Here is a 115,033-nt window from a genome sequence, read left to right on the forward strand (position 1 = left end):
AGGCCGAGTGGTGATATTCTCAGCCGGTACTGGCAACCCGTTTTTTACCACCGACTCTGCGGCGTGTTTGCGCGGCATCGAGATCGAAGCGGATGTGGTTCTGAAGGGCACTAAGGTCGATGGCGTTTATTCTGCTGACCCCGTGCAAAACCCTGACGCGACGTTGTATCGCCACATTAATTACGATGATGTGTTGCAGCAACAATTAAAAGTGATGGATTTGGCCGCATTTACCCTGGCTCGTGACCATGGTTTACCGATCCGTGTATTTAATATGAACAAGCCTGGTGCGCTAAGGTCAGTGATTCTTGGTGAAGAAGAAGGTACACTGATCAGTAAAGACGCCAATAATGATCAAAGAATCAAGTAAAAGGTAGCAACGTGATTGATGAAATTATAAAAGACGCTGAACAGCGCATGCAAAAAAGCGTAGAGTCTCTGCGCAGTCAAATGAGTAAAGTTCGTACCGGTCGTGCTCATCCAAGCCTGCTCGATGGCGTGATGGTGAATTACTACGGTAGCGACACGCCGCTAAAACAGCTGGCAAACATTACTACAGAAGATTCCCGCACCCTGGCATTGACGGTGTTTGATAAGTCATCGACTCAGGCCGTTGAGAAAGCCATCATGAGTTCTGATCTGGGCTTAAACCCTGCATCGGCCGGCTCAGTCATCCGCATTCCTCTGCCTCCGTTAACCGAAGAGCGTCGTCGTGACCTGGTTAAGATCGTTCGTAACGAAGCGGAACAAGGCCGTGTCGCGGTTCGTAATATTCGTCGTGATGCCAACAGCGATGTGAAAGAATTGCTGAAGGAAAAGGAAATCACAGAAGACGAAGAACGCGCTGCTGAGGAACAAATCCAAAAGATCACGGACAAATATGTTAAGCAGATCGATGAAGCGCTGAAGGCAAAAGAACAAGACTTAATGGAAGTCTGATTCGATTAGCGCTCAATTTTGGTGTTAAACGCCGTGTAAGATCTTCTCGCGCGGCGTTTTTATTATCTATGGCAGAAGCATGACAGAACTCCCATCGCTACAGCAGTTAGTGCCTAAGCACGTAGCAATTATCATGGACGGTAATGGCCGGTGGGCAAAACAGCGTGGTAAACTGCGCACCTTTGGTCACAAAGCTGGCGCCGAGGCTGTTCGGCGTGCGGTCGCCTTCGCCCGTCGTAATGGTATTCAGTCGTTAACCTTATTCGCTTTCAGTAGCGAGAACTGGCAACGTCCGGAAAAAGAAGTTTCGGTGTTAATGGACTTGTTTATGACGGTGCTGAAACGCGAAGTGAAAAAGCTGCACCAGAACAACATTAAATTGAATATCATTGGCGATAAGTCGCGTTTTTCCACTCGTCTGCAGCGGCAAATCAGCGAAGCCGAGGAAAAGACCGCGAATAATAACGCATTGACCTTAAACATTGCGGCCAACTATGGTGGTCAATGGGATATTATCCAAGCAGCGCAGGCATTGGCGAAACAGGTTGAAAGCGGGGCCTTAAGTAGCTCAGACATCAACAGTGAACGCTTTGCGGCGCAGTTACAATTAGCGGGCCAGCCGACTCCGGACTTACTAATCAGAACCGGTGGCGAGTGTCGCATCAGTAACTTTTTATTGTGGCAGGCTGCCTATGCGGAGTTGTATTTTACGCCCGTTTTATGGCCTGACTTTGACGACGAAACGTTTTCCAAAGCAATTACTGAGTTCGCTCAGCGCGAACGTCGCTTTGGTTTAACCAGTGAGCAGCTCGACAGCGTCATGCGCGATCTGGAAACCCGGGTAGAGGAATAATTTTTGTTAAAACAACGAATACTCACAGCTTTGCTGTTAATACCGGTTGCTTTGTATGCGGTCTTTTTATTGCCGCTTTGGGGATTTTCTCTTTTCATTCAAGCCGTGCTGATGCTGGGCGCCTGGGAATGGTCGCCGTTAATGGGGGTGACAAAAACCAGCGGTCGAATCGCCTATACCGTGGCGGTGGGCGCAATCATTGGTGTGCTCAGCTTATTCGTGCCGTACCAACATCTGTGGACAGACGGCACCCTAGACCCGCTCATCTATTACACCATTGTTGCGGGCGGTGTCTGGTGGGTCTGCGCCCTGGCGCTGATCGTAAATTACCCGTCAAGCCGGCGTTTGTGGTCACGCACACGCTCTATTGTTGGTTTATTTGGGCTGTTAATTTTTGTACCGACCTGGGCAGCATTAATCACCGTACGTTCGATTAATATCGACCTGCAACCTTATTTTGGTGGCTGGGTGGTGTTGTTCATTTTATTATTGGTATGGGCAGCCGATGTTGGCGCTTATTTCGCCGGTGTGCGGTATGGCCGTAATAAAATGATGCCAGCCGTGAGTCCCGGTAAAACCATGGAAGGGTTATGCGGCGGTATCAGTCTGGCGTTTGTGGTGATGATGGTGGTGTCGCACTGGACTAAGATTCCGGCGGATCAGTTTACCGGGTATTATTTAACGGGATTATTCACGGTGGTAGCCTCAGTGTTTGGTGATTTGAACGAGAGTATGTTTAAACGCGCTGCCGGGGTAAAAGACAGTGGGTCGATATTGCCTGGCCACGGCGGTATTCTCGATCGAATTGACAGCTTGACGGCTGCGGTACCGATTTTCACCCTTGCTTATCTGGAGTTCCTACACTAAACCATGCGCAGTATTACGGTTCTGGGAGCAACAGGCTCTATCGGCAAAAACACACTCGACGTGGTGCGTCGTCATCGCGACGATTTTAGTGTGTTTGCGTTAACGGCAATGACGCAAGTGGATGCACTGGCCGAGCTTTGCCGTGAATTTAAACCTCAGTATGCGGTTATTGGTTGTGCTGATGACGCGGTCAAACTTGAGCGCGCCTTGGCACCCCAGCAAACGACCGTTCTGTATGGCCAGCAAGGCCTAGCCGATGTCAGTGCAGCCGCCGACGTAGACGTTGTGATGGCCGCTATCGTCGGTGCGGCCGGGTTGCGTCCAACGCTGGCCGCCATTGATGCCGGTAAAACGGTATTGTTGGCCAACAAAGAAGCCTTGGTGGTCAGTGGTCAGTTGTTTATTGAACACGCCAAACAAAGTGGCGCCCGCATATTACCGGTTGATAGTGAACACAATGCGATTTTTCAGTGTTTGCCAGAGCAGCAACAGCAGCAGGTTGGGTACATGGATCTCGCTGCAGCCGGTATTGATCATATCTTATTGACCGGCTCCGGCGGCCCATTTCGGGATTTGCCGCTGCCTCAGTTGGCGCAACAATCGCCGGAAGCGGCCTGCAATCATCCCAACTGGTCGATGGGCCGGAAAATCTCCGTTGATTCGGCGACCATGTTGAACAAAGGCCTGGAATACATCGAAGCGCGCTGGTTGTTTAATTGTCAACGGCAACAACTGCAGATCGTGATCCACCCACAAAGTGTGATTCACTCAATGGTTCAGTACGTTGATGGCTCGGTGTTAGCGCAACTCGGCCAGCCGGATATGCGCACTCCGATTGCGCACACATTGGGTTTTCCCGACCGTATTAACAGCGGTGTGGGTGGCCTTGACTTCACCCGGCTCGGCGAGCTGACCTTTAAACAGCCTGAACCGGCGCGCTACCCATGCCTGCAATTAGCCATTGATAGTTGCTGGGAAGGACAAAGCGCAACCACCAGCCTGAATGCGGCGAATGAGATTGCTGTGGATGCCTTTTTAAAGAAGCAGATTGGTTTTACACAAATTGCCGAAGTGTGCGACTGGGTGCTACAACACCAGCCAATGTTCCATTGTGCCTCGATAGACGACTTGCTGCAGTTGGATCAGCAAGTCAGAGAGCGGGCGCGCGAACGCGTTAAGCAGGTGGCTTATGTTTGATTTTATAGGGTACGCCGCGGCGTTTGCGGTCACGCTGGGCATCTTAGTGGCGTTTCATGAGTTTGGTCACTTCTGGGTCGCGCGTCGGTGTGGGGTAAAGGTTATCACCTACTCGGTGGGGTTTGGTAAGGCCATTTGGTCGCGTACCGGCAAAGACGGTACCGAGTATCAACTGGGTGTTATTCCGTTAGGCGGTTACGTGCGGATGCTCGACGAACGGGTTGACGAGGTCGCTGAGCACGAGCGGCATTTGTCGTTTAATGCTCAGTCGGTGTATAAACGTTTTGCGATCGTGGCAGCCGGACCTATCGCTAACTTTGTGCTTGCGGTTGCCGTATTGTGGCTGATGTTTGGCATTGGGGTACCAACGGTGAAGCCAATCATCGGTGAGGTTGCCGCAGACTCCATCGCCAGCCGCGCCAACTTGCAACGCGGTGACGAGATTGTGCAAGTGGGTAATATCGAGGCTTATGACTGGCAGCAGGTGCAATTGGGTCTGATGTCAGCGATTGGCAATGAAGACGTTACGCTGGTGGTGCGCAGCCGCAATGGTAATGAACGTATGCAGACACTGGACCTCAGTGACTGGCAGTTTGATCCGGAAACCGATTCGACCTTCGGTAGTCTTGGTATCGACGTTTATCAGCCGCACGTTTATACCGAGTTGGCCGAAGTGATGGATGATTCGCCGGCAGCCGAAGCGGGTCTGCAACAAGGCGATGTGATCGAAACCGTCAACGGCGAAGCGGTAACAAACTGGCAGCAGTTGACCGAAGTGATTCGGCAGTCACCGGGGCAAATGTTGGCTTTAGGCATTTCCCGAAATGGCAATCTCCAACAAATTTCCGCCCTTGTTGGGGAACAGGAAGGAGCCAGCGGTGTCATAGGTTATCTTGGCATTATGCCAAAGACCGAGGCATTACCTGAGGGTTATGTATTTAACCATCAATATGGTATTGTCGGCGGTTTAGTAAAAGGTGCGCAACAGACTTGGGACTTGATGGTCATCAGCGTACAAATGATTGGAAAATTATTAACCGGCGACGTATCGGTTAAAAACTTGGCAGGACCGCTAAGTATTGCTGAAGGGGCAGGAGTCAGTGCCGGCAACGGATTTGTTTATTTTCTCAGTTTTCTGGCACTACTGAGCGTTAACCTGGGTATCATTAATTTGTTGCCATTGCCGGTCTTAGATGGCGGGCACCTGGCCTTTTTTATGGTCGAATGGGTACGCGGAAAGCCTGTTTCAGAAAAAGTACAAGATGTTTGCTATCGAATTGGGGCAGCACTGGTTTTTGCGCTAATGGTGCTGGCCATCAGTAATGATATTGTTCGGTACGCATTCTGATTTAGAATCAACAATAAGTAGCTATTCATAATGACGTTTAAAAAGCTGTTAGTGAGTGCCATGGTGGCAGCGGCGGTTTCGCCGGTGCACGCACAAGAAGAATTTGTAGTTGAAGATATTGAAGTCAAAGGCTTGCAACGCGTTGCCCTGGGGGCCGCGTTAACCTATATTCCCGTCCGGGTTGGCGATGATGTCAGCGAGATGCAAATTCGCAGCGCGATTAAGTCGTTGTATTCGTCTACGCACTTTGACTACATCGAAGTAAAACGCGACGGCAGCACGCTGATATTTCAGGTGAGCGAGCGTCCTACCATTGCTGAGATTACGTTCGAAGGCAATAAAGACATTAAAGACGAACAGCTTGAACAAAGCCTGCAGGACAACAATATTGTTGTTGGTGAGCCACTTGACCGCACCACCATTTCGGGTATTGAAAAGGGTCTGGAAGATTTCTTCCACAGTGTTGGTAAATACAACGCTGAAGTTACCATCGAAGTGGTCGAGCTACCGCGTAACCGGGTTGAACTGCTGATGACCTTCGATGAAGGCGATGCGGCTGAAATTGCACAGATCAACATTGTTGGCAACAAGGCCTTCCCGGATGAGTTGCTGTTGGATGCGTTTGAGCTAAAAGACGATTTACCCTGGTGGAACGTCATTGGTGAGAAGCGCTATCAGAAAGAACAACTGAGCGGTGACTTAGAAACGCTGGAGTCGTTCTACCGCGATCGTGGCTACTTGCAATTTACGGTAACGTCGGTACAAGTATCGATGACACCGGATCGTGAAGGCATTTACATCACCATTAACGTTGACGAAGGTGAAAAATACCGCGTCAGCGGTACCGATGTCATCGGTGATCTTAAAGGTCACGATGATTTGGTTGAGCGCATTGCCACCATCGAGGAAGGCTCGCTGTACAACGCTGCGCAGGTCACCTACATCGAAGACATGATCTCACGGTTCTTTGGTCGCTTTGGTTATGCCTACCCGGAAGTTCGTGCCATTCCTGAACGGAATGACGACGACAAAACGGTCAAACTGACGTTCTCGATTGACCCGGGTAACCGTGTCTACGTCCGTCGCATTAATTTTGAAGGCAACAGCCTTACTCAGGATCGCGTGCTACGCCGTGAAATGCGTCAGCTCGAAGGTGCCTGGTTGTCGGACGACAAAGTCGAGCAGGGCAAAGTCCGACTGGAACGGCTGGGTTTTTTCGAAACCGTCGAAAGCTCAACCCAAAAAGTTGACGGTCGTGATGATCAAGTTGATATCACTTATAAAGTGAAAGAGCAGCCGTCGGGCTCCTTTAACGCCGGTATCGGCTACGGCGACTACTCGGGTCTGCAATTAAATGCGGGCGTACAACAAAATAACTTCCTGGGTACCGGTAATCGGGCGGGCATTAACGTCTCCACCAGTCGCTTCAATAAAAACTTCAGTGTGTCTTATGCTGACCCTTACTTCACCATCAACGGCGTGAGTTTATCCGGTCAGTTATACATGAGTGAATTTGATGCCGGACAAGCTGAAAACTTAATTCGCTATAACCAGAAAACCTATGGTATTTCATCAAACATCGGGTTCCCGGTTGATGAAATCAACAGCTTTAATTTTGGTATTGGTTATAAGCAGCAGGAAGTCAGTAATGTTGACGGCTATGAACAGATCAGAAAGTTCTACTCGGCGTTCCTGGATCGTGAAAACCCGGACGAGGGTGTTGCTTTTGATATCTACGAATTTAATGCTGGCTGGCAACGTATCACGCTAAACCGTGGTACCTTCCCAACTGCTGGTTCGTCGCAACGTGCTTCAGTAGAAGTTTCAGCGCCGTTTAGTGATATTCAATACTTTAAAGCCAACTACGATTTTAAATATTACATACCGCTTTCGGACGATCAGCAGTGGTCATTCCTGACACGCTTAAATATTGGTTATGGTAACGGCTATGGTGAAGACGATGTCGGTAACGAGTTTCTGTTGCCGTTCTGGGAGTCCTTCCGCGTCGGTGGTCAGGGCGACTTGCGTGGTTTCGAACCTAATACCGTGGGTCCGCGCGCAATTTATAGCTACGCGGATCAGGTAACTGGGCCGCCTGACTGGACGGGGCTGCCAGGCGGCTACCCGGAAGGAACAGGTGCTGAAAGCGTGCAGGTTAGTCGCTATGCGGTCGGCGGTAACGCTAAAGTTGTCGGGGGTCTGGAATTAATTGTACCAACCCCGTTCATCGATGAAGGTATGCGTAACAGTGTCCGCACCAGTGTATTTGTGGATGTGGGAACAGTGTGGGATACTGAATTCGATTACGACCAATACAAAGACCTGGATTTGGTGCCCAACAGTCAGCCATTATCGGATTACAGTGATCCGGGCGAGTTCCGTGTATCGGCCGGTGTGTCGGTGCAGTGGATATCACCGATGGGGCCATTGACGTTCTCATTGGGTCGGGCATTGAAAGAGGTTGAGGGCGATGAAACGCAGGTGTTCTCGTTCAATATCGGTACCACATTCTGATAAACTATAAAGAATCGTTTAAAACGAACAACAGTCTATTGAGGAGTTAACATTGAAAACTTTAATTAAAACAACGGCAGCCGCTGTAGCACTCTCTACCGCTCTGTTTGCCGGTGCAGCCGAAGCGCAGCAGAAGATTGGTGTGGTCGATATGATGTCGATTTTCCAACAATTACCGCAGCGTGAACAAATCTCACAAGATCTGCAGGCCGAGTTCCAGGATCGCTTTGAAGAGATGCGTCAACTGGAGACTAAAATCCAGGAACTGCGTCAAAAGCAAGAGCGTGATGCGTCGATCATGTCAAATGACGAGAAGACGCAACTGAACCGTGAACTGGAGCAGTTGATTTCTGAGGCACAGCTGAAGAGCAAAGCGCTGCAGGAAGACACTCGCCGTCGCCAGCAGGAAGAACGTAACGAGCTGCTCGGTAAAGTACAGCAGGCCATCAACGCCGTAGCCGCTGAGCAAGGTTATGACCTTGTGCTGGAAAGCAGTGCAGTCGCGTTCATGAAAGCAGACAACGATTTGTCTGACGAAGTGGTTACTGAGATGTCTTCAGGTAATTAATGAATGACTGAGTATACTCTGCAACAACTTGCCGAGCATGTTGGTGGTGAGGTTCGCGGTGACGCGAACCTTGTCATTACAGGGGTTGGTACCCTGCAGTCAGCGAATGCTCAACAAGTGGCCTTTTTGGCAAACAGTCGCTACAAAAGTCAATTAGCGGAATCGGCAGCGGGCGCGGTATTACTGTCACCGAAAGATGCTGAAAACAGCGATGTGCAAAATGCTATTGTCATTGCTAATCCCTATGCGGCGTTTGCCAAAGTGGCACAACTTTTAGATACCACACCATTGCCGGCGACCGGCATTGCGGATACCGCGCGGGTGGCCGAAGGGGTAACTCTGGGGAGTAACGTTTCGCTCGGAGAATACGTCGTTATCGAGGCCGGCGCAACGATCGGTGATAACGTCAGTATTGGTGCGCACACGCACGTTGGGCCCGGTGTCAGCATCGGTAACAACAGTAAAATTTGGTCCGGGGTACACCTTTACCATAACTGTCAGATTGGTGCTGACTGCATCATTCACTCAGGAGCGGTTATTGGCGCAGACGGCTTTGGCTGGGCGCCGGAAAATGGTAAATGGTTAAAAATCCCGCAAATTGGCCGTGTCGTAATTGGTAACCGTGTTGAAATCGGTGCGTCGACAACGGTTGACCGGGGCGCGCTAGATGACACCATCATCAGTGATGGTTGTATCATCGATAACCAGTGCCAGATTGCCCATAACGTGTTTATTGATGAAGACACGGCGATAGCCGGGTGTACCGTATTAGCAGGCAGTTGCCGTATTGGTAAGCGTTGCATGATTGGTGGTGCTTCGGCGATCAACGGTCATATCAGTATTTGTGACGATGTGCAGATCATGGGCTTTGCCATGGTGATCAAAGAAATCACCGAACCGGGCGTTTATGCGTCTGGCATTCCTGCGTCGAGCCATCGCGAATGGCGCCGTAACGGAGCGAGATTCCGTCAGCTTGATGACCTGTTTAAGCGCGTAAAGTCAGTTGAGCAACAACTGCAAGATAACAACGAATAATTGGGAGCTACTGTGAAAGCCACGGAGTCTGGATTTGATATTCAAGGTGTGCTCGACTTATTGCCACACCGTTATCCATTTTTATTGATCGATCGCGTGATTGAGTGCGATTGCGAGCGCTCGATCCATGCCATCAAAAACGTCAGCTTTAATGAACCTATGTTCAACGGACACTTCCCGGGCAAGCCGATTTTCCCTGGGGTATTGTTGTTGGAAGGTCTGGCTCAGGCAGCCGGTCTGTTAGGTTTTAAAATTACCCAGCAGAAATCTGAAGCAAACGATTTGTACCTGTTTGCCGGTATCGACAACGCGCGTTTTAAACGCCAGGTGGTACCCGGAGATACCATTCATTTTCACGTGACCTTCGAAAAAGAACGTCGTGGCATCTGGAAATTCAGTGGTAAAGCTGAGGTGGATGGCGAATTGGCAGCCAGTGCTGAGATAATCTGTGCAAGAAGGGAAGTCTAGTGATCCACGAAACGGCGATAATCGACGCCAGTGCTAGAATTGGTGAAAACGTCAGTATCGGCCCCTGGACCGTTATCGGTCCCGATGTTGTGATTGGCGATAACTGTGATATTCGCTCGCACGTTGTTATTAAAGGTCCGACAGAAATCGGCCGCAACAATACCATTTATCAATTTGCGTCGGTCGGTGAAGATTGCCAGGATAAGAAGTATGCGGGTGAACCGACGCGGTTGGTTATCGGTGATCATAATGTTATTCGTGAGTCAGTAACTATCCACCGTGGCACCGTGCAAGACAACAGCTTAACCCAAATCGGCAGTCATAATCTGCTGATGGCCTACGTGCATGTTGCTCATGACTGCATGGTCGGTGATAACAACATACTGGCCAATCAGGTAACCCTGGCCGGCCACGTTCACGTGGGCGATTACGTTATTCTTGGTGGTATGACGGGTGTGCACCAGTTCTGCCATATCGGCTCGCACAGCTTTTGCGCGGTGAATTCAATCTTAGTGCAGGACTTACCGCCGTTTGTGATGGCGCAGGGACACAATGCCCGTCCTCGTACCATCAACAGTGAAGGCTTAAAGCGGCGCAATTTCAGCGCTGAACAAATCACCAATATTCGCCGTGCTTATAAGTTGCTGTATCGCTCCGGTATGACAACCGAAGAGGCGTTACAAGCGATTAAAGAGCTGAACGAACCGCAGCTTGACGACTTCTGTGCGTTCGTTGAGAACAGTCAACGCGGCATTATTCGTCCCTAGTAACTAATGACCACAATGTCCCCCCGTGTTATTGCGATTGTCGCCGGAGAACATTCCGGCGATTTACTTGGCGCTGGTTTAATGCGCGCACTCAAACAGCGCTCGCGCCAGCCGATTGAATTCATTGGCGTCGGCGGCCCGCTTATGGCGGCAGAAGGGTTGCAGTCTTTTTTCCCGATGGAAGATCTGGCGGTGATGGGCATTGCCGAAGTGCTGAAAGATCTGCCAAAGTTGCTGCGACACCGTCGTAAGCTGGTGCAGTATCTGCTCGAGCGTCAGCCACAGGTCATGATTGGCATCGATGCCCCTGACTTCAATTTGACCGTCGAACGACGTTTACGTGATCGCGGCATCCGTACCGTACATTACGTCAGCCCGTCGGTCTGGGCGTGGCGGGAAGGTCGTATCAAGGGTATTAAGAAAGCCGTAGACCATATGCTTTGCCTGTTGCCATTTGAACAGCAGTTTTACGACAAACATCAACTGCCGGCGACCTTTGTCGGCCATCCGCTGGCGGATGACATTCCCATGCAATGGCCGCGGTCGCAAGCGCGTAGCGAGCTTAATTTGGCGCAGGATGGCCAGTATTTGGCGTTGATGCCGGGCAGTCGGGGCGGTGAAGTAAAGCGCATGGCGCCGCTGTTTTTGCAAGCAGCTCTGCAGTTACAGCAACGATATCCGTCATTAAAATTTGTGGCGCCGATGATCAGTGCAACGCGGGCAGAACAATTTAAGGCATTATGGCAGCAACACGCGCCACAATTGGCTATCGACATTACGGTTGGTAACAGTCGTGCCACCATGGCTGCGGCGGACTACTTGTTGCTGACGTCGGGTACGGTCGCGTTAGAAGCCATGCTGATCAAGCGACCGATGGTGGTTGCCTACAAATTTAATGCACTCACCTACCGACTGATAAAATGGCTGTTTCATGCGCCGTTTTTTTCGCTGCCGAACCTGCTGGCCGATGAACGTATTGTGCCTGAGTTGGCGCAGCACGAAGCGTCCTGTGACGCGTTGGTTGATGCCATGAGCACACTCATTGACAGTGACAATGATGCGCTGCTACAGCGTTTCGAAAACTTACACAAGCAATTGAAGGTTAACGCCAGTGAACGGGCTGCGGAAGTTGTACTGAATCTAATAAGTTCTAATAAATAGAAAGATTAACCAGAAATTATGGGCTAATAATTCTAAAAAATAGAGGCTATCCTTAGGTTAACTCAATCAAGGAGGTCTTATGGGATTATTAGTTGACGGTCAGTGGCACGATAAATGGTACGACACCGAAAAGCACGGTGGCCGCTTTGTCCGCAGTGAGTCACAGTTTCGCAATGACATATCTCCGACAGGGCGGTTTAAACCTGAATCCGGCCGCTATCATCTGTACGTTTCTTATGCGTGTCCCTGGGCGCATCGGGCGCTGATTTTCCGACGTCTGAAAGGGCTCGAGCAACACATCGACGTTTCCGTCGTGCATCCGCTGATGTTAGAAAATGGCTGGGAATTTGCAGATACACCATTGCACGACCCGCTGTACAACAACGATTACCTGTACCAGCTCTATTTAAAAGCAGATCCGAATTATTCCGGTCGCGTTACCGTGCCTGTGTTATGGGATAAACAGGAGCAAACCATCGTTAATAATGAGTCTGCGGATATCATTCGAATTTTCAACTCGGCGTTCAATGACCTCACCGGTAACCACGATGACTATTATCCGCCATCGTTGCGTGAGGAGATTGACGAGGTCAATGAATGGGTCTACAACGACATTAATAACGGTGTCTACAAGTGCGGTTTTGCGACTCGTCAGCAAGCCTACGAAGAGGCTTTCACCGATTTATTTGCGGCGCTGGACAGGGTCGAAGCGATTTTGGCCAAACAGCCCTATTTGGCAGGCGCGCAATTGACCGAGGCAGACTGGCGATTATTCACCACTCTGGTGCGCTTTGACGCGGTTTATTTTGGTCACTTTAAGACCAACCGCCAGCGCATTGTTGATTACCCGAATATGTGGCGTTATGTGCGAGGCTTATATCAACACCCGGGCGTTGCCGAAACCGTGGTGATGGATCATATCAAACAGCATTATTACGGCAGTCACAAAACCATTAACCCAACGCAAATTGTGCCGGCAAGTCCGGACATTGATTTCAACCAGCCGCTGGAGTGAGAAACCTATGTCGAGTGTCATTTTAGGGCGTTTTCGTGGTATGCCGGCGCAAGACGGTGCCGGTGTTAAGCTCACACGAATCATTAATCAGCCGGGTTTAAAGCATCAGGATCCGTTTCTGATGCTGGATGAATTCCGTTCCGATAACCCCGACGATTATATTGCCGGTTTTCCACCGCATCCGCATCGTGGTTTTTGTACCCTGACCTACATGCTGGCGGGGCAGATGGAGCACAAGGATTCGGTCGGCAATACCGGCGTAGTCGAAGCCGGTGGCGTGCAATGGATGAAAGCGGCGCGGGGCATCATTCATGCGGAGATGCCTAAGCAAGAAGCAGGCTTGATGTGGGGTTTTCAATTATGGGTAAACCTTCCGGCGGCGGAAAAAATGTCCGAGCCAGCCTGGTATGATTATCCCGCCGATGTGATCCCGGAAGTCGATCGCGGCAACGCGGTTATTCGGGTTGTTGCGGGAGAACATGACGGCAAAACGGGGCCGGTTGATGCGCCGGGTCGTGACTTTTTGATGTTGGATCTGGTGTTTAATGCCGCTGAAACCTTGACGGTGGCGGCCCAAGGGCAACGTCAACGGCTGGGTTACGTGTACAAAGGCAATGTCAGCGTCAATGGCGAAGCTGTTGCTCGAGGTGAACTGGTCCGCCTCGATACCGATGCGGAGCTTATTATCGAGGGCAGTGCCGACAGTGGGCTATTGCTGTTGGCGGCACAACCGATCAATGAGCCGATTGCGCAGTACGGTCCCTTTGTCATGAACAACTCAGTGGAAATCGAACAGGCGATACGCGACTATCAGAATGGCACGCTGGCCGCTAATCAAAAGTTAACGTAATCCCAGCGTCGCGGTTTGTTCTAATAAATATTCGTAACGCTGCTTGTGGGTGTCGGACAGTGGCAACCCCTGCAGCGTTTTGAAGCAATTGGCGCATTCTTTGCGCAGAAACTCCAGTTCTACCTTACCGGTATTCTGACAGTAGCTGACCGCCGTTTGTATGTAGTTGAGTGCCGCGCCGCTGTTCAGCGGAGCCAGTTGCAACGCCTCCCGGAACACACTTAAGGCCTCTTTATAATTGTGCTGCTCGTACAGACGAATACCTTTTTGGTGCACGTCACGGAACGCATTTTCGGTCTTGCGTGCCAGTTCACGACGTTCAGTCAATAACTTTTTAGTGTAACTATCGATGTTGTGTCCGTCATCGGCCGCAATTGCCAGTTCATTGGCTTTTTCAAACTCGCCCAGATCCAGCAACACAATGATGACGTCGGCAAGTAACTCGGTTGGCACCGGTTTTTTCTGCGACAGTTCATCACCAACCGCCTTATTGAGCAATTGTTGTGCTTCGCGCAGCCGTCCATTAAACGCATCGATACGTGAGACCAGAATCGACTCCAGCGTTTCAAACGGCAACTCGGAATAAACAATGTTCTCGTCGTAGCGGGAGCGTTGCAGTTCCATGGTCGCTTCCGTCTGGTACTTGGCGACCTTCTGACGCGTATCGGCGTGTTCGGCAGCGTCCAAAATTGCCCTTAAGTAATTGCACAGGTGCTGGACATTACGAAACACTGAGGTACGGGCGATTTGCAGCACATTGTTCATTGCTTGTTTGGCAATCTCATAGTCGCCATTGTCACGGGCTATATGGGCTAACTGGGTTTGCCTGGAGATGGAAAACGGGGCCATGTTGATGCTCTGCCGCGCGCTTTCCAGCGCCTCTTCAGGATTATCCAGCAGCAAATAGCAGCGCGTTTTGATGTCCTGTGCCTCAATCGCGTTTGGCATCTTTTTGAGTACCGCTTCAGCAATCTCCAGAGCATCTTTGGGACGTTGTTGCAACAATCGAGTTTCGGCAAGTTTTAACTGAATCCAGGGTTGCACACCGTCTTCAAGTACACGCTTTATCGCGGCTTCAGCTTGCTCAAGTTGCTGCGTTTTATTAAACAGTTCAATCTGCAACTTTTGGCAATAGGTGGCGTAACGGCTTTGTGAATCGATATGACGCTGGCAGGCGTCAATACAAGCTGTGTAATCGCCGTTGTATAACGACTTGAACACATCTTTAAGCCACATCCGGCGTTTGTAAGCGCGGGCAATTCGTGAGCGCAGAACACGATGTGAAAAGGGTTTGGTGAGATAGTCATCGGGCTGTAGTTCAAGCGCGCTCAACACCATCGGCCGGGTATTGTCGCCGGTGATGATAAAGAAAATGGTATCCTCTTTGAGGACGCCACGGTGTTTCAACTCTTCCAGCACCTGCCGGCCATTTTTACCGCGGCCAAGGTTGTAATCGACCAGCATTACGTCAAAGGGTTTGCGCACATACGCAGCAATACCGGCTTCACCGGTTCGCTTCGCCTCAACCTCTTTGGCACCAAGATTGAGCAGTAATCCTTTTAGCATCACCTGAAACGCTTTTTGATCTTCGATGATCAGTACGCGTTTGTCGGCGAGTTCGACAAACTCACTCATTGTGTGTTTTGCCATCCTTTGGTTTTTTGTCACGACAACGTGTTAGGTTAAAGATTATTATGCGTCTTTACTACTGATGTTATCGACTTTTTGTTTAAAAACTCGAAGGAAATTTTATGTTAGCAGCGCGTATTGAAGAAGGGCGGGTGGTTTGGCAGCCCGATCATGATCTCAACCAAACAACGCCAGCCGCTGATGAGGTGACCATTCGGATAGCGTATGCCGGCGTAAATCGCGCCGACGTCATGCAAGTTGCCGGTGCCTATCCACCGCCGCCGGGGGCGTCGGCAATCCCGGGGCTGGAGTGCAGCGGGGTAGTCACTGCGATTGGTGACAAGGTAACCCATCTCGCCGTTGGCGACAAAGTGTGTGCGCTGTTAGCCGCTGGCGGCTATGCCGAATCGGTTACGGTGAATGCGGCGCAGGTACTGCCATTACCGTCCAGTTGGACCCTGGAACGCGGCGCGGGATGGTTAGAAACTTTTGCGACCGCTTATTTGAATGTGTTTATGCTGGCCGATTTACAGCCCGGCGACCGGGTTTTTGCCCATGCCGGTGCCAGTGGGGTCGGTAGTGCGTTACTGCAATTATGCAAAGAGCAGGGGACGCCCATTTATGTCACCGCCGGTAGTGATGAAAAATGTGCATTTTGCCGCGAACTGGGCGCAACTGAAGCGATAAATCGGCACCGCCAGGATTATGTCGAGGTGCTAAAAGAGGTCGGCGGCGTTGATGTGATTCTTAATCCGGTCGGCGGGGACTCGGTGGAGCGTGATCAGCAAGTACTGAAACAGGACGGTCGACTGGTTCTCATCGGGCTGATGGGCGGCCGTAATGGTCAGGTGGACTTCGGTCGTCTGCTGATGAAGCGGCAACGGCTTATGGGCTCCACGCTGCGAAGTTTATCCAGCGAACGTAAAGGCGCTATTTTAAGCGGACTTTGGCAACACTTTGGTGAAGCGTTCACTGCGGCAAGGGTGCGGCCGATGATCGATCGCGTTGTTCCGGCAGAAAAGGTCAACGAGGCCTTAAATTACCTGCAGGAAAATCGAACGCAAGGTAAGGTGGTGCTGAAAATAGCGGAACTTGATTAAGCGGGAAATCGTGGTGGAGGGGGCAGGATTCGAACCTGCGAAGGCTGAGCCGTCAGATTTACAGTCTGATCCCTTTGGCCACTCGGGAACCCCTCCAAACGAGGCGCGTATAATAACAGGCTTAATCACGCTGTAAAGGAAAAAGCATAAAAATTAAAGATTTTTGCCAGCCGCCGATAACGACATCAAGCGTCAACGTTATCGGCAGGATGTATGGCAGAGCTGACCCCCGGAACGGTATCCGGAGCACAGGAATATTTTGATCGACAGGCCGCCAATGCGATTGGGCAGGGGCATGGGGCCGAGTTTTCCCTGTGGCTGGCAGCGCTGGGCGAACAACCGCTTGCCGATGACGCCCCGGCAAGCGTCGACTGGCAACGTACCATTGGTGCGGCGCGGCCACGGCCATTAGGCTATAACGACGCGCGGTTTATCGCCAGCGGCGTCTACCAGAGCGCTTCGCAATTGAGTGATTTTAAATTACAGGACGCAGTGCACCCGCAACCGCTTATCCCAAACAGCGATCCACAGCGACTACCGCTGGAGTTAATCGCTAATCTGGATTGGCAAACGCTGCAGCGCCGCAAGCGTGCGGCGGCACCGGAAAAACTCCCGAAACGTCGTCGCGACCCCGCGCAGTTATACGACGTGTTACAGCAGTTGGGGATAGAACCAAAGCAACAGCTCATGTAAGCTAGCAGCATGTACTAAGCTATCCTGATGTGTGGTAACGGCTGCCATGACCCAAGTTCACCCGCAAGACGATGAACGTATTGATGCCTTTGTTGAGTATTTATGGTTGCACCATGGTGTCAGCAATAACACTCAAGCCGCCTACCGTTCTGACCTACGCCGTTATTGCGATTACCTGATGACGCAAAAACTTGGCTTGTTAGATACCACGTCGACCATTCTGCAGGATTATTTGCTTTGGCGCCGCAGTCAGGGGCTCTCACCGCGCAGCACCTCACGATTTTTAAGTGCGATGAAAAAGTTTGCTCAGTTTGCGGTAAAGCAGGGGTGGCTGAATACCGACCCCAGCGCTCGCTTAAAACGACCGAAACTCCCACAATCAATCCCCCATTCCCTCAGTGAAGCGGATGTCGACGCGTTGTTGCATGCGCCGGCGACCGACACCGAACTGGGGTTGCGCGATCGCACGATGCTGGAAGTGCTTTACGCCAGTGGCTTGCGGGTCAGTGAGCTGATCCGACTGCAATTGGAACAGGTGTCATTACAACAGGGCTTAGTGCGTATTATCGGTAAAGGTGACAAGGAACGCCTGGTACCCCTCGGTGAGGAAGCGCTCGATTGGCTGCAGCAGTATTTGCGCCATGGCCGTCCGGCGCTTTCGGACAAAAACAGCCCGTGGATTTTTATTACCCAACGCGGTACCTTATTAACGCGCCAGGCATTCTGGTACCGCATCAAACATTATGCGGCGCAAGCGGGTATTCGCGCGCATCTGTCGCCCCATACACTGCGGCATGCATTTGCTACGCACCTGTTAAACCATGGTGCGGATTTACGAGTATTACAAATGTTGCTGGGTCACAGTGACCTGTCTACGACACAAATTTACACACAAGTTGCGCGAGAGCGGCTGCAGTCCCTGCATGCTCAGCACCATCCGCGCGGCTAACAAGAGGTTTATATGAAACGCAGTTTAGTTCATTCCCTGTTATTACTGGCATCACTGTCAGTAAGTGCGGCAAGTGTTGCACAGCAACCGGATACCAGTCGCCTTGAAGCGTTAGGTATCCAGGTTGGTGAAGTGTCCAAAACGTCGATAGCGGGGCTTTATCAGATCACCTCAAATCAGGGGATTTTCTATGTTTCAGAGGACGGCACACGGCTGATCGCCGGCAACCTGTTTGATCTGACCAACGAACAACCGACCAATCTTACTGAACAGGCTATGGCAAGTCTGCGTCAGCAGGAACTGCAAAAAATTGAAGATGAAATGGTGGTTTATCCATCGTCGAAAGAAAAATATCAGATCACCGTGTTTACCGATACCACCTGTGGCTATTGTCAGCGTTTACATGAAAACCTTGGTCAGTATCTGGACAAAGGGATTACCGTGCGCTATCTGGCCTTCCCGCGTGGCGGTCTTAATAGCAAAGGTGGTCAACAGCTGCAGTCGGTATGGTGTGCAGACGACCCGAAAAAAGCACTCACGGCCTATAAAAACGGCGATGCGGTTGACAGTCCGGCCTGTGATAATCCAGTCGAAAAACATTACCGCATGGGGCAGGCCTTTGGCGTAACCGGAACCCCGGCTATCGTCCTGCCGGACGGTCGTATGTTGCCCGGTCTGCGAACCGCCGATGCACTGCTCGAGGCAATGCAATAAGCGCGTATGACAGACTTTAGCATACGCCGCTACGACCACGTTGACGACTCTCATTTACCGGCCTCGCTGCCACCCTTGCTGCGGCAAATTTATGCGCGGCGTGGCGTCAGCTCGGCCGATGAACTGCAATTATCGGCGCAGGGATTAACGCATTTTCGCAGTTTAAAAGGAATCGACCAGGCCGTTGCGCTGTTAAGTCGCTCGCAACAGCGACACATTACCATTTGTGGCGATTTTGATGCTGACGGCGCAACCAGTACCGCGCTGTTAGTGACGGCGCTGAACGAACTGCAGTTTGAACGAGTAGACTATCGCGTTCCCAATCGCATGACCGAAGGTTACGGCTTGTCAGTGAGCATGGTTGAGCAACTGGCCGCACGCGGCACTGAGCTGATCATCACCGTTGATAACGGCATTGCCGCTAATGACGCGGTCGCCCGGGCAAAAGCATTAGGGCTGGACGTGATTGTTACCGATCACCATCTGGCGGCTGATGAGCTGCCGGTGGCGGATGCCATTATCAATCCCAACCAGCCCGGCTGCTCGTTTCCGAGTAAACACCTGGCTGGTGTCGGCGTGGCCTTTTATTTATTGCTGGGACTTCGAGCGCAGTTGCGTGAGCAAGGCATAGCGCCGTTACCCAGTCTCGCCAACTGGCTGGATTTGGTGGCACTTGGAACCGTTGCCGATGTGGTTCCGCTGGACTACAACAACCGTATTCTGGTGCAACAGGGGCTGGCGCGAATTCGACATGGTCATTGCCGCCCCGGTATTGCGGCATTGCTTGAGGTTGCCGGACGTGACCGTTCGCGACTGCAGGCAACAGACTTAGGCTTTGCGCTGGCACCACGAATTAATGCCGCTGGTCGACTCGACGACATCAGCCTCGGCATCGAGTGTCTGTTGGCCGATACGGAGCGAGCTTATGAACTGGCTCAACAACTGGATCAGTTGAACCGCGAACGACGCAGTATCGAAGCCGACATGCGCGAGCATGCCGAGCGGGTGGTCGCGCAGTTGCAACTGGATAATCAGGGCGAGGTCCCGGATTTGTTGACGCTGTATGAGCCCGACTGGCACGCCGGTGTTATCGGCATCGTGGCGGGACGGGTTAAAGATGCGGTTAACCGGCCCGTGATCGTGTTTGCGAATGACGATGATGACACGCTAAAAGGCTCGGCACGGTCAGTTAACGGCCTGCATATCCGTGATTTACTGGAACGTATCGAGACCCAACAGCCGGGCCTGATGCATCGGTTTGGAGGCCATGCGATGGCCGCAGGGCTGACCTTACCGCGGGCAAACCTGGCCGAATTCAGTCGGGCTGCGCAGCGCATTGCCGGGCAGTGGCTGACGGCTGAGCAGAAAGCGGCGGTGTACTGGTCTGACGGCGAACTCAGTGATGACCAACTGAGTCTGGACATGGTCGCCCAGTTGCAACAGGCGGGTCCCTGGGGGCAGGGCTTTGCTGAACCGAGTTTTGATGGCCAATTTGAGGTGTTACAACAACGTATCGTCGGTTCGCAGCACCTGAAATTGGTGTTACGTTCCGCTGCCGGCGGCATTTATGACGCGATCGCTTTTAACGTTGATGCACAAATCTGGCCGGACAATTCAGTTGCGCGGGTTGAAATCTTATACAAGCCACAATTAAATCACTTCCGCGGACGCACCAGTGTGCAGTTGCTGGTGGAGCAAATCCGTCAATTACGGTAAACTGTGCGCTTTCAAAATTTAGCAGAATGAAACTGAGTGATCATGTTCGAAACCAACGCGACCTATAATCAGATAAAAGATATGCGCGAGCGCAGTGAAGCGCTTAGGGGGTATCTTTGACTACGATACCAAGAAAGAACGCCTAGAAGAGGTTACCCGCGAGCTGGAACAGCCATCGGTATGGGACGATCCACCGAAGGCACAGGCACTGGGCAAAGAACGCGCAGCGCTGGAGCAGGTGATTGAAACCCTGGATAATTTGGGACAGGGGCTTGATGACGTCGAAGGTTTGGTGGAGCTGGCGGTAGAAGCTGATGACGAGCAGACCTTTACGGAAGCTGAGAGCGAGTTGGCGCAATTGCTGGAGCAATTGGAAAAGCTTGAATTTCGGCGTATGTTCTCACGCGATAACGACGATTCAGACTGTTATGTCGATATTCAGTCGGGCTCCGGTGGCACCGAAGCTCAGGACTGGGCCAATATGTTGTTGCGGATGTATCTGCGTTGGGCCGAAGCCCATGGTTTTAGCACTGAAATCACCGAATTGTCCGAAGGCGAAGTGGCTGGCATAAAATCCGCAACCATCCGTGTTGCCGGTGAGTACGCTTATGGTTGGTTACGCACCGAAACCGGTGTTCACCGACTGGTACGGAAATCACCGTTTGACTCCGGTAATCGTCGGCATACGTCATTTGCATCGGTTTTCGTCTATCCGGAAGTGGACGACGACATTGAAATCGAAATTAATCCGGCGGATTTGCGGGTCGATACCTATCGCGCCTCCGGTGCCGGTGGTCAGCACGTTAACCGAACGGATTCAGCGGTACGGATAACGCACGAACCTTCGGGTATCGTAGTGCAGTGTCAAAGTGACCGTTCGCAACATAAAAACCGTGACTCGGCGATGAAGCAGCTAAAAGCCAAATTGTATGAAATGGAGCTGCAGAAGCAAAACGAAGACAAACAAGCGCTGGAAGACACCAAGTCAGACATTGGCTGGGGCAGTCAGATTCGTTCCTACGTGCTGGATGATGCACGTATTAAAGATTTGCGGACCGGCGTAGAAAACCGTAATACCCAAGCGGTGCTGGATGGCGCCCTTGATCCATTTATCGAAGCCAGTTTAAAAAGCGGCTTATAAGCGACTGAACAGAGGAAAGACAGTATGACAGATAAATCGCAATCACCCGACGTCGACGTGAATGAGCAAATAGCACAGCGAAAAGCTAAACTGGCGGCGCTTCGTGATAAGGGCATTGCGTTTCCTAATGATTTCCGTCGCGACTCTCTGGCCAGCGATTTACAGCAGGAATATGGTGAGGCGACGAAAGAAGAACTCGAAGCGCAGGGTATTCGGGTAAAAGTTGCCGGTCGTATGATGACCCGCCGTATTATGGGTAAAGCCAGCTTTGCCACGATTCAGGACATGAGTGGCCGTATTCAGCTGTATGTGGCTCGTGACAACCTGCCCGAAGGTTTTTATAACAGCGAATTTAAAAAATGGGATCTGGGCGACATCGTCGGTGCCAGCGGCGTCTTGTTTAAAACCAACACCGGTGAGCTGAGTGTACAGGTTGACGACGTTCGTCTATTGACCAAAGCGCTGCGTCCATTGCCGGATAAATTCCATGGCTTGGCCGATCAGGAAACGCGTTACCGTCAGCGTTATCTGGATTTAATCACCAACGACGAGTCTCGTAAGACGTTCCTGGTTCGCTCGAAAGTGATCGAATACATCCGTCGCTTTTTAACCGAGCGGGCGTTTTTAGAAGTTGAAACACCGATGATGCAAACCATTCCCGGTGGCGCTTCGGCGCGTCCGTTCAGCACCCATCACAACGCGCTGGATATGGAACTGTTCCTGCGTATCGCACCGGAATTGTATCTGAAGCGTTTGGTTGTCGGCGGTTTTGAAAAAGTGTTCGAAATTAACCGCAACTTCCGTAACGAAGGGTTGTCGACTCGCCATAATCCAGAATTCACCATGCTGGAATTCTACTGGGGTTATGCCGATTACCACGACCTGATGGATCTGACGGAGCAAATGTTACGCGGCGTAGCCGAGTCAGTGCTGGGCTCGACCACCTTCACCAGTCAGGGTGTTGAGTATGACTTTGGCCAGCCGTTCGAACGGATGACGGTACTGGAAGCCATTCTCAAGTATATGCCGGAGCTGACCCTGGAGCAGTTGCAAAGCCGTGAATCGGCGGTGCAGGTTGCCGAGGAAGTTGGTATCGAGGTACAGCCAGGCTGGGGTTTGGGTAAGATCCAGATCGAAATTTTCGAAGAGGTGGCCGAACACAAGCTGATCCAGCCGACCTTTATCACCGCTTACCCGGCTGAAGTGTCGCCGCTGGCGCGCCGTAACGACGACGACCCGTTTGTGACGGATCGGTTTGAGTTCTTCGCCGGTGGCCGTGAGCTGGCCAATGGGTTCTCAGAGCTTAACGATGCTGAAGACCAGGCGCAGCGTTTCCGTGAACAAGTGGAAGCGAAAGAAGCCGGTGATGATGAAGCCATGTTCTACGACGAAGACTACGTGACCGCACTGGAGCACGGCATGCCGCCAACCGCCGGTGAAGGTATCGGTATCGACCGATTGGTGATGCTACTGACCGATTCGCCATCGATTCGTGACGTACTTCTGTTCCCGCACATGCGCCCGAAGGCCGATTAGCAAACCGTGGCTCGCGCCGTTGGCGCGAGCCTTTCACACGTGTTAACCGCGGTCACAAACGCTGCTGGCTATGGCTAACGGGTGTTACGCAAGCGCCGCAAGTATCACTAACCCGAAACAACTGATTAAGCCGAGCACAGAAACCCACTTGGGGATGAATCGTTGTTCTGCGGATACCCGCAACGCGGCAATATTGGTAATCCCGTAATACACCAATACCGTAAAGGCACTTAAGGTCCACGCCGACTGGACGCCGCCAAACAGCGCAATCAATGCCATGATGGCAAAGGTCACCCAGGTTGCGGCCGGAGCGGCATGGCCGTTGCTGCTGAGTTTGGCGACAGAGCGCGGCAAATCACCGCGTCGACCCATCGCCAGGACTACCCGCGATACCCCCAGCACCAGATTCAGCACCACACCACTCATCGCGATAACGCCACCGATCACCACCAGCAGTCGCCAATCGGGATTGGCCAGCAGACTGGCAATGGTAAAGCGGCTTTCATCAAACGACGAAATCCCACCTACATGCAGAATCGCCAGACCGACGGCGATGTAGATAGCGCTGACAACGGTCAGTGTCAATACCACCGCTTTGGGGATATTACGACGTGGTTCACTGATTTCTTCGCCCATCGTCGCGATGCGGCCATAACCGGTAAAGGCGACGAACATCAGCGCCGCCGCGTGAAACAGCGATAGCGATGAAGGCGTTGGCGGCGTCTCCGGCAAAGCGCTTGGCTGGGCAAATGCCGCCGCGACAAAAACGCCCAGTCCAATGAGGCTAACGGCCACCAACAGGGCATTTAGCCAATTGGTGCGGCGCACACCGGACAGCACAAAAAGGGTGAACAGGAACAGTAGACCGATGGCGATAACGGTTACCGATGTCGCGGAGATAGTCAGTAATACGCTGATTGACCAGGCTACCGCAAGCGCCGCCGTTGCCGCCGAGGCACTTTTGGCGACAATAAATAGCCAGCCGGCGACAATCCCGCTGAGTGGATTTAAAAACTGATAGCCGTACTCGTAGGTTCCGCCACTGACCGGATGAGCCGCAGCCAGTTGGGCCGATGAAAGGCCGTTACAGAGTGCGGTAACGGCGGCGATGACAATCGCCCAAACGAGCCAGCTTCCAGCAATGCTGGCACTCAGGCCGACACTGACATACGCGCCGGTACCAAGAATTGACCCTAAACCAATCACTAATGCGCCGCTTAGGCCGGTGTTTCTGATGAGTCGATCAGTCATCGTTGCCCTCAAATCGATGGTTTGGTTCAGTATAACGAAGTCGAGGTAGAAAGATCGATAATAGCTTGCTAAAGGACTCGTGAACAAAAAAAATCGAAAAATTATTGGCAAAAAAGCTGATAATCGTTCAAATTTATGTATAGTTGAACATTCACTCAGTAGGATACAGGTCAATATGCATCACATTGAATTCGATACACCATTAGGTCATATGGTGGCGATAGCGGATGAACGCCACTTGACCGGGCTATATTATCGCGATCAGAAGAATTTACCGGATCTAACGGTGTCAAAACCGGCTAAGGATCATCCGGTATTACTGCAGACACAAGAGCAACTGGCGCAATATTTCGCCGGTCAGCGGCAGCGTTTTAGTTTGCCGTTGCGAGTGCAAGCGACGGCGTTTCAGTCACAGGTATTGGACCATCTGCAGCAGGTGGGGCCGGGTACAACCTTATCCTATAAGGATATCGCCGAACGTATTGGTAAGCCCAAAAGCGTCCGCGCGGTCGCTAACGCGATTGCCCGCAACCCGTTAATTATTGTGATTCCGTGCCATCGGGTGATTGGTATCAAAGGTGAATTACGCGGTTTTGCGGCAGGTATTGAACGCAAGAAGGCGTTGTTGGAACAAGAAGGCTGCAAAGTCGTTTAGAAAAAAATACCGCCCCTGGGGGCGGCATTTATTGGGTTCAGACGCTCAATTAATGATCTTCGCCATCAGCGTGTACGTGACCGTGCTCTAACTCTTGCTCGGTCGCATCACGAACTTCAACAACTTCTACGTCAAAGTTCAGATCGATGCCCGCCAGCGGGTGGTTACCGTCAACGGTCACTTCGTCGTCGTTGACTTCAACGATAACAACTGACTGGTCGCCTTGATCGGTGCTGGCACGGAACTGCATGCCCGGTTGCACGTCGTTGTCGCCGAACAGGTTGCGTGGTACCGTTTGGATCAAACCGTCGTGGCGCTCACCGTAGGCTTCTTCTGGCTTGATTTCAGCGGTAAACTGGTCACCGACGTTCTTGCCTTCTAAAGCATTTTCCAGGCCTGGGATCAACATGCCACGGCCGTGGATAAATGTCAGGGGATTGCCTTCCTTAGATTGATCTAACGTCTGACCTTCCGCTGTTTTAACCGTGTAGTGAATGGCCACGACTTTGTTAGGGGCAATAGCTTCGCTCATAAATAATTAACCTAATTGATACGGCAGTGAGTGTATTTCCAAGAGACTTGCATCGTCACCTTTCACCCGAATCGGCGTGTCCTGCTCAATATCGCTCGGCAGTACCGCCAATACATCGGTAAGGTGTTCGGAGCGGTTCACTGCCATAATGACCGTTCCTGCACGACGCCAGTTATCGCCAACTTTACGTTCTAACTCGGTGGCTGGCAAAACGCCGTTTGCGTTACCACTGAGCCGAAACAAAGCTCGCTTCTGTTTGCCCAGATACTTCATCCGGGCAATGGTCTCCTGGCCGATATAACATCCTTTGTTAAAACTGATCCCGTCCAGTGCCTGAATATTTAACATCTGCGGCACAAACTGCTGACTGTTGTCAGCGGTTAATTGCGGACGAACCCGTTCAATTTCCAACGCATCCCAGTAGGGCTGCGGATAATCCGTAGAAATTGGTTGCCGGCTTAACAGCAAATATTGCTGAGGTGCTGAGCCGACCTGTAACAGTAGCGTGTCGTCATCGCGTTGCGGCAATGTCGGTTGTTCGCCAAAGTGACCACTGATGTGCCATTGCTTGGTCACATCGGCAATATCTACTTTATTAAACACGCCATATTTCTGCAATTGCGCCATCGAACCTGCGATCGCGCTTTTGTGCATAATCAGCAACAGACATTGTTGCCACGGCACCAGCCAAAACACACTGAAGGCTTTGCCGGTTGGGTCACAATGCGCTCCGTACAAAAACGGCTTGTCTGACAGCTGTTCAATATCGCAGGTTAACTGACCCTGCAAAAAACGGTTAGCATCTTCACCAGCTACTTGAATGATACCATAGTCATCGAGTTTTACCGAAACCGCGCTGGGTATTTGCTGGGTAAAATCAGTGTCTAACGCAATCACAAGCACTCCTTATTTTTGCACTTCATGCTAATATTAGGGCAACTAAAAATTTTTCAAGGCGAAATGTGGAGTTGTCATGCTGCCATTAAAGCAATCAGAAGATGCGTTAAAAGATAAACGCCGGTTAAAGTGGGCGTGCCGCCGCGGCATGCTTGAGCTTGACGTATTGTTTGAACCTTTTGTGGATCAAGCGTATGACGAGCTGAGTGAGGAAGATAAAGCGATTTTTCGCCGCTTAGTCACTTGTGACGATCCGGATTTGTTTTCTTGGTTTATGGGGCAAAAAACCTGTCCGGATGCGGAACTGCAGAAAATGGTCGAGTTTATGCTGGCGCGAGTAAAAGTATAAGCGTGTTGCGGATTCGACTGTGCCGTCCACAGCGGTTGCTGTCGGTTGATGACAGTGGACAACACTGGTTATTGCAACAACAGTCGTATGGTTTAGCGGGTCAACCGCTGGTGGTCTGGCGCTGGTTGTTGATTGTCCCCTTGCAGCGCGACAGCCAGCGTTACTGGCTGTGGTTGTGGTGGTTTCAACTGCGCCGGGAGCAATTGGCGCAGTTGCGGTGTCTGTCTATGCTGGCTGCGCAGCGGCTGGTTTAAGCGGGCGTTAAGCGGGTAGGCTTAGCTTCCGGTAGCTGCTGCGGATAATCCAGCGTGTAATGCAGGCCGCGGCTTTCTTTACGTGCCATCGCACTGTGTACAATCAACTCGGCAACCTGCACCAGGTTACGTAATTCCAGTAGATTATTGCTGACGCGGAAGTTGGCGTAATAGTCGTGAATTTCCTGTTGCAGCAACTGGATCCGGTGTAACGCACGTTCCAGTCGTTTCGTGGTGCGCACAATACCGACGTAATCCCACATAAACAAACGTAATTCATGCCAGTTGTGCTGAATCACTACCTCTTCATCGGAATTGCTGACTTTACTCTCGTCCCATGCCGGTAAATGACTGAGTGGTTTGGCGGTCGGTGGTTGCGCAAGGATATGCTTGGCCGCCGCGCGGGCAAACACCAGACATTCGAGCAACGAGTTACTGGCCATGCGGTTGGCACCATGCAAGCCGGTATAAGCGACTTCACCCACCGCGTACAATCCGGGAATATCGGTCTCGGCATTAAGATTCGTGGTAACACCGCCACAGGTGTAATGAGCCGCAGGGACAACCGGCATGGGTTGTTTACTGATGTCGATGCCAAGTGACAGACATTTTTCGTAGATGGTCGGAAAATGCTGTTGCAGAAACTCGGCTGATTTGTGCGAGATGTCCAGGTACATGCAATCTGCACCGAGTCGTTTCATTTCGTAGTCGATGGCTCGGGCGACCACGTCGCGCGGCGCCAGTTCGGCGAGCTCATGAAAGTCGTCCATAAAGCGACTGCCGTCCGGCCGGCGCAAAACAGCGCCTTCACCCCGCAAGGCTTCCGTTAACAGAAAACTGTTGGCGTTGGGATGATACAGGCAGGTTGGATGGAACTGATTAAACTCCATGTTGGTGACACTGCAGCCGGCGCGCCAGGCCATGGCGATGCCATCACCGCTGGCAACATCGGGGTTGCTGGTGTATTGGTACACCTTGCTGGAGCCACCCGTTGCTAACACGACGTAGCGGGCGGCTGCCGTTTCAACCCGCTCTTTAGCCCGGTTCCAGAGATAAGCGCCGTAGCAGCCTTTATCTTTATTAAGACGTCGACCCGTAATCAGGTCGACGGCATTAAATCTTTCCAGTACCGTAATATTCGGATGTTGCAGAACTTTTTCCTGTAAGGTTGTCTGAACAGCACGGCCGGTGGCATCGGCGGCATGCAGAATACGTCGGTGGCTGTGACCGCCTTCGCGGTTAAGATGATATTCGGGCTTATCGTCATCAGAATTGACCCGGTCAAAACCGACACCAGCATCGATAAGCCATTGTAATGCCTCGCGCGCGTTGCGTGTGGTAAACTCTACCGCAGCATGGTCGCATAAACCGGCACCGGCGTTGAGGGTATCTTCGATGTGGCTCTCGACGCTGTCGTTTTCGTCGAACACGGCGGCAATACCGCCTTGAGCGTAATAGGTAGACCCTTCAGTGAGCGGACCTTTACTGACGACGATAACACTCACGTGGTCGGCGAGTTGCAAAGCGGTCGTTAAACCGGCGGCACCAGAGCCAATGACTAAGACATCTGATTGATAATTTGCTGCAGGTTCCATAAAGTACTCATAAAGAATTTTGGATGATTTTACGCATTCAGTGAAATTTTTGCGAACTTTTTACGAAGCGGTCTGTCACAGTTTGTAACAACTACGACGGGCCACCAGTTCAAGCAGTTCCTTGGCTAGGGAGAACAGGCTCGGATGAGCGAGAAACTTACAGACCAACAACTGGTCGAAAGAGTACAACAAGGAGATAACCGCGCGTTTGACTTGCTGGTAAAAAAGTATCAGCACAAAGTGATGAGTTTGATCTCTCGCTACGTTAAACAGCCAGGGGATGTCGCCGATGTGGCTCAGGAAGCGTTTATAAAAGCCTATCGGGCGTTGCCCAAGTTTCGTGGTGACAGCGCGTTTTATACGTGGTTGTACCGAATTGCGGTAAATACCGCGAAAAATTATTTGGTTTCGCAAGGGCGCAAACCACCGGCATCGGACGTCGATGCCGAAGACGCGGAATATTACGAAGGCGCAGCGGCACTGAAAGATACGGCAACTCCGGAACGACAGTTGTTGACGGATGAAATTCAGGCGGTGGTGTTGAAAGCCATCGAAGAGTTGCCGGAAGATTTGCGTCGAGCCATCACGTTGCGGGAAATCGACGGACTGGGTTACGAAGAAATTGCGATAGAAATGGATTGCCCCATAGGAACCGTAAGATCACGTATCTTCCGCGCTCGGGAAGCCATTGATAATCAGTTACGGCCGTTGTTAGAGCGTTAATGAACGCAGTACACAGCTAACGGCACTTTTACAGAGGGTAAGCTATGTCTCAGGACAAACTGTCTAAAGACGAACTCCATGCAGCAAAGCATGAAGCAACATCAGCGTATTTTGATGAAGAACACGCCGATGGTGGTTCGATTGATGCGTGGTTAAAAGATGATGAAACCGCACAGCGGTGGCATCGTTACAGTCTTATCAGTAGTAGTTTGAAAAAGGATTTGTCGGCCTCTGTCTCTGTGGACATCAGTGAGAAGGTACGGGCCGCTATCGAGCAGGAACAAGCGCACTCAGTGGTTTCGATATCGTCAAGCAGTCGTTCTCCGGCAGCGCGTAAAGCGGCCAGTAAATGGTTCCAGCCCTTTGCTAAAGTCGCGGTTGCCGCCGGCGTAGCAGCGGTTGCGATCATGACCGTGCAGACCTATCAACAGCCTGAGTCAGTGCCGGCGGCACAAGAACCGGCGTTAATGACCAACCCACTTGGCGGGCGTCAACCGGTAAGCTATTCGCCGTCCATGTCCGCTAGCCCGGTTGCCAATCAGCAGCAACAGGACGTGCAGATGCGCCGTCAGGCACAGTCATACCTGATTGATCATCAGCAACAAATTTTATTGCTACAAACTGCGCCGGAACCTTCGACCACAACACCAGAAACCGAGCAATCGGCTGATAAATCCGCGCAGAAACCATCGTCGCAACCGCAGTAAGGATGTTCTATGAAATGGGTTGTCAGTGCCTTGTTACTGGTATGTGCGTCAGTAGCGAATGCGGCTACGGTTCAGGAGTCGGCAACCGAGGATAACGGCGAACGTTGGTTTAATTTAATGGCGAAGGCGCTTAACGAATTGAATTTCGAGGCGTCTTTTGTGTATGTGCAGGGCGATCGCATCGAACCCTATCAGTGGGTTCATGGTGTTGATAGTGACGGGCGTCAGTACGAATGGCTGATGCAAATGAACGGTCCGGGCTTCCGTGCGCTGCGTATTGATGACACCGTATCACATTTTCATCCGGCCTCGACCAGCTACTCAATCCGCTCCAATTCTATTTCGACGATGTTACCCACCGCCTTTAATCAGCCCTTTGCTGAGGTTGCTGACCATTATCGTGCAGTAGCCGTCGGCGGTGCCCGAGTCTTGGATCGCAAAGCTCAGCATATTCGGTTGGTGAGCAGGGACGATCAGCGCTACGGTTTTTCGTTATGGGTCGATCGCGAACACGGTTTACCCTTGAAAGTGCTGATGGTGAATCAGCACGGCGAGGTGATGGAGCAACTGCAACTGACCAATTTGTCACTGCGTTCTGTATCAAGCGATACCATCGAAGAATTAAGTCGGGTTGAGCGGCCGCCGATGATTGATGAATTGCAACCTCAGCAGCAACCAAAACTGCCACAGCAGCCGCGCTGGGCGCCGTCGGGTTTTCATTTGCTTAAAGCTCAGCATCACCGACTGGTGTTAGAAGGCACACCGGTTGACCACTATCTGTTCTCTGATGGTTTGGCTGAATATTCGGTGTATTTGACCGAAGCCAACGCCGACTCAACCAATGGTATGAGCCTGACCGGACCGCACACCCTGCACAGCCAGTTAGTCGCCAATCTGCGCGTAACCGTGGTGGGACAAATTCCGTTGGATGTCGCCAAACAGGTGGCATCTAGCGTACAATAGCCGCTATGAAAGAAATTGCAGAAGTTGTTGCCGTCGACGGCCACCGCATTACGCTGTCGACGGAATTAAAATCCGCCTGCTCGGGCTGCGTGCAAAAAAGCACCTGCGGCGCAGGCATTCTTAGCCACATTTTTGCTGACAGAAACGCGCAGTTTACGGTCGAAAGTGATGTTCCTGTCCGTGTTGGCGAGCAGGTTCAGCTTACCATGCACGAGGCCGACTTCACCCGCTATGCGTTATTATTGTACGGCCTGCCAATATTGGTGCTGCTGTTACTTGCCATGCTGCTCAGTGCGCTGGGTACGCTTCCCGAATGGACCGTTATTTTACTCGCCTTTAGTGGATTCGCAGCCAGCTTTCTGGCGTTAAAGCAGTGGTTTAAACGACGTGATGTGAAGGTTCAGCAGTTAATCCGTGTTACCCAGGCCGAAGCCTCTGCCAGTCATACTGTAAAAAGCTGAGTATCCGCTACGAAAGCGGACAAAAGCATTTGTGCTTTGCCGCAACATCGGTATGATCAACGCTATTTAGCAACGCTTGCACAGAATTTTAGTTTTTAGAGGTGTCATCAATGCCGGAAAGGGCGTTTAACCAGAAAAATATTCGAAATTTCTCCATCATCGCGCACATCGATCACGGTAAATCGACGTTGTCAGATCGTCTTATTCAGCATTGCGGCGGTTTAACCGACCGTGAAATGGCTGAGCAGGTGCTCGACTCGATGGATCTTGAGCGTGAACGTGGCATTACCATTAAGGCACAGAGCGTTACGCTGTATTACACCGCAAAGGATGGTGAAACCTATCAGTTAAACTTTATCGACACGCCCGGGCACGTTGACTTCTCCTATGAAGTTTCACGTTCGTTGGCCGGTTGTGAAGGGGCGTTACTGGTGGTTGATGCCGCGCAGGGGGTTGAAGCCCAAACCTTAGCCAACTGTTATACCGCCATCGATATGGATCTGGAAGTGGTTCCAGTGCTCAACAAAATCGATTTGCCGCAAGCTGATGCAATGGGCGTGGCACAGGAAATTGAAGACATCGTCGGTATCGAAGCCGTTGATGCGGTGCAGTGTTCGGCAAAAACCGGGCTGGGTATCGAAGACGTACTCGAACGCATCGTGCGGCAGATTCCGCCACCGCAGGGTGAAGTGGAATCTCCGCTGCAAGCCTTGATCATTGACTCTTGGTTCGATAACTACCAGGGCGTCGTCTCATTGGTGCGGGTTAAGAACGGTACCTTGCGCGCCGGCGATAAAATGACGGTAATGTCGACCGGTCAAACCCATCTGATTGATAAAGTTGGTTATTTCGACCCCAAACCGCATGAAACCGGCGTACTGCACACCGGCGAGGTCGGCTACGTGATTGCCGGCATCAAGGATATCCTCGGAGCGCCGGTTGGCGATACATTGACCAATACCAAAAACCCGGCAAAGGCACCGGTACCTGGTTTCAAAAAAGTGAAGCCACAGGTTTATGCCGGGATGTTCCCGATCAGTGCGGACGACTATGAGTCGTTTCGTGATGCGCTGGGTAAATTGTCGCTGAATGATGCGTCGCTGTTCTATGAACCGGAGAACTCCGCCGCACTGGGCTTCGGTTTCCGTTGTGGTTTCCTCGGCATGTTGCACATGGAGATCATCCAGGAACGCCTCGAACGTGAGTACGACATCGACTTGATCACCACTGCGCCAACCGTGGTGTACGAAGTAGAAACCAAAAAAGGCGAAATGGTTAAAGTTGATAACCCGGTGAATTTGCCGCCGGTTAATGACATCGAAACCATTTATGAGCCTGTGGTAGAGGCCAACATCCTGGTGCCACAGGAGTTTCTCGGTAACGTCATCACCTTATGTGTGGACAAGCGCGGCGTGCAAACGGCGATGAACTATCACGGAAAACAGGTGTCGGTTACCTATGAACTGCCGATGGCTGAAGTGGTGATGGACTTTTTCGATCGTTTGAAATCAACCAGCCGTGGCTATGCGTCGCTGGATTATCAGTTCAAGAAATTCCAGCCGGCGGACATGGTGCGGGTTGATATTCTCATCAACGGCGATCGGGTCGACGCGTTGGCTATGATCACCCACCGCGAACACGCCGAAAGTCGTGGCCGTATGTTGGTCGATAAAATGAAAGAGCTGATCCCACGGCAAATGTTTGATATCGCCATTCAGGCAACCATTGGCAATCACGTCATTGCGCGCTCGACGGTGAAGCAGTTACGTAAAAACGTGACAGCGAAATGTTACGGCGGTGACGTCAGCCGTAAGAAAAAACTGTTGCAGAAACAGAAAGAAGGTAAAAAACGAATGAAGAACCTGGGCAATGTGGAAGTCCCTCAGGAAGCCTTCTTAGCGGTTCTAAAAGTAGGCAAGTAAAGGCCATTGGCAACGCATAAACGGATTGGATAAATCACCAAAAACAGGATTGGGCAATGGCCAATTATTTTTCAATTTTACTGACGGTGGTCACCCTGGTGGCCGGACTTTTGTGGCTGTTTGATGCGCTGGTATTAAAACCGAAACGCCAGCAAGGCGAACCACAAAACTCGATCACCGAGTTTGGTCAATCGGTATTTCCGGTACTGGCCGGGGTATTGGTACTGCGTTCGTTCTTGTACGAGCCGTTTCAAATCCCGTCCGGGTCAATGATGCCCACCTTACTGAAAGGCGACTTTATTCTGGTCGAAAAGTTTGCCTATGGCGTTAAAGACCCGGTATTTCGCAGTGAACTGATTGAAACCGGCAAGCCGGAGCGTGGCGATATTGCGGTGTTCAAGTACCCGTTAGAACCTAATGTCGACTACATCAAACGGATTGTCGGTCTGCCCGGTGATCGTATTGTTTATCGTGATAAGCAGTTGTTTATTCAGCCACAGTGTGACGAGGGCGCAGAATGCCCGCCCGTGCGCATCAGCCGTGAACCGGTCGAGGCGGATGAAACCTATTTCTCGGGTGGCGGTTCGCTGGACATGTACCAGGAACGCCTGGGGGATGTCAGTCATCGCATTTTAGTGGACCCGCGAGTCAGACCCCGGGTTCCGTTATACTATAAGCAGCCGGGTACAAGCGCCGGTGAATTTGTGGTACCTGAAGGGCACTATTTTGCCATGGGTGATAACCGCGATAATTCTCAGGACAGTCGCTACTGGGGCTTTGTGCCGGAAGAGTACCTCGTCGGCCGGGCCTTTTTTGTCTGGATGAGCTTCGAGATGAATCGAGGTCCTGACAGCGTATTGCCATCTTGGGTGCCGACCGGCGTTCGATTTGAACGATTAGGGAGTATAGAGTGAGTTTACCCAAACCACCGCTCGCACAACTCGAACAAGTAATTGGTTATGAATTCCGTCAACGCGAACTGCTCAAGCAGGCGTTGACGCATCGCAGTGCCCACGCTCATCACAACGAGCGACTGGAGTTTTTGGGCGATTCGATTTTAGGTGTAGTGATCGCTGAGGCATTGTATCAGCGCTTTCCAAACGTTGCCGAAGGTGACTTAAGCCGTATGCGTGCGGCCATCGTTTGTGGTCGTTCGCTGGCAAAGCTGGGGCGTAAAAAGCAAGTGGGTGACTATTTGTGGCTGGGCCAGGGCGAATTGAAAAGTGGCGGTTATCGCCGTGAGTCGATCCTTGCCGATGCCATGGAAGCCATTATTGGGGCGGTGTATCTCGATAGTGACATGGCAACCGTCAAAACGATGGTATTGGCCTGGTTCAGTGAGCAATTGGAGACCATCAAACCGGGCGCCAATCAAAAAGATCCCAAAACCCGTTTGCAGGAATGGTTACAGGCTCGTCAGCGACCGTTGCCGGAGTATGATGTGGTGGCCACCAAAGGTCAGGCACACAACCAGCAGTTTACCGTTACCTGTCAGGTCGAAGGTATCAAAGATCCGTTACTGGGCACCGGTACCAGCCGCCGTAAAGCAGAGCAGGCCGCTGCGACCGCAGCGTTAGAACAATTGCAGGAGTCATCATGAATCTTGACGACATGATCAAACAGTCTTTAGGCGATGATGGCTTGATAGACGAAAACAAACACAGCGGCTTTGTCGCTATCGTCGGCCGCCCCAATGTCGGTAAATCGACCTTATTAAATTATCTGTTGGGGCAAAAGGTCAGTATTACCTCAAATAAGCCCCAGACCACCCGTCACCGCATTCTTGGCGTCGATACCGAGGGCGATTGTCAGGCGGTTTATGTCGACACGCCGGGTATGCACGTCGAGGAAAAACGGGCAATTAACCGGGTGATGAATCAGACCGCGGCAGCGGCGATAAACGACGTCGATTTGATTTTATTTGTGGTGGAAAACACCAAATGGACCGCCGACGATAAAATGGTGCTGGAAAAACTTGCCCGCACCGAGCGGCCGGTGGTGCTGTTGGTCAACAAAGTCGACCAGATAAAAGATAAAAGCACATTATTGCCGCACCTGCAGTGGTTAAGCGAGCAGCGCGAATTTAAAGACATCCTGCCCATTTCGGCGAAGAACGGCGATAACATCGATGCTTTACGCAGCGTGGTGAAAGCGCATTTACAACCGGGCTTCCATTTTTACCCGCAGGATTATGTTACCGATCGCTCGGTTCGGTTTATGACCGCAGAAATCATCCGTGAAAAACTGATGCGTTTCACCGGTGAAGAACTGCCCTATGAAACTACCGTCGAAATTGAACAATTCGGCCAATCCGAACGTGGCACGACGCACATTCACGCATTAATTTTGGTGGAGCGGGCGGCACAAAAACGCATGGTGATTGGTGAAGGTGGCAGCAAGTTAAAAACCATCGGCACCGAAGCTCGCCGTGATCTGGAAAAGCTGCTCAGCAGTAAAGTTAACCTCAAGCTTTGGGTGAAAGTAAAATCCGGTTGGTCTGACGACGAACGAGCGCTTAAAAGCCTGGGTTATCGCGAGGACTGATCATGCCGCAAGCGGCATTCGTCCTGCACCGGCGTGATTATCAGGAAACCAGTTTACTGGTTGATCTACTGACCCTGAACGACGGCCGGGTGCGGGTCATTGCCAAGGGCGCCAAACGCCATAACAATCCCTGGCGAGCGGTATTGCAGGCGTTCCTGCCGCTGCAGGTTGAATACAGTGGTCGACAGGATCTAAAAACACTGAGTTTAGCGGAAGCTACGGCAACGCCCTTGCCGCTCAGCGGACACTACCTGTACAGCGGGTTTTATCTGAACGAATTGGTGCAACGGGTGCTGCCGCAGTACGCGGAAGTGACCGAGTTGTTTTATGCTTACCAACGGGCATTATCACAGCTGGCACAACAACAATCGATGGAAGACACCCTGCGCTGGTTTGAATGGCAACTGCTGCAACAACTCGGCTGCGCGTTTGACTGGCAGACGGATGCCCAAAGCGGTGTTGCGTTGGCCACCCAGACGGAGTGTTTTTTCGACCCGGAGCAGGGCTTCGTTCATGTCGCACCGCATCCGCGAGCGGTTGCGCTACCGTCGGCGCAGGTCCAGACACTGGCTTGCCTCAACGATGACGCAGTCAGCTTAGATCCAGCACAACGCAAACTCTGTAAATGGATTATGCGTGAAGCGTTAGCTCCGCATTTGGGGAGTAAACCATTACGCTCACGCGAGCTGTTTAAACGATAGGAGTTATCGATGAGAAATTTACGCCTTGGCGTTAATATTGACCACATCGCAACCCTGCGCAACGCGCGCGGGGTTCGCTATCCTGACCCGGTGCATGCCGCCGCCATTGCGGAACAGGCGGGTGCGGACGGTATTACCATTCATCTGCGCGAAGATCGCCGTCATATTGTCGATCGTGACGTGCGTATGCTGAAACAAACCCTGAACGTGCCGATGAACCTGGAAATGGCGATCACCGACGAAATGCTCGCCATCGCCGAAGAAATCCAACCAACCTATTGCTGCCTGGTACCCGAAAAGCGCGCCGAATTGACCACCGAAGGCGGACTGGATGTGGCGGGGCAATTGCCTGCCGTGACAGCTGCGGTAACGCGTTTGCAAGCGGCGGGTATTGCCGTGTCGCTGTTTATTGATGCGAATCGGGAGCAGATTGATGCTGCCAAAGCGTCAGGTGCGCCGCTGATCGAATTGCACACCGGCCAGTACGCCGAAGCCGAGAGTCTTGCGCAGCAGGCGGCTGAATTGGAAAAAATTCGCGCAGGTGCCCGTTATGCCGCGGAGCAGGGGCTACAAGTTAATGCCGGCCACGGCCTGCACTATCATAACACCCTGGAAATCGCGCAAATCAGCGAAATCGAAGAGCTGAATATTGGCCATGCCATTATTGCGCGGGCGGTGCTGGTCGGTTTAGATACGGCGGTACGCGATATGAAACAGATCATGAATAAGGCTCGTTAATGGCGATCTACGGAATCGGCACTGACATTGTTGAGGTGGCGAGAATTCAACGTTCTCTCAGCCGCGGTCAGCAATTAGCGCGGCGGATACTGACCGCGGTTGAATTGGATGAGATGCAGGGCGATGCCAGCCCGGATCATTTTTTAGCCAAGCGCTTTGCCGCCAAAGAGGCTTGTGCCAAGGCTTTTGGCTTAGGTATCGCCGAAGGATTGTCGTTTCAGCATATGGAAGTGGGTCACGATCAATGGGGCAAGCCGATATGGCAATTTAGCGGCCGCGCTGCAGAACTGTTAGCAGAGCGCGGTATTTCGGCGAGCCATTTGTCGATCAGTGATGAGAAACACTACGTTGTCGCCACCACGATTTTAGAAACGAACGAAAGATAACAGCCCATGGCGCAGTTTTTTAAGCCGAAGAAGCACACCAAAACCGTCACCAAAGTGTTAACTGCAACCGTTGCCGCGCTGGATCATCAAGCCCGCGCCGTGGTTCGTGGGCAAACGCGGCAGCAGCAGACCCGTTTTATTAGCGGGGCACTGCCCGACGAAGTCATTCAGTTCAAAACCGACGGCAAACACGGTGGCCTTCTGCAACGCGTTATGAGCGCCAGCCCCGAGCGCCGTCCGCCGCCTTGCCAGTATTATCAGCAGTGCGGTGGTTGTGATTTTCAGCATGCGGATGAAGCTTACCAACTGCGCCATAAGCAAACCGTGGTTACGCAGTTGTTCAATAAATTTGGCGTTAGCGCCGACCCATTACCCTGGCAGCCTGCGTTACTGAGCGAACCCAACCGTTACCGCCGGCGGGTGAGGCTGGCAACCCGTTGGCTGGGCAAAGAACAACGGCTGATAGTAGGTTTTCGTGCCGCGCAAAGTCATCAGATTGTGCCCATCGCTGATTGCCTGGTGGCTGATCAGGTGTTGTTGCAGGTCGTCAATACGCTTTACCCGCTGCTTAATGTTGCCGCGGTGGCATCCCAACTCGGACATATCGAAGTCATTAATGTGAATAAACCGCTGGTATTACTGCGTTTGACCGGCCGCCTTGAGGACACCGTGATTGCCCAACTGCGTGACTGGCAGACGACGCATAAGGTCGATGTGTGGTTGCAAAATGACACCGAAACCTGGTCACTGAATCCGGCAGCAACCGCTTTCGATACCAGCATCGATGGCGATAAATTGTATTTTCAGCCGGGCGACTTTTTGCAGGTCAACGGCAGCGTTAATCAGCGCATGGTCGAGCAGGCGATGAATTGGCTGCAACCGACGAAAACACAACGGGTGATCGACTTTTTCGCCGGTATCGGCAACTTCAGTTTGCCATTGGCGCGGCGCTGCAAAGCGGTTGTCACCGTTGAGGGGGTTGCACGAATGGCACAACAAACCCATGAAAACGCCCAGCTCAATGGGCTCGACAACGTGACCGCATTAACCGCCGATCTGAATCAGATCACCGTTGCTGAACTGGGGGAAGCCGCCGACTTATGGTGTCTGGACCCGGCTCGACCGGGCGCCGAGGGGGTGGTCAGGCTACTGCAAAAGCTGGCTCCGCAGCAACGTCCGCAAAAAATTCTCTATGTGTCCTGCGCGGCCGATACGCTGGCGCGGGATGTTGCGGCAATTGAGCAGGCTGGCTACCGGCTGACGCGGATCGGCACAGTTGACATGTTCCCGCAAACCCATCACATTGAAACCATGGTTTGTCTTGAGCGAGTGGCGTAAGTTATGGTCCATGTACGCAGTACCCACGTGGATGATCCCAAATACAAAGACAGTGCACAGCACTGGTTGAACGCGGTCAGTGATCCGGCTCCGCTGGAGCGCACCCTGGCGGAACTGCAGCAACAGTTTCCAGAGGATGCAGCGGCGTTACTGAAAGGGCAGGAGATGGTCGAAATTCTGGCGCCGCTAAAACTCGATGCCGAATCGTTATTGGCCGCCCTGTACATGCCACTGTTGGACGCCGGCAAGCTCGATTTGGACAAGCTCAGCAGCAAACAATCAAAAACCCTGATTGTGTTGCTGCGTAACGTTCAACAAATGCAAAGCATCAGCGACTTACAGCACTTTCAGCACGGCCAGCCCGACGGCGGCCAAATTGATAATGTCCGGCGTATGCTACTGTCGATGGTGGAAGACGTGCGGGCGGTATTGATCAAGCTTGCTGAACGCATTTGTTACCTGCGCGAAGTAAAAAATGCGGACGAAGAAACCCGGGTTCTGGCGGCTAAAGAGTGTGCTGAAATTTATGCCCCTCTGGCCAACCGACTGGGTATTGGCCAGTTAAAATGGGAGTTGGAGGACATTTCGTTCCGCTACCTGCACCCCAACACCTACAAAACCATTGCCAAACGTTTGCACGAACGGCGCAGCGACCGTGAACAGTACATCGAAAACTTCGTCGCTGAATTGCAGCAGGCGCTCGCCGAGCAGGGGATTGAAGCCGATGTGTATGGTCGCCCCAAACACATTTATTCGATTTGGCGCAAAATGCAGAAAAAACACCTGCAGTTTGATCAGCTGTTTGATATCCGGGCCGTGCGTATTCTCACTCACAATTTGAAAGACTGCTACGCAGCGCTCGGCGTCGTGCATTCGCGCTGGCGTCATATTGCCTCTGAATTTGATGATTACGTTGCCACGCCTAAACCTAACGGCTATCAGTCCATTCATACGGTGGTCATAGGTCCTGAGCATAAAAACGTCGAGATCCAGATCCGCTCGCACGATATGCACGACGATGCGGAACTCGGGGTTGCTGCGCACTGGATGTATAAAGAAGGCGCGGCAGCCGGCAAACGTCATGGTTTTGAAGACAAAATTGCGTGGCTACGCAAATTGCTCGCCTGGCACGAAGACATGGCCGGCAGTGAATCCCTGGTTGACGAGATCCGCTCGCAGGTTTTTGAGGATCGGGTATACGTATTCACGCCCAAAGGTGAAGTTGTTGACTTGCCGATGGGATCAACGCCGTTAGATTTTGCCTACTACGTGCACAGCCAAATTGGCCACAAGTGCGTGGGCGCAAAAATCGACGGGCGCATCGTACCCTTCACGTACCAGTTACAAAATGGTGATCGTGTCGAAATCCTCACGCAGAAAACCGCTAAACCGCGGCGTGACTGGCTCAATCCGCAATTGGGCTATTTGCATTCGTCACGGGCGCGAGCGAAAGTGCACACGTACTTTAAAAAACTGGATCGCGAGAAGAACATTCCGGCCGGAAAAGAACTGCTGGAAAATGAGTTACAAAAGCATCAACTGAGTCTGGCCAAAGTCAGTAAAAACCTCGATCTGGAGCGCTTTAACGTCACCACCATGGACGACTTACTGGCGGCCATCGGAGCCGGCGATATTCGCTTGCAGCAAGTGGTCAATCAGGTTAGACCGCAGCCCAGTGAGGATGACAAGCTGGAGCAGCTGAAAAAACGCAGCAAGGTCAATAAGCGCAAATTAGGCGGTACCTCCGAGGTGGTGATTGAAGGTATCGGCAACCTGATGATGCAATTTGCCAAATGTTGTGAACCACTGCCCGGCGAACCCATTATGGGCTTTATCACGCAGGGGCGCGGTGTGTCAGTACATCGTCGCGATTGTGAGCAATTGGCGCATTTACTGACCCAGCATCCCGAACGCGGTATCGATGTTAACTGGTCGCGTCAGACCAAGCAGGATTATCGTGCCGGTTTGCGCATTTCAGCGCTTGACCGCAACGGCCTGCTGCACGACATCACCAGTGTGCTGGCGAATGAAAAAGCCGCTGTGTTGCAGATGGACAGCGATGCCGACGGCAGCTCGCAAACGGCCACCATCGTGTTACAACTGGCGGTAAAAGATAACGAGAGTCTGCAGCGCATCAGTCAGCGGCTGCGACAGATAAATGGTGTTGAACAAGTACAACGGGTATAAGCCGTATGAGTGAATTTACCGGTACCGCGGCGCTGACGGAAGTTATGCGCCGCCTACGCGACCCTGAAGGCGGTTGCCCATGGGATTTAAAGCAAAGTTTTGAGTCGTTATTGCCCTATACCATTGAGGAAACTTACGAGGTGGTGGATGCGATACAGTCCGGTGATATGGCGGCGATTAAAGACGAATTGGGTGATCTGCTGTTTCAGGTGGTGTTTTATGCGCAGTTAGCGCAGGAGCAGGGCGATTTTAGTTTCGATGATATTGCCGCTCACACGGCGGATAAATTGATCCGACGCCATCCGCATGTGTTTGGCAACGACAACGAGCGCAATTTGTCCGACGCAGCAATAAAGGCACAGTGGGAACACATCAAGCAGCAGGAACGAACTGAGAAAAACAGCCGCGCCTCGGTGTTTGATGACATCCCCAGTCAACTGCCGAGCATTTTAAAGGCGGCCAAATTACAGAAGCGAGCCGCTTCTGTTGGCTTTGACTGGCAGGATGCAGAGCCCGTCTACGCGAAAGTCGAGGAAGAGATTGCCGAAGTCAAAGACGCCACCGAGCCCGAGCACATCGAAGAAGAAATAGGTGACTTGTTGTTCGCGGTGGTGAATTTGGCTCGTCATAAGCAAGTCAATCCGGAGGCCGCCCTGCAACGCGCCAATGAAAAGTTTAAACGTCGTTTTCAAGCGATCGAACAGCGGTTGAGTGAGCAAGGAAAACACCCACAGGACTGCAACCTTGAGCAGTTGGAAGGTTATTGGCAAGCGGTAAAAACAACACAGGGTTAAGTGTTAAAACATGTGTAGAATCTTATTCGTGCTGTTATCTGTTTTTCTAGTCGGATGCGCCAGTATCCCGCTGGGAACTCTGCTGGAGTTTCGCTCATTTGATGAGCAAGACTTTATCGATATTAATCCTTCCGTTATCAGAGCCAAAATTCATCTCGAACAGCCTGTTCGTATTGATCCCAGCCAAACCCTAATGAAGTTGCGCCTGGAAACGTCGAAAGGTGTTATTAGTGAGCAGTTTTCGCTGCGTTTGTTAGCCGAGAACACCATTCCGGCTGAGCAGGGATTGTTTTTTGATACCGCCGCGAAATCGGAATATCTGTTGGCGCTGGATGATGACGCTCTGGCAAGTTTTAAACGGGTTCAGTCAGAAATTAACAATGAACAATCCGGCAAATTTCGGTTTGCGGTCAGCACCGATTTAGAGGGAGTTCCGCGCTCCGTTAACACCATTCAGTTTTCGATTTTTATCAAACTGAAAGAAGAGGGCAATTACATAACACTGGTTGACGAGGCGGAGCTTGAAATAATAACCAAGGACGGGGCGTCAGAAACCGTTGGCGACGGGTGAATAAGTAATCCCAGCTGCTACCCGCAGCAGCTGGAAATATCGGTCTTCTCGCCGGTTTTTACGGCTTTTGCATCACGAATGATGCGTAGCGCCGACTGCAATACCACCACCGCTATTAGGGTAGCGATCAACAGATCCGGCCAGGCTTTATCCAGTTGACTGACCAGCAACGCAGAGATGATCACACCGCTGTTCATGAGCATATCGTTACGCGAGCAAATCCAACTGGCGCGGATATTAATGTCACCGTTACGGTGGCTGTAAAGTAGCACGAAACAGGCGATATTAACCGCCAGTGCCAGTCCGGCAATGACCAACATGGTATCGGCCTGCGGTGTGCTGCCAAACAGCAGCCGCTGCGCCACATCGGCGAGCACCAGCAGCGCCAGCACTAATTGTAGCGAGCCATTGACGATGGCGGCGTTCGCTTTGTACGTAATGGCTTTACCCACGGCGTACAGGCTTATCGCATAAACCATGGTGTCCGCCAGCATATCCAATGAATCCGCAATCAGACCGCTGGATTCCGCCAGCCATCCGGCGATAAATTCCACAAAGAACATGACCCCATTGAGTACCAGTACGGTCCACAATAACCGCCTTTGCGCGTTATCCATTTTTGCCTGTGTGGTAGCACAACAACCTGACATAGCTCATCCATTTGGTGACACAACATGCGATTGTCATTATGACATAGCGACGCGCGTTTGTAATTTTTACGCATTTTTTATGCCTTGGCACGATTCTTTAACAGCAATTTTACCCGCTTGTTATTTACCATAACCCGGTACCTGTCATTCGTCCGGACACGCTCAGCTAAGGGGGTTGTGTTGAACATCAATGCAACAGTAAGACTTTTGTTTTGGCCGGTGGTTTGGATAGCCAGTATTCAAATGGTGTTTGCGCTGTTGGCGCTGATCGTTTTTAAAGATAAAACCGTCACGCAGTTTGTCTATTCAGGGTTACTGTCGTTTGTACTGGCGGCGATCATCTATGTTCGTTACCACAAAGCCAAATTGACCAAGCTGTTTTACCGCGAAGCGCTGGCGTTTGCTTCCTTCACCTGGTTTGTGGTCGGGGTACTGGGTGCGTTTCCGATCCTGTTCATCACCGATGCCGGGTTTACTGATGCCGTGTTTGAGTCCATCAGCGCGATGACCACAACGGGTGCCACCATCCTTGTCGGGCTGGATAACATGCCCAAAAGCTTTTTGCTGTATCGCCAGTTTTTGCAGTGGATGGGGGGCCTCGGCATTGTCATTTTCGTGGTCGCCATTTTACCCATGCTGAATGTCGGCGGGATGCGGCTGCTGCGGGCAGAGACACCCGGGCCGATTAAAAACGATAAATTGGCACCGCGCGTGAGCAGCACCACTCGCTATCTGTGGTTGGTGTATGTGGTATTAACGCTGCTGTGTGCGGCGTGCTATTGGCTGGCAGGAATGAGCGGCTTTGATGCCTTGGCCCATTCTTTTACCACGGTATCCACCGGTGGCTTCTCACCCTACGATGGCAGCATGGGACATTTTGACAACCATTGGATTCTTGCCATTGCCGACGTTTTTATGCTGCTGGGCGCGATAAGTTTTGCGCTACATTACAATAATTTCACCCGCCGGGCGCTTCGAGGCTACTGGCAGGACGAAGAAACCCGCTGGATGCTGATCAGTGTGGCGGCGATCTCGTTCATTTTGTTTTTGTTTGTGTTTAACCATGGCGTTCATGACTCGGTTAGCGAGAGCATCAGTCAGGCGCTGTTTCACGTCATTTCTTTTATGACCAGTACCGGTTACGGTGCCGATGATCTGTCGGCCTGGCCGGCGGCTACGGCGGGACTGTTGATCATGGCCAGTTACATGGGCGGTTGTGCTGGCTCGACCGCCGGCGGCAGCAAGTTCATTCGCAATATTCTGACGGTACGTATTTTACGTCAGCAGATGATGCAGGCCATCCATCCACAGGCTATTTTAACGGTGCGTTACCAGGGTAAAGTGGTTAAAAACGATGTGGTACTGGCGGTTATGGGATTTATGTTGCTGGTTGCAATCAGCTCACTGGTACTGACGGTATTACTGGCCATGACCGGGCTGGACTTTTACAGTGCATTTACCGCGGTGGTGGCCTGCATTAATGTGCTGGGCCCGGGCTTTGGCGAAGTGTCCAGTAATTTTATTCCGGTATCCGATACCGGTACCTGGATCTTGTCCTTTGCGATGATTCTTGGACGCCTGGAGTACTTTACCGTGCTAACCTTGCTGTTACCTAAGTTTTGGAGAGATTAACGTGATAAAGCGGGCCGAATGGTACCGAATCGTGCAGGCAGTGGCTGCCGTTCTGTTAACGGTTGCCGTTGTCTATGTCCTCGAACAGTGGCTGCTACCGCTGGCCGGCGTCGCCTTGCTGTTGCTTCTGGCGGTGGTGGTGGTGGCGTTTTTGACCAACTTCATCGGCGCGCTGATCGCCACCATTGTGTCGATAGTGGTGTTTAACTTTCTGTTCACCGAGCCTCGTTACTCGTTGCACATGACCGACGCCGATGAAATCGTCACGGCCCTGGTGTTTTTGGCGGTTGCCGTCATCATCAGTCACCTCACCACATCGTTCCGGGCGCAGCGAGAAAGCCTGCGACAATCGCAATTGCGCTCAAACATTCTGCTGAGCGTATCGCATGATTTGCGCACGCCGTTGGCCAGCATCATGGGTAATCTTAGTACCTTACAGTCCTATGGCGGCAAGTTAAGCGCCGATGACCGTAATGAATTGTTGCAGGCCGCCCTCGATGAAAGCGATCGGCTGCATCGTTATATTGAAAATCTGTTGCAGGCAACGCGGATACAATACGGTGCCGCCGATGTGAATTTTTTTGATTACGACGTACGCGCATTGCTGGCGAAAGTTGTGCAACGTTTCGCGCAGCAGCAACGTATTCGTCTGACACTGAGCGATGAGGAACTGATGGTGGCGATGCAATCGTCACTGCTTGAACAGGCGTTTTACAATATTATCGATAATGCGCTCAAATTCTCCCGCCCGCAGGGCATGGTAGAGATTTCCACGGCAATGGTCGGCGATGCCGTGCAGATTGACGTGCTGGATGATGGTCCCGGTGTCAGTCCGGCCCACCGCCGGCAAATTTTTGATGTGTTTTACTCCTCACGACAAGGGGATTCCGGGGCCGGAGGAACAGGCTTAGGTTTGCCGGTCAGCAAAGGCATTGTCGAGTTGCATGGCGGCAGTATTAGGTTACTGGACACTGACTCAGGCTGTCATATCCGGGTGAGGTTGCCACTGGTTGAAGAGGTCAATAACTGATTATGGCGAACACACACCATCGTATTCTCGTGGTTGATGATGAACCGCAAATTCGGCGCTTTATGAAAGTGTCGATTACGGCGGAGGGCTATGAGTACCTTGAAGCAACGACGGCAAAAGAGGCGCTGGAGCAAACGGCTCGTTATAATCCCAGTGTCATTGTACTGGATTTGGGATTGCCCGACGCCGACGGCTATCAGGTACTGGAGCAAATCCGAAGCTGGAGTAAGGTGCCGGTGCTGGTGTTAACCGCGCGGGATCAGGAAGCCGAAAAAGTGCGCTTGCTAAAGGCCGGTGCCAACGATTACTTAACCAAACCCTTTGGTGTTAATGAATTGATGGCGCGGTTGTTTGTTTTGTTGCGTGATAGCTGGTACTTTCAAAGCACGACAGAGGATGCCATCTTAGCGTTTCAGGGGCTGTCGATTGATCGTCAGAATCACCGCGTGAGCCTCGACGGCGAGAGCATTTCGTTATCGCGTAAGGAGTTTATGTTGCTGAATTACCTTGCCAGTCACGCCAATAAGCTGGTGACTCAGGAGCAATTGCTGCGTGAAATTTGGGGAGCGTCACATCAGGATGATACCCATTATTTGCGCATTTTTATCAGCCAGTTACGGAAAAAACTCAAAGACAGCATCAGCGACCCCCGGTTTATTGAAACTGAACCGGGGGTTGGTTATCGCTTTATAGGACAACCCATTGCCGCGCAAGGATAAGCTGCTTCATGAAATTTAAACGCCCGCTGGTGGCCCGCTCACGAAATCTGGAACTGAGCCCGCCACTGATCCTGGCACTGAGTTTTCTGGTACTGATCGTGCTGGGTGCCGGCTTGCTGCTGTTACCGTTTGCCACCCATCAAAGCATTGGCGTAAGTGATGCGTTGTTTACCGCGACATCGGCGGTGACGGTGACCGGACTGACGGTGGTCGATACCGGTGCGGATTTTACGTTGTTTGGTCAGTTTGTGATTGCGGTGCTGATCCAGTTTGGTGGGCTTGGACTGATGACCTTTGCGGTAGTCACCTTAATTGCGATTGGCGGCAAAATCGGCGTGTTCCAGCAGCAGGTGGCCGCCACCGCGTTTAATCAGACCAAACTCTCAACCGTCACCTCGACCGCCAAGTCGGTGGTGATTTTTGCCTTTATCGTCGAAAGCCTGGGTATGTTACTGCTGCTGTTTCGCTGGTATGGCGAAATGCCGTTAGGTGACGCGCTATTCCACAGCTTCTTTTATTCCATTTCCGCGTTTAATAATGCCGGCTTTGCGCTGTCTGCCGACAGTCTGATGCCATTTGTCGGCGATCCGGCCATTAACCTGATCATCACCACGTTGTTTATTGTTGGGGGCCTTGGGTTCGTTGTGTGGATCGATTTGTACCGACAGCGTCGCTGGCAAAAACTCAATTTATACAGTCGCATGATGATCATGAGTACCGTGGTGATTAATGTGGTGGTGATGCTGTTGATTCTGGCGCTGGAGTGGAATAACCCGGCCACCCTGGGTGGCCTGGCCGAACAGGATCGCTTGTGGGCCGCCTGGTTTCAGGCAACAACACCACGCACCGCCGGTTTCAATACGCTGGATGTGAGCGGTTATAACGATGCCACCACCATTTTGACGATTTTGTTGATGTTTATCGGCGGCGGCTCGCTCAGTACGTCATCGGGGATTAAGCTGATGACCTTTGTGGTGTTGATTTTATCCACCTATGCTTTTATCCGTCAGCGTAAAGAAATTCGGTTGGTCAATCGCAGTATTCCGGAGCATACCGTGCGCAAAGCGTTTGCGTTAACGGTGATGTCGGTGTCCTTGATTTGGATAAGCTTCTTCTTGTTAGCGGCAACGCAAAAGGTCAGCTTTATTGACGGGATTTTTGAGGTTGTTTCGGCCTTTGGCACGGTCGGGCTGTCCCGTGGCATAACGGCAGATCTTAATGTGTTTGGTCAGTTGCTGTTGATGTTTCTGATGTTTTTTGGACGCATCGGGCCATTAACGCTGGGTTATCTGCTGGCACGACCCAAACGTAACCGGGTGCGTGCACCGAGTACCGAAATACCGATTGGGTAACGGCAATTGTCGGTTTTCGATTGTCGTTTAAGTGCTCTTTCGGTATACTATTTTCCCGTCTTAAAGAAATCCCTACATTGACCTGACCAACTGGGTAACACATGGCGACAAACTATATTTTCGTAACCGGCGGAGTGGTATCCTCGCTGGGTAAAGGCATTGCTGCAGCCTCACTGGCAGCCATTCTTGAAGCACGGGGCCTTAACGTAACCATCATGAAGCTGGATCCCTACATCAACGTAGATCCCGGCACCATGAGCCCAATTCAGCACGGTGAGGTGTTTGTTACCTCCGATGGTGCAGAAACCGACCTTGACCTGGGTCACTATGAGCGCTTTATCCGCACTCGCATGACCCAACACAATAACTTCACCGCCGGCCGTGTCTACGAAGACATCATTCGTCGCGAGCGTAAAGGCGAGTTTCTCGGTGCTACCATTCAGGTGATTCCGCACATTACCAACGAAATCAAGCGTCGCATTGTTGAGGGTGCTAAAGGTTTTGATGTTGCCATCATTGAAATTGGCGGTACGGTGGGCGATATCGAATCGCAACCGTTCCTAGAAGCGATTCGTCAGTTGGGCACAGAGGTCGGTCGCGACCATACCCTGTTCATGCATTTGACGCTGGTGCCATTCCTTGGTGCGGCCGGCGAAGTGAAAACCAAACCGACCCAACACTCGGTGAAGGAACTGCGTTCAATTGGTATTCAGCCGGATATTCTGATTTGTCGCTCGGATCGTTCGCTGCCGGCATCGGAGCGGTCGAAAATTGCGTTGTTTACCAACGTCGAAGAAAAAGCCGTTATTGGTCTGCGCGATGTCGACAGCATTTACAAAATTCCATCGATGCTGAAATCTCAGGGGCTGGACGAAATCGTCACCCATCGCTTCCGTCTGGACTGCCCGGAAGCGGATCTGAGTGAATGGGAACAAGTGTTGTACCAGGAATCCAATCCTAACGGTGAAGTGACCGTTGGTTTTGTCGGTAAATACGTGGAATTACCCGATGCCTATAAATCGGTCAACGAAGCGCTGGCACACGCCGGCTTAAAGAACCGTCTGACGGTGAATATTCGCTATATCGATGCACAGGATCTGGAAACCAAAGGTACCGGTAAACTGGCTGATGTCGATGCCATTTTAGTGCCCGGCGGTTTTGGCGATCGGGGTATCGAAGGTAAGTTGATCGCGGCGCAATACGCGCGCGAAAACAACATTCCTTATCTGGGCATTTGCCTGGGTATGCAAATCGCGATGATCGAGTACGCGCGCAATGTCGCGAAGCTGGAAGACGCCAACAGCACCGAGTTTGACGCTAACTGTAAGAGTCCGGTGGTCGGTTTAATCACCGAATGGATGGATGCGTCCGGTCAGAAAGAACTTCGTGACGAGCATTCTGACCTTGGCGGCACCATGCGTCTGGGCGCGCAGGAATGTCACCTTGAACCAGGCTCTAAAGCGCTGGCCATGTATGGCTCAGAAACCATTGAAGAGCGTCACCGTCACCGTTACGAAGTGAACAATCATTTTATTGAGCCGCTGGAGCAAGCCGGACTGAAAATCACCGGTTACTCGCACGACAAAAAGCTGGTCGAGATCATCGAAAACCCGAACCATCGCTGGTTCGTTGCGGTGCAGTTCCATCCGGAATTTACCTCAACGCCGCGTGACGGTCACCCTTTGTTCAAGGGCTTTATCGAGGCTGCGGGTCAGTACAATAAAGAACGTTTAGGTTAATCGACTTTAAGGACAGGACAGAATAATGAGCAAGATTACGCGTATTGTTGCCCGTGAAATCATGGACTCCCGGGGTAACCCAACCGTTGAAGCAGACGTTTATCTGGAATCCGGCCATATGGGTCGGGCAGCGGCACCCAGTGGTGCCTCAACCGGCTCACGCGAAGCGTTAGAGCTGCGTGACGGCGACCAATCACGTTACCTGGGTAAGGGCGTTGAGAAAGCCGTCAATAACATCAATGGTGCCATTGCTGAAGCACTGAACGGCAAAGATGCCGATAACCAACAGGCGATTGACGACATAATGTTGCGCCTGGACGGCACCGAAAACAAAGAAAAACTGGGTGCTAACGCGATTCTGGCGGTATCACTGGCGGTGGCGAAAGCGGCTGCAGCAAGCCAGGGGATTGCCCTGTATGAGCACATCGCTAACCTGAATAACACGGCCGGTCAATACAGCATGCCGTTGCCGATGATGAATATCCTCAACGGCGGTGAACACGCCGACAACAACGTTGATATTCAGGAGTTTATGATTCAACCGGTCGGTGCTGAAAGCTTCAAAGAAGGACTGCGCATTGGTGCTGAAGTCTTCCATGCCCTGAAAAAAGTGTTGCAGCAACGCGGCTTAAGCACCGCTGTTGGTGATGAAGGTGGCTTTGCACCGAACCTGGCATCGAACGAAGAAGCGCTACAGGTTATCGTCGAAGCGGTTGAGAAAGCCGGTTACCAAATGGGTAAAGACATTACCCTGGCGCTTGACTGTGCCGCATCGGAATTCTACAAAGACGGTCAGTATGTGTTAGCGGGCGAGGGCAAGTCCTTTGACGCGGCCGGTTTTGCCGACTACCTGGCTGAGTTGTGTGATCGTTACCCGATCATTTCGATCGAAGACGGCCTTGATGAAAGCGACTGGGACGGCTGGAAAGTACTAACCGAGAAGCTGGGCGATAAGGTTCAGTTGGTCGGTGATGACCTGTTCGTTACCAACACGCGTATCCTCAAAGAGGGCATCGATAAGTCGATTGCAAATTCCATTTTGATTAAGTTTAATCAGATTGGTAGTCTGTCGGAAACCTTGGCCGCGATCAAAATGGCACGTGACGCCGGTTACACAGCGGTTATCTCGCACCGCTCAGGTGAAACCGAAGATGCGACCATTGCTGATTTAGCGGTGGGTACTGCGGCCGGACAAATTAAAACCGGCTCGTTGTGCCGCTCCGATCGCGTGGCCAAGTACAATCAATTGCTACGTATCGAGGGCGAGTTGAATGGCAAAGCGCCTTACCGCGGACGACAGGAAGTCAACGCTGGGTAACCAACAGGCTGATATTTTTCAGCCTATTGCACAGCACGGCGATTTCGCCGAGCTGTGCTCTGCTTTGTATGAACGTGAGCTGAATCAGCTGGCTCACGCAGAAGATATTTCGGTTGCCGCGTTGCAGCGGCGACTGGCCAGCCTGCCTTTCTACATTCAACGAGCGGCGCATGGATGTCTGCGTGCGGCCTCGGAATCACCGTTAAGTCTGGATGTACAAAACGCCAGTTGGCAGGGGCCACAGGCGAGCCAATGCCCACAATCCAGCGGTACCGCAAAAGCACAGCACCAGTGGTTCGAAAAACACGCCTCATTGGGGTTGGTGGTACCAGTGCGCTACCAGACGCCAGAGCTGAAAACGATATTCCTCGACAGCATCGACCGTGTTGATCATACCTACAATCGACTGCACCTTAATTACCGCGGTTGGTTTACCTTTAGTGGTGAAGGTGAAACGGGCACCGAGCAGTTGCTCAAGCCCAATAAGCGCATTATGACCGCTGCCTGCTGTGGCCATCAATGGAATCACCGAGGCCGCATCAACCCGCGCACGTTGACGCTGCGCGAGTTATTGTTGGTGGCGACCCTCGACTGGAAAAAGTTTCAGGCCGCACTTTCGATAGCAAGGTAATCCTTTACCCGTTCATTAAATGCTGTTCGCTTCCAGTTCGATGCGTGATGCGGCGCCATAAATGCGGCTGGCATCGCCTTCAACCGTACCTTCGGGGGTGGTGGTTGGCCACAAGGCGGTCAGCCCTTCAATGATGCGGCGGGTTTCAGCGATTGCGGCTTCGCCACGTTGTTGTTCGGCCGCTGAAATTGCCTCCAGCCGTGCCAGCGCAATTTGTTGGAAACCATACGCGTCCTGGTATTCGTGAACATTCACGACCTTGCCCTCATTGATACCAATGGCGTATTCGTCCGCGGCGGTAATGAGCATACTGGAGATGCTTTTCAACACATCGCCGGCAGTCATCTCAGCCACCGGTTCGTTAACGCTGATCGCCTGTTTCAAGGCGCTATAGGCATTCTCAACCACGGCACGGCTGTTATCGTTATTTACCGCATCGGCTAAGGCTTGCAATTCGTCAGCAAACCCCGGCAAACCGCGTGCTTCAAACGCACTGACCAGCCCCGCGTAAAGTTCGTCGCCGGGATGTTTCATGTGTGTTTTCGCCATCTCGATATGGCCTTGCTCGTACAAGGTCATACCGACCCATAGGTGCCCACGGATAAGGCCCAACTGAGCCAGAAATTGTGCGTCGTTCTCCGCCAGGTTAACGCTAACGGCACCTTCGCCTTCACCTTCGCCGCCTTCACCTTCCATCATCGGGCCCGGCGCAACCATCGCGGTAGCGGGGTAAACCGACGCCGGTTGATCGGCCGACGCTGAGGCGACAACCAGGCTGCTGGCGAGGGCTGAACCAACACCAACCCATACTTTGCGTTTTTCAAACATAGTGCGAATCCTTCATTGTTCTTAATCAAGGTAGTCTTAACCAAACAGTGCCATTATAATGTCAAAAATGAGAACTATTCGCAAAAATTAATTGAGGCGCCATGATTCTGCATCTTCAACAGGTGATTGATTCCGACACCTTACAGGCCGTTCGCGACAAGCTGGCAACGCTGACCTTTACGGACGGTAAATTAACCGCCGGTTGGGCGGCAAAACCACTGAAGCAAAATCAACAATTGGGTTCCGGCAAGGCCGCGGATGCGGTACTGGAATTGTTGCTGAAACGGTTCCGCAGCGCCGCCGGTGTGGAAGCGGCACTGCGACCCAAGCAATTTGCGCGGGTAATGATCAACCGCTATCAGCAAGGCGAGTTTTACGGTATGCACATGGATGACGCCTTGATGGCTGGCATTCGTACTGACATTTCGTTTACGCTGGGGCTGACATCATTGACGGACTATGAGGGTGGCGCGCTCACCATCGACGACAGTTCCGGACAGCGCAGTTGGCGACTGGACGCCGGCGACGTGTTGATCTACCCCAGTCATTTTTTACATCAGGTTGAACCGGTTACGGCCGGCGAACGGCTGGCCATGGTGGGTTGGGTGCAAAGTCTGGTGCGAGACCCGCAGCAGCGCGAAATTTTGTTTGATCTGCAAGCCGCGGTAAAAGCTGAGCACAAGGCCAATGGTCACAGTGAACAGTTCTTTCGCCTCAGCAAAAGCTACCAAAACCTGTTGCGGCGATGGCTCGACGATTAATTCGCCAAATCGGGTCACACCCGTTAGACTGTGCGCCGTTGTAAACTCGAAACCGTAACAAACTGAAATGCCCGAAAAATCTTCTTTTAAACGCGGAATGCTTAAGCGCGCCCAAGTCCTGATCGTCCTGTTGGTGTTGGGTGGCGTGGTGCTGGTTGAATTCATCCAGGCGTTAGCGCTCGAGCGTCAGCAGCAACAACAGTATCAACAAACCGTCAATCGCCTGACGGCGGTGCGATCCAAACTCGAGCAGTCGTTAAGTCGCACGATTCAGGCCGGTTTATCGCTCGGTACTTACTTTTCCGTCAACCCCAATCCGGACGTGCGCGAAGCACGGCTGGTGAGTGCTGAAACGCTGCGGCGCTTTAGTGAAATCGAACAGATCAGAGTGAACAGCCGGGATGGTGATGCGTTTATCTATCCGTTGCTGACCATGACCGCCGATACCCCCTTTGAACAAAGTGATAACTGGGCGCGTCGGGCTGACATCGCGATTGGTTTAAACCGAGCCCGCATTGGTACACCCAGCTATCAGCCTGACGGTTTTCTGGGCCTCAGTGTCCGTGCGCCGATTTACTCCAGCTTTTATCTTTATCGTGGCCACTATTGGGGTGAACTGCGGCTGATGCTTAACCTCAGCCGGCTATTACACAATACGATCAGCGAAGTGGGCGGGCAACAGCTTGCGTTTGCGTTAACGCACTCGGATACACCACCGGTGCTTGATTCGCGCTTCTATGGTAACGAAGGCACGGTCACCGGCCATGAGGCGAGTATCGAGGTGCAGTTTCACGGTACCCAGTGGTCGTTGTACGCGAAACGCGCCGAAACGGCCACCATCAGCCTCTGGCAGCAACAACTGGCGCGCCTGGTGGGCTATCCGTTGCTGTTGCTTGTGGCGGGGCTGTTGTGGTTATTGATTCGCAGTTATCGTCAGGTGCGCAGTACCGCACTGACCGATGTGTTAACAGGACTGCCGAATCGACGGTTGCTGGTTGACCGTATGCAGCAGTTGATCAAAGCGCGGAATGCGCAGTTCGCCCTCTTATTTATCGATTTAAATAAGTTTAAATCCATTAATGACACCTACGGTCATCAGGTCGGTGACGCGTTTTTGTTGCACGTGGCGAAAACCTTAAAACAGGTGTGTCGCGAAGGGGACACCGTAGCCCGCGTCGGCGGTGATGAATTTGTTATAGTGATGCCCGCTGCCGCTGAAACCGCTGATGTGCTTGAGCGTAAAGTTCAGCAACAGTTGCTGGCCAATCCGTTTCACCACCACGAGCAGCAATTTTATATTGTTGCCAGTATCGGCATCGCACACTATCCCAACGACGGTGCGAGTGTTGATGAATTATTAAACCTTGCCGATAAAGCCATGTATGATGACAAGCATAAAACGTCGGTGGTAAAACACCGCGGTGAGGGAATGGAATATGATAACCACTGAACGCCTGTTGATTGAACCGTTGTCCAATGCCGATGCAGACTTCTTGGTGAATTTGCTGAATCAGCCCAGCTTTATCGAGAACATTGCGGATAAAGGGGTTAGAGACCGCGCCGGTGCCTGTAGCTATTTGCGTGATGGGCCGCTGGCCAGTTATCGTCAGCACGGTTTTGGGTTGTGGAAAGTCAGTCTGCGGGAAAGCCATCAGCCGATCGGCATGGCGGGCTTACTCAAGCGCGACTATTTGCCGCTGGCTGATATTGGTTATGCGTTGCTGCCGGAATATACCGGCCAGGGCTATGCCTATGAAGCAAATCGTGCGGTGTTGGAATGGGCCAGACAACATCGACACCGTGAAGTGCTGGCCATTTGTAATCCGGACAACCGTGCCTCAGCCGGGTTACTTTACAAACTCGGTTTTAGCGACGACGGCGACGTTGTGCCGCCGGGGGAGACACAGGCCATCAAACGTTATCGTATCGTGTTGAACTGAGCGCGCTGCCATCGTGCTCAGTCAATCCGAGTAAGCCAACCGTGGGTATCCTCAGCTTGTCCCCACTGGATAGCATTCAACGCGTTGCGTAACTGTTCTGTTATCGGGCCGCCCTGGCCATTACCGACGTTAATGGTGCGTCCTTGATAAACCAGTGAACCGACCGGGGTCAGTACCGCCGCCGTGCCTGACAAGGCCGCCTCGGTTTGTGGCTTCTGCGCCCGTTCGATCAGTTCCTCCACACTCAGCGGACGTTCGCTGACGGTCATGCCGCGGTCGCGGGCAAGGGTTAAGATCGAATCACGGGTAACGCCGTGTAAAAAGCTACTGTCGAGGTCTTTGGTAATGATCTCGTCACCGTCAATGAGAATAAAGTTAGCGGCACCGGTTTCCTGCACGTCACCGTTGGGGCAGAACAGTACCTGATCCGCAGCAACTGCCTCACGAGCCTGCAAAATCGGGCCTAAGGCGCTGGCGTAGTTGCCACCACTTTTAATCATGCCCATGTGCGCCGCACAACGGGAACCCTGGTCTTCCACCAACAGCTTCAGTGGCTTAATACCGCCGGAGAAGTAATCGCCAACCGGCGACAACAGCACGTAAAGTAAGGATTGGTTGGTCGGGTGAGCGGCTTTACCAATAGCCGGTTCGGTGCCGATGTGGGTGGGGCGTATGTACATCGATCCCGGCGGTGCCGGCACCTGATCGTTAAAGGCCGTGACCACATCAATGATCATCTGTCGCAGTAAGGTGACATCAATTGGCGGTAGTGCCAGCAGACGACTGCTTTGTGCCATCCGCGCAATGTTCTTGTCCATGCGAAAAATGTGTACGCTGCCGTCATCGTGACGAAACGCCTTTAAGCCTTCAAAACAAGTACTGGCGTAGTGCAGAACGTGGGCGCCGGGGTGTAAATTAAGTGAATCTGAGTTGACCAGCTGCTGATAATCCCAACGCTGGTCTTTATACTCTGCCAGACTCATCTTGGGCATAAAAACGGTACCGAATGCCGCCATGGTGCTTCCTCATTTAAATCGAATATTATGTTTTTTGATGTACCAAAGTGCCACCGGCGTCTCCAGTACAATGTAGACAATTAGGGTATACCAGAACCAGTTCAGTGACAGTCCGAGTAAATAAAAGGGAAAACCCGTGTCCCAGTATTTGTAGCCGACGATAAATAACGCAATACCTGCAGCGATCAGATCATAAGCGGCTAATTTGTTGAAATTGCTGCCGGCAACTTTCGGGTACACATGCAGATAAGACACCAGGATCATTACCAGGCACAGCGCAACCACAAGTAAGTCAGCGGGTATCATAAAGGGCTCCTACAGACTTTGAAGGCTGACTATGATACCTGACAGCAACATTAAGCCAATGGTTAACTGGCGAAAACGGAATTCGGAAACGTAATGTTGCAAGCGTTGCCCCAGCGCCGCGCCAAGGATAGCGCAAGGCAACAGCGCCACGATAAGGTAAAAATGCGTATCGCTGTAGAGTCCCTGACGGCTAAAATTAATCACGTTCGCCAGCGCAATGGCGAGAAAGAATAAACTGAGGGTGGCGCGAAACTGCGTTTTTGGCAACCGCGCGTTAGCAAGAAACAGCACAATCGGCGGGCCGCCAAGGGTCATCAGGCCGTTTAAAATACCAGAGCTGGTGCCGATGGTGAGGTAACCGGCGGTGTGTTCGGCGGTGGGTAACTGGCGGCCGCTGGCCAGGATCAGCGCGACCGCAATGATGATGACACCGAGCGCCAGTTTCAGCCATTGCTCGTTAATGCTCACCAGTAAGCTGCCGGCCACCAGCGAGGCCATCACGCCGGCGCCAATTAACCAGCGCCACTGTCCGGGACGCGCTGCGTGGCGGTTTTTCCAGTAAATGACGGCGGCGACGAAAATGTTGATAACGGACAAGCTGGGGGTCAACAGCGTCAGTGGAAACCATAATGCCAGTATTGGCACAGCGACTAATCCCGAGCCGAAACCACTGATTCCTTGTAAGGTTGTTGCAAAAAAAAGAACCAATCCGGCAAAAATGTATTCCATAGCCTTTTCACACCGTCGATAAGTATTCATAATACGAAGGATAATAATAACGGAGCAACGCATGCGTGTGGTGATATTGCTGCTTTTAACCGTTTTGCTGGCGCTACAATACCGTTTATGGTTTGGAAAAAACAGTCTTCCTGACTACTGGCGTTTGCAACAAGAGGTTAAAAACCAGCAAGCAACCAATGACAGCCTAAAGCGCCGCAATCAAGTGCTGTACGCTGATATCGAGGATCTTCGCGAAGGCGAGGATGCGCTCGAGGAACGCGCGCGCAACGAACTGGGTATGATCAAAAAGGACGAAGTGTTTTTCCGGATCATTCCCAGCCGCGTACCTAAGTCGTTAGCCAGTAAGGATAGGGCAGGAGCGACCCAGCCATGACCAATAAGGTGGCAAGCATTGCTGCAGTTATCCCGGCCGCCGGGCGCGGACGCCGGATGCAGTCTGCAACCCCGAAACAATTTCTTGTCGTACACGGCAAAACTCTATTACAGCACAGCGTCGATGCGGTGCTGCGTGACCCCCGTGTCGAACACGTTTTCATTGCCAGCGACGAGCAAAATGAACAGGCGGTCGCCAAGAGCTTACCTAACATTTCGTTTGTCGCCGGAGGCGCAACGCGCGCTGAGTCGGTGCTTTCTGGCGTATTGCACGCCATCACTCAGGGTTACACCCATGTCGTGGTCCACGACGCGGCTCGGCCGGGGCTTCCTGCAGCGGTACTGAGCGCCGTCATCGATGCGGCGCTCAGCGGCGATAACGGCGCTATCGTTGCCATGCCGGTACGAGATTCATTAAAACGCAGCGAACCGGACAGTGACATGATCAGCACCAGTGTCAGCCGTGAACACCTATGGCAGGCGCAGACGCCGCAGGTATTTACCGCGGCACTGCTGGCCGACGCCATCAGTGAAATGGGGGTTGAACACCCGCAACTGACCGATGAAGCATCAGCGATGGCCTATTTGGGTTATCATCCGCGCCTGGTAATGGGTTCGTTAAAAAACATCAAAGTCACCCACCCCGAAGATCTGGAACTGGTGACCGCAATACTGGCACCGCCAAGCCGATAAACCGAGCAACCAAGAGAAGGAGTTTTGACCTTATGCAGTTTCGAGTAGGACACGGTTACGACGTACATAAGTGGGGCGCAGATAAACCGCTGCTACTCGGAGGTATTAAGGTACCTCATACTACCGGTCTGCAAGCGCATTCTGACGGCGATGTGGTGCTGCACGCAATTACCGATGCGGTGTTAGGCGCAGTGGCGCTCGGTGATATTGGTCAACATTTTCCGGATACTGACCCGCAGTTTGCCGGTGCCGACAGCATGGTATTGCTGCAGCACGCGGTAAAACTGGCACAGCAACAGGGCTTTAAGGTCGGCAATGTCGATGTCACCATCGTTGCACAAGCGCCAAAAATGGCCCCGCACATTACTGCCATGCGGACCCGCATCGCGCAGGGTCTGCAGGTGGCTGAAAATGCCATTAATGTTAAGGCCACCACCACCGAAAAACTGGGATTTGTTGGCCGCGAGGAAGGCATTGCCTGCCACTGCGTTGCTTTGTTGTACGCAGGAACCGCATCATGAGCGCGTCACTTGAAAACCTTCAACTGCAGTGGCCAACCCTGAACGCGCAGCGGACCAGCGCTCGCTTTAAGCACACCGCCGAAGACTTCCAGGTACGTGAAGAACTGGCGGTGGACGACGAGGGTGAGGGTGAACATCAATGGCTGTGGATCAAAAAAACCGACGCCAACACCCGCTTTGTTGCGGAGCAACTGGCAAAGTTTGCCAACGTTCACCCGCGCCAGGTCAGTTATTCCGGGCTGAAGGACCGCAAAGCCGTTACCTGGCAGTGGTTCTCGGTACAATTGCCGGGCAAAGCGCTCCTCAACTGGAGCGATCTTGCGCTCGACGGCGTCGAGGTGGAGCGCGTGATTCAACGCAGCAAAAAGTTGAAACTGGGCTTCCACAAAGCCAACCGCTTTACCATTCGTCTGCGTGATGTTGCCGACAAGGCGTTGTTTGAACGCAATTGGCAGCACCTGTGCGAACAGGGTACGCTGAATTATTTCGGCGCTCAGCGTTTTGGTTTTGACGGCAATAACCTGCACGAAGGGCGCCGTTGGCTAAGCGCTGAATCACCGCGCAAAATTGCCCGCAATAAGCGCAGTCTGTGGCTGTCCGCGTTGCGCTCGTATTTATTCAACCAACTGGCTGCAGCGCGCTGGCAGACACATGAATTTAAGCCGTTGGACGGTGACTGTGTCATGTTACAGGGCTCGCAGTCGGTCTTTATTGCCGATAACTGGGACGATGAATTGCTGAGCCGGTTGGCGCAGGGCGACGTGCAATTAACCTGTGCGATGCCCGGCGAAGACGGTCCCGGTAAAGTTGAGGGCGCGGCTGCCGCTGCTGAGCAGCAGTGGCTGGCGCCGTATCAGCAATGGTTGGACGATTTTGCCAAAGTCCGTCTAAAAGCATCACGACGGCCGTTGCGACTGTTTCTGCAGGCGCCCCAATTGCACTGGCAAGGGGATGATGCAACCATAGACTTTGCCTTACCGACCGGCAGCTTTGCGACAACCTGTATTAATGAACTCATTGATTTAGCGGTGACTGAAAATGATGAAAATTCTGTTGAGTAATGACGATGGTGTCCACGCACCGGGAATTCATGCGCTTTACCGTGCGCTAAAAGAAGTTGCAGATGTTCGTGTGATTGCCCCGGATCGCAACTGCAGTGGTGCCTCTAACTCGCTGACCCTGCATAACCCGTTGCGCCTGCAACGCCTCGATAACGGCTTTTACTCGTTAAACGGTACGCCAACAGATTGTGTCCATTTAGGCACCAACTCACCCTTTGCTGACGAAGTGGATCTGGTGGTTTCCGGCATCAATGACAGCCCCAACATGGGGGATGATGTGATGTATTCCGGTACGGTTGCGGCCGCCATGGAAGGTCGCTTTAAAGGGTTGCCGGCGATTGCGGTGTCGATGGGCGGTAAAGGGCACGACTACTATGATACCGCCGCCCGGGTGGTCGCTGATATTGTACAGGCGATGGAATCCAAACCGTTGCGGCTGGACACGGTGCTGAATATTAATGTGCCGTACACCACCTTTGACCAGTTAAAAGGGACGCGGGTGACGCGGCTGGGACGCCGTCATCGCGCTGAAACCATGGTGCATGACCGCGATCCGTTCGGCCGTGAAATCTTCTGGTACGGGCCGATTGGCCATCACGCCGATGATGCGCCGGATACCGACTTTTATGCGGTGCGCGAAGGTTATGTTTCGATTACACCATTAAGTCTGGATATGACCGCAAAACGTCATCAGGACACCTTGAACGACTGGTTATCCGATCAATCATGACAGCATTTACATCTTCAGGTCCGGCTCGGCGTTTGATCAGTATTTTACGGCAGGCGGGTATCACGAACCAGCAGGTACTGGACGTCATCGAAACCACGCCGCGGCAGTTGTTTATGCCGGAGAGCCTAGCGCACAAAGCCTACGAAAACACCGCGTTGCCCATCGGCAACGGGCAGACCATCTCGCAGCCGCTGATGGTGGCAACCATGACCCAATTGCTGATGCAGCACGATTGCAAAAAAGTACTCGAAATTGGCACTGGCTCCGGTTATCAGACCGCAATTCTGGCGCGCCTGGTGGATCACGTCTACAGCGTCGAGCGAATCGCGCAGTTGCAGTATCAGGCCAAACGCCGGTTGCGTAGTCTGGACTTGCATAACGTCTCGATGCGCCATGGTGACGGTTGGGAAGGTTGGCGCAGTAAAGCGCCGTTCGACGGTATTATCGTCACCGCCGCCGCAACCGAAGTGCCGCAAGCGCTGGTAGAACAATTGGCCGACGGCGGGGTGATGATCATTCCTGTGGGTGATAAGCAGCAGACGTTAACGGTGCTGCGTCGGTTTGGCGACACCATTGAACAACAACGGATTGGTGATGTTCGATTTGTGCCATTGGTTAAAGGGGATCTTCTTTGAAACTTTTTTCTGCGTTGTATGATCGGGTGCTTCGCTGGACGCAACACCCGAAAGCAGACTGGCTGTTGGCGTTACTCAGTTTTACCGAATCGGTTATTTTCCCGATCCCGCCTGATGTCATGCTAGCGCCGATGGCAATGACTCAGCCCCAGCGCGCCTGGCGGTTGGCCGCACTGACTACGGTAAGCTCGGTTGCCGGCGGCATACTGGGCTATTTGCTCGGCTACTGGGCCTATGATGTCGCCGTGGTGCCATTGGTTGAAACGCTTGGTTATCAGGACAAGCTGGCCACGGTAACCGAGTGGTTTACGACTTATGGGATCTGGATCGTCTTTATTGCCGGCTTCTCACCCATTCCGTACAAATTATTTACCGTAACAGCCGGGGTTATGCAAATGGCATTTTTACCTTTCGTGCTGGCGTCGGCAGTCAGTCGCGGGCTGCGTTTTTATCTGGTTGCCTGGCTGCTGAAAACCGGTGGCCCGGCAATGGCGGTAAAACTGCGTCTTTACGTTGACCGCATTGGTTGGAGTGTTGTGGTGCTGGCTATCCTGGGTTATGTTGTTTACCAAGGGATGAGTTAAGGGCGCACACAGCAATGAAAGAGCAACTGCCTGCCAGACTGGTATTATCAGCGGCTGCAGCCATTGGCCTGTTGCTCATCGCCGGCTGCTCGGGGCGCAGTTCCCCGGCGCCGGTGGAAACCTTATATACCGGTAAAACCTTTCGCGACTTCGAACCCAATTCATTGACCGCCGATACCTATCAGGTACAAGCCGGTGAAACCCTCTATTCTATCGCCTTCCGTGCCAATCGTGATGTCAATGAACTGGCCAGACTCAATCAACTGGATGAGCCTTACACCATTTACCCCGGCCAGACGTTGCGTTTATCCGGCAATCTCGCACGTCAACGTCCGCCAAAATCGGTTGCTCAAACGAAAGCGAATAATAATACTGTCCGAGACTCAAAAAAAGATATAAAGCGACCCGTTGCTAAGTCTGCACAGAAGGAGTATGGTCAAAAAGTAGACAGCAAGAAAAAGGTTGCAAAACCAACAACTAAACCGAAAAGTCAGGCGTCTGAGCGAACGGTTCAGAAACGCGTGAAGACGGTTGAGCCACGTCGCTCGGTGACAGTCGCCAACAAAGACATTCAGTGGCGATGGCCGGCGGCGGGGGCAGTCATTGAAGATTTTTCGTTATCGGAACGGGGTAATAAGGGCCTCGATTTTGCCGGTAACAGGGGCGACCCAGTGCGTGCGGCGGCTGCCGGGAAAGTCGTTTATGTCGGCAGCGCGTTAAGAGGTTTTGGGCAGTTAATCATTTTGAAACATAACGATGATTTTATTACTGCTTACGCGCACAACGACAAGATTCTTGTGCAAGAGCAAGATTGGGTAGATGTGGGTGAAACCATTGCCGAAATGGGCGATTCAGGAACGCAGCGGGTGAAGCTGCATTTTGAAGTTCGCTATCGCGGCAAGTCAGTTAATCCACGGCATTATTTGCCTAAATCCCGCTAGTGAGGGCGAGGAGGATGAAAAGCAACGGATAGGGATGTCAGCGTGTCGTTTGTCACGAAGGGTTAGACAAGGGGAAGTTGTTATGAGCAGGACCAAGGCAGAGTTGGACGAAAATGACGAAGTCAGTGAAGATTTTGTTGAGGATGATGACATCGAGGAACCGCAACCCGAGGCGCTGAATGCGTCCCGTATTGCTGAAGATGAAGAAGCTGCCTTAGAAGAAGCGCTGTCATCGAATACTCAGTACCAGCGTAAAATGGACGCTACCCAAATGTATTTGGGAGAAATTGGTTTTTCGCCGCTGTTGACGGCCGAAGACGAGGTGTTCTATTCGCGGCGTGCGTTAAAAGGCGATAAAGCCGCACGACGGCGAATGATTGAAAGCAACCTGAGACTGGTGGTTAAAATCGCTCGCCGCTATAACAATCGCGGTTTGGCGCTTTTAGACTTGATCGAAGAAGGCAATTTGGGACTGATTCGTGCGGTCGAAAAGTTTGATCCCGAACGCGGCTTTCGCTTCTCAACTTACGCGACCTGGTGGATACGACAGACCATCGAGCGCGCCATCATGAACCAAACCCGAACCATCCGCCTGCCGATACACGTGGTTAAAGAGTTGAATGTGTATTTGCGTGCAGCGCGGGAATTAGCCCACAAACTGGATCATGAGCCAACCGCCGAAGATATTGCCCGTAGCCTTAATAAGCCGGTTGGTGACATCAACAAAATGCTGCGCCTCAATGAGCGCATTGCTTCGGTTGATATGCCGATGGGCGGGGATGGTGATAAAGCACTGTTGGATCTGCTTGCCGATGAAAATGATGGCGGCCCTGAGGGTATTTTGCAGGACGGCGATCTCAAGGAGCGCATTACGGAATGGTTGGAAGCTCTGAGTCCGAAGCAAAAAGAAGTGTTGGCACGGCGGTTTGGCCTGCTCGGTTATGAACCCTCAACACTGGAGGATGTCGGCCACGAAATTGGGTTAACCCGTGAACGGGTGCGGCAAATTCAGGTGGAGGCGTTACGCAAGCTGAGGGACTTTCTCAAACAACGGGGATTAACACTGGACTCCCTGTTTACCGCGAACTGATAAAAAGGCGCTCAATCGAGCGCCTTTTTCCATTCAAACAGCAAATCCAATGCCTGTTTCGGGCTCAGTTCGTTAACGTCAACGTCCTGTAACTGCTCCAGCAACGCCGTTGCTTGCGGTTCCGGCGGTTGTGGCGCTGCTGGCTGAGGCTCAAGCGGTAAGCTTTGTTGTGCGCTTGACTCTTGCTCCAGCGTCCTTAATTTACGTTTGGCGGCGCTGATGACATGACCCGGCACGCCGGCCAGTTTTGCGACCTGCAAACCGAAACTCTGACTGGCGGCGCCTTCAGCGACACGGTGCAGGAACACGATATGATCCTGGTGTTGTTGTGCTTCGACGTGCACATTTACGGTTCCGGGCAACTGTTCTGCCAACTCGGTGAGTTCAAAATAATGCGTTGCAAACAGCGTTAGACAACCGATATTGCGCGCCAGTTGTTCAGCCACGGCCCAGGCCAGCGACAAGCCATCATAGGTGGAGGTGCCACGGCCAATCTCATCCATTAACACCAGACTTTGCGCGGTAGCGTTATGCAGAATATTTGCCGTTTCGGTCATTTCGACCATAAAGGTTGAGCGTCCTGACGCAATATCATCGGCCGCACCAATGCGGGTAAAGATGCGATCGAACTGACCGATCACCGCGGCTTCGGCGGGCACATAACAGCCCATATGAGCAAGAATAACGATCAACGCGGCCTGCCGCATATACGTGGATTTACCCCCCATGTTGGGGCCGGTTATCATCAACATTTTGCGCTCGGGACTCAATACAATGTCGTTCGCTATGAAGGGTTCGTCACTGAGCCGCTCGATCACCGGATGGCGAGCCTGTTGCAACTGCAGCCGGTTGTTGTCGCTGACCAGTTGTGGCCGGCAGTAGCCTTGTTGCATGGCCAATTTGGCAAAGGCCGCAAGGGTGTCCAGTTCGGCCAGCGCGGCGGCTGTGCGTTGCAGTTCGTTGACAAAGGGCAGGCAGTGCTCAAACAGCTGGTCATAAAGCCATTTCTCGCGCGCCAGGCTGCGAGCCTGTGCCGTCAGTACTTTTTCCTCGTGCTGTTTCAGTTCGGGAATAATGTAGCGTTCGGTGTTTTTCAGCGTTTGTCGACGCTGGTAATCAGCGGGGATATCCCCGGACGCGTTGCGCGATACTTCGATAAAGTAACCGTGAACTTTATTGTAACCGACTTTAAGTGTAGCAATACCGGTACGCTCACGTTCACGGGTTTCAAGCTGTTGTAAATAGTCGGACGCGCCGGTAGCCAGTTCGCGTAACTCGTCCAGTTCGCTATCATAGCCGCTGGCAATGACGCCGCCATCACGGATCAGCATCGGTGGGTTTTCAATGACAGCGCGAGTGAGCCGTTGCTGCAATTCAGCAAATGGTTGTATCACCTTGTCATAGCGCGTCAGCGCCGCTGTTTGACACAGTAGCTTCAACGCCGGGATCAACGCCAGACTGTCACGCAGACGGGCGAAATCCTTGGGCCGCGCGCTGCGCAAGCCAATCCGCGCCACAATACGCTCGATATCGGCAAACTGCTTCAGTTGTTGATGCAACTCGAGGTAACGCTCTTGTTCGCACAACTCTTCGACCGCGTCATAACGAGCCTCTAAGGTCTGTTGTTCGCGGATGGGGCGTTGTAGCCAGCGTTGAAAGTTACGACTGCCCATTGCCGACACGGTTTCGTCGAGTACCGCACTCAAATGCGTATCGGCGCTGGATAAACTTTGTTGCAGTTCCAGATTACGTCGTGTGGCAGCATCTAAAATAATGGCATCGTTCGGCGGTTCGCGCAGCAGCGCCTGAATATGCGGTAACGCCGCTCGCTGCGTCTCTTGTACGTAGTGTAGTACCGCTCCGGCAGCGCTGATGCTGGGGTGTTTATCCTGTAAGCCAAAGCCCTGCAGGTGCTGGGTATTAAATTGACGGGTCAGCAAACCCTGCGCCGTTTCAACGTCAAATTCCCAAACCGCGCGGCGGCAACTGCGGGTTTTGGCCAAGGGTAGCCCGGCAATATCAAAACCTTCCGGGTACAGCAGTTCGGCCGGCTGCAGCCGTTGCAGTTCGGCCGTTAACTGCTCGTACGAGTGGGCTTCAGTAAGCCAGAAGCGGCCGCTGCTCAATTCCAGTACCGCAATGGCATAGCCGTTTGCCAACGGATTGACGGCGGTGAGAAGATTTTGCTGGCGCTCATTCAGCAAGGATTCGTCGGTAATGGTGCCCGGCGTCAGGATCCGTACCACTTTACGCTCAACCGGGCCTTTACTGGTGGCCGGATCACCAATCTGTTCGCAAATGGCAACGGATTCGCCCTTATTGACCAGTCGCGCGAGGTAGTTTTCGGCGGCGTGGTAGGGCACACCGGCCATCGGGATCGGCTCACCATTACTGACGCCGCGTTTGGTCAGCGAAATATCAAGCAATTCGGCGGCGCGTTTGGCGTCATCAAAGAAAAGCTCGTAAAAATCACCCATCCGATAGAACAACAACATGTCAGCATGTTCTGCTTTTATGCGCAGGTATTGCTGCATCATGGGTGTATGTGATTGGATCGACTGTTCAGAAATAGCGGACGCTGGCATACTTTAGTTATCTTTTTATTAGGATCCGAAAATTATGGTAACAAGCCGACAAAACTGGGCGCAACTGGTGTCGCTGGCGGCAACGGTTGGTCAACAGTTGACCGCCCGCCAGCAAACGCTGGCAACCGCAGAGTCCTGTACCGGCGGAGGTATAGGATACGTCATTACGGAAGTGGCGGGAAGCTCTGCATGGTTTAATGGTGGCTTAATCACCTATACTAACGCACTCAAACAGCAGTGGTTGCAGGTACCCGAAACCACACTGACGGAATTTGGTGCGGTATCGCAACCTTGTGTTGAAGCGATGGCACGAGGAGCTTGTCAGGCCGCCTCAGCGGATTGGGCGGTTGCCGTCAGTGGTATTGCCGGACCGGAGGGTGGCAGTGCGGAAAAACCGGTGGGTCTGGTGTGGATGGCCATTGCCTGTGGCCAGCAGACCGAGAGCTTCTCGCAGGTTTTCGAAGGAGACCGCGAAGCGGTGCGGATACAGACCATAGCAACGGTTTTGAATCGCTTACTAAAAAAATTATCGTAATAACTTGATACTGTAAAAACATACAGTATACTGTTCATAAAACCAGTAATTAATAGTTGGAGCATAGCATGAGCAACGATCGTTCAAAAGCACTAGATGCAGCACTTGGACAAATTGAACGACAGTTTGGTAAAGGATCCATTATGCGTCTGGGTGATAACCAGACCATGGACATTGCCTCAGTGTCAACCGGCTCGTTAGGGCTTGATGTCGCCCTCGGCATCGGTGGTCTGCCATTTGGACGTGTCGTTGAAATTTACGGACCGGAATCGAGCGGTAAAACCACGCTGACACTGCAAGTTATCGCAGAAGCTCAGAAAGCCGGAAAAACCTGTGCGTTCGTTGATGCTGAGCACGCATTGGATCCGATTTACGCGGAAGCGCTTGGCGTTCAGGTTGATGACCTGTTGGTGTCGCAGCCGGATACGGGCGAGCAGGCACTGGAAATCTGTGACATGTTGGTGCGTTCTGGTGCCGTTGATGTGGTTATCGTCGACTCGGTTGCCGCGCTTACGCCAAAAGCTGAAATTGAAGGCGAGATGGGTGACAGCCACGTGGGTCTGCAGGCGCGTTTGATGTCACAAGCGTTACGTAAATTGACCTCTAACATCAAAAAGTCGAACAGCCTGTGCATCTTCATTAACCAAATCCGGATGAAGATTGGTGTGATGTTCGGTAACCCGGAAACCACAACCGGTGGTAATGCGTTGAAATTCTACTCGTCAGTACGTCTTGATATTCGTCGTACCGGTGCTCTGAAAGAGGGCGACGAAGTGGTGGGTAACGAAACTCGCGTGAAAGTGGTGAAAAACAAAGTAGCGCCGCCATTTAAAGAAGCAAACTTCCAGATCCTATACGGTCGCGGCATCTCCAAAGAAGGCGAGCTTATCGACTTAGGCGTTAAACACAAGATGGTCGATAAAGCGGGCGCTTGGTACAGTTACAATGGCGATAAGATTGGTCAGGGTAAAGCGAACTCAATGAAGTTCCTGCAGGAAAACCCGGCTATCGCGAACGAGCTGGAAGGACGTTTACGGGAACTGTTGTTGACTAAACCCGTAAAGAAAACCAAGGAAGATCGAGAAGCTGAAGCGGCTGCTAAAGCCAGCAAGGCCAGCGATAAAGCCGAGGCCGATGACGATCTGTCATTGACCTAGGCGTTATTAAAACCTCGATGTCATGCGCGGCGGTGAGTTCACAGAGAACATTTCCTGATGAAGTCTCGCCGCGTAAGCATCGGTCATTCCTGCCAGATAATCCGCAATAACCCGATAGGGGTTGCCCTTGAGTCCCTGCTCGAGACGCTGTTTTTCCAACTGATAACGTTGTTTGGTGTTTTCGGGTAATAAACGCTCCGGATCGACCGCGAGTGCGTCAAAAATTTCCATCACCACCTGTTGCCCTTTGAATTCCTGAATTTGCATTTCGGGTTTGCGAATAACAAATTTAAAGATGAATTCTTTTAGCGCCTGTAACAGCTTGTGTTCTGTCGGACCCAGTAACGCTTGGTATTGCAGAATAGGATCGTCAAATGTGACTGGGTAGGGTTGTAGGGTCGCTGAGGTCACCAAACGGTTAACCAAATCGCCGATGGCACGTTTGCGCTGATAATGCTGTGCTGAGAACAGCAAATCGGTCAGCTCAGCCGCATTAAACTCAGGTAATTCCGACTCCAGCTGTTGCAACAACTCATACATTTCAGCCATCCAGCGATCGCGCTGGATTAAACCGACCACAATGGCGTCTTCCAGATCATGCACGCCATAGGCGATGTCATCGGCGAGCTCCATGATCGACGCATCAACGCTTTTGTATTGACTGCGGCCATGTTGATGTTCACTAGGCTGCTGTGAAAACTGCTGTAAGCGCTCGATATCACGATCACACAGTGCGGAAAGTACCCACTTTAACGCATCGCTGTCGTCATCATACAGCGCTTTCGCCGGCAGCCAGTCGCGGGTTGGTAAATGACGGAAATCACTGATGTCCTTTGGCAGTCGTTTGCGTCTTGCCTGATGCATGGTAACCGGATACTTCAACAGTCCGAGCAGTGTGCGGCGGCATAAATTCATTCCGGCGTCGGCCGTGTAGGCCTCTAACTGGGTGACGATACGAAAGGTTTGACCATTGCCCTCGAAGCCGCCGTGATGTCGCATCATGTAATTGAGCGCAATTTCACCGCCATGACCGTATGGCGGATGACCAATATCGTGCGCCAGACACAAGGATTCGATCAGCGATTCAGACAGTTGCAGAGACTCTGCAAGTTCGGTCTGGTGTTGCTGAAAATGAACCACCAGGCCACCACCAATTTGGCTGGCTTCGAGCGAATGAGTTAGGCGGGTACGCGGAAAGTCGTGCATACCAATGTACATCACCTGAGTTTTTGCCTGCAGCCGTCGAAATGCGGCGGAATGTAACACCCGGGCTTTGTCTTTCTGATAGGGCGTACGGGTATCACCGGAACGATCCGCCGGTGTTGATGCTTGCATACGTTGTTGCCAGATATCCGAGTGCTGCATAGTACCTCCTTAAGCACTTCCGCTCGCGGCCCGCGCCCAACTTGAGGCGTCGTGGTACAGTTTGATCACCGTATCACTGGACAGTTTGAGCTGTTTGGCGGCCTGATCAATTTTCTTCCAATGGACGCGCTCGATCGCTTCAGCGGTAATCAGAAAAAAACCAATCGCGCCTTTTTTATCAATCAACGCGTCGCGAATGGTGGTGCCGGCATGAATGTGCGTTAAAATTTGGCTCAACTCATCGTCCATCATCGCATCAAGCTTAGAGAGCAACCCTGACAGGAAAGCGGTACCGGGGTCGGCACCATAGCGTGGATTCATCTGCGCCAGTTGTTCACAAAAACGCGCGCGGGTTATTGATAACTGTGTTAACTCGTTGGGTTTACTCTCGCCCAGTGAGGCGGTCGATATTAACGCAACAAACTTGCGTATTTCGGCCTGTCCCAGGCGCACGACGGCTTGTTTTAATGAGGTTATTTCCGAGCGACGGGCAAAAAACGCGGAATTCACAAAACGCAGCAACTTGTAGGAAACGCCGGTGTCACGCTCAATAATTTGGGCGATTTCGTCGGGGTTATAGTCGTCGGCGGATACTTTATCCAGCAGCTCCAGATAGACTTTTTGTGACGCCGATAAAGAACGGCGTTGGATGACTTCCGGTTTAGCAAAAAAGTAGCCCTGAAAGTAATCAAAGCCGAGCTCGAGTGCTTGCTTAAATTCATCGTAGGTTTCTACTTTTTCCGCCAGATAACGTCCTGTAAAGCCGCGGTGTGCGCGCATTTGCTGCTTAATCTGCGCTATCGACAGTGCGCGGAAGTCCATTTTGACGATGTCGATCAGCGGCAAAAAACGCTGCCAGCGATCATCAAATTCAAAATCATCAAGCGCTACTGTGTAGCCCTTATCCTTCAATGACGTTACCGACTGAAAAACGTCGTCGGTTGGGGCTACCGTTTCCAGCAGCTCAACCACCGTGTTTTGCTTGGGTAGCAGTTGAGGTAGTTGGTTGCAGATCGATTGTTCCGTGAAATTAATGAACGCTCTATTCTGACCGGTTAATGCTTCAATGCCGGTACTCAGTTCGCTGCTCTCAACCAGCCGTTCCGTGGCTTCATCGGAGTCAATGTCCGGGAACGCATTCTCAAAGCCATCTCGAAACAACAGCTCGTAGGCAAACAGGCCTCTACGACGGTCAAAGATGGGTTGCCGCGCTATATAAAAAATCACCGAGTTTTCCTTATCCGTGTGAGTTGTTTTATGCTACAAATGAGGCAACTCAGTGTACGTTGTTAGCAGGGAATTAGGAAGAGTTTACATGTCAGAAGTCAAAGTAGCATTGGCGCTCGGTTCAGGAGCTGCCAGAGGCTGGTCCCATATCGGTGTGATCAAAGCATTAGAAGAAATGGGTGTGCGGATTAATATGGTTGCCGGAACCTCAATCGGATCCTTGGTAGGCGCTGGGTACGCGTCCGGTCGGCTGGCCGAAATCGAGGATTGGGTGGTTAATATGGGGCGCTGGGAAGTCTGGAATTTGCTCGACTTTGGTTTCAATCAAGGTGGACTGATCGGTGGTGAAAAGGTGTTTAACGAGGCTCGTGAGCAGTTTGGTGCCAAAAACATCGAAGATCTGCCCATTACCTATGGTGCCGTGGCAACGGATCTGTACAGCGGACGTGAAATTTGGCTGCGCAAAGGTGATTTGTACGATGCCTCACGGGCTTCCTGCGCGATGCCCGGCATTTTAGCGCCGAGTGCGATGGATGGGCGCTGGCTGATTGACGGTGGTTTGGTTAACCCGGTTCCGGTATCACTGTGTCGCGCGCTGGGGGCGGATTTTGTCATCGCCGTGCACCTCAACTCGCAGTTAAACTCCAAAGCACTGGAGCAACGCGGACGCAACATTCCGCCGCAAACTGAGGCCGAAGAAGCGCAGAAAAAGCAGTTAGAGCACAAAGCGCGGCATGACGAGTCGGGTTTTTTCGAGAACTTCTGGTCAAGCAGTCAGCATTATTTCGATAATATTAAAGATCGATTTAAAGCCAACCCGCATAAACCGCCGGGTATGTTCAGCGTCATGTCCAGTGCCATTGATATCATGCAGGAGCGTATTACCAAAGCTCGTATGGCCGGTGATCCGCCGGATATTTTAGTGCAGCCCAAGCTAGGCCATATTGGCATTATGGAGTTTGATCGTGGCAACGAGGGCATCGACATCGGTTATGAGACCACGCTACGCATGCGTGATCTCATTATGGACGAAATCGAATTGTTTCGGGAGCGACGGGGTTAATAACCCGCCGCGTGCCCGTCTTTGCGGCTCTCGGAGGCGCCGTAATAGACATCTTGCTGATGGTTTTTCCAAATCGCTTGATAACCGCCGAATGGGCCGACCGCTTCTTGCAGGGTATGGCCCATTTTAATCAGTTCACGACGGGTATGTTTCGAAAAACCATTCTCCAGATGCACGGTGCCGCCGTCGGTCATTTGGCCGCCGGTTGGCTGACCCGAACCGGTATGCAGAATGCGTGGTGCGTCACCGGCTTCTTGTAAATTCATACCAAAATCAATGATATTGATGAGAATTTGCGCGTGCATCTGTGGCTGCGTAGCACCGCCCATAACGCCATAACTCATCAGCGGCTTACCATCTTTGGTGACAAACGCCGGAATGATGGTATGGAACGGCCGCTTGCCCGGCTCATAAACGTTATTATGGCTGGGGTCCAGATGAAACAGCTCACCGCGGTTCTGCAGTACAAAACCCAGACCTTCAGGGGTTACACCGGAGCCCATACCGCGGTAATTACTTTGAATCAAAGACACCATATTACCGTCACTGTCGGCGGTGGTCAGATAGATGGTGTCGCCTTCGGTGGGGGGATTACCGGGTTCAACCGCTGCGGCAGGCTTGTTCGGGTCGATCAGTTTGGCGCGTTGTTTGGCGTAACCTTTGTCTAATAAGCCCTCAACCGGTACCTCGTTAAAGGCAGGGTCCGAGTAATATTTGGCACGATCTTCAAAAGCCAGCTTTTTGGCTTCGACAAAATGATGGACGTATTCGGGGCTGTCAAACCCCATCTCGGCAACATCAAAGTTTTCCAGAATGTTTAAAATTTGCTGTGCCGCGATGCCCTGGGTGTTGGGTGGTAACTCCCATAAGTCGTAGCCACGGTAGCTGCTGGACACTGGGTCGACCCAGGTTGATTCGTGCGCCGCCAAATCCTCATAGGACAAAAAGCCTCCGTGTTGCTGCACAAAGTCACCGATGGTTTCAGCGATTTCGCCTTCGTAAAAGGCGTCACGACCTTGTTCGGCCAACATCTGATAGGTATTGGCCAGATCCGGGTTGCGGAAGCGTTCGCCTTTCTGCGGCATGGTTCCGTCTTTCATAAAGACCTCAGCAAAGCCGGGCTGGTCTTTGAGAACCTCACCGTTGCGTTGAAAATAATAGGCAATCACCTCAGTAACCGGAAAGCCCTGACGCGCATACTCAATCGCCGGCGCTAACACCTCCGACATCGGCAGCGCGCCGAAGCGGTCGTGCAATTCAAACCAGCCATCAACGGCTCCCGGTACTGAAAGGGGCAATACACCGCGTGCCGGGATGCTGTCATAACCGTTGTCGATAAAATAGTCACGGCTCAGTGACTGTGGCGAGCGACCGGATGCGTTTAAGCCATAAAGGCGTTCGCTGTCGGCATCCCAAACAATGGCGAACAGGTCACCACCAATGCCGTTACCGGTCGGTTCAACCAGCCCCAGCACCGCGTTTGCGGCAATTGCGGCATCAATCGCGTTGCCGCCTTGCTGCATGATGTCGAGCGCCACCTGGGTTGCCAGCGGTTGGCTGGTTGCCGCCATCGCATTGGGCGCCATGGCCTCTGAACGGGTGGCAAAATGGTGGCCGGTAATGCGGTCGGCCGCCTGTAGCGAATCCGCTGCCAATGTGCAGCCCAACGCGAGCGCACAAGAAAGTAGGGTAGTCTTCATAACGATCTCCTCGCTTAGGTAACCTGTCCTAACGCTGTAGATACAAAAAAGGGCCGCCGAAGCGACCCTGCTTTTACTGCTTTAGCTTACTACCGATTACTTCTGAGTGTGGTAGTGGTCATCGATGATTTTTTCCATTTCATCGAATTTATCCTGCAGTTCCTGTGCCGGTTCTTCGGTCAGTTTACTGAACACGATGATGGCCAGTACCGACACGATAAAGCCAGGTACGATTTCATAAACGTAGCCGCTTAATGGCTGGCCGCCAAATTCCGGACCATAAATCCAGAACAGCACGGTCGCAGCACCCAGAATCATACCGGCAAGGGCACCGTGACGGTTCATGCGCTTCCAGAACAGGCTCAGAATGACCACCGGACCAAAGGCCGCACCAAAACCTGCCCAGGCGTTAGATACCAGCGTGAGGACGGTATTTTCCGGGTTCCAGGCCAACCAGATAGCGACCAGTGAAACCAGCAGTACCGAAATTCGGCCAACGGCAACCAGCTCTTTATCGCTGGCGTCCTTACGCAGGAAGGCTTTGTAGAAGTCTTCCGTCAACGAGCTTGAACTCACCAATAATTGCGACGAGATGGTACTCATGATGGCCGCCAGAATAGCTGCCAGCAAGAAGCCACCAATCAGCGGGTGGAACAAGAACTGCGAGAAGATAATAAAGATGGTTTCAGCATCGGCCAGTGTCATTTTCGTTTCGGCGACGTAGGCAATACCCACGAAACCGGTTGCCATCGCACCGATAATGGAAACAAACATCCAGCTGATACCGATACGGCGTGCACTCTTGATGTCACTGACGGAACGAATCGCCATAAAACGGACGATAATGTGCGGCTGGCCAAAATAGCCCAGACCCCAGGCCAGTAATGAGATAATACCCAGTGCAGCTAAGCTTTCACCGGTAGCCCCATCTTTAAAGAAGTCCAGGAAGGACGGATTGATGTCGCCAACCTGGCCGACCACGTCGCTGTAACCACCGAGTTCGGCGAAGGCGACAATCGGCACCAGCACCAGCGCTACAAACATGATGCAGCCCTGCACAAAGTCGGTCATGCTGACCGCCAGGAAACCCCCGAACAGGGTATAAGCGCAGACCACCCCGGCGGTGACCCAAAGGCCGGTGGTGTAATCCATGCCAAAGGAGCTGTCAAACAGCTTACCCCCGGCCACCAGACTGGCTGACGTATACAGGGTAAAGAATATGATGATAACCACCGACGAGAAGATACGCAGTTTGCGTCCTTTATCGTTAAAGCGGTTGGCAAAATAATCCGGAATGGTGATGGAATCGTTGGCAACCTCAGTGTATGTCCGCAAGCGCGGTGCAACAATGATGTAGTTGAGATACGCACCAATGAGCAAACCCACAGCTATCCACAACTGTGACACACCAGAAACATAAATCGCTCCGGGTAAGCCCATCAGCATCCAGCCGCTCATATCCGATGCACCGGCCGAAAGCGCCGTCACTGCAGGACCAAGGCCGCGGCCACCCAGCATGTAACCGGATACCGAATCGGTCGCCTTTTTATAGGCATACAGACCGATGCCAAGCATCACAAGAAAATACAGCGCTAGCGATATCAGAGTACCTGTTTCCACATTAAACTCCCTTAATTTTAGTTGTAGCGACGTTAGCGCTTCTGTCGCTTTTGGTTTAAGTGTTCTGTCGTTAAGTGTTCATGCAACAACTGTTCTACGTAAGGTTGTTGCGGTTCTGTTAGTAATAGTTCGGTTTTCTCAAACGCGATCATTTTACCACGATACAAAATTAAGATCTTGTCAGCAATGTGTTTCACGATTTGCGGCGAATGTGTCACGAAAATGTACGAAATACCCATTTCCTGCTGGAGATCGAGCATTAGGTTAATAATTTGTGCTCTAACGGATGGGTCCAGTGCGACCAGCGCCTCGTCGGCCACGATGATTTGCGGCTCCAGAGCAATCGCGCGAGCAATGGCAACACGTTGTTTTTGACCGGTGGACAACATGTGCGGGTAAAACTCGTAATGTTCGGCCAGCAATCCCACCTTCCGTAAAATTTTCTTTACGTAATCATCGCGTTCCGCGGCACTCAGGCTGGTATTAAACAGCAGCGGCTCTTCCAGCTGTTGTCCGATGGTGCGCTGACTGTTGAGCGATTTCTCGCTGTCCTGAAAAATCATGCGGATATTCTGGCAGCGCTGCTTGGTGTTGTTGTCATACAGCTTCTGGCCGTTCAAATAAATGTCGCCGGAGGACGCGTTGTCGACTCCGGCCACCAGTTTCGCCAGAGTCGACTTACCGGAGCCGGTTTCACCCATGATCGCCAGTGTTTCGCCGGCCTCGAGCGTAAACGACGTGGGTTCCAGCGCAACGGATCTCGGGCTCCAGGGCCAATCGCGGCGACCACGAAACGTTTTGCTAAGGCCTTTTACTTCCAGTACATGGCTCATGATTGCGGCTCGTTTAACGGAAAATGACAATGAAACAGTTGCTCGTCACGGATCTGCGCCACCGGTGCTTTCACACATTGTTTTTGCGCGTACGGACAGCGCGGCCCCAGACGGCAGCCAATCGGCATATGTCGCAGGGTAGGGACCGCTCCCGGTAAAGTTGGTAAGCGCGATTTGCGGGGTAAATCGTCCTGATTTTGCAATGACATACGAATCATCGAATCAGTATAAGGGTGCGCCGGCCGTTCCAGAATGGTCTGCGCATCACCGGTTTCCATTAACTGCCCACAATACAGCAGGGTCAGGTTCTGGGTGGCCGGCAAAATCGACGCCACATCCTGAGTGATCAGTAACACCGACATATCCTGGCTGACCGCCAATTTGGTGAGCAGACGTTGGATTTGGTCGCGGGTTGACGGCTCCATCGCGGTGGTCGGCTCATCGGCGATCAACAGTTTTGGACGGTGAGCCACGGCAATCGCAATACTGACTTTTTGCGCAATACCTTCGGACAACTCAAACGGATAGCTTTTTAACACCTTATCATGGTCGCGCACACCGACCCGGTGCAGCAATTGTCGTGCACGGGTTTTACGATCGATGCGCCGGCGCAGAAACGTACCGGTGACGTCACCTTTAGGGATGGCTTCATCAATTTGCTGCTCGATGGTGTTGTTGGGGTCGAGATACGCGGCCGGATCCTGAAAAATCATCGCCATGTCCCGGCCGGTGACGGCGCGTCGCTGCTTACTGTTCATGGCCAGTAAATCCTGGCCGTTCCACCACAGGCGGTCAGCGGTGACGTGCCAGGCCGGGTTGATAACGCCAATCACGGCTTTAGCCAGCAAACTTTTACCGGAGCCGGATTCGCCCACGATGGAGTGGATTTCACCGGCCTTCAGTTGCAGGTTTACGCGGTCGAGAATGCGTACCCGACCTTGCGGCATATCCAGTTCGATGGTGAGGTTACGAATATCCAGTAAATCCATCAGTTCTCCATCCGTTGTTTGATTGCGCGGCGCAGACTGTCGCCGACCACATTGATGGCGGTGATGGTCAAGAACAGCGTAATCCCCGGCAACACCATCGACCAGGGCGATAAGTACACCTCATCAAGACTGCGGGACAGCATTGAGCCCCACTCCGGCGTCGGTGGTTGCACGCCAAGACCAAGGAAGCTGAGAGCGGCTATGTCCATAATCGATACCGATAATGCTACCGTCAGTTGCATCACCAACGCCGGTGTGATGTTGGGTAATATCACCCGATACATCAAATAGGTATTGGAGCAGCCATTCAAACGCGACGCAGTGACGTAGTCTTTTTGCCATTCGCTGTGTACCGCGTTGCGGGTGACATAAATAAACTGCGGAATTAACGACAGCGTGATGGCGATGATGGCATTGCCCAGACCCGGACCCAAAATCGCGATGATCACCAGTGCCAGCAAAAACGATGGAATGGTTAATACCCGGTCAAAGACCTGGCCGAATACTTGATATTTAAAGTTGCGATCAACACCGGCGACAGCGCCCATGAAAATGCCAAAGGTCGAGGCGACAATGACCGTAGCCAATGGCAGCGCAAAGCTGTAAACCGAGCCAATCAGCAGTCGCGACAACATATCACGGCCAAGGTCATCGGTACCGAACATATATTGCATATTACCGGCATCGGTCCACGACGGCGGGAGCGAAATGGCGTCGGTAAATTGCTGCGCCGGATCAAAGGGAGCCAGCAGCGGTGACAATAAGGTCACCGCCAGCAAAATGATCAAAAACCACAACGCCACCATGGCCGCAATGCGGCTGCGAAACGAGTACCAGACCAACTGCAGCGGTGAGGGATTATTATCCCGGTAATACAGGTCAGGTTGCGCCATAACGTTCCTCTCTGACAATCGGGAAGCGCCAACCGCGATAGAGTTCAAACAGCAGATTAGCAAACAATGTGGTGGCAACCAGGATCAGCAAGGCGGCCTGAATGACCGGATAATCCCGGTCAATGATGGCCTTCAGCAGCCAGGAGCCGATACCGGGCCAGTTAAAAATGGACTCGACAATCACGGCATTGGCTAACATCAGACCGAAGATAAAGGTCAGTTGTTGCAGAATACCCTGAATGGCATTGGGGATAGCGTGTTTAACCGCTACCCGCAACGGCGACAGGCCTCGGGCACGAACGGCTTTAATGTAAGGCTGCTGCATCACTTCGACGGTGGTGTTGCGCATCATCCGCAACAACAGCATGGCCGGCAGGCTGGCCAGTACAATCACCGGCAACACCATATGAGCCAGGGCATCGCGATAAGCTGCTGCTTTATGCGCCGAATCACTCAGGGGAATGTCGAGCAACACTGAACCCGACTGAGGTTCGATCAAAAACAGCGGGTCGATTTGGCCGGTAATGGGCAGCCAGCGCAGTTTCACCGCAAACAGCAAAATCAATAGCTGAGCCAGCCAGAACACCGGAATCGAGTAACCCCCGACCGCGATTGAAACAATGGTCTTGTCGACACCGGAGTGATAACGCATGGCGGCTAGCGCCCCCAGCGGCAGCCCGACCACCAAGGCCAGTAGCAAGGCCAATAGTAAGATTTCGGCGGTTGCCATAAAGGTGCGGGAAGCTTCCAGCCACACCGGCTGTTGGCTGACCAGCGAGTAACCCCAGTCAAAGTTGATCAGATTTTGCAGGTAATAAACGTATTGCATGACGAGATTATCGTCACCGCCGCGTAACGCGAATTCGCTGGCGTAGCTGTCACTGATGGCGCGGATACCGGACATATTGGTGATCACGTCGCCGGGAAACAGCCAGTTGAGCAGAAAACTGAACACCGTCAGCAACCACAACGCCAGCGTAAAATAAATCAGTCGGTGCAGTAAAAAACGCGTCATGGCTTAAGCTCCTTGCCGGCTCGCCGAAAACTGATGCCGCCATAAGGAGGCAGCTCAACCCCGGTGACAAAGTCCTGTTGCGCTTGATAGCGCATCGAGTGGGCGATCGGCAATAACGGCACCTGCTGGTTCAGCAGATCCTGCGCCGAACGATACAACTGGCGGCGTGTCTCGGTATCGGTGGTGGCGATGGCCTCCAGTAAAATTTGGTCGAAACCGGGATGACACCAGTTAGCGCGGTTACTGCCAATGGCAACGGCGGCGCAACTGAGCAACGGGCGGAAGAAATTATCCGGGTCGGCATTATCCGCATACCAGCCAATCAGCGCCGTATCGTGTTCGCCGCGACTCAGGCGGCGGCGGAAACTGTTCCATTCGTAGCTGACAATGCGGGCGTCGATGCCAACCTGAGCCAGATCCGACTGCATCAGCTCGGCCATACGACGGGCGTTTGGGTTATAAACCCGCTGCACCGGCATGGCCCAAATGGTCATCCGGAAGCCATCGCGAACGCCGGCCTGACGTAGCAGTTGGCGCGCTTTCTCGGGGTCATAATCAACGTCACTACCATTGGCACTGTATGCCCACGAGGTCGGCGGCAAAATCGAGTCAGCACGCTCGGCGCTGCCATAATAGATGGCGTCGATGATGGCACGTCGATTGATGGCGTGGCTCAGCGCCTGGCGCACGGTGGGATCATCAAAAGGCTTTTTCTGCGTGTTAAAGGCCCAGAACGCCACGTTCGGGCTTACCTCTGATTTCACTTCAATTTGCGCCTGGTTCAGCGACTGCAATTTACTGACCAAAGGGTAGGGGATAACGTCACATTCGCCGGTCACCAGTTTTAACATCCGTTTATTGGCGTTGGGCGTTATCGAATACACCAGATGTTCAATTTGCGGGCCTTCACGCCAGTAATCCGGATTGCGGTTATAGCGAATAAAGTAATCTTTACGATAAGCGGCAAAGCGGTAGGGACCGGTGCCGATGGGCTGATGATCAATACGTTCCGGGGTTCCGTCGACGGCCAATTGGCCAGCGTATTCCGCCGACAGAATCACGGCAAAATCGGTGGCCAGATTGGCTAAGAAGGAGCTGTCAGCGTTGTTAAGGATAATATCAATGGTCATGGTGTCGACTTTCACCACCCGTTTGATCAATTTATCCAGCCCGGTTGCTGTGAAAAACGGGTAATTGCCGCCACCAACGTTATGGTACAGCGACGTTGGGTCTAGCCAGCGGTTAAAACTGAAGATCACGTCGTCGGCGTTAAACGGCCGCGACGGGGTAAAATAGGCTGTGCTATGAAAGGCCACGCCGTCGCGTAATTGAAAGCGGTAGCGGGTACCGTTGTCGAGCGCCTGCCATTGTTCGGCCAATGCCGGCACAAACTGCTGCGTTTCGGCGTCGTAATCGATGAGGCGATCGTACAATTGCGCCGCAGTGGCATCGACGGTTGTGCCTGAGGTAATCCGTTGCGGGTTAAACCCTTCCGGATTACCCTCAGAGCAGTACACCAGCCCTTTTCGAAGCGGCTCGGGCAATTGTTGTTCATTACTGCAGGCAATGCTGAATAGACCAAGCACTAAAGGCAGCGTCATTCGCAGATTAATCATTATCGCCGTTGGTACCTTCCAGTAGTTGATATTTTTTAAGATAACCCCGTAACTGATGATAGGTTAATCCTAAATGCTTCGCGGTCTTCTTCTGGTTAAACTGACACTGTTTGAGGGCCTCTTTCAACACCCGAATTTCAAACGCTTGTGATTCCTGTTTTAAATCCAGTGGTTCACTGACGTCCAAGCGCGGCTCGGCGACCGCCGCCGCGGGTGCCGGCGCTGTTGTTGCCGCGGCCGGAGTTGCTGCCGCTGTCGGCGTTGTGGTTGCAGGGTTGGCTGGCCGCGCCTGCGGACGGAACGGGCTGTCAAAGGGATCAAGTACAATCTCCGAGACCGGAATATGACCGTTACCGACCCGATAGACACTGCGTTCGATGACGTTTTTCAGCTCCCGTACATTACCCGGCCAATCATACTCCAGCAACAACCGCTTTGCTTTTTCGGTAAAGCCACTGAACAATTCATATTCCAATTCCCGCGCCATGGCAATGGCAAAGTGTTCCGCCAGCACCAGAATGTCCTCCTGACGCTCGCGCAGCGGCGGCAGGGTAATCACATCAAACGCCAGCCGGTCGAGTAAGTCGTGGCGAAACTTGCCCTGTTCCGCCAACGTCGGTAAATCCTCGTTGGTGGCGGCAATTAAGCGGGTATCGACTTTTACCGGGCGTGAACCACCGACGCGTTCAAATTCGCCGTATTCAATTACCCGCAGCAGTTTTTCCTGCACCAGCATCGACGTATTGGCCAGCTCGTCCAAAAACAACGAGCCACCGTCGGCGCGTTCAAAACGACCCTCATGGCGTTTGCTGGCACCGGTAAAGGCGCCGGCTTCGTGGCCAAATAATTCACTTTCGAGTAAGTTATCGTTAAGGGATGCGCAGTTTAGGGTAATGTATTTCTGATCCCAGCGTTGCGACAGAAAGTGGCAGCGCTGTGCAATCAGCTCTTTACCCGTACCGCGCTCACCGATGATCAGGATCGGTTTATTCAGCGGAGCCACTTGCGAGACGTGTTCCAACACTTCGACGAAGCTGTTGGACTGACCGATGAGGTTATCCTTTTGGCGAAATTGGCTCATGTTAGGTAAAATCCCATTTTTATAGTTATTTTTGCCAATTATTAGTCGAACTTACAAATAAGTGCAAGCGGACAATCGTTTTATTTCAATAAAAATCTAACAAAAACAGATGGTTAAGTCGAATTTAAAAGTTGGCCTGATTGTTGAATACCTAACAGCAGAGGTCAATCATGGCCACTTATTCGAAACACCAACTGTGAGGTAATTATTATGGGTATTTTTTCACGTTTTAGCGATATCGTGAACTCGAATATCAACTCGCTTCTGGATAAAGCAGAAGATCCACAAAAAATGGTGCGCCTGATCATTCAGGAAATGGAAGACACACTGGTTGAAGTGCGTTCTACCTCCGCTCGTTTACTGGCCGAGAAAAAAGACGTGCAGCGTCAGCAGCAGCGCGCGGAACACGAAGTGCTGGACTGGGAAAGCAAAGCCGAGCTGGCACTGTCTAAAGAGCGTGAAGATTTGGCTAAGCAGGCGTTGATTGAAAAACAAAAAGCGCAGCAAGTGGTTGAATCGTTGCAGCACGAAATCGACCGTGTTGACGAAAGCCTGGATAAACTGAACGACGAAATCGGTCAGTTACAGGAAAAGTTAGCCGATGCTAAAGCTCGTCAGAAAACCATTCTGATGCGCCAGAAGACAGCGACCAGCCGTCTTGCGGTTAAGCAGCAGGTCGACAGTAATAAAGTCAACGATGCGATGGAAAAATTTGACCGTTACGAAGCTAAGATTGATGATATCGAAGCACAGGTTGAATCCTATGATTTAGGCAAACGTACGTTGCGCGACGAGTTCGCTGAGCTGGAAAACGAAGGCAAAGTGAATGATGAGCTGGAAGCGTTAAAAGCTCGCATGAAAGCCAAAGCAAAAGGCGACGAGTAACCGCAACGCTAATCGACTCGACTAGGAACGGATTATGGAAAGCATTTTAGGACTGTTAGTTGCGCCAATTATCTTATTCACGATTTTTGTCGCACCCATCTGGCTGATTCTGCATTACCGCAGCAAGAAGCAGGTGAACAAAGGTTTAAGTGACGAAGAGCGCATGCAGTTAAACCAAATGGCTGAACAGGTTGAAAAAATGCGTGACAGAATCAAGACGCTGGAACGCATTCTGGACGCCGATGCGCCCAATTGGAGGGAGCACATATGAGCTCAGGCAAACGTGAATTGCGTCGTAATACCGAAAAAGGCAAGCTGGCCGGCGTTTGCGCCGGTCTTGCCGACTACTTGAATGTTGAGGCCTGGATCGTTCGCGTGGTGTTTTTCACCGGCTTTATCTTCTCAAGTGGCTTTTTCTTCATTTTGTATGTGGCCGGCTGGCTGATACTGGACAAGGCGCCGGCACAGTTGTCACAGGCACACCACGTTAATGTAAAAAGCAGTGTGTATCAGGCCGGCGAGCCACCACACCGCGCGTTTCGGGAACTGAACCAGGAACTGAGTGAACTGGAACAGGAACTGCAACGGATGGAAAAGTACGTGACCTCGAACCAGTACAACTTACATAAGGAATTCAGTAAGCTGTGAGCCGAACGGAAAAGTTAGCCGAACAGGTTTCTAAACGAGCCCGCGATCTTCTCGACCGCGGGCTCGATCGTCATGTCCGCCTGGCCGTCACCGGCTTAAGCGGCGCCGGCAAGACGGCGTTGTTGACCGGGCTGCTGGAGCAGATGTTGTATGCCAATGACAGCAACCGCTTGCCCTACTGGGCGGTGCGTTCCGAACGGCGCTTGCAGGGTGCAAGGCTGGTTCCGAGCAGTCAGTGGTCCGTTGCACGCTTCGATTATGAGGCCGCCATCGCCGCTCTGACTGCCGAAACGCCGGGCTGGCCGCAGTCGACCCGTGATGTCAGCGAAATTCGGGTGGAATTAAAGTACAAACCGAATAAAGGACTGGCCAGTAAACTCAGTGATACCCGCCGGCTGACACTGGATCTGATCGATTACCCGGGTGAATGGTTGCTGGACTTGCCGATGCTGGGCCTAACCTATCAGCAGTGGAGCGAGCAGCAAAGCCGGCTGGCACAACAGGGCGTGCGACAACAGATTTTTGCGGACTGGCAGGCACGGGTGGCAGCCAGTATTGAGCAGAGTCAGGACACTGATGAAACCCTGCGCCGTCTGGCCCGTGATTATCAGCAGCAACTGCAACGCTGCAAACAGGAATTTGGCCTGTATTTTTTGCAGCCAGGACGTCATTTGCTGCCCGGCGAACTGGCGGATGCGCCGGCACTGGACTTTTTCCCCTGGCCACAACACCTGAGCCTGCCGGCAGCATGGCGCGACTCGTTAGAAGCGAAGTTTAGCTACTATCAACAGCAGGTCATCAAACCGTTTTATAAAAATTATTTTCAGGACTATAACCGGCAAATCGTTTTGGTGGACCTATTGTCGGCCTTGCAGGCCGGTGAAGATGCCTTGTCTGAACTGCGCTTAGCCCTTGGCGAATTAATGAAAAGCTTTGAATATGGCAATAATTCGTTGTTGAAACGGTTACTGTCACCACAAATTGACCGAGTAGCGCTGGTCGCATCAAAAGCTGATCACGTCGCACCGGAGCAACACAGCGCCATGCGTCAGTTATTGGGTCAATTGCTGCAACAAAGCCGACAGCAGTTGGACTTTGAACGCATCAGCTATCAGTTGTTTGCGGTGTCCGGCATTGCCGTGGCGCAGCCCGGTAAACTGGCCGATGGCACGGTGGTGCTGGACGGTTACGATGAAGCGGGGCAGCGCGTGCGTATCGGCGCACCAACGGTGCCGGCTAACTGGCCGGATCGTGAGGCGTGGGCGCAAGGTTTCGCCTACCCACGACTGTCGCCGCAGTTTGTCAGCGGCCAGTCACCCTTGCCGCACGTGCGCCTGGATCAATTACTCGAATACCTACTTGGGGACAAACTGTTATGAGCCAGCCAAAACAAGGTAAGGCGCAACTGACCTATTATGACCCTGATCAGGAACCGGCAGCCGCTGTCGACGTGGATGAGGCAGATACGCCTCAAGCACATGCCGATGCGCTTAGCATCAATGAACCGCTAACGAGTTCGCCCAACCGGCGAGTCCGACGCTGGCTGCTGATCAGTCTGCTGTTACTGCTGGCGGCGGTATCGATCGAAACAACCTTATTATTATTGGAAAGTTTTCAGCAGCACTGGCTGCTCGGCGCGTTGTGGGCGAGCGGTTTAGGTATCGCGTTGCTGAGTTTAGGCTATTTTATCGGGCGAGAATGGTTGTTGCTGCGGCGCCTTAAGCGCCGCTGGCAGCGTCAGCAGCACACGGCACCGACGCAGCTATTAGCCGATCTGAAGCACCCGGATTTACACGCGCTCTGGCAGCAAATCGAGCAACCCTACTGGAACGACGATGAACGTCAGGAACGCTTCGAGAAGGACATTCTCAGTCGGGTTGATCAGCAGGCCCAGCGCATCATCAGCAAACGGGCGGCGGAATCCGCAGCGCTGGTTGCGGTTAGCCCCAGTTCAATTGCCGATATGCTGTTATTGCTGTGGCGTAATCAGCGCATGATTGCGGATGTCGCACGCTGTTATGGTGTCGAGCTGGGCTATTGGAGCCGCGTACGTTTATGGCGTCAGATCCTGGCTAACCTGGCCTACGCCGGCATCAGCGAACTGGTGGTTGACGTAGGTACCCAATGGCTCAGTGCCGAGTTGATGAGTAAATTGTCGGCCCGCGCCGGGCAGGGGTTGGGGGCCGGCTTATTGACCGCGCGGTTGGGGTTTCAGGTGATGTCGCTGACCCGACCGTTACCCTTCCACCATGTTAAACGACCCGGTTATGGGCGCTTACAGAAAGAGTTGTTAACCCAGCTCAGCCAGTTATTGCCGGGCATTTATCGCGCCTCGACACGTACCCCAAATGAGCCGCATAAACCCTAGTGGAAAATTTCCGTTACAGTAAAGCCCGCACTTGTTGCGGGCTTTTTTGTTGCCAATAACAGACCCCGCAATGCACTCTTAGTGTTAACAACATTGTAAAAAAAGTGGTTATAAACGGGTCAATATGACAGCGCATCACGACAAAAATAATAACAATAAAAAACAGTGGCAATTGGCGACCAAGGTGATTCATGCCGGCAGCGGCCATGATGATCCTCACGGCGCACTGGCATCGCCGTTATATCAGACATCAACCTTTAAATTCGCTGATGCGGATCAAGGTTCGGCGCGTTTTGCCGGTGAAGAGGCCGGGTATATCTACAGCCGTCTCGGCAATCCGACCACCCATGAACTGGAAACCCGGGTGGCAGAGCTGGAAGGCTACGAAGCTGCGGCGGCTGCGGCAACCGGTATGGGCGCGATTGCAGCCTGTACCATGGTCTTTTTACGGGCCGGTGACCACATCGTGGTATCCGATGCCATTTACGGTTGCAGTTTTGCGTTGTTCAGCGAACTGTTTGAACGCTTCGGCGTGCACGCCGACTTTGTCGACCTTAACGACACCGATGCCTTGCAGCAATCGCTGCAGGACAACACCCGGCTGGTATTTTTAGAAACGCCGGCGAACCCGCATCTAAAACTGGTCGATATTGCGGCCGTCAGTCAGGTCATCGCCGGCCGCGATATTCGCCTTATCGTCGACAATACCTTTATGACGCCGCTGTTACAGCAACCGAAACAACAGGGCGCCGATTTGGTGGTGCACAGTGCCACCAAGTTTTTAAACGGTCATGGAGACGTGGTCGCCGGCATCGTCTGCGGCAGCGCCGAAGACATCGCGCTGATTAAGGGCACTACGCTTAAGGATATGGGCGCGACCATCAGCCCGCACGATGCCTGGCTGATTTTGCGAGGCTTGAAAACATTAGACGTGCGGATGCAGCGGCATTGTGAAAACGCCGAAAAAGTGGCGGATTTTCTGGTGCAGCACCCGGGGGTACGGAAAGTGTATTATCCTGGACTGGCGGATCACCCTCACCACCATCTTATCGGCACGCAAATGAAACATGCGGGGGCGGTGATTGCGCTGGAACTGGAAGGTGACGAGGCACAAGCCCGCTATTTTCTTAATCAGTTGCAGATGATTCCGCTGGCGGTGAGCCTGGGTGATGCCGAAACGCTGATCCAGCATCCTGCGTCAATGACGCACTCGCCGTACACGCCGGAAGCACGACAAAAGGCCGGCATAACCGACACGCTGGTGCGCATTGCTGTTGGCCTGGAAGCCGCCGATGACATCATCGCTGACTTACAACAAGCATTAACAGCCAGCCAACAGCGCTGGCAACAAACGGCATAAGCCGGGTCATAATTACGTTTCACAGAACAAGAGGAAGGTATGGGTAAAGAAAGTAAGTACGTATCCAAACAGCCGGACGAGAATGGCATCATTCATTGGACCGACGAAGAGAATGCGATTTGGCATGACCTGGTAGAGCGTCAGCTAAAATGCATTCCCGGGAAAGCGTGTGACGAGTACATGAAGGGACTCGAATTACTGGATCTGCCCAAGGATAGACTGCCACAGTTGCACGAAATTAATGCGGTGCTGGAACGCGAAACCGGCTGGCAGGTCGCTGCAGTACCGGCGTTGATCCCGTTTGATGAGTTTTTCCGGTTGTTGGCGAACAAACAGTTCCCGGTGGCGACCTTTATTCGTACGCGGGAAGAATTTGACTACCTGCAGGAACCGGATATTTTCCATGAGATCTTCGGTCACTGCCCGCTGCTGACCAATCCGGCGTTTGCGCATTTCACCCATCAATACGGTAAATTGGGTTATGCGGCATCGCCGAAAGAGCGGGTGTATCTTGCACGTCTGTATTGGTTTACGGTCGAGTTCGGTCTGATGAAAACCGCACAAGGGCTGCGCATTTATGGCGGCGGTATTCTGTCGTCTCCGGCAGAAACCGAATACGCGGTGAACAGTGATAAGCCGGAGCGTAAACCCTTAAAAGCCTTGGATGCGCTGCGCACACCGTATCGGATTGATATCATCCAGCCGATCTACTACACCATAGAAAGCGTCGATGAACTTTACGAAATTTCCGATATGGATATTATGGCGCTGGTACAGGAGGCGATGGAGCTGGGATTATTTGAACCCAAGTTTCCGCCAAAACCAAAGACCGACGTCGCGTAGCGAGCGCCAGATAAGGTTCAATGGCTTGCGCCGGTGGCGCAAGCACAGTAACTCATTTACCAAACATGAAAGGAGCAATGATGTCTCTAGACAGCGAGAAGTGTGAAGCCTGCCGTGGTGATGTGCCTAAGGTCAGTGACGACGAACTGAAAGAACTGATGCGTGAAATTCCTGAGTGGACACCGATCACCCGTGACGGCGTGATGATGCTGCAACGGGAGTACACATTTAAAAACTTCCGTCAGGCATTAGCGTTCACCAACCGTGTCGGCGAGATTGCCGAGCAGGAAAAGCACCACCCGGAGATTACCACCGAGTGGGGCAAAACCACCGTTACATGGTGGACTCACGCCATTGACGGCCTGCATCGCAACGACTTCATTATGGCGGCGAAAACCGACAAAGTACTTGATGAAGACGCCGCGTAACCAGGCGCACACCGAATAATTCGACCAATGGAATAAAACCCCGGCCGAGTGCTGGGGTTTTTACTATCTGTCACCGTCACTTTGCTGTATCATTTGCTTTACAAGACGTTTTTTGACGAACCGGTGACAACCCGATATGAGATTAGAGATTAGCTGCGACGACCGCTTAGGCATTTGCCAGGACGTGCTGCAAATATTGCGTGACCACGAGATTGACTTACGTGGTATCGAAGTGGACCCGCGCGGTAAGATCTTTCTAAATTTCCCCGAATTGGCGTTTGAGGACTTCAGTCACTTAATGCCGCAAATTCGGCGTATTCCCAATGTAAAAGACGTTAAGACCATTCCCTACATGCCGTTTGAACGCGAGCATTTTGAGTTCAGTCTGCTGCTCAGTACCTTGCCCGACCCGGTGTTATCCATTGATACTAAAGGTTGCATCGACATCATTAACGATGCCGGTGCGCAGTTGCTCAGCGGCCAGGGCGAAAATCTCAAAGGCGAGGTCATTAACCAATACATTCATGGCTTCTCGATCCTGCGCTGGCTGGAAAAACAGCCAAAAGAACCGACCTACGAAGCCATTTTGATCGGTCATGACGAATATCACGCCCAGCTGTTACCGATTTGGGTAACCGGTGAGGACGGCAGCGAAACCTTTGCCGGAGCGGTGATAACCTGTAAAACCGAGCCGATTACCGCGACCTGGCAGCGCGGCGACAACCAGTCAGCCTTTGCCGGTATTCTGACCGAGCATGCCAGCATCAAGCGGGTGCTGAAAGATGCACAACGCATGGCGGAACTGGATGCACCGTTGTTGATCGAGGGCGAAACCGGCGTCGGTAAAGAACTGCTGGCGAAGGCCTGCCATTACGCCAGCAGTCGTTTTGAGAAACCGTTTTTAGCCATTAATTGCGCGGCGTTGCCCGACAATGTGGCGGAAAGCGAACTGTTCGGCCACGGTGAAGGTAGCCTCAGTCATCAAAGCACGCGCAAGTCCGGCGTGTTGGAGCAGGCCGCCGGTGGCACCGTGCTGCTGGACTCCGTGGGTGAAATGTCCATCAGTCTGCAGGCGAAGCTGTTGCGCTTTCTCGAAGACGGCGTGTTTCGTCGTATCGGCGAGGAGCAGGAGGTCAGTGTCGACGTGCGGGTTATTTGTACCGCTCAGGATCAGCTCTATGCGCTGGTCGAACAGGGTAAATTCCGTGAGGATCTGTATTACCGCCTAAACGTGTTGTCATTGCAGTTGCCGCCATTGCGGGAACGTGGCTCGGACATCATGTTGCTGGCCGAACACTTTGTTGCGCAAGCCTGCAAAACCCTGGGTCGCAGTCAGGTCAAGCTGGGTCGTGCGACGCGCGAAAAACTGCGGCGCTATCAGTGGCCGGGTAACGTGCGGCAATTGGAAAATACCATGTTCCGCTCGGTTTCCATGCTCGAAGGAAACACTCTGGAAGCCGCCGATGTGCGCTTACCCGAAGCACACAGTGGTAATGAACCGCTGGCGGTTGATATGGACGATCTTACCCTGGATGAAGCGGTACGGCAGTTTGAGTCCAGCATTTTACGACGTCTGTACCCAAGCTTTCCGAGCACCCGCCAGTTAGCCAAGCGGTTGGGGCTGTCGCACACCGCAGTGGCCAACAAGCTGCGCGACTACGGCATCGGTAAACAACGCCAGCGTAAATAAAAACGGACATTCAATGAGTGTTGTAAAGTAATGTTTACACGCTAAAATCGACCGAAAGGCGTTCTGTATGTGTTTGCAGACGCCTTTTTTATTTGTAAATCAAACGTTACAAAAAGCCTGTGGCGGACTAAAATTTCGCCAGTTGAGCAAAGCTCGCCATCGACACGGCATCCTCCTACAGTGTAAGGGACATAAAAAACAACACCGAATAACAGGAAGGATAAAACCATGTCAGATGTAATGACCAACCCACTGAATACCGATGGCTTTGAATTCGTTGAGTACAGCGCTCCGGATCAAAAAGGCATCGACGCACTGAAAGACCTGTTTGATAAACTGGGCTTTACCGAAGTAGCCAAGCACAAAACCAAGCAAGCCTGGCTGTACAAACAAAACGACGTTAACTTCATCGTTAATGCTGAGCCGGGTGGCCAGGCAGAAGAATTTGCCAAAGATCACGGTCCCAGCGTCTGTGGTATGGCATGGCGTGTAAAAGATGCTAAGCATGCGTTTGACCACGCCGTGGCCAATGGCGCCAAAGCGTTTCCTGCCGAACAGGGCGTCATCGATGGTGCCAAAGCCGTGTACGGCATCGGCGAGAGCGTGTTGTACTTTATCGACAACTACGCCAACCACGAGATTTATCATCAGCATTTCGAGTTTTACGATAACTGGGAAAGCAAAATGAAAGAACACGCGGCGGGTCTGTACGAAATCGATCACCTGACGCACAACGTGTTCCGCGGCAACATGGATACCTGGGCCGGCTTCTACGAGCGCATCGGTAACTTCCGTGAAATCCGCTATTTTGACATCGAAGGTAAACTGACCGGTTTGTTGAGCCGCGCCATGACCGCACCGTGCGGCAAAATCCGCATTCCAATCAACGAATCGCACGACGACAAGTCACAAATCGAAGAGTACCTGCGTGAGTACAAAGGCGAGGGTATTCAGCACATCGCCCTGACCTCAGACAATATCTACAAAACCGTTAAAGACTTGCGCGCCATTGGCATGAATTTCATGGACACGCCGGACACCTACTACGAGAAAATCGATGAGCGTGTTGAGGGTCACGAAGAAGACGTTGATGCGCTACGCGAACAACGCATCCTGATCGACGGTGCCCCGATGAAAGACGGTATTTTGCTGCAGATTTTCACGCAGACCGTGATTGGTCCGGTATTCTTCGAAATCATTCAGCGTAAAGGCAATGAAGGCTTTGGCGAAGGTAACTTTAAAGCGCTGTTCGAGAGTATCGAGGAAGATCAAATTCGCCGTGGAGTATTGAGCGATGCGTAAATGGATCAGCTTCCCGAAGCAGGAAGGGACGTCGTCACGACAAGCCCATGCTGACTTTCCGGAGCAGGCCATTTATGAGCGCGAAGCGGGTCGCAGCGGCTTTTTTGGCCCTGCGACGCACTTCCATCATCAACATGCGCCGACCGGTTGGTCGGAGTGGGAAGGGCCGCTGAAACCGCGTGCCTTTGACTTCAATCAATTGACCGAACAGGCGCCGGAAAATCCTTGGCTGACGCCAGACCTGCTGTCGAACAGTCAGTGTAAGTTCCGCATCTGGCATTGTTCGGAAAACATGAAGTACCTGGTGCGTAATGCCGACGGTGACGATCTGTTGTTCGTTCATGAGGGCAGCGGTCATTTGTTCTGCGATTACGGCCATATCCATCTGGTTAAGGGCGACTACTTTATGTTGCCGCGCTCAACCAACTGGCGGTTAGAGCCGGACGAAAAAATGGAACTGCTGATGATTGAGGCGACTAACGGCGCCTATCAGCTGCCGGAGAAAGGCATTGTCGGTAATCATGCAGTGTTTGATCCGGCGGTACTGGATACTCCGGCCATTGATGATGCGTTCAAAGCGCAGTACAGCGAACAGCGCTGGCAGGTGTATGTCAAACGTCATCAACAGATCAGTACCATCACCTATCCGTACAACCCGTTGGATGCCATTGGCTGGCATGGCGATCTGGCACCGGTGCGCTTAAACTGGCGCGATATCCGCCCGTTAATGAGCCATCGCTATCACTTACCACCATCGGCGCACACCACCTTTGTGGCGGACGGCTTTGTGGTTTGTACCTTTGTGCCACGGCCGATTGAATCGGATCCGGGCGCCCTCAAAGTGCCGTTCTATCACAACAACGACGATTACGATGAAGTGCTGTTCTATCACGAGGGTGACTTCTTTAGTCGCGATAACATCGATCGTGGTATGGTAACCTTCCATCCGGCAGGTTTTACCCATGGCCCGCACCCGAAAGCCTTTAAAGCCGGGCGTGAGTACAAAAAGAAATTCACTGACGAAGTTGCGGTGATGCTTGATACCCGCAATGCGCTGGAAATGAGTAACGTCGCATTGGCGGTCGAGAATCCCGACTACGTTTACAGTTGGCAGGAGAAAAAATAATTTATGAAACTAGCCACATACCGAAATGGAACCCGTGACGGCCAGTTAATGGTTGTCAGTAAAGACCTGACACGCGCCGTTGCCGTGCCCGCAATCGCCTCCTGTATGCAGGAAGCCATTGATAACTGGGATGACGTTGAAGCGAAGCTCAATGAGGTTTACCAGCAGCTCAACGCGGGCCGTGTTGACGGTGAAGTGACCTTTGAGCAGGTGCTGTGTGAATCACCGTTGCCGCGTGCTTATCAATGGGCTGACGGCAGTGCTTATGTTAACCACGTTGAGCTGGTGCGTAAGGCTCGTGGCGCCGAAATGCCGCCCAGCTTTTGGGAAGATCCACTGATGTATCAAGGTGGCTCCGACGACTTCTTGGGACCACACGACGAAATTCAGATGGCCAGCACCGAGTGGGGCATCGACTTTGAAGGTGAAATCGCGGTCATTACCGATGATGTGCCAATGGGCATCGACGCCAAAGCGGCCGGCGAGCACATTAAGTTACTGATGCTGGTGAACGACGTGTCACTGCGCGGCTTGATCCCGGGAGAGTTGGGCAAAGGCTTTGGCTTTTTCCAGAGCAAGCCATCGTCAGCGTTTTCACCGGTCGCGGTCACTCCGGACGAGCTGGGTGATGCCTGGCGCGACAATAAAGTGCATTTACCGTTGCTGTCAGAATACAACGGCAAGCCGTTTGGCAAACCCAATGCCGGCGAAGACATGACCTTCAATTTTGCTCAATTGGTCGCACATGCGGCGAAGACCCGTAACCTTGGCGCCGGTGCCATCATTGGCTCGGGTACGGTATCGAACAAACAGGGCACCGACCACGGTACTGCCATCGAAGAAGGCGGCGTCGGCTACAGTTGTATAGCCGAGGTCCGCATGATCGAAACCATCCGTGACGGCAAGCCCAGCACTGAATTCATGAAATTCGGCGACACCATTCATATGGAAATGAAAGACCCCAACGGTCAGTCCATCTTTGGTGCCATTGATCAAAAAGTGGTGGAATATAAAGGACCGTCACAATGATGAAGCTCTATGGATACTGGCGCTCAAGCGCCAGTTTTCGTGTCCGGCTGGCGCTTTATTTAAAAAAACTGCCGTTTGACTATCAGTCCGTACACCTGATTAAAGACGGCGGTGAACAGCATACCCCCGAATACAAAAAGCTCAATCCGGCAAGCCTGGTGCCGACCTTTGTTGATGATGACGTTACCCTGAATCAATCGTTAGCAATCATCGAATACCTGGATGAGCGCTACGCGCAGCGACCTTTGTTGCCATCGGATCCGGTTGATCGCGCCAAGGCACGCGCCCTCGCGTATGACCTGGCCTGCGAACTGCAACCGATCACCAACTTACGGGTGCTGCAATACTTGACCGGAACCCTCAATTGCTCAGATGAACAGCGCAATGACTGGATTCATCACTGGGTACACACGGCTTTCACCGCATTTGAACAGCGGCTGACCGAAACTGCCGGTGAATATTGCTACGGAGATTCGGTAACATTGGCAGATATCTGCCTGTTGCCGCAGGTGTACAACGCGCAACGCTTTAAGGTACCGTTAGACGACTACCCGACGTTGACCGCTGTCAACGACCGCTTACAACAGTTGCAGGCGGTGCAGCAGGCACGTCCAGAGAATCAGCCAGACGCACAATAAGGAATAAACACATGGTTAAATCACGTTTAGTGATTGCAATAGGGGCGGCATTATTAGCCGCCTCTTGCGCATCTACGTCGCCCGCTAATGACGGCGCGGCAATGGCTCCGGCAGCCACGTCCAAGCAAGTACAAACCGTCAGTGCCGATCCGCTTGCCAGTGCTCAGGGTACGGCCGAGCTGACGATGGAACAAATCATGGCCGATCCGGACTGGATGGGTCGTTTTCCGGAGAACGCCTTCTGGAGCCTGGACGGCAACGATATGCTGTTTTACCAGAAGCGCGAAGGCAGTGACATTCGTGACTTAAAGGTGATAAAAAATGCCCAGGGTGATGCCCAGCGGGTACCCTTGTCGGATTATCATTTCTACGTCGCTGACGAAACCGAGCGTTCAGCCGTTGCCGATTGGATAGCCTATACCTACGAAGGTAATGTGTTTGTCCGTTTTGCGGATAACAGCGTACGCCAATTGACCCGCGATGAAGCCCGTCAGCACAATCTGCAGGCGATGACGGATGGTAGCCTGAGTTATCAGCAGGGTAACGACTTTTACGTGGTGGACGTGAATACCGGTGCGAGCCGCCAGGTGGCGTCAATCAAGTTTGAAGACGCACCACAGGCAAATAAACCAGCCGCCGATTACCTGGCCCGTGAAGAGCAACAGCTTATCCAGTTTGTGCAGAAAGAGCGTAAGGCAGCGGCCGAGCGATTTGAGCGTGAACAGCAATTGCAGGCGGAAAACCCAACGCTGGCACCAAAACCGTTTTATCTGGATAAATCCAAACAGCTGGTTGATGCCCGTTTGTCGCCACGTGGTGATAAAATCATTGCCGCCATCAGTGAGCCGCAGGCCTGGCGCGAAGACGGCGACATCATGCCAAACTACATCAACGAAGATGGTCGCATCTCCAGTGAACGGGTGCGCCGCCGTGTCGCCGATGCTAAGCCGAATGAACAGCAACTGGTGATTCTGGATTTGCAAAACCACAGCGACACCACGCTGACGTACAATACCTTGCCGGGCTGGAATGAAGACGTACTGGCCGAGGTCAAGCGCGAAAACCACGAGGCTCGTGGTGAAGACTATGAGTCGGAGCAAAAGCCGCGTGCGATTCATCTGATGGCTGACTGGGGCTGGGAAAACGGCGCCATGCAGTGGAATGAAGACGGTACGCAGCTGGCGGTAATGCTGGAAGCCTGGGACAACAAAGACCGTTGGATCGCGACGGTGGACTTTGCCGGTAAAAAACTGGTCGCTCAGGATCGTCTGCACGACGACGCCTGGATTAACTATACCCATAACGAATTTGGTTGGCTGAACACCGAAACCCTATGGTTTATGTCCGAAGCCGACGGTTACTCGCACCTGTACGTGAAGCCGCTGAACGGAGACCGCCAGCAACTGACCGCAGGTGACTATGTGGTCGAAACCGCTGAACTGAGCCGGGATGCGGAGTACTTCTACTTTCAGGCCAACATCGACCATCCGGGCATTTACGAAGTTTATCGGGTGAAAACCGACGGCAGCAGTAAGCCTGAAGCGTTGACCGATTTGGGCGGTATGACCGCGTTTGAACTGAGCCCGACCGATGATCAACTGCTGTTGACGCACTCAACGCCGTTGATGCCACCGGAGCTTTATCACAAATCGACCCAGCCGGGCGATGCGCCAGAGCGTAAGACCTTTACCGTGTCTGAGAAATTCCTCAGCATCGACTGGACCGCACCGGATGTGGTCGGGGTACCGTCAAGCCATGTCGAGCGGCCGATTTATACCCGCATTTACACCCCTGAAGACTTCGACGCTGACCGCGCTGAAGCGTACCCGGCGGTGGTCTTCATTCACGGTGCCGGGTATCTGCAGAACGCCCATCTGGGTTGGTCAAATTACTTCCGTGAGTTTATGTTCCATAGCTTGCTGAATAAGCACGGTTATGTGGTTGCGGATCTCGACTACCGGGGTTCGAAAGGATACGGCCGCGACTGGCGTACCGCAATTTATCGCCAAATGGGCACGCCGGAAGTGGAAGACCTGGTGGATGTTGCCGATTACCTACAGCGCGAACTGAACGTGGATGGTGATCGTTTGGGTACCTACGGTGGTTCGTACGGTGGTTTCCTGACCTTTATGGCGTTGTTTAAGGAACCGGGTTTGTTTGAAGCCGGCTCGGCATTGCGTCCGGTAACGGATTGGGCCCACTATAACGTTGGCTACACCTCAAACATTCTGAACCTGCCACAGGACGACACCATTGCCTATCGTCGCAGTTCACCGATTTATTTCGCGGAAGGCCTGCAGGATGCGTTGCTGATCAACGCGCCGATGATCGATGACAACGTTTTCTTCCAGGACAGCGTGCGTCTGGTACAGCGTCTTATTGAGCTGAAGAAGACCGATTGGGAAACGGCCATTTATCCGGTCGAACCGCATGGCTTCCGTCAGCCGGAAAGCTGGCTGAACGAATACCGTCGTATCTTCAAGTTGTTCGAAGAAAACCTGAAACCTGAGCGCGATTAGCGCTCAGCGTTTTTGTTTTTTAACGGTTCGGGAACGGCGTCGCTTAAGCGGCGCCGTTCCAGTTTTAACAGCACTAAGGCACTGACCAGGCCCGCCGCATGAATTAACGCGACATCGTCGCCGACGAAGTGTGCCGGACGCCAGCCCAGCAATTCTGCCACCACTTTGGCCAGCACGGCGACAACCAACAGCCACATCCAGCGGTGTTGTTTGGCATCGCGAATCAGGCAGTACAGCAGCAAGCCATGAATGACACCGGATAAACCGACAAACTGTACCTCAAAAAATAACAGCAGCAGACTGATGGTGACCGCACTGAGCAGCATCGCGTTCAGCAACCAGCGGCTGTTTAAATGACGATGCCAGATGGCGACGATAACCGCCAGCGCAAGATAGTTAAACAGCGCATGGGTCCAGTCGAGGTGAATAAAGTGAGCACTGATCAACGGCCAGCCCTGGCTTAATGCCGACTCGCTATGAAACGTCAGCGCATCGTGCCATTGCGGCATCAGTTGTAAAACCGCCATTACGATAACAGCCAATATAAGCGCAAAAACGCCGTGTTGTAGTTTTTCCATGTTCGATCTCATTGCACCAATACCCATGGCTTCGTATGATAGAGGCAAATTGCGGTAAAGAAAAAGGAAATGCATGAAATTAAACCTTAAAACCAGCCTCATCGCGCTCGCCTTTGCTTCCTCATTGACCGCCTGTAACAGCGGTTCGGAGCTCAGCTCAGCCTCCTCCGGGGTTGAAGTGCGGGAGCCGGAAGCAGCAACCGGGTTTACCGACAAAACCGCCGTAACCGCGCAAGATTACATGGTTGCAGCGGCCAATCCGCATGCGGTCGAAGCCGGCTATCAGGTACTGAAAGCCGGCGGTTCGGCCATTGATGCCGCGATTGCGGTACAGGCGATGCTGGGGTTAACCGAGCCGCAATCATCGGGCATCGGTGGTGGAGCATTTATTCTGTACTGGCACGCTGAGGATAAAAAGCTGTACAGCATTGACGCACGGGAAACCGCGCCTATGGCGGCTACCGAGGCTTTGTTTCTGGACGAAAACGGTAAACCGCCGCGCTGGATTGATGCCGTGGTCGGTGGCCGTTCGGTAGGTACGCCGGGGCTGCTCCGCGGGTTGGAACTGGCGCATGAGCGCTGGGGCAAGCGCGACTGGTCGGTATTATTTGACGACGCCATTGAGCTGGCCGAAGAGGGGTTTGAGGTGTCGCCGCGACTGGCTAAGCTGGTGGCCATGGAAATCAATCCCGGGGTGAAGAAAATGCCGGCCGCCAGTGCCTACTTCTTCCCCGATGGCGAACCGCTTGCAGCCGGTGATCGGTTGAAGAATCCGGACTACGCAGACTCCCTGCAACTGATCGCCGAACAGGGCGCCGACGCCTTCTACCAAGGGCCGATCGCCGAGATGATTGTTGATGCGGTGCAGAACAGTCCGATTGCGCCCGGCAAACTGAGCCTGCAGGACCTCGCCAATTATCAGGCCAAATTGCGTGAACCGGTATGTGACGATTATCGCCAGTACCGTGTTTGCGGTATGGGCCCGCCAAGTTCCGGTGGTTTAACCACGCTCCAGACTTTGGGTGTGTTAGAAAACTTTGAGTTTGACCAGTTGCCGGTAAATGGCCTGGAAGCAACGCATTTATTCAGTCAGGCTTCGCGGTTGGCTTTTGCCGATCGCAATCAGTGGATTGCCGATCCCGATTTTGTTGACGTTCCGGTCACGGCGATGCTGAATGATGACTACCTTGCCGAACGTGCCGCGTTAATTGGCGAAGAAGATATGGGCAAAGCGACACCCGGTGGCGCGTTGGTGCCTGAATACCAGCAGGATGTCGCCTATGAACTGCCGAACACCAGCCACATCAGCATTGTTGATGCCGATGGCAACGTGGTATCGATGACCACCAGTATCGAAATGGGTTTTGGTTCGACCGTGATGGCCGGTGGCTTCCTGCTCAATAACCAGCTCACCGATTTCTCGCTGGTGCCGATGGACGGTTCGGTTAAAATCGCCAACCGGGTAGAGCCGGGCAAGCGTCCGCGCAGTTCGATGGCACCGACTGTGGTGTTGGATCAGAACGGCCAGCAGGTACTGCATGCGCTGGGTTCTCCGGGAGGCAGTCGCATCATTAATTATGTAACTCAGACACTGGTTGGTCTGCTGGACTGGAACTTGGACATGCAGCAAGCGATCAATATGGGTCATGTGACGAATCGCAACGACTATACCTCGCTGGAAAAAGGTCGTGCCATTGCCGACCACGCCGAGCCGTTGCAACAACGCGGTCATGAGGTGCGTGTGATCGATCTTAATAGTGGTTTGCACGGCATCAGCCTGATGCCCGACGGCTCGTTGGTTGGCGGTGCCGACCCACGCCGTGAAGGCACGGTTAAGGGAGACTGAGGATGCGCGTGACAGTATTAGCAACGGCAATGGTAACGGCGTTAACTTTAGTCGGCTGCGGTGAGGTTGAACGGGGCTACGGTGACGGTGACGCAGAAACCGAGGAAGCCGCTGCTATCAAGGGCTTTTACCAGGCCATATATCGTGATGACGATCTCAACAAAGCGAAGCGCTTTGCCTCTGAACGGATGGATGGCCTGATCGAGCATTACGCCACGCTAAGCGGCGTCGAACGTTACGTGCTGGGTCGTTACTATGATCGTGTCGAATTAACGGTCGAAGCGGATTCCATCGTGCCTTATTTAAACAACAAGCAGGAACTGCGGGCGACGGTGATTTTCGAAGGTGAATACAAAGGCGATAACGTTAAGGACAGTCGTGACGTGGTTCTGGTGCAGGAAGAGGGTACCTGGCGCGTGGATCAAATTCTTGACCCACGCTACCGGCCTTAGCAGCACCGTGCTCAGGCTTTCTTCATAACATCGGTGTAGGGTGGCCAGCCCATCGGTTTGCCGGCAAGTAAATGCAGGTGAATGTGATAAACGGTTTGGCCACCGTGTTCGTTACAGTTCATCACGCAGCGGTAACCGTCTTTGGCAAAGCCATGTTGTACCGCCAGTTTGGCGGCGACAATGTACAGGTGACCGACAATGTCCGCATCCTCTTCTGCGATGTCGTTAATGGTCGCAATCGGCTTTTTCGGGATGATCAGCAGATGCACCGGAGCTTGCGGATTAATGTCCTTAAACGCCAGTGCAATGTCATCTTCGTAGACGATGTCGGCGGGGATTTCTCGGTTTATGATCTTACTGAAAATGGTTTCTTCAGCCATAGTACATTCCTTGGTAAATCAGCGTCCTTCCATGGTACCTATCGCTGCGACAACGAGCAATCGTTGTCCGTCTAATTAGTTAATTTTATCGGCCAATACATAATGCCCGCGGGTACGGTCACAAAACACCAAGTCAACCATTGGGTGTTGGATCGGCGCTTCGGTAAAGTCCGGGTCTAAATTGGACTCGCTGACGTAGGTCTGAATGGACGAATTATTGACCAGCACATGATACCAGGGCTGCTGTTTACTCGGGCGGGTGGTGGCCATACGCTGATACCACTCGTCGGATAAGCTGAACACCGGATCGGCATCAATAATAACGCCTCGATAGCCGTACAGCGAATGAGTAATAAGTTGTCCGATGGCAAACTTCGCACTGACCATTTTATTAGAATCCAACTCTATCATTGACATGGGATCATCCTTAATTTGGTTTCAGTTTTCTTATCGGCACAGTCGTGCTAAAACTGAATAAAGAATTGTAAATTTTTAAGGAAGCGGCATGTTGGGATCAGACGACCATCGTAACTTTATGCGGATGTCGGTTAATGCCGACGCAAAGGTGGTGATTGGCTATGATGAGGGCGGTGAGCACGAGCAGGTACTGGACGCCGTGTGTCTTGATTTAAGTGCTACCGGAGCTTCGTTACAGGTTGAGCCGCCGGTTGCCGAAGGCGAACGTATTGTCATTTACATCAAAGCCGGTGAAAAGTTTCCGGCCTTTAAAGCGCTGGCCGAGGTGTTGCGCAGCCAGCGCCTGGAAGAGGGCGGTTACCAGTTGGGTTGTAAGATAACCCAACTGCTGTAGCCGGATTACATCACACGCATACCGGGTTTGGCGCCGTCGTGCGGGTTAAGAATATAAATTTCGTCTTTCCCCGGGCCGGCCGCAAGTACCATGCCTTCAGACAGGCCAAAACGCATTTTACGCGGTGCCAGGTTGGCCACCATCACGGTCAGTTGACCAATCAGCTGTTCCGGTTGGTAGGCCGACTTAATCCCGGCAAATACCTGGCGTTGCTCGCCGCCTAAATCAAGCGTCAGTTTCAGCAGCTTATCAGCGCCTTCAACGTGCTCGGCATTGGCGATGCGCGCCACCCGTAAATCAACTTTGGCAAACTCATCAAAACTGATTTCATCCGCGATCGGTTCTTTTTTCAGTTCGTCATTGGTTTCGGTAGCGACCGCCGCGGTCGTCGCCTCGGCCTGTTGTTCTTTTGATGCGTCAAGCATAGCGTTTATGTCTTCCATATCGACGCGCTGCATCAGCGCTTTAAATTTATCAATGGGGTGGTTGGTGAGTACCGTACGGTGACTGTCCCAGCTAAAGTTATCGTTTAAGAACTGCTGTACCGACTGCGCCAGTTGCGGAACCACCGGGGTTAAGTAAATCATCAAAATACGGAACAGATTGATACCCAGCGAGCAAATGTCGTGGACTTCGTTCTCGTGTCCCGGCTGCTTAATCAACTGCCAGGGTTCTTTGTCGGCGATGTATTGATTGGCACGGTCGGCCAACGCCATGATGTCACGCATGGCTTTGGAGAACTCACGGTTCTCGTAATACTCAGCAATCTGGTCGCCGGCTTTCTGGAAATCTTCCAGCAACACCGCGTCGGCGATGTCACCCGACAGACGGCCGTCGAATTTTTTGCTGATGAAGCCGGCACAGCGGCTGGCAATGTTAATCACCTTACCGACCAAATCTGAGTTAACCCGTTGCGCGAAATCGGTCAGGTTCAGGTCCAGATCGTCGATGCGGCTGGTCAGTTTGGCGGCAAAGTAATAACGCAGGTATTCCGGATTAAGGTGATCGAGGTAAGTACGCGCCTTGATAAAGGTGCCCTTAGACTTCGACATCTTAGTACCGTTAACGGTAATAAAACCATGCGCCCAGACGTTGGTCGGCTGACGGAAGTCAGCGCCTTTCAGCATCGCCGGCCAGAACAGACTGTGGAAGTAGATAATGTCTTTGCCGATAAAGTGATACACCTCGGCTTTGCTGTCCGCCTGCCAGTATTCGTCCCAGTTGGCTTTGCCCGTGGTGTCGCAGTAATTCTTAAAACTGCTCATGTAACCGATCGGGGCATCCAGCCAGACGTAAAAATATTTGTTCTCAGTGCCCGGAATTTTGAAGCCGAAATAGGGTGCATCGCGGGAAATATCCCACCGCTGCAGACCTTGTTCGAACCATTCGTTCAGTTTATTGGCCATTTCGCCCTGTAACGAACCAGAGCGAGTCCAGCTCTTCAACATGTCGCCAAACGCGGGAAGGTCAAAGAAGTAATGTTCCGACTGACGCATTTCCGGGGTAGCACCGGACACCACCGAGCGTGGATTTTTTAAATCCGTCGGCGCATAGGTGGCGCCACAAACGTCACAGTTATCACCGTATTGGTCTTCGGCACCACAATCCGGGCAATCGCCCTTAACAAAACGATCCGGCAGGAACATTTCTTTTTGCGGATCGTAGAGCTGCTCGATCACCTCGGTTTTGATGTGACCGGCTTTATCCAACCGATTGTAAATGGTTTCTGCCAACTCACGGTTTTCTTCACTGTGGGTACTGTAGTAGTGATCAAAGCCGATGTTGAAGCCGGCAAAGTCCTGTTCATGAGACTGTTGCATCTCGCCAATCATTTGTTCGGGCGAGATACCCAGTTGCTGGGCCTTGAGCATGATCGGCGTGCCGTGGGCATCGTCCGCGCACATGTAGTGGCACTCATTGCCGCGCAACTTTTGAAAGCGCACCCAGATGTCGGCCTGGATGTAGCCTAATAAATGTCCAATATGAATCGGCCCGTTGGCATAGGGCAAGGCATTGGTCACCAAAATTTTACGTTCGCTCTGGCTCATGCGAGAATCTGCTTCCATTACTGTTAATATCAATGTGAAGCTCAATATTATCATAGGAACCGTATGATACACAGAGCCAAGAGGTGGCTGATGTCACAGTTTTCTGATTTTAAAGATGGCCTGCCGGCCGGACTGCAGTCCGACTGGATTCGGCTGGACAAAAACAACGGCACAGCAGAACTTACCGTGCCGTACGCCGTCGACCAAGAGGCGCTGCTGCAACAGCTGGCCGAGCACCCGGCAACCCGCGATTATCAATGGCAGCTACACTGTCGCATTAAAAAAATGCCCAATTCGCAGCCAGAGTTGCCATTAACCACCGGTAATGTGATTGTGGTGTCATCGGGTAAAGGCGGCGTCGGCAAATCCTCAGTCAGCGTGTCGTTGGCGCTGGGGCTGCAACAACTGGGCGCCCGTGTCGGGCTGTTGGATGCGGATATTTACGGACCATCGATCCCGACCATGCTCGGGCGCGGCGACCATCAATTGAGTGTTAATGAACGCAACAAGATGGAGCCACTGCAACGGTTTGGCCTACAAGTGAATTCGCTCGGTTATCTGGTTGATGATAACGATGCAACCATCTGGCGCGGACCGATGGCCAGCAGTGCTTTGCAGCAGCTTTATCGCGACACTAACTGGCAGCAACTGGATTATTTGATCGTCGATATGCCACCGGGCACCGGGGATATTCAGTTAACCATGGCACAGAAACTACCGGTGACTGCCGCGGTGGTGGTAACAACGCCACAAACCGTTGCCTTGCGCGATGCCGAGAAAGGTATCGCGATGTTTAAAAAGCTTAATATCCCGTTGCTGGGTGTGTTAGAAAATATGAGCTATTATGAGTGCCGGCACTGTGGCGAACGCGATGCCATTTTTGGCGCTGGCGGAGGTGACGCGCTGGCGACGGAACATCAGGTCGGCCTGTTAGGGCAATGGCCGCTGACCACCGAATTCCGGGACAGTCTCGACCGTGAGCAACCACTATTGATTGCGCAACCGCAGCATCCGTTCAGTCAGTTGATCCGCTCAACGGCCGCAGAGGTTGCCAGAAAGCTCTATCATCAGGCGCAAAAAAACGTGTAACATCAACACATCAGTCAGTTTAGGGAACAGCTATGCGGTTAAACGACAAAGAAATCGAACAATTTTTGCAGGAAGGCATTATTGGCGTTGAGCCTGCGCCCGCGAAGCACAATATTTCCGGTGTAACGCTGGACATTCACCTCGGCTCCGAATTTCGAGTCCTGCAGGATCATGCCGCCCCTTACATCGACATCAGCGGCTCGCGAGAGGCGATAGAAAAAGCCATTCAGGAAGTCATGAGTGATGAAATCAACTTGCGCCCGGATCAAGCGTTTTTCATTCATCCGGGTGAATTCGCACTGGCTGTTACGCACGAATCGATTCGCTTACCGGAAGACATGGTGGGTTGGCTCGATGGCCGTTCGTCACTGGCGCGACTGGGATTGATGGTGCATGTTACGGCACATCGTATCGACCCAGGCTGGTCGGGACAAATTGTGCTGGAGTTTTACAACAGCGGTAAGTTGCCGTTGGCACTGAGGCCGGGCATGAAAATCGGTGCCATCAGTTTTGAACGCTTGAGCGGTCCTTGCGAACGCCCCTACAACAAACGAGTCGATGCTAAATACCGCGATCAGCACGGCGCGGTTGCGTCACGGATTTCCGCGGACGGCGGTTAAGCGGTTTGCTTGAACAGGGTTTCCACAGCGGCGTTCAAGCGCTGCAGTAATACGTCAGGATCATGCCGGTAGTGGACATCGCTATCGGCGGTTAACCCGCCCAGACGCGGTATCTGTAACTGAGGGTCATGGTGATTGGATAACACAAGGTCGACCACACACTGGCCAATGTGTTGCTCCAGAAAGGCCAGCTTTTCCGTCACCGAGAGGGTTCCGGCAGGCCCTTTTTCGTGCACCAGATTATCAATAAAGACCACTTTGCCGCGAGTTTTGCGCAACGCCACCGCAATGTCTTTGACCAATAATGGCGGCAGTACCGAGGTCAGGAAGCTGCCGGGACCGAGAATGATCAAATCACTGTTATACAGATGGCGAACGGCTTCCGGCGTTGCATGGGCTTCGCCGGACAGGCTCAACGCCTTGGGCATGTGTTCCAACCGATCAATTAAAATCTCGCCATGACACTGAATGTCCTCAGCCGTGGTCGCCACCAAATCGGTCGGGCACTCTGACATCGGTAATAAGCGGGTGTTGACGTTCAGCAGCCGGCTGAGCAGTTGGATGCCGTCCAGTGGCCGCGCACTGACCTGATCAAGGGTATACAGCAGCAGATTACCGAGGTTATGGCCGGCCAGCGAGGTTTCACCTTCGAAGCGAAAGTTAAGCACATCCGCAGCCAGCGGCTGCTCGACCAATTGCGACAGGCAATTGCGGATATCGCCCCAGGCAATGGTGTGATGGGACGCCCGCAACAGACCTGTTGCGCCACCATTGTCGGTGGTTGCAACAACGCCTACCAATTTGTGCTTCATAAACGCCAGCGTGGACAATACCCGGCCTAGGCCGTGGCCACCACCGATGGCAGTAATCCGGCGCAACGCCGTAATCTGCATGCAACCATCCTTACGCGGTTGTGTCTAATAACTAAGGTCGCCAAATAGTTTAGCGCCCTGTAAGATAAGAGTCTATGAGTTTACACTTTGTTAACGAGTACGCCGAAACATTTTCCGATTTGGTCAGCGAGCAGGACATTGCTGCGGATGGCCAGTCGACGCCTCGCTTATTTAACCAGGCGTTATGGCAGCAACTGGGCGGTGAACCGATCCGTGCAGAAACCCTGACCGCACGACTGGACGGTGAACAACAGTGGCCCGGGATAAGACCATTGGCACAAAAGTACGCCGGCCATCAGTTTGGTCATTTTAACCCCTATCTAGGCGATGGCCGGGGCTTATTGCTGGGTGAAGTGAAAACGCCCACCGGCGAGTTTTACGATCTGCACTTAAAAGGTGCCGGACCAACCCCTTATGGCCGTGGCGGCGACGGGCGCGCGGTACTGCGCTCGTCGATTCGAGAATATCTGGCCAGTGAGGCGTTCGCCGCGCTGGGCATTCCTACCACCCGGGCGTTGTTACTGACCTCTACCGAAGGGCAGATCCAGCGTGAACGCATCGAACCCGGCGCGATGTTGTTGCGAGTGGCGAAGACTCACGTCCGCTTTGGGCATTTTGAGCACTGTTATTATCGCCGACTGCCGCAGCAACAACGGCAGTTATGGGATTATGTCATTGCGCGACAATGGCCGGAATTAAACGATGCGACGCCGACCGCGCAGTTTCGCCGGGTAACCGAGCGCACCGCGCTGATGATTGCGTTATGGCAGGCCTATGGCTTTATTCATGGGGTCATGAACACCGACAACATGAGTCTGCTGGGGGAAACCTTTGACTACGGCCCCTACGCAATGTTTGACAGCTATCAGCCGGAGAAAATTTTTAATCATACCGACCAGGGCGGCCGCTACAGCTTTACCCGCCAACCGGGCATAGGCCGCTGGAATTTACAGCGTCTGCAGGTGGCATTGAGTGCGTCGATGGACGTTACGGAATTTACCTCAGTAATCGACGAGTATGAGCCGCTGATCCAAACGTTTTATTTTCAGCAAATGCGGCAGCGGCTTGGCTTAACGCAGGTCGAGCCGGGGTTGGCACGAGAGCTCATTGCCGGCTGGTTACAGTTGTTGGAAGCGCATCAATTAGACTATAACCGCAGCTTTATCGAACTGGAACGTTATGTTACCGAGTCTGCCGCCGGCGAACTGAGCGTGGTCGGAGAGGCCTGGTTAAGGCAGTATCTCGACGCCGTTAATGAGGCACCGGATATTGCGGCGATGCAGCAGGTCAATCCAGTAGTGACGTTACGCACACATCTGCTCAGTGAGGTCATCAGTGCCGCAGAACAGGGCGATGATGCGCCGCTGACATCCTATCTGGAGGCGCTTGAACGACCGTTTCAGCGATGCCTTTGGGGCAGTCACTGGGCGCAGCCGCCGGCCGAAGAAATTGCGCCAGGCAGTTTGTCCTGTTCCAGCTGAGCAGGGCGGTTGCGATTTCGCGGCGAATGGGACAGAATCAAAGGCCATCCGTGCATAACGCATCATGATAATAAGGCACTCACATGAGTTCGAGAAAAACAGCCCTGGTCGTTGCTAGCGTGCTACTGACCGTTGCATCAACCGCCATGGCACAGCAGTGGCGCGTTCCTGCGCCACAAAGCTTTGAAAAAACCGCGATTTGCCTGGGCCAATTAGAGCAACCGCTGACGGTTGAACTGGCCGATACCACCGCGCAGCACGCCCGTGGCTTGATGGGACGTGAGCAACTCGGCGACTACGAAGGCATGTTGTTTCGTTATCCTCAAGTGCGTTCAGGCAGTTCCGGCTTCTGGATGTATCAGACCCTGATCCCGCTCGACATTGCCTATTTGAACGAGCGCGGTGAAATCGTCAAAACCTTTACCATGTTGCCGTGTGGCAGTGACGACCCTAATCAGTGTCGCAGTTATGCGCCGGGTAAAAACTATCAATACGCGTTAGAAATGAACGCCGGATTCTTTGCGGAACATGATATCCGTATGGGCGATCGGGTAACCATCGTCGGTACCGTCGAAGACGGTCAACGTTGCAGTGAACTTTTACAATAATAAACCGTGAAACAGAGGCATGTTATGAAACATTTTGCTTTGACCGCCATTGCCGCCAGCCTATTGGTAGCCTGCGGTCCGGCCAATCAATCAGAAACGGCGTCAGGCAGCGCCGAAACGCAAACGGCTGAAAACCAGCAGCAAAAGCCGGACTTAGAAGGCTCGGCTTTTAATCCAAACTTCCGCGACTATTTAAAAACCATTTCTTCGGATGAGTTTGCCGGACGCGAGCCGTCCACCGAAGGCGAAGAAAAAGTGGTTTCCTTTATCGAAAACCACTTTAAAGAGTGGGGCCTAAAGCCTTACAACGAAGAAACCGGCAGCTATCGTCAGTCGGTGCCGCTGGTTAAAATTATGCCGTATCAGGTCAGTGACCTGACGTTCAGCGGTGACAACGCGCCGGAAACCATGGACTATCGTACTGAAATGATGGCGTGGACCATGCAGGTAACCGACGAAGTCGCGCTGGAAAACAGCGAGATGGTGTTTGTCGGCTACGGTATCGTCGCACCGGAATACGACTGGAACGACTACGAAGGCCTGGATGTTGAAGGCAAAACCGTGGTGATGTTTGTGAACGATCCGGGCTACGCAACACAAGACCCGGAGCTGTTTAACGGCAACGCCATGACCTACTATGGTCGCTGGACCTATAAATTCGAAGAAGCCGCTCGTCAGGGCGCAGCCGGTGCCTTGATCATTCACGAGACAGGTCCGGCCGGTTATGGCTGGGGCGTCGTTGCCAGCGGTTCACCGGTTCGTTACGACCTGAAGAAAGACAACAACAACATGGATCGCGCGAAAGTTGAGGGCTGGATCACGCTGGATAGCGCCGAAGCGCTGTTCAGTAAACTGGATATGAGCGTAGACGAAGCACGTCAGTTAGCCCTCAGTGACTCCTTTGAAGCCATGCCGATGAACGTGCAGGCCAACGTCACGGTGAAGAACAAATTCGAAGAGCTGAGCGCATACAACGTCATCGGTTACATCGAAGGCAGCAAGTACCCGGAAGAGCACGTGATCTACATGGCGCACCACGATCACCTGGGTACCGACCCGGTACGCGAGGATGACCCGATTTATAACGGCGCTCAGGATAACGCGACCGGAACAGCGGGCTTGTTAGCTCTGGCGGAAAAATTCGCCCAGCAGCCGCAGCCGGAACGTTCAGTGGTATTCGCCGCCGTCGGCGCTGAAGAAAGCGGTTTGTTGGGTTCAAAATGGTACGCCGATGAGCCTATGTTACCGCTCAGTAAAGCGGTTGGCGGCATCAATATGGACTTAATGAACGTCTACGGACCGGTTAAGGACATGGTTGTTATCGGCTACGGTAATAGCGAAATGGACGAGTACCTGAAACCTTACATTGAAGAGCAGGGCCGTTATCTGGCACCGAACCCGACGCCGGAAGCCGGTTTCTTCTACCGCTCTGATCACTTCAGCCTGGCCAAGAAAGGGGTACCGATGCTGTACGCTGAAGGCGGTAATGATCACATCACCAAGGGCAAAGCCTGGACCGAAGAGCAGCGTGCGAAGTACGTCGCTGAGGCTTATCACAAGCCGGCTGACGAATACGATCCAAACTGGGATCTGCGTGGTGCCCAGCAGGACCTGTCGGCGTTCTTTAAATTAGGTAACGAACTGGCAAATTCTCGCAGCTGGCCGCAGTGGGCGCCGGGAAATGAGTTTGAAGCGGCGCGCAAAGCCACCGAGAGCGAGCGTCAGCAATAAGCCATTTCGATCAAAATCAGCGACGGCTGAGGTTGAACATGTACTCTGTTCTGTGGTCTATTAAATAGAGGCAGTTAACAGGAGTTATCATGAGTGAACAGCGAAAACAGGTGTATATTCGCTTCAACCAAGGCCGTTACTCGGCTTCCGGCGGTCCGCGAGGACCCGGCGGAGGACCAGGAGGTAACTGGCTCAGTCGCATACTGGGCCTTTTTTTATTGCTGGTGTTTGTTGGTTTGGCGGTAACCTTTGGTATTTTCGTGTTGATTATCGGAGCCATTTTGATGATTCCGGTAATGTGGAAGCAACGCCACGCGATCAAACAGTTTTGGCAATTACGCAAGCAGGCCAAAGCGCAGTTTGAGGAAAGTAAACGTCAGTATCAGCAACAGCAGCAACGTGCCAAAGACGCGCAGGACCCGGATGTTATTGACGGCGAATACGAAGAAGTGGACAAGGACAGCCGTCGCTAGTCACCCGGCCATTTAACAAAAAAAAGCCCGAGCTCAGCTCGGGCTTTTTTGATCGCAGCGGTTGCTGTTATTCGGTCTCAGGTTTGACCGGGAATATCTTACGTACCACATAGAAGAACAAGGGGACGAAAAAGATAGCGAGAATCGTACCGCCAATCATACCGCCGATAACACTGGTACCGATGGCGTTACGGCTGGCTGCACCTGCGCCGTCACTGAGCGCCAGTGGCATAACACCAAAGATAAACGCCAGTGAGGTCATCAGGATCGGACGCAGACGCAGACGCACCGCTTCCAGCGTCGCTTCTAACAGCTCTTTACCCTGTGCCTGCAGGTCTTTTGCGAACTCGACGATCAAAATGGCGTTACGCGCGGATACCCCGACGGTGGTTAACAGCCCCACCTGGAAGTACACGTCGTTAGAGATGCCACGTAACATCACCGCCAGTACCGCGCCAAGAATACCCAAGGGTACCACCAGCATCACCGAGAACGGAATCGACCAACTCTCGTACAGTGCGGCCAGGAACAGGAACACAACCACCAGCGAAATGGTGTACAGGATAGGGGCGAAGTCGCCCGACTGGCGTTCCTGCAACGAGATACCGGTCCACTCATAGCCGGTGCCGGTCGGCAACTGGCTAATAAGACGTTCCATCTCGGTCATGGCTTCACCGGTGCTTACACCCGGTGCCGGCTGACCCTGAATGTTCAGTGCCGGTACGCCATTGTAGCTCTCAATCCGCTGTGCACCGTAGGTCCATTCCCAGCTCGAGAACGAGCTGAACGGCACCATGTCACCCTGATTGTTGCGTACGTACCAGTCGTTGATGTCCTGCGGCAACATCCGCGCATCTGCTTCACCCTGCAAGTACACACGTTTTACCCGACCACGGTCAATAAAGTCATTGACGTAGGCAGAGCCCCAGGCGGTACTCAGGGTGTCGTTGATGCTGGCAATGGTCAGCCCCAATGCCTGTGCTTTCTCAAAATCGATGTCGATTTTAAGCTGTGGCGCATCTTCCAGGCCGTTGGGCCGCACCTGCATCAACAGATCACTCTGGCTTGCCATACCCAGCAGCTGGTTACGTGCCTGCATCAGTTCCGCATGACCGAGGTTGCCGCGGTCCTGCAGGTACAGATCAAACCCGTTGGCGGTACCCAGTTCCGGGATCGGTGGTAAGTTAAAGGCAAAAATCATTGCTTCTTTAATGGTCGCGAAGAAGCCGAAGGCACGCCCAATGACCGCTTGCACGCTCTGGCTTTCGTCACGCTCAGACCAGTCTTTAAGACGCACGAAGGCGATACCGTTTGCCTGGCTACGACCGGAGAAGCTAAATCCAACCACCGAGAACACCGACTGTACCGCGTCCTCCTGCTGCAGATAGTAGTTCTCGATCTTATCCATTACCGCGTTTGACTGCTCAATGGTGGAGCCGACCGGCAAGTTCATCTGGGTTAAGAACACGCCACGGTCTTCTTCCGGCAGAAACGCCGCCGGTAAGCGGGTAAATAAATAAGCCAACACCGCGATGATCCCCAGGTAGAGCAGACCAAAGCGCAGTGTCCGACGCAAAATGCCGTGCACCGAGTTGGTGTATTTGACGGTGGCTTTTTCCAGCGTCCGGTTAAACCAGCCCAGCGGTCCCCAGCCGTCGCTTTTGTCGTGCTTGACCGGTTTTAGCAGGGTCGCACACAGCGCCGGTGAGAAAATGATCGCAACCAGCACCGACAGCCCCATCGAGGTGATGATGGTCAGTGAAAATTGGCGATAAACCGCGCCGGTAGCGCCGGGGAAGAACGCCATCGGTGCAAACACCGCCGCCATGACCACACCAATCGCAACCAGAGCGCCGGTGATTTGACCCATCGACTTGATGGTCGCCTGTTTGGGCGATAAGCCTTCTTCGGACATCAAACGTTCAACGTTCTCGACCACCACGATGGCGTCATCAACCAACAGACCTATCGACAGCACCATACCGAACATTGTCAGCGTGTTGATCGAGAAGCCGGCCAGGGACAGCACGCCCATGGTACCTAAAATAACCACCGGTATCGCCAACGTTGGTATCAGCGTTGCCCGCAAGTTCTGCAGGAACACAAACATCAACAGGAACACCAGAATGATGGCCTCGATCAGTACCTGTGCGACTTCCGAAATAGAGATCTTAATGAACGGCGTGGTGTCATAGGCGGTGACCATCTCCATGCCGTCCGGGAAGAAACGTTCCAGTTCGGCGACACGCGCTTTAACCGCTTCGGCAGTTTCCAGTGCGTTGGCGCCGGTTTGCAGATTGATCGCCAGACCGGTAGCCGGTTTGCCGTTGTAGTTGGCATTAATGGAATAGTTCTCGGCGCCCAGTTCAACCTCAGCAACGTCCTTCATTCGCACCTGCGAGCCGTCGGGCAGAACCTTCAGGGTAATGTTCTCAAACTGCTCCGGATCAGACATCCGCGTCTGTGCGATGATGGTGGCGTTCAAACGCTGGCCGTCAACCGCCGGGGTACCACCGAGTTCACCGGCAGCAACCTGCGCGTTCTGGGCGCGAATCGCGTCTTTAAGCTCGGCCATACTGAGGCCATAATTGACCATCGCGGCAGGGTCAACCCAGATGCGCATTGCATAAGGGGCACCGAACAGCTGTACATTACCGACACCCGTGGTCCGCGAAATCGGATCCTGAATATTGGACGCGATGTAGTCGCTTAAGTCGGTTTGGGTGTAGCGGTCATCGGTTGCCACCAGCGCCAGTACCATCAAGAACGAACTGCTGGATTTACTGACGGTGATGCCCTGCGCCTGAACTTCCTGAGGCAACTGCGGCGTCGCTTGTGACAGCTTGTTCTGCACCTGTACCTGCGCAATGTCGGGATCCGTTCCCGATGCGAAGGTCAGGCTGATGCTACCGTTGCCGTAGTTACTCTGTGACGAGAAGTACAGCAGGTTATCAATCCCGGTCATGTTTTGCTCGATGACCTTGGTTACCGTATTGGCAACGGTCTCGGCATTGGCACCGGGGTAGTTATACTGAATTTCGACCGCTGGTGGCGCGATGGTAGGGTACTGCGCTACCGGCAACTGTAAGGTTGCAATCGCACCTGCCATCATTGTCAGCAGGGCAATAACCCAGGCAAAAATGGGGCGGTTAATAAAAAACTTGGCCATGTCAGACGTCCTTTACTGCTGTTCTGAGCTAGAGTCGTCGATACGAACTTCGGCACCGGGTTGAATATTCTGCAGACCAGCGACAACCACTTTTTCGCCTTGCTGCAAACCGCTGCTCACCAGCCAGTCACTGCCAATGGCGCGTTCGGTTTCGATCATCCGTTGCTCCACTTTATTGTTGTCGCCGACTACCATCACGAACGGACGTCCGCGCGGGTCGCGCGATACCGCCTGTTGCGGCACCAATAAGGCCTTGTTCAGGGTACCTTCACTGACTTCGGCGCGAACGAACATGCCGGGGTACAACTGGTTACCTGGGTTCGGGAATTCGGCGCGCAGCAGAATCGCTCCGGTGTCTTCATCCACCGACACTTCGGAGAACAGTAATTCACCCTGTTCTGAGTAATCCAGGCCGTTGAGTTTTAACCGCACCGGCGCGTTGCCATTTGGGTTCGCTTCGATACGACCCGACGCGATATCCGCTTTAAGCTGTAAAAACGCTTTGCTGGACTGACTGATGTCGACATAAATGGGGTCCAACTGGTTAATGGTCACCAGAGGTTCAGCCTGTGAGGCGGTAACCAGCGCACCTTCGGTAAAGTTAGAACGACCGACAATGCCGCTGATGGGCGCGTTAACCCGGGTGTACTCGAGGTTAATGCGAGCCGTTTTCAGCTGTGCTTCAGCCAGCGCCACGGCCGCCTTGTTTTCGAAAAAGGTCGCCTCAGCACTGTCAAACTCGTCCTGGCTTACCGCGTTTTCGTCCAGCAGTTCGGCAAAACGTTTGTAGCGCAGTTCGGAGCTTCTCAGAACCGCTTTGGCGCGTTCAACTTCGGCTTTGGCACTGGCCAGCTCGGCTTCATAGACTGCCGGGTCAATTTGATACAACTGCTGTCCCTGTTCAACATAAGTGCCTTCTTCGAACTTACGTTCGAGCAACACTCCACTCACTTGCGGGCGCACCTGAGCGACACGGTAGGCAGACGTGCGGCCGGGTAACTGGGTGGTTACCTCAACCGTCTGTGGTGCCATTTCAAGTACCTCAACCGCAGGAGCTGGTCGCTGTTGTTGCTGGCTTTGCGCCGCTTGCTGGTCACCGCATGCCGACAACAACCCTGCGCTGAGCAGGCCTGCAATGACAAGGGGAGCAAATTTAAACCGTTTGTTCATCCATTACCTCTGGTTGATTCTCTGCTGATTATGTCGCTGAATTATACATACATACTTGTATGTTTGTAAATTAAAAATCCTCTGAATGCGCCCACAACCGCCGCTAGCGGGGCACCGTCAAGACGATTTTGCCAATCGTTTTGGCCGATTCAATGGCCTCGTGTGCTTTGCGCAGATTGTCGGCATTGAGCTCGCCAAACTGCCGACCCAGGGTCGAACGTAACTGGCCGTTATCGCAAAGCTCAGCCACGTGTGCCAGTAATTTGCCCTGAGCGGCCATGTCCGCGGTCTGGAACATCGACCGGGTGTACATAAATTCCCAATGCAGACTGACACTTTTTTGTTTCAAACGTGTGATATCGAGTGGCTCGCTGGGATCGTCAATGATACCGATGCGTCCCTGTGGCTGGATAAGGTCTATCACTTCATCGAAGTATTCATCACTGTGGGTCAGCAACACCACATCGGTGACCGCGGCATCATCGTCCAGTTGCGCGGCCAGCGGCGCGCTGTGGTCGATGACCTGATCGGCGCCCAATGCCTCAACCCATTGTTTAGATTCGGGGCGTGATGCGGTCGCGATGACGTTTGCCTGTGTCAGTTGTTTAGCCAGTTGTACCAACACCGAACCGACGCCGCCGGCGGCACCAATCACCAGCAGGGTGCGTTGGTCACTGTTGTGCTGCAGAGTCAGGCGATCAAACAATAGCTCATAGGCGGTAATGCTGGTCAGCGGCATTGCCGCCGCCTGCACGTCAGACAGCGATTGTGGTGCTTTGGCGGCAATCCGGGCGTCAACCAGTTGTTGCTGCGCGTTACAACCGGGACGGGTCAGGTCACCGGCGTACCAGACCCGGTCGCCAACGTTAAAGCCGGTGACGGCGGCACCGGTTTGCAGCACTTCGCCCACCGCATCCCAGCCTAAAATTTTGTAGCCTTGTTGCGGCTCTGCGCGTTGTCGTATTTTGCTATCGACGGGATTCACCGCCACGGCATTGACCGCAATCAGCAAATCATTGGGGCCGGGCAGGGGGGCTTCGATGTCGATATCCAGCAATGCCTCGGGATGGTCAATGGGCAGTGAACGTTGATAACCCACAGCTTTCATTTAGGGAACTCCTTACGCAGTAAATGATACTAATACGTGCTAAATTAGGGATTTCGATCGATTGGCTTTTACTATAAAGAGAGACAGATTGCGATGACAACACTGAAAACCTTATGGCTCGGGGTATCCGGGCTGTTGCTGTT

114 protein-coding genes and 1 tRNA gene (2 of these 115 cut by a window edge) are annotated in these 115,033 nt (G+C 52.7%); 85 read left to right on the forward strand and 30 right to left on the reverse strand.

Features of this window, described 5'->3' with window-relative positions; translation table 11 throughout:
• The 14 genes from pyrH to C5610_RS04820 form a co-directional block, all read left to right on the forward strand.
• A protein-coding gene (pyrH, locus tag C5610_RS04755; RefSeq protein WP_105306153.1) for a UMP kinase crosses the window boundary here: on the forward strand, positions 1-370 show its 3' end. The gene continues 383 nt to the left of window position 1, outside the view; only the last 370 of its 753 coding nucleotides appear in the window; the start codon falls outside the window, past its left edge; the stop codon is at positions 368-370.
• An 11-nt stretch (positions 371-381) separates the two neighbouring features.
• Complete coding sequence (gene frr, locus C5610_RS04760) at positions 382-939, forward strand: ribosome recycling factor (protein WP_105306154.1); 558 nt, start codon at positions 382-384, stop codon at positions 937-939.
• Positions 940-1,018: 79 nt separating this feature from the next.
• Entirely contained in the window at positions 1,019-1,792 is a 774-nt protein-coding gene (uppS, locus tag C5610_RS04765) for a polyprenyl diphosphate synthase (RefSeq protein ID WP_105306155.1), read from the forward strand.
• Between the two features lie 3 nt (positions 1,793-1,795).
• Complete coding sequence (locus C5610_RS04770) at positions 1,796-2,659, forward strand: phosphatidate cytidylyltransferase (RefSeq protein ID WP_105306156.1); 864 nt, start codon at positions 1,796-1,798, stop codon at positions 2,657-2,659.
• 3 nt (positions 2,660-2,662) lie between these two features.
• A complete protein-coding gene (gene ispC, locus C5610_RS04775; RefSeq protein WP_105306157.1) occupies positions 2,663-3,856 on the forward strand; it encodes a 1-deoxy-D-xylulose-5-phosphate reductoisomerase in 1,194 nt (397 codons plus the stop codon).
• Positions 3,849-5,204, forward strand: coding sequence for a sigma E protease regulator RseP (rseP, locus tag C5610_RS04780; RefSeq protein WP_105306158.1), 1,356 nt, complete (start codon positions 3,849-3,851; stop codon positions 5,202-5,204). The genes ispC and rseP overlap by 8 nt, the downstream gene beginning before the upstream one ends.
• A gap of 30 nt (positions 5,205-5,234) precedes the next feature.
• Entirely contained in the window at positions 5,235-7,718 is a 2,484-nt protein-coding gene (gene bamA / locus C5610_RS04785; RefSeq protein WP_105306159.1) for an outer membrane protein assembly factor BamA, read from the forward strand.
• A gap of 52 nt (positions 7,719-7,770) precedes the next feature.
• Positions 7,771-8,286 carry an OmpH family outer membrane protein gene (locus tag C5610_RS04790; RefSeq protein WP_105306160.1) on the forward strand — a complete coding sequence of 172 codons (516 nt, stop codon included), beginning with the start codon at positions 7,771-7,773 and terminating at the stop codon, positions 8,284-8,286.
• 3 nt (positions 8,287-8,289) lie between these two features.
• Entirely contained in the window at positions 8,290-9,321 is a 1,032-nt protein-coding gene (lpxD, locus tag C5610_RS04795) for a UDP-3-O-(3-hydroxymyristoyl)glucosamine N-acyltransferase (protein WP_105306161.1), read from the forward strand.
• 12 nt (positions 9,322-9,333) lie between these two features.
• Entirely contained in the window at positions 9,334-9,789 is a 456-nt protein-coding gene (gene fabZ / locus C5610_RS04800; RefSeq protein ID WP_105306162.1) for a 3-hydroxyacyl-ACP dehydratase FabZ, read from the forward strand.
• Positions 9,789-10,556 (forward strand): acyl-ACP--UDP-N-acetylglucosamine O-acyltransferase, encoded by a 768-nt coding sequence (gene lpxA, locus C5610_RS04805; RefSeq protein ID WP_105306163.1) that lies wholly within the window; start codon positions 9,789-9,791, stop codon positions 10,554-10,556. The genes fabZ and lpxA overlap by 1 nt, the downstream gene beginning before the upstream one ends.
• 6 nt (positions 10,557-10,562) lie before the next feature.
• Positions 10,563-11,717 carry a lipid-A-disaccharide synthase gene (lpxB, locus tag C5610_RS04810; RefSeq protein WP_105306164.1) on the forward strand — a complete coding sequence of 385 codons (1,155 nt, stop codon included), beginning with the start codon at positions 10,563-10,565 and terminating at the stop codon, positions 11,715-11,717.
• A gap of 79 nt (positions 11,718-11,796) precedes the next feature.
• On the forward strand, positions 11,797-12,732 hold the full coding sequence (locus tag C5610_RS04815; RefSeq protein ID WP_105306165.1) for a glutathione S-transferase family protein: 936 nt from the start codon (positions 11,797-11,799) through the stop codon (positions 12,730-12,732).
• Between the two features lie 7 nt (positions 12,733-12,739).
• A complete protein-coding gene (locus C5610_RS04820; protein WP_105306166.1) occupies positions 12,740-13,582 on the forward strand; it encodes a pirin family protein in 843 nt (280 codons plus the stop codon).
• Here the strand turns inward: C5610_RS04820 and C5610_RS04825 are convergent.
• Positions 13,574-15,217, reverse strand: coding sequence for a tetratricopeptide repeat-containing response regulator (locus tag C5610_RS04825; protein ID WP_105306167.1), 1,644 nt, complete (start codon positions 15,215-15,217; stop codon positions 13,574-13,576). The two genes, C5610_RS04820 and C5610_RS04825, sit on opposite strands and share 9 nt — an antisense overlap.
• A 116-nt stretch (positions 15,218-15,333) precedes the next feature.
• On the opposite strand from C5610_RS04825, the gene C5610_RS04830 reads away from it, so the two are divergent.
• Positions 15,334-16,311 (forward strand): NAD(P)H-quinone oxidoreductase, encoded by a 978-nt coding sequence (locus tag C5610_RS04830; RefSeq protein WP_105306168.1) that lies wholly within the window; start codon positions 15,334-15,336, stop codon positions 16,309-16,311.
• Positions 16,312-16,322: 11 nt separating this feature from the next.
• On the opposite strand, the gene C5610_RS04835 is transcribed toward C5610_RS04830, so the two are convergent.
• Positions 16,323-16,407 (reverse strand) — tRNA-Tyr (locus C5610_RS04835).
• Positions 16,408-16,524: 117 nt separating this feature from the next.
• On the opposite strand from C5610_RS04835, the gene C5610_RS04840 reads away from it, so the two are divergent.
• The 6 genes from C5610_RS04840 (at position 16,525) to lysS (ending at position 23,060) form a co-directional block, all read left to right on the forward strand.
• A complete protein-coding gene (locus C5610_RS04840) occupies positions 16,525-17,004 on the forward strand; it encodes a VC2046/SO_2500 family protein (protein WP_105306169.1) in 480 nt (159 codons plus the stop codon).
• Positions 17,005-17,050: 46 nt separating this feature from the next.
• A complete protein-coding gene (xerD, locus tag C5610_RS04845) occupies positions 17,051-17,953 on the forward strand; it encodes a site-specific tyrosine recombinase XerD (protein WP_105306170.1) in 903 nt (300 codons plus the stop codon).
• Between the two features lie 12 nt (positions 17,954-17,965).
• The gene (gene dsbC, locus C5610_RS04850; RefSeq protein WP_105306171.1) at positions 17,966-18,667 is read left to right on the forward strand and encodes a bifunctional protein-disulfide isomerase/oxidoreductase DsbC; all 702 of its coding nucleotides are present in this window, start codon (positions 17,966-17,968) and stop codon (positions 18,665-18,667) included.
• A gap of 6 nt (positions 18,668-18,673) precedes the next feature.
• Entirely contained in the window at positions 18,674-20,383 is a 1,710-nt protein-coding gene (gene recJ / locus C5610_RS04855) for a single-stranded-DNA-specific exonuclease RecJ (RefSeq protein ID WP_105306172.1), read from the forward strand.
• Positions 20,384-20,425: 42 nt separating this feature from the next.
• Positions 20,426-21,524 (forward strand): peptide chain release factor 2 gene (gene prfB / locus C5610_RS04860; protein WP_105306173.1). Its coding sequence is split into 2 segments (ribosomal slippage): positions 20,426-20,500 and positions 20,502-21,524, totalling 1,098 coding nucleotides; the frame shifts between segments, so codons are not numbered across the junction.
• A 24-nt stretch (positions 21,525-21,548) separates the two neighbouring features.
• Positions 21,549-23,060, forward strand: coding sequence for a lysine--tRNA ligase (gene lysS / locus C5610_RS04865; RefSeq protein WP_105306174.1), 1,512 nt, complete (start codon positions 21,549-21,551; stop codon positions 23,058-23,060).
• Positions 23,061-23,144: 84 nt separating this feature from the next.
• Here the strand turns inward: lysS and C5610_RS04870 are convergent, their stop codons facing one another.
• Positions 23,145-24,311: an APC family permease gene (locus C5610_RS04870; protein ID WP_105306175.1), complete on the reverse strand. Its 1,167-nt coding sequence runs from the start codon at positions 24,309-24,311 to the stop codon at positions 23,145-23,147.
• Positions 24,312-24,486: 175 nt separating this feature from the next.
• Here C5610_RS04870 and C5610_RS04875 point away from each other — a divergent pair, with 175 nt between their 5' ends.
• Complete coding sequence (locus C5610_RS04875; RefSeq protein ID WP_105306176.1) at positions 24,487-24,966, forward strand: methylated-DNA--[protein]-cysteine S-methyltransferase; 480 nt, start codon at positions 24,487-24,489, stop codon at positions 24,964-24,966.
• A gap of 49 nt (positions 24,967-25,015) precedes the next feature.
• Here the strand turns inward: C5610_RS04875 and C5610_RS04880 are convergent, their stop codons facing one another.
• Positions 25,016-25,498, reverse strand: coding sequence for a peptidylprolyl isomerase (locus tag C5610_RS04880; RefSeq protein ID WP_105306177.1), 483 nt, complete (start codon positions 25,496-25,498; stop codon positions 25,016-25,018).
• A gap of 6 nt (positions 25,499-25,504) precedes the next feature.
• Positions 25,505-26,395 (reverse strand): YgfZ/GcvT domain-containing protein, encoded by an 891-nt coding sequence (locus tag C5610_RS04885; RefSeq protein WP_105306178.1) that lies wholly within the window; start codon positions 26,393-26,395, stop codon positions 25,505-25,507.
• A 76-nt stretch (positions 26,396-26,471) separates the two neighbouring features.
• Here C5610_RS04885 and C5610_RS04890 point away from each other — a divergent pair, with 76 nt between their 5' ends.
• Both C5610_RS04890 and C5610_RS04895 read left to right on the forward strand, forming a co-directional pair.
• Positions 26,472-26,744 carry a succinate dehydrogenase assembly factor 2 gene (locus tag C5610_RS04890; RefSeq protein WP_105306179.1) on the forward strand — a complete coding sequence of 91 codons (273 nt, stop codon included), beginning with the start codon at positions 26,472-26,474 and terminating at the stop codon, positions 26,742-26,744.
• Between the two features lie 2 nt (positions 26,745-26,746).
• Positions 26,747-26,998 (forward strand): hypothetical protein, encoded by a 252-nt coding sequence (locus C5610_RS04895; RefSeq protein WP_105306180.1) that lies wholly within the window; start codon positions 26,747-26,749, stop codon positions 26,996-26,998.
• On the opposite strand, the gene nadB is transcribed toward C5610_RS04895, so the two are convergent.
• Complete coding sequence (nadB, locus tag C5610_RS04900; RefSeq protein ID WP_105306181.1) at positions 26,995-28,593, reverse strand: L-aspartate oxidase; 1,599 nt, start codon at positions 28,591-28,593, stop codon at positions 26,995-26,997. The two genes, C5610_RS04895 and nadB, sit on opposite strands and share 4 nt — an antisense overlap.
• Positions 28,594-28,737: 144 nt before the next feature.
• Between nadB and rpoE the strand changes: the two genes are divergently transcribed.
• From rpoE to C5610_RS04975, 15 genes are all read left to right on the forward strand, one after another.
• On the forward strand, positions 28,738-29,316 hold the full coding sequence (gene rpoE, locus C5610_RS04905; protein ID WP_105306182.1) for an RNA polymerase sigma factor RpoE: 579 nt from the start codon (positions 28,738-28,740) through the stop codon (positions 29,314-29,316).
• Positions 29,317-29,360: 44 nt separating this feature from the next.
• Positions 29,361-30,023 (forward strand): sigma-E factor negative regulatory protein, encoded by a 663-nt coding sequence (locus C5610_RS04910; RefSeq protein WP_105306183.1) that lies wholly within the window; start codon positions 29,361-29,363, stop codon positions 30,021-30,023.
• Between the two features lie 9 nt (positions 30,024-30,032).
• Entirely contained in the window at positions 30,033-30,986 is a 954-nt protein-coding gene (locus tag C5610_RS04915; protein WP_105306184.1) for a MucB/RseB C-terminal domain-containing protein, read from the forward strand.
• Positions 30,987-30,991: 5 nt separating this feature from the next.
• A complete protein-coding gene (locus C5610_RS04920; protein ID WP_105306185.1) occupies positions 30,992-31,447 on the forward strand; it encodes a SoxR reducing system RseC family protein in 456 nt (151 codons plus the stop codon).
• A 110-nt stretch (positions 31,448-31,557) separates the two neighbouring features.
• Entirely contained in the window at positions 31,558-33,369 is a 1,812-nt protein-coding gene (gene lepA / locus C5610_RS04925) for a translation elongation factor 4 (protein WP_105306186.1), read from the forward strand.
• A gap of 56 nt (positions 33,370-33,425) precedes the next feature.
• Positions 33,426-34,283: a signal peptidase I gene (gene lepB / locus C5610_RS04930; protein WP_105306187.1), complete on the forward strand. Its 858-nt coding sequence runs from the start codon at positions 33,426-33,428 to the stop codon at positions 34,281-34,283.
• Entirely contained in the window at positions 34,280-34,969 is a 690-nt protein-coding gene (gene rnc, locus C5610_RS04935) for a ribonuclease III (RefSeq protein ID WP_105306188.1), read from the forward strand. Before lepB ends, rnc begins: the two co-directional genes overlap by 4 nt.
• Positions 34,966-35,913, forward strand: a complete 948-nt coding sequence (era, locus tag C5610_RS04940; RefSeq protein WP_105306189.1) for a GTPase Era — start codon at positions 34,966-34,968, stop codon at positions 35,911-35,913. The genes rnc and era overlap by 4 nt, the downstream gene beginning before the upstream one ends.
• A gap of 2 nt (positions 35,914-35,915) precedes the next feature.
• The gene (gene recO / locus C5610_RS04945) at positions 35,916-36,614 is read left to right on the forward strand and encodes a DNA repair protein RecO (RefSeq protein WP_105306190.1); all 699 of its coding nucleotides are present in this window, start codon (positions 35,916-35,918) and stop codon (positions 36,612-36,614) included.
• Between the two features lie 9 nt (positions 36,615-36,623).
• Positions 36,624-37,352 (forward strand): pyridoxine 5'-phosphate synthase, encoded by a 729-nt coding sequence (gene pdxJ, locus C5610_RS04950; RefSeq protein ID WP_105306191.1) that lies wholly within the window; start codon positions 36,624-36,626, stop codon positions 37,350-37,352.
• A complete protein-coding gene (acpS, locus tag C5610_RS04955; RefSeq protein ID WP_105306192.1) occupies positions 37,352-37,738 on the forward strand; it encodes a holo-ACP synthase in 387 nt (128 codons plus the stop codon). Before pdxJ ends, acpS begins: the two co-directional genes overlap by 1 nt.
• 6 nt (positions 37,739-37,744) lie before the next feature.
• A complete protein-coding gene (gene rlmD / locus C5610_RS04960; RefSeq protein ID WP_105306193.1) occupies positions 37,745-39,076 on the forward strand; it encodes a 23S rRNA (uracil(1939)-C(5))-methyltransferase RlmD in 1,332 nt (443 codons plus the stop codon).
• Positions 39,077-39,079: 3 nt separating this feature from the next.
• Entirely contained in the window at positions 39,080-41,263 is a 2,184-nt protein-coding gene (gene relA / locus C5610_RS04965; protein WP_105306194.1) for a GTP diphosphokinase, read from the forward strand.
• Between the two features lie 5 nt (positions 41,264-41,268).
• Positions 41,269-42,057 (forward strand): nucleoside triphosphate pyrophosphohydrolase, encoded by a 789-nt coding sequence (gene mazG, locus C5610_RS04970; RefSeq protein WP_105306195.1) that lies wholly within the window; start codon positions 41,269-41,271, stop codon positions 42,055-42,057.
• Between the two features lie 10 nt (positions 42,058-42,067).
• On the forward strand, positions 42,068-42,628 hold the full coding sequence (locus C5610_RS04975; protein ID WP_105306196.1) for a hypothetical protein: 561 nt from the start codon (positions 42,068-42,070) through the stop codon (positions 42,626-42,628).
• A gap of 17 nt (positions 42,629-42,645) precedes the next feature.
• On the opposite strand, the gene C5610_RS04980 is transcribed toward C5610_RS04975, so the two are convergent.
• Positions 42,646-43,278: a cation diffusion facilitator family transporter gene (locus tag C5610_RS04980; RefSeq protein ID WP_105306197.1), complete on the reverse strand. Its 633-nt coding sequence runs from the start codon at positions 43,276-43,278 to the stop codon at positions 42,646-42,648.
• 177 nt (positions 43,279-43,455) lie between these two features.
• On the opposite strand from C5610_RS04980, the gene C5610_RS04985 reads away from it, so the two are divergent.
• The 7 genes from C5610_RS04985 (at position 43,456) to C5610_RS05015 (ending at position 51,699) form a co-directional block, all read left to right on the forward strand.
• A complete protein-coding gene (locus tag C5610_RS04985; RefSeq protein WP_241970504.1) occupies positions 43,456-44,910 on the forward strand; it encodes a TrkH family potassium uptake protein in 1,455 nt (484 codons plus the stop codon).
• A gap of 1 nt (position 44,911) precedes the next feature.
• Positions 44,912-45,940: a DUF4118 domain-containing protein gene (locus C5610_RS04990; protein ID WP_105306199.1), complete on the forward strand. Its 1,029-nt coding sequence runs from the start codon at positions 44,912-44,914 to the stop codon at positions 45,938-45,940.
• Positions 45,941-45,942: 2 nt separating this feature from the next.
• Positions 45,943-46,659, forward strand: coding sequence for a response regulator (locus C5610_RS04995; RefSeq protein WP_105306200.1), 717 nt, complete (start codon positions 45,943-45,945; stop codon positions 46,657-46,659).
• A gap of 8 nt (positions 46,660-46,667) precedes the next feature.
• Positions 46,668-48,011 carry a TrkH family potassium uptake protein gene (locus tag C5610_RS05000; protein ID WP_105306201.1) on the forward strand — a complete coding sequence of 448 codons (1,344 nt, stop codon included), beginning with the start codon at positions 46,668-46,670 and terminating at the stop codon, positions 48,009-48,011.
• A gap of 101 nt (positions 48,012-48,112) precedes the next feature.
• Positions 48,113-49,750, forward strand: coding sequence for a CTP synthase (locus tag C5610_RS05005; protein WP_105306202.1), 1,638 nt, complete (start codon positions 48,113-48,115; stop codon positions 49,748-49,750).
• Between the two features lie 25 nt (positions 49,751-49,775).
• Positions 49,776-51,068: a phosphopyruvate hydratase gene (gene eno / locus C5610_RS05010; protein ID WP_105306203.1), complete on the forward strand. Its 1,293-nt coding sequence runs from the start codon at positions 49,776-49,778 to the stop codon at positions 51,066-51,068.
• Complete coding sequence (locus C5610_RS05015) at positions 51,022-51,699, forward strand: hypothetical protein (protein WP_105306204.1); 678 nt, start codon at positions 51,022-51,024, stop codon at positions 51,697-51,699. The genes eno and C5610_RS05015 overlap by 47 nt, the downstream gene beginning before the upstream one ends.
• A 15-nt stretch (positions 51,700-51,714) precedes the next feature.
• Here C5610_RS05015 and C5610_RS05020 read toward each other — a convergent pair whose 3' ends face one another.
• Positions 51,715-52,527, reverse strand: a complete 813-nt coding sequence (locus C5610_RS05020) for a hypothetical protein (RefSeq protein WP_105306205.1) — start codon at positions 52,525-52,527, stop codon at positions 51,715-51,717.
• Between the two features lie 101 nt (positions 52,528-52,628).
• On the opposite strand from C5610_RS05020, the gene C5610_RS05025 reads away from it, so the two are divergent.
• From C5610_RS05025 to C5610_RS05035, 3 genes are all read left to right on the forward strand, one after another.
• Positions 52,629-53,288: a Fe2+-dependent dioxygenase gene (locus tag C5610_RS05025; RefSeq protein WP_105306206.1), complete on the forward strand. Its 660-nt coding sequence runs from the start codon at positions 52,629-52,631 to the stop codon at positions 53,286-53,288.
• 67 nt (positions 53,289-53,355) lie between these two features.
• Entirely contained in the window at positions 53,356-54,738 is a 1,383-nt protein-coding gene (locus C5610_RS05030; protein ID WP_105306207.1) for a GGDEF domain-containing protein, read from the forward strand.
• Entirely contained in the window at positions 54,725-55,228 is a 504-nt protein-coding gene (locus tag C5610_RS05035; RefSeq protein ID WP_105306208.1) for a GNAT family N-acetyltransferase, read from the forward strand. The genes C5610_RS05030 and C5610_RS05035 overlap by 14 nt, the downstream gene beginning before the upstream one ends.
• A 17-nt stretch (positions 55,229-55,245) precedes the next feature.
• Here the strand turns inward: C5610_RS05035 and C5610_RS05040 are convergent, their stop codons facing one another.
• Genes C5610_RS05040 through C5610_RS05050 form a run of 3 tightly spaced genes read right to left on the reverse strand, consistent with a single transcriptional unit; the run spans position 55,246 to position 57,279 of the window.
• Positions 55,246-56,244, reverse strand: a complete 999-nt coding sequence (locus C5610_RS05040) for a branched-chain amino acid aminotransferase (protein ID WP_105306209.1) — start codon at positions 56,242-56,244, stop codon at positions 55,246-55,248.
• A 9-nt stretch (positions 56,245-56,253) separates the two neighbouring features.
• The gene (locus tag C5610_RS05045; protein ID WP_105306210.1) at positions 56,254-56,550 is read right to left on the reverse strand and encodes a hypothetical protein; all 297 of its coding nucleotides are present in this window, start codon (positions 56,548-56,550) and stop codon (positions 56,254-56,256) included.
• Positions 56,551-56,559: 9 nt separating this feature from the next.
• Positions 56,560-57,279: a sulfite exporter TauE/SafE family protein gene (locus C5610_RS05050; protein ID WP_105307703.1), complete on the reverse strand. Its 720-nt coding sequence runs from the start codon at positions 57,277-57,279 to the stop codon at positions 56,560-56,562.
• 61 nt (positions 57,280-57,340) lie between these two features.
• Here C5610_RS05050 and ftsB point away from each other — a divergent pair, with 61 nt between their 5' ends.
• The 9 genes from ftsB (at position 57,341) to rpoS (ending at position 63,918) form a co-directional block, all read left to right on the forward strand.
• A complete protein-coding gene (gene ftsB, locus C5610_RS05055) occupies positions 57,341-57,664 on the forward strand; it encodes a cell division protein FtsB (protein WP_105306211.1) in 324 nt (107 codons plus the stop codon).
• Positions 57,661-58,356 (forward strand): 2-C-methyl-D-erythritol 4-phosphate cytidylyltransferase, encoded by a 696-nt coding sequence (ispD, locus tag C5610_RS05060; protein WP_105306212.1) that lies wholly within the window; start codon positions 57,661-57,663, stop codon positions 58,354-58,356. Before ftsB ends, ispD begins: the two co-directional genes overlap by 4 nt.
• 32 nt (positions 58,357-58,388) lie before the next feature.
• Entirely contained in the window at positions 58,389-58,877 is a 489-nt protein-coding gene (gene ispF, locus C5610_RS05065) for a 2-C-methyl-D-erythritol 2,4-cyclodiphosphate synthase (RefSeq protein WP_105306213.1), read from the forward strand.
• Positions 58,874-59,938, forward strand: coding sequence for a tRNA pseudouridine(13) synthase TruD (gene truD / locus C5610_RS05070; protein WP_105306214.1), 1,065 nt, complete (start codon positions 58,874-58,876; stop codon positions 59,936-59,938). The genes ispF and truD overlap by 4 nt, the downstream gene beginning before the upstream one ends.
• A complete protein-coding gene (surE, locus tag C5610_RS05075; protein WP_105306215.1) occupies positions 59,916-60,668 on the forward strand; it encodes a 5'/3'-nucleotidase SurE in 753 nt (250 codons plus the stop codon). The genes truD and surE overlap by 23 nt, the downstream gene beginning before the upstream one ends.
• Complete coding sequence (locus tag C5610_RS05080; protein ID WP_105306216.1) at positions 60,665-61,303, forward strand: protein-L-isoaspartate(D-aspartate) O-methyltransferase; 639 nt, start codon at positions 60,665-60,667, stop codon at positions 61,301-61,303. The genes surE and C5610_RS05080 overlap by 4 nt, the downstream gene beginning before the upstream one ends.
• Complete coding sequence (locus C5610_RS05085) at positions 61,300-61,887, forward strand: YqaA family protein (protein ID WP_105306217.1); 588 nt, start codon at positions 61,300-61,302, stop codon at positions 61,885-61,887. Before C5610_RS05080 ends, C5610_RS05085 begins: the two co-directional genes overlap by 4 nt.
• A 14-nt stretch (positions 61,888-61,901) precedes the next feature.
• On the forward strand, positions 61,902-62,828 hold the full coding sequence (locus C5610_RS05090) for a peptidoglycan DD-metalloendopeptidase family protein (RefSeq protein ID WP_105306218.1): 927 nt from the start codon (positions 61,902-61,904) through the stop codon (positions 62,826-62,828).
• 82 nt (positions 62,829-62,910) lie between these two features.
• The gene (gene rpoS / locus C5610_RS05095) at positions 62,911-63,918 is read left to right on the forward strand and encodes an RNA polymerase sigma factor RpoS (protein ID WP_105306219.1); all 1,008 of its coding nucleotides are present in this window, start codon (positions 62,911-62,913) and stop codon (positions 63,916-63,918) included.
• A gap of 11 nt (positions 63,919-63,929) precedes the next feature.
• Here rpoS and mutS read toward each other — a convergent pair whose 3' ends face one another.
• The gene (gene mutS, locus C5610_RS05100; RefSeq protein ID WP_105306220.1) at positions 63,930-66,503 is read right to left on the reverse strand and encodes a DNA mismatch repair protein MutS; all 2,574 of its coding nucleotides are present in this window, start codon (positions 66,501-66,503) and stop codon (positions 63,930-63,932) included.
• A gap of 34 nt (positions 66,504-66,537) precedes the next feature.
• Between mutS and C5610_RS05105 the strand changes: the two genes are divergently transcribed.
• Together C5610_RS05105 and recA are read left to right on the forward strand one after the other, a co-directional pair.
• Positions 66,538-67,038 carry a CinA family protein gene (locus C5610_RS05105; RefSeq protein ID WP_105306221.1) on the forward strand — a complete coding sequence of 167 codons (501 nt, stop codon included), beginning with the start codon at positions 66,538-66,540 and terminating at the stop codon, positions 67,036-67,038.
• Between the two features lie 68 nt (positions 67,039-67,106).
• Positions 67,107-68,195 (forward strand): recombinase RecA, encoded by a 1,089-nt coding sequence (gene recA, locus C5610_RS05110; RefSeq protein WP_105306222.1) that lies wholly within the window; start codon positions 67,107-67,109, stop codon positions 68,193-68,195.
• 6 nt (positions 68,196-68,201) lie between these two features.
• Here recA and C5610_RS05115 read toward each other — a convergent pair whose 3' ends face one another.
• Complete coding sequence (locus C5610_RS05115) at positions 68,202-69,560, reverse strand: anti-phage deoxyguanosine triphosphatase (protein WP_105306223.1); 1,359 nt, start codon at positions 69,558-69,560, stop codon at positions 68,202-68,204.
• Between the two features lie 9 nt (positions 69,561-69,569).
• The gene (locus C5610_RS05120; RefSeq protein WP_105306224.1) at positions 69,570-70,787 is read right to left on the reverse strand and encodes an EAL and HDOD domain-containing protein; all 1,218 of its coding nucleotides are present in this window, start codon (positions 70,785-70,787) and stop codon (positions 69,570-69,572) included.
• Positions 70,788-70,875: 88 nt separating this feature from the next.
• Here C5610_RS05120 and rssA point away from each other — a divergent pair, with 88 nt between their 5' ends.
• The gene (gene rssA, locus C5610_RS05125; RefSeq protein WP_105306225.1) at positions 70,876-71,850 is read left to right on the forward strand and encodes a patatin-like phospholipase RssA; all 975 of its coding nucleotides are present in this window, start codon (positions 70,876-70,878) and stop codon (positions 71,848-71,850) included.
• On the opposite strand, the gene ggt (C5610_RS05130) is transcribed toward rssA, so the two are convergent.
• The 8 genes from ggt (C5610_RS05130) to pspF all read right to left on the reverse strand — a co-directional run bounded on the left by ggt (C5610_RS05130) (position 71,847) and on the right by pspF (position 81,597).
• Positions 71,847-73,550, reverse strand: coding sequence for a gamma-glutamyltransferase (gene ggt, locus C5610_RS05130; protein WP_105306226.1), 1,704 nt, complete (start codon positions 73,548-73,550; stop codon positions 71,847-71,849). The two genes, rssA and ggt (C5610_RS05130), sit on opposite strands and share 4 nt — an antisense overlap.
• A 96-nt stretch (positions 73,551-73,646) precedes the next feature.
• Positions 73,647-75,170, reverse strand: coding sequence for a sodium/proline symporter PutP (putP, locus tag C5610_RS05135; protein WP_105306227.1), 1,524 nt, complete (start codon positions 75,168-75,170; stop codon positions 73,647-73,649).
• Positions 75,171-75,202: 32 nt separating this feature from the next.
• Entirely contained in the window at positions 75,203-76,003 is an 801-nt protein-coding gene (locus tag C5610_RS05140) for an ATP-binding cassette domain-containing protein (protein WP_105306228.1), read from the reverse strand.
• Entirely contained in the window at positions 76,000-76,992 is a 993-nt protein-coding gene (locus tag C5610_RS05145; RefSeq protein ID WP_105306229.1) for an oligopeptide/dipeptide ABC transporter ATP-binding protein, read from the reverse strand. The genes C5610_RS05140 and C5610_RS05145 overlap by 4 nt, the downstream gene beginning before the upstream one ends.
• Positions 76,992-77,885 carry an ABC transporter permease subunit gene (locus tag C5610_RS05150; protein WP_105306230.1) on the reverse strand — a complete coding sequence of 298 codons (894 nt, stop codon included), beginning with the start codon at positions 77,883-77,885 and terminating at the stop codon, positions 76,992-76,994. Before C5610_RS05150 ends, C5610_RS05145 begins: the two co-directional genes overlap by 1 nt.
• Positions 77,872-78,900, reverse strand: coding sequence for an ABC transporter permease (locus C5610_RS05155; protein ID WP_105306231.1), 1,029 nt, complete (start codon positions 78,898-78,900; stop codon positions 77,872-77,874). Before C5610_RS05155 ends, C5610_RS05150 begins: the two co-directional genes overlap by 14 nt.
• Entirely contained in the window at positions 78,897-80,516 is a 1,620-nt protein-coding gene (locus C5610_RS05160; RefSeq protein ID WP_105306232.1) for an ABC transporter substrate-binding protein, read from the reverse strand. The genes C5610_RS05155 and C5610_RS05160 overlap by 4 nt, the downstream gene beginning before the upstream one ends.
• Positions 80,509-81,597: a phage shock protein operon transcriptional activator gene (gene pspF / locus C5610_RS05165; protein ID WP_105306233.1), complete on the reverse strand. Its 1,089-nt coding sequence runs from the start codon at positions 81,595-81,597 to the stop codon at positions 80,509-80,511. Before pspF ends, C5610_RS05160 begins: the two co-directional genes overlap by 8 nt.
• Before the next feature lie 210 nt (positions 81,598-81,807).
• On the opposite strand from pspF, the gene pspA reads away from it, so the two are divergent.
• The 14 genes from pspA (at position 81,808) to C5610_RS05235 (ending at position 96,433) form a co-directional block, all read left to right on the forward strand.
• Positions 81,808-82,482 carry a phage shock protein PspA gene (gene pspA / locus C5610_RS05170; RefSeq protein ID WP_105306234.1) on the forward strand — a complete coding sequence of 225 codons (675 nt, stop codon included), beginning with the start codon at positions 81,808-81,810 and terminating at the stop codon, positions 82,480-82,482.
• Positions 82,483-82,516: 34 nt separating this feature from the next.
• Complete coding sequence (pspB, locus tag C5610_RS05175) at positions 82,517-82,753, forward strand: envelope stress response membrane protein PspB (protein ID WP_105306235.1); 237 nt, start codon at positions 82,517-82,519, stop codon at positions 82,751-82,753.
• Positions 82,750-83,130: an envelope stress response membrane protein PspC gene (pspC, locus tag C5610_RS05180; RefSeq protein WP_105306236.1), complete on the forward strand. Its 381-nt coding sequence runs from the start codon at positions 82,750-82,752 to the stop codon at positions 83,128-83,130. Before pspB ends, pspC begins: the two co-directional genes overlap by 4 nt.
• The gene (locus tag C5610_RS05185; RefSeq protein WP_105306237.1) at positions 83,127-84,509 is read left to right on the forward strand and encodes a YcjX family protein; all 1,383 of its coding nucleotides are present in this window, start codon (positions 83,127-83,129) and stop codon (positions 84,507-84,509) included. The genes pspC and C5610_RS05185 overlap by 4 nt, the downstream gene beginning before the upstream one ends.
• On the forward strand, positions 84,506-85,498 hold the full coding sequence (locus tag C5610_RS05190) for a YcjF family protein (protein WP_105306238.1): 993 nt from the start codon (positions 84,506-84,508) through the stop codon (positions 85,496-85,498). Before C5610_RS05185 ends, C5610_RS05190 begins: the two co-directional genes overlap by 4 nt.
• A 124-nt stretch (positions 85,499-85,622) precedes the next feature.
• On the forward strand, positions 85,623-86,858 hold the full coding sequence (gene megL, locus C5610_RS05195; RefSeq protein ID WP_105306239.1) for a methionine gamma-lyase: 1,236 nt from the start codon (positions 85,623-85,625) through the stop codon (positions 86,856-86,858).
• A 39-nt stretch (positions 86,859-86,897) separates the two neighbouring features.
• Entirely contained in the window at positions 86,898-87,701 is an 804-nt protein-coding gene (gene phhA, locus C5610_RS05200) for a phenylalanine 4-monooxygenase (RefSeq protein WP_105306240.1), read from the forward strand.
• A gap of 77 nt (positions 87,702-87,778) precedes the next feature.
• Positions 87,779-88,129 (forward strand): 4a-hydroxytetrahydrobiopterin dehydratase, encoded by a 351-nt coding sequence (locus C5610_RS05205; RefSeq protein WP_105306241.1) that lies wholly within the window; start codon positions 87,779-87,781, stop codon positions 88,127-88,129.
• 136 nt (positions 88,130-88,265) lie between these two features.
• Positions 88,266-89,819 (forward strand): transcriptional regulator TyrR, encoded by a 1,554-nt coding sequence (tyrR, locus tag C5610_RS05210; RefSeq protein WP_105306242.1) that lies wholly within the window; start codon positions 88,266-88,268, stop codon positions 89,817-89,819.
• 228 nt (positions 89,820-90,047) lie between these two features.
• Positions 90,048-91,121, forward strand: a complete 1,074-nt coding sequence (hppD, locus tag C5610_RS05215) for a 4-hydroxyphenylpyruvate dioxygenase (RefSeq protein ID WP_105306243.1) — start codon at positions 90,048-90,050, stop codon at positions 91,119-91,121.
• Entirely contained in the window at positions 91,114-92,247 is a 1,134-nt protein-coding gene (locus C5610_RS05220) for a homogentisate 1,2-dioxygenase (RefSeq protein WP_105306244.1), read from the forward strand. Before hppD ends, C5610_RS05220 begins: the two co-directional genes overlap by 8 nt.
• A gap of 3 nt (positions 92,248-92,250) precedes the next feature.
• Positions 92,251-93,276 carry a fumarylacetoacetate hydrolase family protein gene (locus C5610_RS05225; protein ID WP_105306245.1) on the forward strand — a complete coding sequence of 342 codons (1,026 nt, stop codon included), beginning with the start codon at positions 92,251-92,253 and terminating at the stop codon, positions 93,274-93,276.
• Entirely contained in the window at positions 93,276-93,914 is a 639-nt protein-coding gene (maiA, locus tag C5610_RS05230) for a maleylacetoacetate isomerase (RefSeq protein ID WP_105307704.1), read from the forward strand. The genes C5610_RS05225 and maiA overlap by 1 nt, the downstream gene beginning before the upstream one ends.
• Before the next feature lie 11 nt (positions 93,915-93,925).
• Positions 93,926-96,433, forward strand: a complete 2,508-nt coding sequence (locus tag C5610_RS05235; RefSeq protein WP_105306246.1) for a S9 family peptidase — start codon at positions 93,926-93,928, stop codon at positions 96,431-96,433.
• Here C5610_RS05235 and rrtA read toward each other — a convergent pair.
• The gene (gene rrtA / locus C5610_RS05240) at positions 96,430-97,011 is read right to left on the reverse strand and encodes a rhombosortase (RefSeq protein WP_105306247.1); all 582 of its coding nucleotides are present in this window, start codon (positions 97,009-97,011) and stop codon (positions 96,430-96,432) included. The genes C5610_RS05235 and rrtA overlap by 4 nt on opposite strands.
• Positions 97,012-97,084: 73 nt before the next feature.
• On the opposite strand from rrtA, the gene ggt (C5610_RS05245) reads away from it, so the two are divergent.
• The gene (gene ggt, locus C5610_RS05245; protein WP_105306248.1) at positions 97,085-98,857 is read left to right on the forward strand and encodes a gamma-glutamyltransferase; all 1,773 of its coding nucleotides are present in this window, start codon (positions 97,085-97,087) and stop codon (positions 98,855-98,857) included.
• 2 nt (positions 98,858-98,859) lie between these two features.
• On the forward strand, positions 98,860-99,309 hold the full coding sequence (locus tag C5610_RS05250) for a hypothetical protein (protein WP_241970502.1): 450 nt from the start codon (positions 98,860-98,862) through the stop codon (positions 99,307-99,309).
• A gap of 11 nt (positions 99,310-99,320) precedes the next feature.
• Here the strand turns inward: C5610_RS05250 and C5610_RS05255 are convergent, their stop codons facing one another.
• Both C5610_RS05255 and hspQ read right to left on the reverse strand, forming a co-directional pair.
• A complete protein-coding gene (locus C5610_RS05255) occupies positions 99,321-99,689 on the reverse strand; it encodes a histidine triad nucleotide-binding protein (RefSeq protein WP_105306249.1) in 369 nt (122 codons plus the stop codon).
• 75 nt (positions 99,690-99,764) lie between these two features.
• The gene (gene hspQ, locus C5610_RS05260) at positions 99,765-100,106 is read right to left on the reverse strand and encodes a heat shock protein HspQ (protein ID WP_241970501.1); all 342 of its coding nucleotides are present in this window, start codon (positions 100,104-100,106) and stop codon (positions 99,765-99,767) included.
• Between the two features lie 88 nt (positions 100,107-100,194).
• On the opposite strand from hspQ, the gene C5610_RS05265 reads away from it, so the two are divergent.
• Entirely contained in the window at positions 100,195-100,500 is a 306-nt protein-coding gene (locus C5610_RS05265; protein WP_105306250.1) for a PilZ domain-containing protein, read from the forward strand.
• 5 nt (positions 100,501-100,505) lie between these two features.
• Here C5610_RS05265 and metG read toward each other — a convergent pair whose 3' ends face one another.
• Positions 100,506-102,548, reverse strand: a complete 2,043-nt coding sequence (gene metG, locus C5610_RS05270) for a methionine--tRNA ligase (RefSeq protein WP_105307707.1) — start codon at positions 102,546-102,548, stop codon at positions 100,506-100,508.
• 90 nt (positions 102,549-102,638) lie between these two features.
• Here metG and apbC point away from each other — a divergent pair, with 90 nt between their 5' ends.
• Both apbC and dcd read left to right on the forward strand, forming a co-directional pair.
• Positions 102,639-103,637 (forward strand): iron-sulfur cluster carrier protein ApbC, encoded by a 999-nt coding sequence (gene apbC, locus C5610_RS05275; protein ID WP_105306251.1) that lies wholly within the window; start codon positions 102,639-102,641, stop codon positions 103,635-103,637.
• 32 nt (positions 103,638-103,669) lie between these two features.
• Positions 103,670-104,257, forward strand: coding sequence for a dCTP deaminase (gene dcd / locus C5610_RS05280; RefSeq protein ID WP_105306252.1), 588 nt, complete (start codon positions 103,670-103,672; stop codon positions 104,255-104,257).
• On the opposite strand, the gene yvcK is transcribed toward dcd, so the two are convergent.
• Positions 104,254-105,150, reverse strand: a complete 897-nt coding sequence (yvcK, locus tag C5610_RS05285; protein ID WP_105306253.1) for a uridine diphosphate-N-acetylglucosamine-binding protein YvcK — start codon at positions 105,148-105,150, stop codon at positions 104,254-104,256. The two genes, dcd and yvcK, sit on opposite strands and share 4 nt — an antisense overlap.
• A 74-nt stretch (positions 105,151-105,224) precedes the next feature.
• On the opposite strand from yvcK, the gene C5610_RS05290 reads away from it, so the two are divergent.
• From C5610_RS05290 to C5610_RS05305, 4 genes are all read left to right on the forward strand, one after another.
• On the forward strand, positions 105,225-106,631 hold the full coding sequence (locus C5610_RS05290; RefSeq protein ID WP_105306254.1) for a protein adenylyltransferase SelO: 1,407 nt from the start codon (positions 105,225-105,227) through the stop codon (positions 106,629-106,631).
• Between the two features lie 83 nt (positions 106,632-106,714).
• Positions 106,715-107,239 carry a DUF192 domain-containing protein gene (locus tag C5610_RS05295; protein ID WP_105306255.1) on the forward strand — a complete coding sequence of 175 codons (525 nt, stop codon included), beginning with the start codon at positions 106,715-106,717 and terminating at the stop codon, positions 107,237-107,239.
• A 24-nt stretch (positions 107,240-107,263) separates the two neighbouring features.
• Positions 107,264-108,970, forward strand: a complete 1,707-nt coding sequence (locus C5610_RS05300; RefSeq protein WP_105306256.1) for a M28 family metallopeptidase — start codon at positions 107,264-107,266, stop codon at positions 108,968-108,970.
• An 89-nt stretch (positions 108,971-109,059) separates the two neighbouring features.
• Entirely contained in the window at positions 109,060-109,443 is a 384-nt protein-coding gene (locus tag C5610_RS05305; RefSeq protein ID WP_105306257.1) for a hypothetical protein, read from the forward strand.
• 67 nt (positions 109,444-109,510) lie between these two features.
• On the opposite strand, the gene C5610_RS05310 is transcribed toward C5610_RS05305, so the two are convergent.
• From C5610_RS05310 to C5610_RS05320, 3 genes are all read right to left on the reverse strand, one after another.
• Complete coding sequence (locus C5610_RS05310) at positions 109,511-112,612, reverse strand: efflux RND transporter permease subunit (RefSeq protein ID WP_105306258.1); 3,102 nt, start codon at positions 112,610-112,612, stop codon at positions 109,511-109,513.
• Positions 112,613-112,624: 12 nt separating this feature from the next.
• A complete protein-coding gene (locus tag C5610_RS05315) occupies positions 112,625-113,782 on the reverse strand; it encodes an efflux RND transporter periplasmic adaptor subunit (protein ID WP_105306259.1) in 1,158 nt (385 codons plus the stop codon).
• A gap of 103 nt (positions 113,783-113,885) precedes the next feature.
• Positions 113,886-114,890 (reverse strand): zinc-binding alcohol dehydrogenase family protein, encoded by a 1,005-nt coding sequence (locus C5610_RS05320; protein ID WP_105306260.1) that lies wholly within the window; start codon positions 114,888-114,890, stop codon positions 113,886-113,888.
• Positions 114,891-114,983: 93 nt separating this feature from the next.
• Between C5610_RS05320 and C5610_RS05325 the strand changes: the two genes are divergently transcribed.
• Positions 114,984-115,033, forward strand: the 5' end (the start) of a protein-coding gene (locus C5610_RS05325; protein WP_105306261.1) for a hypothetical protein. It continues 712 nt past the right edge of the window; only the first 50 of its 762 coding nucleotides appear in the window; its start codon is at positions 114,984-114,986; its stop codon lies off the right edge, out of view.

Origin of the sequence: Idiomarina sp. OT37-5b (genome assembly GCF_002968395.1) — a bacterium.
Lineage (GTDB): Bacteria > Pseudomonadota > Gammaproteobacteria > Enterobacterales > Alteromonadaceae > Idiomarina > Idiomarina aquatica.

What these genes read in the sequence shown, in the direction of transcription:
- uppS (WP_105306155.1), top strand. Translation starts at nt 1,019, where the DNA reads ATGACAGAACTCCCATCGCTACAGCAGTTAGTGCCTAAGCACGTAGCA.
- ispC (WP_105306157.1), top strand. Translation starts at nt 2,663, where the DNA reads ATGCGCAGTATTACGGTTCTGGGAGCAACAGGCTCTATCGGCAAAAAC.
- rseP (WP_105306158.1), top strand. Translation starts at nt 3,849, where the DNA reads ATGTTTGATTTTATAGGGTACGCCGCGGCGTTTGCGGTCACGCTGGGC.
- bamA (WP_105306159.1), top strand. Translation starts at nt 5,235, where the DNA reads ATGACGTTTAAAAAGCTGTTAGTGAGTGCCATGGTGGCAGCGGCGGTT.
- lpxD (WP_105306161.1), top strand. Translation starts at nt 8,290, where the DNA reads ATGACTGAGTATACTCTGCAACAACTTGCCGAGCATGTTGGTGGTGAG.
- lpxB (WP_105306164.1), top strand. Translation starts at nt 10,563, where the DNA reads ATGACCACAATGTCCCCCCGTGTTATTGCGATTGTCGCCGGAGAACAT.
- C5610_RS04815 (WP_105306165.1), top strand. Translation starts at nt 11,797, where the DNA reads ATGGGATTATTAGTTGACGGTCAGTGGCACGATAAATGGTACGACACC.
- C5610_RS04820 (WP_105306166.1), top strand. Translation starts at nt 12,740, where the DNA reads ATGTCGAGTGTCATTTTAGGGCGTTTTCGTGGTATGCCGGCGCAAGAC.
- C5610_RS04825 (WP_105306167.1), bottom strand. Translation starts at nt 15,217, where the DNA reads ATGAGTGAGTTTGTCGAACTCGCCGACAAACGCGTACTGATCATCGAA.
- C5610_RS04830 (WP_105306168.1), top strand. Translation starts at nt 15,334, where the DNA reads ATGTTAGCAGCGCGTATTGAAGAAGGGCGGGTGGTTTGGCAGCCCGAT.
- C5610_RS04840 (WP_105306169.1), top strand. Translation starts at nt 16,525, where the DNA reads ATGGCAGAGCTGACCCCCGGAACGGTATCCGGAGCACAGGAATATTTT.
- xerD (WP_105306170.1), top strand. Translation starts at nt 17,051, where the DNA reads ATGACCCAAGTTCACCCGCAAGACGATGAACGTATTGATGCCTTTGTT.
- dsbC (WP_105306171.1), top strand. Translation starts at nt 17,966, where the DNA reads ATGAAACGCAGTTTAGTTCATTCCCTGTTATTACTGGCATCACTGTCA.
- recJ (WP_105306172.1), top strand. Translation starts at nt 18,674, where the DNA reads ATGACAGACTTTAGCATACGCCGCTACGACCACGTTGACGACTCTCAT.
- lysS (WP_105306174.1), top strand. Translation starts at nt 21,549, where the DNA reads ATGACAGATAAATCGCAATCACCCGACGTCGACGTGAATGAGCAAATA.
- C5610_RS04870 (WP_105306175.1), bottom strand. Translation starts at nt 24,311, where the DNA reads ATGACTGATCGACTCATCAGAAACACCGGCCTAAGCGGCGCATTAGTG.
- C5610_RS04875 (WP_105306176.1), top strand. Translation starts at nt 24,487, where the DNA reads ATGCATCACATTGAATTCGATACACCATTAGGTCATATGGTGGCGATA.
- C5610_RS04880 (WP_105306177.1), bottom strand. Translation starts at nt 25,498, where the DNA reads ATGAGCGAAGCTATTGCCCCTAACAAAGTCGTGGCCATTCACTACACG.
- C5610_RS04890 (WP_105306179.1), top strand. Translation starts at nt 26,472, where the DNA reads ATGCTGCCATTAAAGCAATCAGAAGATGCGTTAAAAGATAAACGCCGG.
- nadB (WP_105306181.1), bottom strand. Translation starts at nt 28,593, where the DNA reads ATGGAACCTGCAGCAAATTATCAATCAGATGTCTTAGTCATTGGCTCT.
- rpoE (WP_105306182.1), top strand. Translation starts at nt 28,738, where the DNA reads ATGAGCGAGAAACTTACAGACCAACAACTGGTCGAAAGAGTACAACAA.
- C5610_RS04910 (WP_105306183.1), top strand. Translation starts at nt 29,361, where the DNA reads ATGTCTCAGGACAAACTGTCTAAAGACGAACTCCATGCAGCAAAGCAT.
- C5610_RS04915 (WP_105306184.1), top strand. Translation starts at nt 30,033, where the DNA reads ATGAAATGGGTTGTCAGTGCCTTGTTACTGGTATGTGCGTCAGTAGCG.
- C5610_RS04920 (WP_105306185.1), top strand. Translation starts at nt 30,992, where the DNA reads ATGAAAGAAATTGCAGAAGTTGTTGCCGTCGACGGCCACCGCATTACG.
- lepA (WP_105306186.1), top strand. Translation starts at nt 31,558, where the DNA reads ATGCCGGAAAGGGCGTTTAACCAGAAAAATATTCGAAATTTCTCCATC.
- lepB (WP_105306187.1), top strand. Translation starts at nt 33,426, where the DNA reads ATGGCCAATTATTTTTCAATTTTACTGACGGTGGTCACCCTGGTGGCC.
- era (WP_105306189.1), top strand. Translation starts at nt 34,966, where the DNA reads ATGAATCTTGACGACATGATCAAACAGTCTTTAGGCGATGATGGCTTG.
- recO (WP_105306190.1), top strand. Translation starts at nt 35,916, where the DNA reads ATGCCGCAAGCGGCATTCGTCCTGCACCGGCGTGATTATCAGGAAACC.
- pdxJ (WP_105306191.1), top strand. Translation starts at nt 36,624, where the DNA reads ATGAGAAATTTACGCCTTGGCGTTAATATTGACCACATCGCAACCCTG.
- acpS (WP_105306192.1), top strand. Translation starts at nt 37,352, where the DNA reads ATGGCGATCTACGGAATCGGCACTGACATTGTTGAGGTGGCGAGAATT.
- rlmD (WP_105306193.1), top strand. Translation starts at nt 37,745, where the DNA reads ATGGCGCAGTTTTTTAAGCCGAAGAAGCACACCAAAACCGTCACCAAA.
- relA (WP_105306194.1), top strand. Translation starts at nt 39,080, where the DNA reads ATGGTCCATGTACGCAGTACCCACGTGGATGATCCCAAATACAAAGAC.
- mazG (WP_105306195.1), top strand. Translation starts at nt 41,269, where the DNA reads ATGAGTGAATTTACCGGTACCGCGGCGCTGACGGAAGTTATGCGCCGC.
- C5610_RS04975 (WP_105306196.1), top strand. Translation starts at nt 42,068, where the DNA reads ATGTGTAGAATCTTATTCGTGCTGTTATCTGTTTTTCTAGTCGGATGC.
- C5610_RS04980 (WP_105306197.1), bottom strand. Translation starts at nt 43,278, where the DNA reads ATGTCAGGTTGTTGTGCTACCACACAGGCAAAAATGGATAACGCGCAA.
- C5610_RS04995 (WP_105306200.1), top strand. Translation starts at nt 45,943, where the DNA reads ATGGCGAACACACACCATCGTATTCTCGTGGTTGATGATGAACCGCAA.
- C5610_RS05000 (WP_105306201.1), top strand. Translation starts at nt 46,668, where the DNA reads ATGAAATTTAAACGCCCGCTGGTGGCCCGCTCACGAAATCTGGAACTG.
- C5610_RS05005 (WP_105306202.1), top strand. Translation starts at nt 48,113, where the DNA reads ATGGCGACAAACTATATTTTCGTAACCGGCGGAGTGGTATCCTCGCTG.
- eno (WP_105306203.1), top strand. Translation starts at nt 49,776, where the DNA reads ATGAGCAAGATTACGCGTATTGTTGCCCGTGAAATCATGGACTCCCGG.
- C5610_RS05015 (WP_105306204.1), top strand. Translation starts at nt 51,022, where the DNA reads ATGGCAAAGCGCCTTACCGCGGACGACAGGAAGTCAACGCTGGGTAAC.
- C5610_RS05020 (WP_105306205.1), bottom strand. Translation starts at nt 52,527, where the DNA reads ATGTTTGAAAAACGCAAAGTATGGGTTGGTGTTGGTTCAGCCCTCGCC.
- C5610_RS05025 (WP_105306206.1), top strand. Translation starts at nt 52,629, where the DNA reads ATGATTCTGCATCTTCAACAGGTGATTGATTCCGACACCTTACAGGCC.
- C5610_RS05030 (WP_105306207.1), top strand. Translation starts at nt 53,356, where the DNA reads ATGCCCGAAAAATCTTCTTTTAAACGCGGAATGCTTAAGCGCGCCCAA.
- C5610_RS05035 (WP_105306208.1), top strand. Translation starts at nt 54,725, where the DNA reads ATGATAACCACTGAACGCCTGTTGATTGAACCGTTGTCCAATGCCGAT.
- C5610_RS05040 (WP_105306209.1), bottom strand. Translation starts at nt 56,244, where the DNA reads ATGGCGGCATTCGGTACCGTTTTTATGCCCAAGATGAGTCTGGCAGAG.
- C5610_RS05045 (WP_105306210.1), bottom strand. Translation starts at nt 56,550, where the DNA reads ATGATACCCGCTGACTTACTTGTGGTTGCGCTGTGCCTGGTAATGATC.
- C5610_RS05050 (WP_105307703.1), bottom strand. Translation starts at nt 57,279, where the DNA reads ATGGAATACATTTTTGCCGGATTGGTTCTTTTTTTTGCAACAACCTTA.
- ftsB (WP_105306211.1), top strand. Translation starts at nt 57,341, where the DNA reads ATGCGTGTGGTGATATTGCTGCTTTTAACCGTTTTGCTGGCGCTACAA.
- ispD (WP_105306212.1), top strand. Translation starts at nt 57,661, where the DNA reads ATGACCAATAAGGTGGCAAGCATTGCTGCAGTTATCCCGGCCGCCGGG.
- ispF (WP_105306213.1), top strand. Translation starts at nt 58,389, where the DNA reads ATGCAGTTTCGAGTAGGACACGGTTACGACGTACATAAGTGGGGCGCA.
- truD (WP_105306214.1), top strand. Translation starts at nt 58,874, where the DNA reads ATGAGCGCGTCACTTGAAAACCTTCAACTGCAGTGGCCAACCCTGAAC.
- surE (WP_105306215.1), top strand. Translation starts at nt 59,916, where the DNA reads ATGATGAAAATTCTGTTGAGTAATGACGATGGTGTCCACGCACCGGGA.
- C5610_RS05080 (WP_105306216.1), top strand. Translation starts at nt 60,665, where the DNA reads ATGACAGCATTTACATCTTCAGGTCCGGCTCGGCGTTTGATCAGTATT.
- C5610_RS05090 (WP_105306218.1), top strand. Translation starts at nt 61,902, where the DNA reads ATGAAAGAGCAACTGCCTGCCAGACTGGTATTATCAGCGGCTGCAGCC.
- rpoS (WP_105306219.1), top strand. Translation starts at nt 62,911, where the DNA reads ATGAGCAGGACCAAGGCAGAGTTGGACGAAAATGACGAAGTCAGTGAA.
- mutS (WP_105306220.1), bottom strand. Translation starts at nt 66,503, where the DNA reads ATGCCAGCGTCCGCTATTTCTGAACAGTCGATCCAATCACATACACCC.
- C5610_RS05105 (WP_105306221.1), top strand. Translation starts at nt 66,538, where the DNA reads ATGGTAACAAGCCGACAAAACTGGGCGCAACTGGTGTCGCTGGCGGCA.
- recA (WP_105306222.1), top strand. Translation starts at nt 67,107, where the DNA reads ATGAGCAACGATCGTTCAAAAGCACTAGATGCAGCACTTGGACAAATT.
- C5610_RS05115 (WP_105306223.1), bottom strand. Translation starts at nt 69,560, where the DNA reads ATGCAGCACTCGGATATCTGGCAACAACGTATGCAAGCATCAACACCG.
- rssA (WP_105306225.1), top strand. Translation starts at nt 70,876, where the DNA reads ATGTCAGAAGTCAAAGTAGCATTGGCGCTCGGTTCAGGAGCTGCCAGA.
- ggt (WP_105306226.1), bottom strand. Translation starts at nt 73,550, where the DNA reads ATGAAGACTACCCTACTTTCTTGTGCGCTCGCGTTGGGCTGCACATTG.
- C5610_RS05140 (WP_105306228.1), bottom strand. Translation starts at nt 76,003, where the DNA reads ATGAGCCATGTACTGGAAGTAAAAGGCCTTAGCAAAACGTTTCGTGGT.
- C5610_RS05145 (WP_105306229.1), bottom strand. Translation starts at nt 76,992, where the DNA reads ATGGATTTACTGGATATTCGTAACCTCACCATCGAACTGGATATGCCG.
- C5610_RS05150 (WP_105306230.1), bottom strand. Translation starts at nt 77,885, where the DNA reads ATGGCGCAACCTGACCTGTATTACCGGGATAATAATCCCTCACCGCTG.
- C5610_RS05155 (WP_105306231.1), bottom strand. Translation starts at nt 78,900, where the DNA reads ATGACGCGTTTTTTACTGCACCGACTGATTTATTTTACGCTGGCGTTG.
- C5610_RS05160 (WP_105306232.1), bottom strand. Translation starts at nt 80,516, where the DNA reads ATGATTAATCTGCGAATGACGCTGCCTTTAGTGCTTGGTCTATTCAGC.
- pspF (WP_105306233.1), bottom strand. Translation starts at nt 81,597, where the DNA reads ATGAGCCAATTTCGCCAAAAGGATAACCTCATCGGTCAGTCCAACAGC.
- pspA (WP_105306234.1), top strand. Translation starts at nt 81,808, where the DNA reads ATGGGTATTTTTTCACGTTTTAGCGATATCGTGAACTCGAATATCAAC.
- pspB (WP_105306235.1), top strand. Translation starts at nt 82,517, where the DNA reads ATGGAAAGCATTTTAGGACTGTTAGTTGCGCCAATTATCTTATTCACG.
- pspC (WP_105306236.1), top strand. Translation starts at nt 82,750, where the DNA reads ATGAGCTCAGGCAAACGTGAATTGCGTCGTAATACCGAAAAAGGCAAG.
- C5610_RS05190 (WP_105306238.1), top strand. Translation starts at nt 84,506, where the DNA reads ATGAGCCAGCCAAAACAAGGTAAGGCGCAACTGACCTATTATGACCCT.
- megL (WP_105306239.1), top strand. Translation starts at nt 85,623, where the DNA reads ATGACAGCGCATCACGACAAAAATAATAACAATAAAAAACAGTGGCAA.
- phhA (WP_105306240.1), top strand. Translation starts at nt 86,898, where the DNA reads ATGGGTAAAGAAAGTAAGTACGTATCCAAACAGCCGGACGAGAATGGC.
- C5610_RS05205 (WP_105306241.1), top strand. Translation starts at nt 87,779, where the DNA reads ATGATGTCTCTAGACAGCGAGAAGTGTGAAGCCTGCCGTGGTGATGTG.
- tyrR (WP_105306242.1), top strand. Translation starts at nt 88,266, where the DNA reads ATGAGATTAGAGATTAGCTGCGACGACCGCTTAGGCATTTGCCAGGAC.
- hppD (WP_105306243.1), top strand. Translation starts at nt 90,048, where the DNA reads ATGTCAGATGTAATGACCAACCCACTGAATACCGATGGCTTTGAATTC.
- C5610_RS05220 (WP_105306244.1), top strand. Translation starts at nt 91,114, where the DNA reads ATGCGTAAATGGATCAGCTTCCCGAAGCAGGAAGGGACGTCGTCACGA.
- C5610_RS05225 (WP_105306245.1), top strand. Translation starts at nt 92,251, where the DNA reads ATGAAACTAGCCACATACCGAAATGGAACCCGTGACGGCCAGTTAATG.
- maiA (WP_105307704.1), top strand. Translation starts at nt 93,276, where the DNA reads ATGAAGCTCTATGGATACTGGCGCTCAAGCGCCAGTTTTCGTGTCCGG.
- C5610_RS05235 (WP_105306246.1), top strand. Translation starts at nt 93,926, where the DNA reads ATGGTTAAATCACGTTTAGTGATTGCAATAGGGGCGGCATTATTAGCC.
- rrtA (WP_105306247.1), bottom strand. Translation starts at nt 97,011, where the DNA reads ATGGAAAAACTACAACACGGCGTTTTTGCGCTTATATTGGCTGTTATC.
- ggt (WP_105306248.1), top strand. Translation starts at nt 97,085, where the DNA reads ATGAAATTAAACCTTAAAACCAGCCTCATCGCGCTCGCCTTTGCTTCC.
- C5610_RS05250 (WP_241970502.1), top strand. Translation starts at nt 98,860, where the DNA reads ATGCGCGTGACAGTATTAGCAACGGCAATGGTAACGGCGTTAACTTTA.
- C5610_RS05255 (WP_105306249.1), bottom strand. Translation starts at nt 99,689, where the DNA reads ATGGCTGAAGAAACCATTTTCAGTAAGATCATAAACCGAGAAATCCCC.
- hspQ (WP_241970501.1), bottom strand. Translation starts at nt 100,106, where the DNA reads ATGTCAATGATAGAGTTGGATTCTAATAAAATGGTCAGTGCGAAGTTT.
- C5610_RS05265 (WP_105306250.1), top strand. Translation starts at nt 100,195, where the DNA reads ATGTTGGGATCAGACGACCATCGTAACTTTATGCGGATGTCGGTTAAT.
- metG (WP_105307707.1), bottom strand. Translation starts at nt 102,548, where the DNA reads ATGAGCCAGAGCGAACGTAAAATTTTGGTGACCAATGCCTTGCCCTAT.
- apbC (WP_105306251.1), top strand. Translation starts at nt 102,639, where the DNA reads ATGTCACAGTTTTCTGATTTTAAAGATGGCCTGCCGGCCGGACTGCAG.
- dcd (WP_105306252.1), top strand. Translation starts at nt 103,670, where the DNA reads ATGCGGTTAAACGACAAAGAAATCGAACAATTTTTGCAGGAAGGCATT.
- yvcK (WP_105306253.1), bottom strand. Translation starts at nt 105,150, where the DNA reads ATGCAGATTACGGCGTTGCGCCGGATTACTGCCATCGGTGGTGGCCAC.
- C5610_RS05290 (WP_105306254.1), top strand. Translation starts at nt 105,225, where the DNA reads ATGAGTTTACACTTTGTTAACGAGTACGCCGAAACATTTTCCGATTTG.
- C5610_RS05295 (WP_105306255.1), top strand. Translation starts at nt 106,715, where the DNA reads ATGAGTTCGAGAAAAACAGCCCTGGTCGTTGCTAGCGTGCTACTGACC.
- C5610_RS05300 (WP_105306256.1), top strand. Translation starts at nt 107,264, where the DNA reads ATGAAACATTTTGCTTTGACCGCCATTGCCGCCAGCCTATTGGTAGCC.
- C5610_RS05305 (WP_105306257.1), top strand. Translation starts at nt 109,060, where the DNA reads ATGAGTGAACAGCGAAAACAGGTGTATATTCGCTTCAACCAAGGCCGT.
- C5610_RS05310 (WP_105306258.1), bottom strand. Translation starts at nt 112,612, where the DNA reads ATGGCCAAGTTTTTTATTAACCGCCCCATTTTTGCCTGGGTTATTGCC.
- C5610_RS05315 (WP_105306259.1), bottom strand. Translation starts at nt 113,782, where the DNA reads ATGAACAAACGGTTTAAATTTGCTCCCCTTGTCATTGCAGGCCTGCTC.
- C5610_RS05320 (WP_105306260.1), bottom strand. Translation starts at nt 114,890, where the DNA reads ATGAAAGCTGTGGGTTATCAACGTTCACTGCCCATTGACCATCCCGAG.